Genomic DNA, 112,357 nt, shown 5'->3' with positions numbered 1-112,357 from the left:
TGGGCCTCCCTGTACATGTGGGTGCCTTGGAAGGCCGTTGGAGCGGGCTGGCACCGGTGCTGCGGGTGCGCGACCTGCAATTGGGCGAAGGCGCCACCGCGCTGCGCCTGGATGACGTGATGGTGGTGCCCGACGTCTGGGCCAGCCTCACCGCCCGCGAAGTGCGCCTGGCACGCATCCAGTTGGGCGGCTTGCAGTTGATCCTGCGTGAGAACGAGCAGGGCGTCTGGGACCTCGAAGGCCTACCCAAGAAGGACGATGCGCCATTGGACCCGGCCGACCTTTTGCAGCGCCTGCGCCAGCTAGGCCGCGTCGATGTATTCGACAGCCAGGTCACCCTGCACCCCTGGCAGCGCGACCCGCTTACCCTGACTTATGTGAGCGCTGGCCTGCAGGCCGGCCCAGCACGCCAGGCGGTGGACCTGCGGGCGACCTTGCCTGACGGCCAGCCTCTGGCACTCACCCTGCACAGCCGTATGTCGGCCAAGGCCTGGCGCGATGGCGAGGTCGAAGCTTATCTGAGCCTGCCGCAAAGTGACTGGTCGCACTGGCTGCCGCCAAGTCTGCTGGGACAGTGGCAAGCTGACACCCTGCGCGCAGGTGGTGAGTTCTGGGTCGACTGGGGCAAAGGGCAGCTGCAGCAGGCCGTAGTACGGCTCAATGCGCCTGAGCTACAAGGCGCCTATGCCGGACGAAAGGCCGCCAAGCTGGATAACCTGGCCTTGGGCGCCTGGTTCCAGCGTCGCGAGCAGGGCTTCGATGTGGTGGTCGACTCGTTGGCCATGGACATCGGCAAGCGTCGCTGGGAGTCGCACCTGCAGTTGCAGCAGCGCCCTGGCCAGAGTGCTGCCGATGAAAGCTGGCAGGTACAGGCTGATCGTCTCGACCTCACGCCGCTGACCCCGTTGATCGATGCCTTGGCACCGCTGCCAGACAACGTCATGGACGTGGTAAATGGCTTGAAGGTGACCGGTGCGCTGCGCAATGTGCGCCTCGAGGCCAGGCCCAAGGCCGAGGGTGATCAGCGCTTGCAGTTCGCCGCCAACCTGGAGAAGGTGGGTTTTGAGGCTTATCACAGTGCGCCAGCCGCCGGTAACGTCAGTGGCAGCATCAGTGGTGACCTGGGCCACGGCGAGCTGCGCCTGGATACCGATGCGTTCATGCTGCATCTGTACCCGATCTTCGCCAAACCCTGGCACTACCAGAAGGCCAATGCACAGCTGACCTGGGCCTTGGACAAAGACGGTTTCACCCTGATCGCGCCGTACCTCAAGGTGCTGGGCGAAGAAGGCAAGATCGCCGGTGACTTCCTGATCCGCCTATTGTTCGAGGAAGGCCGCGAGGATTACATGGACCTGCGCGTCGGCCTGACCGAGGGCGATGGTCGCTATACCGCCAAATACCTGCCCGAAGTGCTTAGCCCGGCGCTCGACGAGTGGCTGCGCAGCGCCATCGTCAAAGGCGCGGTGGATGAAGGTTACTTCCAGTACCAGGGGTCGTTGAATCATGGCGCGGTGCCAGAGGCACGCAGTATCAGCCTGTTCTTCAAGGTGCATGACGCGGCCCTGGATTTCCAGCCCGGTTGGCCGCAGGTGCAGCATGTGGATGGCGATGTGTTCATCGAGGACAGCGGCGTGCGTATCAAGGCCCAGCGCGGTGTGTTGCTCGACACCAAAGTCAGCGATGTACAGGTCGATATTCCGCATGTCGAGGGTGATCAGCACAGCCACCTTTACCTGGATGGCGATTTCGACGGCAGCCTGGGCGATGGCCTGAAAATCCTCAAGGAAGCACCAATCGGCACCGGTGAGATTTTCGCCGGCTGGGAAGGTGAGGGGCCACTGAAGGGCAAGGTCAAACTCGACATCCCGCTGGCCCATGGGCAGCGGCCGAAAGTGCAGGTGGACTTCGCCACCAGCGATGCGCGGCTGAAAGTCGCCCCGCCGAGCCTGGAATTGAACCGCCTGAAGGGTGACTTCAGCTTCGACTTCGACAAGGGCCTGAGTGGCAAGGGCATCAGCTTGCAGGCCTTCGGCAAGCCAGTGACGGCGCAAATCTCCGCTGAAGGCCAAGCGGGGCAGATGCAGACCCGTATCAATGCCAATGGCCAGGTATCGCTCAAAGCGTTGACCGACTGGCTGCAGTTCACCCCGTCCTTGCCGGCGTCCGGCGACCTGCCGTACCAGTTGCAGCTGAGCCTGGGCAGCCGGGAAAACAGCCTGAGCGTCACCTCCAGCCTCAAGGGCCTGGCGATCGACCTGCCAGCGCCGTTCGGCAAAGCAGCGGCGGATACCCGCGACAGCCGCTTCAGCATGAGCCTGCAAGGCCCGGAGCGGCGCTTCGATGCCTCCTATACCGACCTTGCACGTTTTGCCTATGCCGCACCGGCCGACAAGCTGGCACAGGGCCGTGGCGAGCTACTGTTGGGTACCGGTGACGCCCAGCTACCTGCCAGCCAAGGCCTGAGGGTGCGCGGGCGTTTGGAGGCGCTGGACCTGGCTCCCTGGCAAGAACAGGCGGCCCGCCTGGCCGGTGACGACCCCGGTGGCAGTGCGCGGCAGAACCTGCAAAGCGTCGACCTGAGCATCGGCCAGTTGAAAGCCTTCGGCATGGATCTGAATCAGGCTGTAGTGCGGCTGGCTCGAGGCGGCCCGGCCTGGGATTTGCGCCTCGATAGCAAGGAAGTCATCGGCAACGCCCGCGTACCGGATGCCAAGGGCGCGCCAATGGTCGTGCGCATGCAGACCTTGCGCCTGCCTGCCGCCAGCGCCGCAGAGCAGCAGGCTGAAGAAGGCCCGGACCCGCTGGCCTCGTTCGATCCGCGCAAGGTGCCGGCGCTGGACCTGAGCATCGACAAGCTCTACCGCGGTGACGACCTGTTCGGCAGCGCCTCGATCAAGCTGCGGCCGACTGCGCGTGGCGTTACCGCCAGCGACATCGACCTTGACTTCAAAGGCTTGCGCATCGATGGCGGTGGCGGCTGGGAAGGTGAAACCGGCAAAACCAGCAGCTGGTACAAAGGGCGTCTGGACGGCAAGAACCTGGCGGATGTGCTCAAGGCCTGGGGCTTCGCTCCCACCGTGACCAGCCGCGACTTCCGCCTGGATGTAGATGGCCGCTGGCCGGGTTCGCCTGCCGCGGTGAGCCTGACGCGTTTTTCGGGCAGCATGGATGCGGCGCTGCGTACGGGCCAATTCGTCGAGGTTGAAGGCAGCGCCCAGGCACTGCGGGTGTTCGGCCTGCTCAACTTCAACTCGATTGGCCGGCGCCTGCGTCTGGACTTCTCCGACCTGTTCGACAAGGGCCTGGCCTATGACCGGGTCAAGGGTTTGCTGGTAGCCAGTAGCGGCGTGTACGTGACCCGCGAACCGATCACCGTGACCGGCCCATCGAGCAACTTCGAGCTGGATGGCACGCTGGACATGGTGCGCGACCGGGTGGATGCCAACCTGCAGGTGAGCCTGCCGGTGACCAATAATCTGCCGCTGGCGGCGCTGATCGTCGGCGCACCCGCTGTGGGCGGGGCGCTGTTCCTGGTCGATCGACTGATCGGTGATCGTGTGTCGCGCTTTGCCAGCGTTCACTACCGTGTCGAAGGCCCGTGGAAAGAGCCTAGAATCACATTTGTGAAACCTTTCGAGAAATCCCGCTAGGAGTACCCATGAAGGCAGCGGTAATCCAGATGGTCAGCCAGGATGACGTGCTGGCCAACCTGCAGCGTGCCGGTGCCCTGCTGGAGCAGGCAGCGTTGGGCGGCGCACGGCTGGCGGTACTGCCGGAAAACTTCGCCGCCATGGGCCGCAAGGACGCCGCAGCCATTGGCCGTGCCGAAGCCTTGGGTGATGGGCCGATTCTGCCATGGTTGAAACGCACCGCCCGCGACCTCAAGTTATGGATTGTTGCCGGTACCTTGCCCTTGCCACCGGTCGGCCGGCCTGAGTCCAAGGCCCATGCCTGCTCGCTGCTGATCGATGAACACGGCGAGGTGGTGGCGCGTTATGACAAGCTGCACTTGTTCGACGTGGACGTTGCCGATAATCGCGGCCGCTACCGTGAATCGGACGACTACGCCCATGGCGCCCAAGTGGTGGTGGCCGACACGCCCGTCGGACGGCTGGGGCTTAGCGTGTGCTACGACTTGCGTTTCCCCGAACTGTACAGCGCATTGCGTGCTGCCGGCGCGGAGCTGATCACTGCGCCGGCTGCCTTTACCGCCGTGACCGGCGCGGCACATTGGGAGGTGCTGGTGCGCGCCCGGGCCATCGAAACCCAGTGCTACCTGCTGGCTGCGGCGCAGGGAGGCACCCACCCAGGCCCACGGGAAACCCATGGCCATGCGGCGATCGTCGACCCTTGGGGGCGCATCGTCGCAGAACAGGCGCAAGGCGAAGCGGTACTGCTTGCCGAGCGCGACATTGAAGAACAAGCGTCCATTCGGGCGCGCATGCCGGTGGTTTCGCACCGGCGCTTTTTTTCGCAGGGCGCGTTGCGGCCTGCGCACACCTCGGAGTGACTATGAGCCAGATGTTATCCACCGTCAGTGAGCAGCTCCTGGCCCCAGGCGGCTTGACCCTGGACAGCCTGCAGAGCGTACTGGGTGAGTTGGCCGGCCCCGGCATCGACGCCGCCGACCTGTATTTTCAGGGCCAGATCTCGGAAACCTGGGCGCTGGAAGACGGCATCGTCAAAGAGGGCAGTTTCAACCTCGACCAAGGCGTGGGCGTGCGTGCCCAATCCGGTGAAAAAACCGGTTTCGCCTACAGCAATGCCATCAACCTCGAAGCACTGACCTCGGCAGCCCGTGCGGCCCGTTCGATTTCCCGCGCTGGGCAGAACGGCACGGTGCAGGCCTTCCGCAGCCAGGAGGTGACTGCCCTGTATGCCGCGGACAACCCGCTGGACGTGCTCAGCCGTGCCGAAAAGGTCGAGCTGCTCAAGCGTGTCGATGCCGCTACCCGCGCCTTGGACCCCCGCATTCAGCAAGTCAGCGTGAGCATGGCCGGAGTCTGGGAGCGCATCCTGATCGCGGCGGCCGATGGCAGCCTGGCCGCCGACGTGCGCCCGCTGGTGCGCTTCAACGTCAGCGTCATCGTCGAGCAGAACGGCCGTCGCGAGCGCGGTGGGCAGGGCGGTGGCGGGCGTACCGATTACCGTTTCTTCACCGAAGAGCGGGTGATGGGGTATGCCCGCGAGGCGCTGCGCCAGGCCTTGGTGAACCTTGAGGCCATCCCGGCGCCGGCCGGTACCTTGCCGGTGGTGTTGGGTTCGGGCTGGTCGGGCGTGCTGTTGCACGAGGCGGTCGGCCATGGCCTGGAGGGCGACTTCAACCGCAAGGGGAGTTCGGCATTCAGTGGCCGCATCGGCGAGAAAGTGGCGTCGAGCCTGTGCACCATCGTGGACGATGGCACCCTGGAAGGCCGCCGTGGATCGCTGAGCGTGGATGACGAAGGCACCCCGACCGAATGCACCACGCTGATCGAGAACGGCGTACTCAAGGGCTACATGCAGGACAAGCTGAACGCGCGTCTGATGGGCATGGCGGTGACCGGCAACGGTCGCCGTGAATCCTATGCGCACCTGCCGATGCCACGCATGACCAACACCTACATGCGAGCCGGCGAAAGCGACCCGCAGGAAATCATTGCGTCGGTGAAGAAGGGTATCTACTGCGCCAACCTCGGTGGTGGCCAGGTGGACATTACCAGCGGCAAGTTCGTGTTCTCGACCAGTGAGGCCTACCTGATCGAAGACGGCAAGATTACCGCCCCGGTGAAGGGCGCGACCCTGATCGGCAATGGGCCGGAGGCGATGAGCCGTGTGTCGATGGTCGGTAACGACCTGGCGCTGGACAGCGGGGTAGGGACATGCGGCAAGGACGGGCAGTCGGTGCCAGTGGGGGTCGGGCAGCCGACTTTGAAGCTGGATGCGATTACCGTGGGCGGTACCGGGGCGTGATGGCTGTGGGGACCGATGTGGCAGCGGGCATGCTCGCTGCCACATCGGTCCCGTATGTCAGCGCAACCCGCGCTGCAACTCGTCGAGGTCGCGGATGTACTTGAATACCTTGCGCGCGGCGGCTGGCGGCTTGTTCCGGGCCTTTTCGTGCTGGGCATGGCGCACCAGTGAGCGCAGCTGCTGGCGGTCGGTGTCGGGGTACTCGTTGACGAAGCGCTCGAGGTCCTCGTCGTTGCCGTCGATCAGCCGGTCGCGCCAGCGCTCCAGGCTGTGGAAACGCTCGTTGTACTGGCGGCTCGAGCTGTCCATCTGCTCGAGCAGGGCGTGGATGGCATCGAGGTCCTGCACGCGCATGAGCTTGCCGACAAACGACATGTGGCGTTTACGGGCACCATGAGCGGTGTGCTTGCTGGCCTCGGCCAGGGCCTTGCGCAGCTCGTCGGTCAACGGCAGGCGGGCCAGGGTATCGGCTTTGAGCGTGGTAAGGCGCTCACCGAGTTCGACCAGCTCATGCAGTTCGCGCTTGATCTGGGTTTTGCTTTTTTCGCCGTCGAAGGCGTCGTTGTTTGAATCAACCATGGTGGCAGTCCGCTAGAAATCGTCGCCATGATAACCAGTCGGGGGCCGCTTGTCCGGCCCGGTCGTAGAATGACCCCAAGCCGTACGCAGAATTTGAGTGGAGAGAACCATGAGTGCAGTCCAGAGCGTAGGTCCGAAAGACCTGCCAGCATTGCAGGAGCAGGTCGAGGCGATCATCGCCGAGGCGCGCCGCCAAGGGGCCAGTGCCTGCGAAGTGGCAGTTTCGCTGGAGCAGGGCTTGTCCACCACGGTACGCCAGCGTGAAGTCGAGACGGTCGAATTCAACCGCGACCAGGGCTTTGGTATCACCCTTTATGTTGGCCAGCGCAAAGGCTCGGCCAGCACTTCGGCCAGTGGCCCGGACGCGATCCGCGAAACCGTTGCCGCTGCCCTGGCCATTGCCAAGCATACTTCCGAAGACGAATGTTCGGGCTTGGCCGACGCGGCGCTGATGGCCCGTGAAATTCCTGATCTGGACCTGTACCACGATTGGGATATCGAACCCGAAAAGGCCATCGAAATGGCCCTGGCCTGCGAGGCGGCGGCGTTTGATGCCGACCCGCGCATCCTCAACGCCGATGGCACCACCCTCAATACCCACCAGGGCTGCCGCGTGTATGGCAACAGCCATGGCTTCATCGGTGGGTACGCCTCGACCCGGCACAGCCTGAGCTGCGTGATGATCGCCGAAGGCGAAGGGCAGATGCAGCGTGACTACTGGTACGATGTGAACCGTCGGGGCAACTTGCTGGCCGACCCGCGCAGCATTGGCGTTCGCGCTGCACAGCGTGCTGCCAGCCGACTGGGTGCCCGGCCGGTTCCCACTTGCGAGGTGCCGGTGCTGTTTTCGGCCGAACTGGCCGGTGGCCTGTTCGGCAGCTTCCTGTCGGCTATTTCCGGCGGCAACCTGTACCGCAAGTCGTCCTTCCTCGAAGGTACCATTGGCCAGCGCCTGTTCCCTTCCTGGCTTACCCTCGACGAGCGCCCGCACATTCCGCGCGCGTTGGGTAGCGCCGCGTTCGACGGTGATGGCCTGGCCACCTACGCCAAGCCGTTCGTCGACAAAGGCGAGCTGGTGTCGTACCTGCTGGGCACCTATTCCGGGCGCAAGCTGGGCTTGCCAAGCACGGCCAACTCCGGTGGTGTGCACAACCTGTTCGTCACCCACGGCGTCGAAGACCAGGCCGCGTTGATTCGCCGTATGGGCCGCGGCCTGCTGGTGACCGAGCTGATGGGGCATGGGCTGAACATGGTGACGGGGGATTATTCCCGTGGTGCAGCTGGCTTCTGGGTCGAAAATGGCGAGATCCAGCACGCGGTTCAAGAAGTGACCATCGCCGGCAATATGAAAGACATGTTCCAGCAAATTGTCGCGATCGGTAACGATCTTGAAACGCGCAGCAATATCCATACCGGGTCGGTGCTGATCGAGCGGATGACCGTCGCGGGTAGCTAATTGCCGCCAGAAACATGCAGTGAAATCGAAGACCCGGCCATCGTGCCGGGTTTTTCTTTCACTAACGGATACTTGAAGTGATTCTATTTATCACTTAATAATGAATATCATTATCCAGTCACCCGGCGATGATGTTCATGAAACCCGTCCTCCGCGAACTGCCCTACCTGGAAAACTGGCGCTGGCTCAGCCGGCGCATTCGCTGTGCGCTCGAGCCTGACGAGCCACGGCTGATCGAGCATTACCTGGCCGAAGGCCGCTACCTGGTGTGCTGTACGCAAACCTCGTCATGGACGGTGGCACTGACCTCCTTCCGCCTGCTGCTGGATACCGCCTGCGACCGCATGCTGCCCTGGCATTGGCGCTGCCAGTGCCTGGACCAGGCCTGGCGACCGCTGCTGGACCTGCGCAACCTCGACCGCCAGGAGCAGAACCAGCGCTGGCAACCCTACGCCCTGCAGTTGGCAAATTGCCGCCTGCTGCCGTCGATTTCTCCCGATGAACTGATGCAAGGATTTGATGATGAGTGATACCCGTATCGAGCGTGACAGCATGGGTGAACTGCAGGTGCCTGCCCAGGCCCTGTACGGCGCCCAGACCCAACGCGCGGTCGACAACTTCCCGATCAGCGGCCAGCGCATGCCGGCCCAGTTCATTCGTGCTCTGCTGCTGGCCAAGGCAGCCGCGGCCAAGGCCAACATCGAGCTGGAACAACTGTCCGCCGCGCAGGGCCAAGCCATCGTCAAGGCTGTCGAGCAACTGTTGGCCGAAGACTTCATCCAGCATTTCCCGGTCGATGTGTTCCAGACCGGCTCCGGCACCAGCTCGAACATGAACGCCAACGAAGTGATCGCGACCTTGGCCAGCCGCGTACTGGGTGAGGCAGTCAATGCCAATGATCACGTCAACTGTGGCCAGAGCAGCAATGACATCATCCCGACCACTATCCACGTCAGTGCCGCGCTGGCCCTGCACGAACAGTTGCTGCCAGCCTTGGCGCACCTGGTACAGGTGATCGAGGCCAAGTCGGCGCAAGTGCATCAGTATGTGAAAACGGGCCGCACCCACCTGATGGACGCCATGCCGGTGCGCATGAGCCAGGTGCTGGATGGCTGGGCGGCACAGATCAACGGCGCCAAGGCACACCTCGAAGCCACCTTGCTGAGCCTGCAGGCGCTGGCCCAGGGCGGCACCGCCGTGGGTACCGGCATCAATGCCCACCCCCGGTTCGCTGGCGTGTTTGCCCGCCAACTCAGTGGCCTGACCCAAGTCGAGTTCACCCCAGGGCAAAACCTGTTTGCCCTGATCGGTTCGCAGGATACCGCCGTGGCCCTGTCTGGCCAGCTCAAGACTACCGCTGTGGCACTGATGAAAATTGCCAACGACCTGCGCTGGATGAACTCCGGCCCGCTGGCCGGCCTGGGCGAAATCGAGCTGCAAGGCCTGCAGCCTGGCTCTTCGATCATGCCGGGCAAGGTCAACCCGGTGATCCCGGAGGCCACTGCCATGGTCGCCGCCCAGGTGATTGGCAACGACGCCACCATCGCCATCGCGGGGCAGTCCGGTAACTTCGAGCTGAACGTGATGCTGCCGGTGATCGCCCGCAACCTGCTGGAAAGCATCGAGCTGATGGCCAACGTCAGCCGCTTGCTGGCCGACAAGGCCATCGCCACCTTCAAGGTCAACGAGGGCAAGCTCAAGGAAGCCCTGGCGCGCAACCCGATCCTGGTCACTGCGCTGAACCCGATCATCGGCTACCTCAAGGCCGCCGAAATCGCCAAGACCGCGTACAAGCAAGGTCGCCCGATCATCGATGTGGCGCTGGAGCACACCGATTTGTCGCGTGACCAGCTCGAAGCACTGCTGGACCCGGAAAAACTCACCGCCGGCGGAATCTGACCCTGCGTCACCGCCAAGGAGATTTGCCATGCAGCACTGGAAACGCACCACGGAAACCGCCAACCGCCTGTTCGATCAAGGCGAGCTGGTCGACGCCCGGGAACACTACCTGCAAGCCCTGGCGCTGGCCCAGGTGCTGTTCGAGCGCTGGCATGACGTCGACGAAGCGGTGGCCGCTTTCGTCATCGCCCACCATAACCTGGCCGACTTGCACCTGCGCCTGAACCAGCCGCAGGAAAGCGCCGACTACTTGTGCGCCGCTCACCAGCGGCTGCTGCAGGCCAGCCAGGAGACGCGCCTGCCGCAGGCGCTGCGTGATGCGGCCTTGCGCCACAGCGGGCGCACCTACACCGAACTGCTGAGTTTCATCGCCGAGTACGGCCAGTACCCGCGTACCGAGCGCCTGCTAAGTCGCCACAGCGCCGGGGCCAGCGAGCTCGCTGCCCAGCGGGACCTGGCACCCAGAACCCATGCCTACGGAATTCACTGACATGCCACATACCCTGCCTGCATTGCCATACGCCTATGACGCGCTGGAGCCGCACATCGACGCCCAGACCATGGAAATCCACCACACCAAGCATCATCAGACCTACGTGAATGGTCTCAACGCCGCTATCGAAGGCACCGAGTGGGCCGAATGGCCGGTTGAGAAGCTGGTTGGCGCCGTCAAGCAACTTCCGGAAAACCTGCGTGGCGCAGTTACAAACCACGGCGGCGGCCACGCCAACCACAGCCTGTTCTGGACCGTCATGTCGCCACAGGGTGGCGGTGAGCCTGTGGGCCAGCTGGCGCAAGCTGTCACCGCGCAACTGGGCGGCTTCGAGGCTTTCAAGGAGGCTTTCACCAAGGCTGCGCTGACGCGCTTCGGCAGCGGCTGGGCCTGGCTAAGCGTGACACCGCAGAAAACCCTGGTGGTAGAGAGCAGTGGCAACCAAGACAGCCCGTTGATGCACGGCAATACGCCAATCCTCGGCCTGGACGTGTGGGAGCACGCGTATTACCTCAAGTACCAGAACCGTCGTCCGGAATACATCGGCGCCTTCTACAACGTCATTGACTGGGCGCAAGTGGAGCGCCGTTACCTCGAAGCCCTGAAGTGAGTCGAACCGGTATGCGCTCTGAGGTGATGTCTGTCAGCAGTGTGCGCCTGTTCCGCCTGGCGCTTGGGACCTTGCTGTTGCTGGCTGGCACCGCGCTGCTGGTAGCGCGTGGCCTCGCCTGGCTGGACCTGGAACCGCGCATGCTGCGCGCCCTGGAGGGCGGTGCGTTATGTGCACTGGGCACTGCACTGGGCGCAGTACCGGTACTGGTCATTCGCAACATGCCAGTGGCGCTGGCCGACACGCTGCTGGGTTTCGGCGCCGGTGTGATGCTGGCAGCCACCGCGTTTTCCCTGATCATTCCGGGGTTGGATGCCGCCCAGTCCATCGGGTTCAGCCCTTGGGGCGCGGGTGGCCTGATCAGCTTCGGCTTGTTGTTCGGTGCGCTGTGCCTGTTTCTGGTCGACCTCAAGGTGTCTGGCGCCTCGCCAGAAGCGCTGGTTGGCACCGACAATCAGCCGGTGATTGCTGCACGTATCTGGCTGTTTGTCATTGCCATCATTGCGCACAACATCCCTGAAGGCATGGCGATTGGAGTGTCGGCCGGTGGCGGCATGGCCGACGCCGACAGCCTGGCCATGGGCATTGCGTTGCAGGATGTGCCTGAGGGGCTGGTGATTGCGCTGGTGCTGGCCGGGGCGGGCATGCCGCGTTTCAAAGCCTTCCTGATAGGCGCTGCGTCAGGGCTGGTCGAACCGGTGGCCGCAGTGATCTGTGCCTGGCTGGTGAATGTTGCCGAACTCCTGCTGCCGCTGGGTTTGGCCTGTGCGGCGGGGGCGATGCTGCTAGTGGTCACCCAGGAAATCATCCCGGAGTCGCGCAGCAATGGCCACCATCGGCTGGCTAGCCTGGGGTTGTGTATCGGCTTCTGTCTGATGATGGTGATGGATACCGCGATGTCCTGATTCATCATCAGGTTGGCGCGCGCTCCAACAAGGAGCGTGCCGGCTTTATTCGCCTTCGTCGAAGAAGTTGTTGATCAGTTCGACCAGCGCGTCCATGGCATCGCTGTCTTGCTCACCCTCGGTATGCAGGTGCACCTGGGTGCCTTTGCCCGCTGCCAGCATCATCACCGCCATGATGCTCTTGCCATCCACCAGCTTGTCCGGCGCACGTCCAACCCGTACCTGGCAGGGGAAGCGGCCGGCCACGCCGACGAACTTGGCTGCCGCCCGGGCATGCAGGCCCAACTTGTTGATGATGGTGATTTCGCGGGCGGGCATCGTGGGGCGGATCCTTGGGCTAGAGGTCGCGGTGGCGGACCTGGACGTTTTTCAGGGTTTGCTGCAGGTGTTGGCCAAGGCGCTCGGTGATGTACACCGAACGGTGATGGCCGCCGGTGCAGCCGATGGCAATGGTGACATAAGCGCGGTTGCTGGCGGCGAAGCGGGGCAACCACTTGAGCAGATAGCCCGAAATGTCGTTGTACATGTCTTCGACATCCGGCTGGGCAGCCAGGTAGTCGATCACTGGCTGGTCGAGGCCCGAGTGCTCTCGCAGCTCGGGCTTCCAGTAGGGGTTGGGCAGGCAGCGCACATCGAACACCAGGTCGGCGTCGACCGGCATGCCGCGCTTGAAGCCGAACGACTCGACCAGGAACGCAGTGCCAGGCTCGGGTTGGTTGAGCAGGCGCAGCTTGATCGAGTCACGCAGCTGATACAGGTTCAGGTTGGTGGTGTCGATTTTCAGGTCGGCCAGGTCGGCGATCGGCCCCAGCAAATCGCTTTCCACGCGGATTGCTTCCGCGAGCGAGCGGTTGGCGTTGGTCAGCGGGTGGCGGCGGCGGGTTTCCGAGAAGCGCTTGAGCAGCATATCTTCGTCGGCATCCAGAAACAGCACGTCGCACTGGATGTTCCGCGCGCGGGCTTCTTCGAGCAATTCGGGGAAGCGCGTCAGGTGGCTGGGCAGGTTGCGTGCGTCGATCGACACGGCAACCTTCGGTTGCAGCAGTTCGGTGTTGATCAGTGCGTCTTCCGCCAACTGCGGCAGCAGCCCGGCCGGCAGGTTGTCGATGCAGTAGAAACCGTTGTCTTCCAGGACATCGAGGGCAGTGCTCTTGCCGGAGCCGGACCGGCCGCTGACAATGATCAGGCGCATGTTCAGTGCTCGTTCTGTACGTCCAGGACAACCTGGAACAGGGCCTCACTGCTGGTGGCCGCACGCAGGCGATCACGGACCTCCTTGCGATCGAGCATGCTGGCGATCTGACGCAGCAGTTCCAGATGCGCATCGGTAGCGGCTTCGGGCACCAAGAGGACGAACATCAGGTCCACCGGCGCGCCATCGATGGCGTCGTAATCGATAGGTGCTTCAAGGTGCAGCAGGGCGCTGACAGGAGCGGAACATCTTTCAAGCCGGCAGTGCGGAATGGCGATGCCATTGCCGAAACCGGTAGAACCGAGTTTTTCCCGGGCGACCAGTTTTTCGAAGACGTCCTGCATCTCCAGTTCTGGCACTTGATCGGCGATGACGGTGGCGACCTTTTCCAGGGCGCGCTTCTTGCTGCCGCCCGGCACGTTCACAAGGGAACGGCCGGGGGTCAGGATGGTTTCAAGTCGGATCATGGATGGGGGGGATCAGCGGGCAGCTGCACCTTGCAGCAGGCTTTGCTGTTTTTCCTTGTGTTTTTTCAGTTGGCGGTCGAGCTTGTCGGCCAAGGCGTCGATCGCTGCATACATATCTTCGTGTTCGGCGTTGGCTACCACTTCGCCGCCGGGAATCTGCAGGGTCGCTTCGACCTTCTGCTGCAGCTTCTCGACTTTCATGATGACCTGCACGTTGGTGATCTTGTCGAAGTGACTTTCCACGCGAGCGAGCTTTTCAAGCACATAATCGCGAAGTGGCTGGGTGACTTCTACATGCTGTCCACTGATATTGACTTGCATACAGCTTCTCCTTTGTTGCCCGTGCATAAAGAAGCAGGTCTTGCACCTGCCCCACAAACGCTGTGGCACATCTCAGGGGCTACATCAGTCGCTTGCGCTCGCTCGACGGTGCGATGCCGAGGGACTCGCGGTACTTGGCGACGGTGCGACGGGCTACCTGGATGCCTTGTGCCTCCAGTAAACCAGCGATCTTGCTGTCACTCAATGGCTTTTTCTGATTTTCCGCTGCAACCAGTTTTTTGATGATCGCGCGGATCGCCGTGGACGAGCATTCTCCGCCTTCGGAGGTGCTGACGTGGCTGGAGAAAAAGTATTTCAGTTCGTAGATGCCACGCGGTGTGTGCATGTACTTTTGCGTGGTAACCCGCGAAATGGTCGACTCGTGCATGCCCACCGCTTCGGCGATGTCGTGCAACACCAACGGCTTCATTGCTTCATCGCCGTGGTCGAGGAAGCCGCGCTGGTGCTCGACGATCTGCGTGGCAACCTTCATCAGTGTTTCATTGCGGCTTTGCAGGCTCTTGATGAACCAGCGCGCTTCTTGCAGCTGATTGCGCATGAAGGTGTTGTCGGCGCTGGTGTCGGCACGGCGTACGAAGCCCGCGTACTGTGGGTTGACGCGCAGGCGTGGGATGGCTTCCTGGTTCAGCTCCACCAGCCAGCGCTCGCTGTCCTTGCGCACGATGACGTCAGGCACTACGTACTCGGGCTCGCTGGATTCGATCTGCGAACCGGGGCGCGGGTTGAGGCTTTGCACCAGCTCGATGACCTGGCGCAGCTCGTCTTCCTTGATTTTCATGCGCCGCATCAACTGGCTGTAGTCGCGGCTGCCGAGCAGGTCGATGAAATCGGTGACCAGGCGCTTGGCTTCGGTCATCCACGGGGTGCTGGCGGGCAGCTGGCGCAGTTGCAGCAGCAGGCATTCGCCCAGGTTACGTGCGCCCACGCCAGCTGGCTCGAACTGCTGGATGCGGTGCAGTACCGCTTCGACTTCGTCCAGCTCGATATCCAGCTCAGGGTCGAAACCTGCGCAGATTTCCTCGAGGGTGTCTTCCAGATACCCCTGGCCGTTGATGCTGTCGATCAGGGTTACGGCGATCAGGCGGTCGGTATCGGACATCGGCGCCAGGTTCAGCTGCCACAGCAGGTGGCTTTGCAGGCTCTCGCCGGCCGATGTGCGGGTGGTGAAGTCCCACTCGTCGTCATCGTTGCTCGGCAGGCTGCTGGCGCTGGTCTGGTAGATGTCTTCCCAGGCGGTATCGACCGGAAGCTCGTTGGGGATGCGCTCGCTCCACTCACCGTCTTCCAGGCTGTCGGCACTGACAGTGCTTTCCTGGAAGCTATTGTCCTGGGCTTCGGCGGCCGGCTTGTTTTCGGCGTTGTCCGCCATCGGGTCGCTGTTGTCGAAGTCGTCGCCGTCTTCCTGACGTTCGAGCATCGGGTTCGACTCCAGCGCTTCCTGGATTTCCTGTTGGAGGTCCAGGGTGGAAAGCTGGAGCAGACGGATGGCCTGTTGCAACTGCGGTGTCATCGTCAGTTGCTGGCCCATTTTTAGGACGAGCGATGGTTTCATGGCTGGGGCTTAATACCTTGTTCGCCGGCGCGCATGCGCCATCCACTACACGAGGGCGCCGAGGCGCCAGATCAAGCAAGTTTTATGCCTTAAATTGTAGCGTTTGCCTAGAGTACCGTAACAACTTTACCCGTAGTTTTGGGGCTATTTGCCGGTACTCCAGGCGCGCCTCGGGTCAGAGGCGGAACTCGTGGCCCAGGTAAACCTCTTTGACCAGATCGTTGGCAAGGATGGTTTCGGCGTCGCCTTCGGCAATCAACCGGCCATCGTTGACGATGTAGGCGGTTTCGCAGATATCCAGGGTCTCACGCACGTTGTGATCGGTGATCAGTACACCGATACCTTTGGCCTTGAGGTGGTGGATGATCTGCTTGATGTCGCCGACCGAGATCGGGTCGACACCTGCGAACGGTTCGTCCAGCAGGATGAACTTGGGTGCGGTCGCCAGGGCGCGGGCAATTTCGACGCGGCGGCGTTCACCGCCGGACAGGCTCATGCCGAGGTTGTCGCGGATGTGGCTGATGTGGAACTCCTGCAGCAGGCTTTCCAGCTCCTTGCGGCGGCCTTCGCGGTCCAGGTCCTTGCGGGTTTCGAGGATGGCCATGATGTTGTCGGCCACCGACAGCTTGCGGAAGATCGAAGCTTCCTGCGGCAGGTAGCCGATACCGGCGCGCGCACGGCCATGCATGGGCTGATGGCTGACATCGAGGTTGTCGATCAGTACCCGGCCCTGTTCGGCCTGGACCAGCCCGACGATCATGTAGAAGCAGGTGGTCTTGCCGGCGCCGTTAGGGCCGAGCAGGCCGACGATCTGGCCGCTGTCGATCGACAGGCTGACATCACGTACCACCTGCCGGCCCTTGTAGCTCTTGGCCAGGTGCTGGGCTTTGAGGGTTGCCATTTACTCGGCCTTCTTCTTGGGCTGGATCACCATGTCGATACGCTGACGCGGTGTAGTCACGTTGCCACCGCGACCGGCGGTCGCCACCTGGGTCTGGGTGTTGTAGACGATCTTCTCGCCTTCGGTGGTGTTGCCTTCGTTCTCGACCTTGGCGCGGTCGGTGAGGATCACCAGGTCCTTCTGCGACTGGTACTGGATGGTCACGCCCCAGCCCTTCATCTTGTCCGGCTTGGCTGCGCTCTGCTGCTGCTCGAAGTAGGCCAGGTTGCCCACCGAGGTCACCACGTCGATATCGCCGGAGGCGGAACGGGTGATGGTCACGGTGTTGCCTTTGATCATCATCGAACCCTGGGTGATGATCACGTCGCCGGTGTAGGTGGCCACGCCTTGCTTGTCATCCAGGTGGGCGTTATCGGCCTGGATGCGGATAGGCTGGTCACGGTCATTCGGCAGGGCGAGGGCGCTCGCGCTTCCCAGTGCTGCGCTCAGGCTGAGCAAAAGGGGGAGGGTTTTAACGAGCCTCATACTGTCCTCTTACGTTAGAGAGCAAGTCCATCTTGCCTTCTTTCAAATACGCTTTCATTCCTTTGCCCGTAGTTGTGCCACCGGCGCCGTCGATTCTAACGGCTTGCTCGGTCTGCGCATATTGCTTCTGCGGGAACACGGTCATGCGTGAGCTGGTAATGATGGTTTCACGCTGCTTTTCGTCGGTGCGGGCAACCCGTACCTTGTCGATCAGCTCGACCTCGGTACCGTCCGGGTTGACCTCGGCGCGGGTGCTTTGTACGTGCCACGGGTATTCGGTGCCGCGGTACATGTGCAGGTCCGGCGTGGTCAGCAGGGTAATTTCGCTGGCCTTGAGGTGCTCGACCTTGTCGGCGGTCATTTCGTACTGCAGCTTGCCGTCGGGCAGGAACTGCACGCTGTGGGCGTTGATCGCGTAATAGTCGATGGCGCTTTCGTCGACTTGGGCCACCGGCTTGTCGAGGAAGCTTTCCGGGCTGACATTCCAGTAGCCAATGGCTACCAGCAGGGCGGCGATCGCCCCAAGCAGCACAATGTTTCGGGCTTTCTTGCTGAACATGGGCAGCCTTACAGGTAGTTGGCGTTGGCAGCGTCCAGGGTGCCCTGGGCCTGCATGATCAGTTCGCAGAATTCACGGGCCGCGCCTTCGCCACCGCGTGCCTGGGTCACGCCATGAGCGTGCTGGCGTACGAACGGTGCGGCGTTGGCTACAGCCATGCCCAGTGCCACCCGGCGAATCACCGGCAGGTCGGGCAGGTCATCCCCCAGGTAGGCCACTTGATCATAGCTTAGGCCCAGTTCGGCGAGCAGGCCGTCAAGCACCACCAATTTATCCTCGCGCCCCTGATACAGGTGCGGGATACCGAGGTTCTTGGCGCGACGCTCGACCACCGGGGTCTTGCGCCCGCTGATGATGGCGGTGGTCACCCCCGAGGCCATGAGCATCTTGATGCCCTGGCCATCGAGCGTGTTGAAGGTCTTGAATTCGCTGCCGTCCTCGAGGAAGTACAGGCGCCCGTCGGTGAGCACGCCGTCCACGTCGAATACCGCGAGCTTGATGCTCTTGCCGCGTTGCATGAGGTCCTGGTTCATTCCATCGCTCCTTTACATTACGCCGGCGCGCAGCAGGTCGTGCATGTTCAGGGCGCCGGTCGGGCGGTCCTCGCGGTCCACCACCACCAGGGCGCCGATCTTGTGGTCTTCCATGATCTTCAGGGCTTCGGCGGCGAGCATTTCGGCCCGCGCGGTTTTGCCATGAACGGTCATGACCTGGTCGATCAGGGTGGTGTGCACATCGATGTTGCGGTCCAGGCTGCGGCGCAGATCGCCGTCGGTGAAGATCCCGGCCAGCTTGCCATCGGGCTCGACGATCACGGTCATGCCCAAACCTTTGCGGGACATTTCAAGCAGCGCATCCTTGAGCAGGGTGCCGCGAGGTACCTGAGGCAGCTCATCGCCGCTGTGCATGACGTTCTCGACCTTCAGCAGCAGGCGGCGGCCCAGCGCACCGCCTGGGTGCGAGAAGGCGAAGTCCTCGGCGGTGAAGCCGCGGGCCTCGAGCAGGGCGATGGCCAGCGCGTCACCCAGTACCAGCGATGCCGTGGTGGAGGAGGTGGGCGCCAGGTTGAGCGGGCAGGCTTCTTGCTCGACACGGGCGTCGAGGTTGACCTCGGCGGCCTGTGCCAGCGGCGAGTCCGGGTTGCCGGTCAGGCTGATAAGTTTGATGCCCAGGCGTTTGATCAGCGGCAGCAGGGTGACGATTTCGGCAGTGCTGCCGGAATTCGACAGGGCAAGGATGACATCATCGCGGGTGATCATGCCCATGTCGCCATGGCTGGCTTCGGCCGGATGTACGAAAAACGCCGGGGTGCCGGTGCTGGCGAGGGTTGCGGCGATCTTGTTGCCGATGTGCCCGGACTTGCCCATGCCGACCACGACAACCCGGCCCTTGCTGGCCAGGATGAGTTCGCAGGCCTTGACGAAATTGTCGTCGATGCGCGCCAGCAGGGCCTCTACGGCCTCGAGTTCCAGGCGCAGGGTGCGTTGGGCGGATTGGATCAGCTCGCTGGATTGGCTCATGTCGAAAAAGCAGTGCCTGATGAAAAGGCCGCGATTATACGCGCAATGAAGAAAACCCTCACCCCTTCGATTGCTGTAGCGAATGTCATCAAAGCCTGTCTCGGGGCTGAACGACTGCTTGCCTGGCCTTGGGGCGGCGCTGTCAGCGGTGCTATAGTTCGCCGCTATTCGGCCTGCCAGGGGTGCGTGTGCCTTCCTGATGGAGGCCGGCGTCCATTAGGACGAGGCTGCACTAGCAAGGAGTCTAGATGAGTGTGGATAGCGCCTACGCGGTCGAGTTGAAGGGGGTTACCTTCAAACGCGGTTCGCGCAGCATTTTCAGCAACGTCGACATCCGCATCCCGCGCGGCAAGGTCACCGGCATCATGGGACCATCGGGTTGCGGCAAGACCACGTTGCTCCGCCTGATGGGCGCGCAGCTGCGCCCTTCCAGCGGTGAGGTATGGGTGGCCGGCCAGAACCTGCCGACGCTGTCGCGCAGCGACCTGTTCGACGCCCGCAAGCAGATGGGTGTGCTGTTCCAGAGCGGCGCGCTGTTCACCGACCTCGACGTGTTCGAGAACGTCGCGTTCCCGCTGCGCGTGCATACCCAGCTGTCGGATGAAATGATCCGTGACATCGTGTTGATGAAGCTGCAGGCCGTGGGCCTGCGCGGCGCCATCGACCTGATGCCCGACGAGCTGTCCGGTGGCATGAAGCGCCGAGTGGCGCTGGCTCGGGCGATTGCCCTGGACCCGCAGATCCTCATGTACGACGAACCGTTCGTCGGCCAGGACCCGATCGCCATGGGGGTACTTGTGCGCCTGATCCGCCTGCTCAACGACGCCCTGGGCATCACCAGCATCGTGGTTTCCCATGACCTGGCAGAAACCGCCAGCATTGCCGATTACATCTACGTGGTAGGTGATGGTCAGGTGCTGGGCCAGGGCACGCCTGATGAGCTGATGGGCTCGGACAACCCACGGATTCGCCAATTCATGAAAGGCGACCCGGACGGCCCGGTACCCTTCCACTTTCCCGCGCCTGACTACCGCGCCGACCTGCTGGGGGCGCGTTGATGCGCAGAAAATCCTTACTCGAACGTGTCCGTCTGCTGGGCCGTTCGGCAATCGACGTGCTGGCCGTGCTCGGGCGTTCGTGCCTGTTCCTGTTCCATGCGCTGGTCGGTCGCGGCGGCATTGGCGGCGGCTTCCAACTGCTGACCAAGCAGCTGTACTCGGTGGGTGTGCTGTCGCTGGCGATCGTTGTCGTGTCCGGGGTATTCATCGGCATGGTGCTGGCGCTGCAGGGTTACAGCATCCTGACCAAATACGGCTCGGAGCAGGCGGTAGGGCAAATGGTTGCCCTGACCCTGCTGCGTGAGCTTGGCCCGGTGGTGACGGCGCTGCTGTTCGCGGGCCGTGCCGGTTCCGCGTTGACCGCCGAAATCGGCAACATGAAGTCCACCGAGCAGTTGTCGAGCCTGGAAATGATTGGCGTCGACCCGCTCAAGTACATCGTTGCGCCACGTTTGTGGGCCGGTTTCATCTCGCTGCCGCTGCTGGCGCTGATCTTCAGCGTGGTCGGTATCTGGGGTGGCTCGTGGGTGGCAGTGGACTGGCTGGGCGTCTACGAGGGCTCGTTCTGGGCCAACATGCAGAACAGTGTTTCATTCACTGACGACGTGCTCAACGGGCTGGTCAAGAGCCTGGTGTTCGCTTTCGTCACAACCTGGATCGCCGTTTTCCAGGGGTACGACTGTGAGCCCACCTCAGAAGGGATCAGCCGTGCCACCACCAAGACCGTGGTCTATGCCTCGTTGGCAGTGCTGGGTCTGGACTTTATTCTGACCGCCTTGATGTTTGGAGATTTCTGATGCAAAACCGCACCCTGGAAATCGGTGTCGGCCTGTTCCTCCTGGCCGGGATCCTGGCGCTGCTGCTGCTGGCCCTGCGAGTCAGCGGGCTGTCGGCCAGCCCGAGCAGCGATACCTATAAAGTTTATGCCTACTTCGACAATATCGCCGGTTTGACGGTCAGAGCTAAAGTGACAATGGCCGGTGTGACCATCGGCAAGGTCACCGCCATCGATCTGGACCGTGATTCCTACACCGGTCGGGTGACGCTGCAACTGGACAAGTCGGTGGACAACCTGCCGACCGACTCCACTGCCTCGATCCTGACCGCAGGTCTGCTTGGCGAGAAGTACATCGGCATCAGCGTGGGCGGTGAAGACCAGGTGCTCAAGGAGGGCGCGACCATCCATGACACCCAGTCGGCACTGGTGCTGGAAGATCTGATTGGCAAGTTCCTGCTCAACTCTGTTGGCAAGGAACCGAAAGAAGCGCAACCGGCTAATTAAGGAGTTTCCATGATTTCGATCCTGCGACGTGGCTTGCTGGTCCTGCTGGCGGCCTTCCCCTTGCTGACCATGGCTGCGCAGACACCGCACGATGTGGTCCAGGGCACCACCAATGAACTGCTCGGCGACCTCAAGGCCAACAAGGAGCAGTACAAGTCCAACCCCAACGCCTTCTATGAATCGCTGAACCGCATTCTTGGGCCGGTGGTGGACGCAGACGGTATTTCCCGCAGCATCATGACCGTCAAGTACTCGCGCAAGGCTACCCCGGAGCAGATGCAGCGCTTCCAGGAAAACTTCAAGCGCAGCCTGATGCAGTTCTATGGCAATGCCCTGCTCGAATACAACAACCAGGGTATCGTTGTCGATCCGGCCAAGGCCGATGACGGCAAGCGCGCCAGTGTCGGCATGAAGGTGACCGGCAACAACGGTGCCGTGTACCCGGTGCAGTACACCCTGGAAAACATCGGCGGTGAGTGGAAGGTGCGTAACGTGATCGTCAATGGCATCAATATTGGCAAACTGTTCCGCGATCAGTTCGCCGATGCCATGCAGCGCAACGGCAACGACCTGGACAAGACCATCGATGGCTGGGCCGGCGAAGTGGCCAAGGCCAAGCAGGCGGCCGACAACTCGCCAGAGAAGACCGTCCAATGAGTGAGGCCGGTGTGAGCATGGCCGAGCCGGGCGTACTGCGCCTGGCGGGTGTGCTGGACTACCGCAGCGGCCCGGCCTTGCGCAAGCAGGGCAAGGCGCTGATCGACGGTTCTCGCGAGCCACGTCTGGTGCTTGATTGCTCGGCTGTCGAGAAGTCGTCGAGTGTCGGCTTGTCGCTATTGCTTGCGTACATTCGCGACGCGCAGGCCACCGGCAAGGCGTGCGAGGTACGTGGCATGCCCGACGACATGCGGGAAATTGCCGGGGTCTATGACCTTGATGAAGTGCTGGCAACCTGATGGCCCGGCGCGGATGATGGCCCCTCGGTCAGCGAAGCCTTCGTTGGGCTTCGCAGGCGAGGGGCTTTTTTGTATGATGGCCGACCCGTGCGCATCGGGCGCCGATTGAGGTTGAGCATGCAGGCCGTAGAAGTTAAAAGCTTCCTTGAAGAGAAATTGCCGGGTTCCCGGGTCGAAGTTGAAGGCGAAGGCTGCAACTTCCAGTTGAACGTGATCAGCGACGAGTTGGCTGGCCTGAGCCCGGTCAAACGCCAGCAGGCGATCTATGCTCACCTGAATCCGTGGATCGCCAATGGCAGCATCCATGCGGTAACCATGAAATTTTTCAGCAGCGCAGCCTGGGCTGAGCGCACCTGAGCCAACTTGGCGGCGAGATTCCAATGGACAAACTGATTATTACTGGCGGCGCTCGTCTTGACGGCGAGATCCGCATTTCGGGCGCGAAAAACGCAGCCCTGCCGATTCTGGCGGCGACCCTGCTGGCCGATGGCCCGGTCACCGTGGGCAACCTGCCACACCTGCACGACATCACCACCATGATCGAGCTGTTCGGGCGCATGGGCATCGAGCCTGTGATCGACGAAAAGCTGTCGGTGGAGATCGACCCACGTACCATCAAGACCCTGGTTGCGCCTTACGAACTGGTCAAGACCATGCGCGCCTCGATCCTGGTGCTGGGCCCGATGGTTGCCCGATTCGGCGAAGCCGAAGTGGCCTTGCCTGGCGGCTGCGCCATTGGTTCGCGCCCGGTCGACCTGCACATCCGTGGCCTTGAGGCCATGGGTGCGAAGATCGAAGTAGAAGGCGGCTACATCAAGGCCAAGGCACCTGAAGGTGGCCTGCGTGGCGCGCACTTCTTCTTCGACACCGTGAGCGTGACCGGTACCGAGAACATCATGATGGCCGCAGCCCTGGCCAAGGGCCGCAGCGTGCTGCAGAACGCCGCGCGCGAGCCTGAAGTGGTTGACCTGGCCAACTTCATCAACGCCATGGGCGGCAACGTCCAGGGCGCTGGCACCGATACCATCACCATCGATGGCGTCGAGCGCCTGCACTCGGCCAACTACCGTGTGATGCCGGACCGTATCGAAACCGGTACCTACCTGGTCGCCGCCGCCGTGACCGGTGGCCGCGTCAAGGTCAAGGACACCGACCCGACCATCCTTGAAGCCGTACTGGAAAAACTCAAGGAAGCCGGCGCTGACATCAACACTGGCGAAGACTGGATCGAGCTGGACATGCACGGCAAGCGGCCCAAAGCCGTCAACCTGCGTACGGCCCCGTACCCGGCGTTCCCGACCGACATGCAGGCGCAGTTCATCTCGCTGAACGCCATTGCCGAAGGCACTGGCGCGGTGATCGAGACCATCTTCGAAAACCGCTTCATGCACGTTTACGAAATGCACCGCATGGGCGCGCAGATCCAGGTCGAAGGCAACACTGCCATCGTCACCGGCGTCAAGGCGCTGAAAGGCGCGCCGGTCATGGCCACCGACCTGCGAGCTTCCGCCAGCCTGGTATTGTCGGCGCTGGTTGCCGAAGGCGATACGTTGATCGATCGCATCTACCACATCGACCGTGGTTACGAGTGTATCGAAGAGAAACTGCAGATGCTCGGCGCAAAAATCCGCCGCGTACCGGGCTAAATAGCCCGCTGGTGCAAGGACGCACCTTTCGAATTGAATGCGGCCAGGTCGATGACCTGGCCGGCAGCAGCCGCTTAAGGACCGACGTTCCAATGTTGACCATCGCGCTTTCCAAAGGCCGTATTCTCGACGATACCCTGCCGTTGCTGGCCGAGGCCGGTATCGTGCCGACCGAGAACCCGGACAAGAGCCGCAAACTGATCATCCCCACCACGCAGGACGACGTGCGCCTGCTGATCGTGCGTGCCACCGATGTGCCGACCTATGTCGAGCATGGTGCTGCCGACCTGGGTGTGGCCGGCAAGGACGTGCTGATGGAGTACGGCGGCCAGGGCCTGTACGAGCCCCTGGACCTGCAGATTGCCCAGTGCAAGCTGATGACCGCTGGCGTGGTCGGCGCACCCGAGCCCAAGGGCCGCCTGCGTGTGGCCACCAAGTTCGTCAACGTAGCCAAGCGCTACTACGCCGAACAAGGCCGCCAGGTCGACATCATCAAGCTGTATGGCTCGATGGAGCTGGCACCGCTGATCAACCTTGCCGACAAGATCATCGACGTGGTCGACACCGGCAACACCCTGCGTGCCAACGGCCTGGAGCCCCAGGAACTGATCGCCACGATCAGCTCGCGCCTGGTGGTCAACAAAGCCTCCATGAAGATGCAGCACGCCCGCATCCAGAACTTGATCGACACGCTGCGCCAAGCGGTCGAATCGCGACACCGCGGCTGATTCCTGAGCGCGGCCTTCGCTGTCGCGCCCGTCTATCCGCGTCATAGCCATTTTTCTCAGGTGCCCGCGCGGATGGACTGGTAGCCTAGGGCGCCTGAGCATTCGCTAATAATCGAGGCCCTCGCCATGACCGTGTCCACTGCAATTGCCCGTCTCAACGCTGCTGATCCGGATTTCGCCCGACATCTGGATCATCTGCTGAGCTGGGAAAGTGTGTCTGATGACGCGGTCAACCAGCGCGTGCTCGACATCATCAAGGCCGTGCGTGAGCGTGGCGATGCCGCGCTGGTGGAATTCACCCAGCGTTTCGATGGTGTCGATGCGAAGTCGATTGAAGACCTGATCCTCAACCGCGAACGCCTGGAACTGGCGCTGACCCGCATTACCCCTATCCAGCGCGAAGCCCTGGAAAAGGCCGCCAACCGTGTGCGCATGTACCACGAACGGCAGAAGCAGGACTCCTGGCAGTACACCGAAGCCGACGGCACCGTGCTCGGCCAGAAAGTCACCCCACTGGACCGTGCTGGCCTGTACGTGCCAGGCGGCAAGGCGTCGTACCCGTCGTCGGTGCTGATGAACGCCATCCCGGCCAAGGTTGCCGGCGTGGCCGAAGTGGTGATGGTAGTGCCGACCCCGCGTGGTGAGGTCAACGAACTGGTGCTGGCCGCCGCGTGCATCGCCGGTGTCGACCGTGTGTTCACCGTCGGGGGGGCTCAGGCTGTCGCTGCGCTGGCCTACGGTACCGAAAGCGTGCCGCAGGTCGACAAGATCGTCGGCCCTGGCAACATCTACGTTGCCACCGCCAAGCGCCACGTGTTCGGCCAGGTAGGCATCGACATGATCGCCGGCCCGTCAGAAATCCTCGTGGTCTGCGACGGCCAGACCGACCCGGACTGGATCGCCATGGACCTGTTCTCCCAGGCCGAACACGACGAAGACGCCCAGGCCATTCTGGTTAGCCCGGATGCCGCCTTCCTCGACCGCGTTGCCGCCAGCATCGACAAGCTGATGCCGACCATGGAGCGTGCCGAGATCATCGAGAAGTCGATCAATGGCCGTGGCGCGCTGATCCAGGTGCGTGACATGCAGCAGGCCATGGATGTGGCCAACCGCATCGCCCCGGAGCACCTGGAGTTGTCTGTGGCCGACCCGCAGGCCTGGCTGCCGCACATTCGCCACGCTGGCGCGATCTTCATGGGCCGCCACACCAGCGAAGCGCTGGGCGACTACTGCGCCGGCCCCAACCACGTGCTGCCCACCTCCGGCACCGCGCGCTTCTCGTCGCCGCTGGGGGTGTATGACTTCCAGAAGCGTTCGTCGATCATCTTCTGCTCCGAGCAGGGTGCATCCGAATTGGGCCACACCGCCTCGGTCCTGGCCCGTGGCGAGTCGCTGACCGCCCACGCCCGTAGCGCCGAATACCGTATCCTGACCCAAGACAAGGGGAACTGAGCATGAGTCGATTCTGGAGCCCCTTCGTCAAGGACCTGGTGCCTTACGTGCCGGGCGAGCAACCCAAGCTGGCCCGCCTGGTCAAGCTGAACACCAACGAAAACCCCTATGGCCCGTCGCCCAAGGCGCTGGAGGCCATGCGCGGCGAGTTGAACGACAACCTGCGCTTGTACCCGGACCCGAACGGTGATCGCCTCAAACAAGCGGTGGCCGAGTACTACGGCGTGACACCGGCGCAAGTGTTTGTCGGCAACGGCTCGGACGAGGTGCTGGCGCACATCTTCCACGGCCTGTTCCAGCACGATGCACCGCTGCTGTTCCCCGATATCAGCTACAGCTTCTACCCGGTGTACTGTGGCCTGTACGGTATCGCCTTCGAACAGGTGGCGCTGGACGAGCAGTTCCAGATCCGCATCGAGGATTACAACAAGCCCAATGCAGGCATCATCTTCCCCAACCCCAACGCGCCGACCGGCTGCTTGATGCCGCTGCAAGCGGTGGAGCAATTGCTGCTGGCCAACCGTGATTCGGTGGTGGTGGTGGATGAGGCCTACATTGATTTCGGTGGTGAAACGGCCATCAGCCTGGTGGACCGCTACGATAATCTGTTGGTGACCCAGACGCTGTCGAAGTCGCGTTCGCTGGCAGGCTTGCGCGTTGGCCTGGCGGTTGGGCACCCCGACCTGATCGAGGCGCTGGAGCGAATCAAGAACAGCTTCAACTCCTACCCGTTGGACCGTGCGGCCATCGTCGGCGCGGCGGTGGCGTTCGAGGATCGCGAGTACTTCGAGCAAGCCTGCCGCAAGGTGATCGAAAGCCGCGAAGTGCTCGTTGGCGAGCTGCAGGCCAAGGGCTTCGAGGTGTTGCCATCAGCGGCCAACTTCATCTTCGCTCGCCACCCGAAGCAGGATGCCGGCGAGCTGGCGGCACGCCTGCGCAAGCAGGGCGTGATCGTGCGTCACTTCAAACAGCCACGCATCGCCCAGTTCCTGCGTATCACCATCGGTACACCGGAGATGAACCAGGCGCTGCTGGACGCGTTGAGCTGACTGTATCCGCAGCCTTCGCGGGGCGGCCTGGGGTGACGAACGCCTTGGCCGCCGGCCGGTTGCGCACCGCCGCCGGTGTACCATCGAGCACCAGCACATAATCGTTCTGCTTTCCCATGCCCTCCGGATCAGTCCATTGCCCGTCGCTGGCTGCTACCTGGGCAACCACTTGCCCGTTCTTGATGATCGTCAGGTAGCCATCGGCGTTGCTGTTCCAGCGCAGCCGCCCTGTCTTCTCATCGGCCCGCACCTTGCGTACGCCGGTGTTGCCCAGCAAAGGTGTGCCGTCCAGTAGCCACTCCGGCTGCAGCTTGAGGCCCATGTGGCGCAACACCGTGGGCGCTACCGAGGTTTGCGCAGGTAGCCCATACAGGTTGTTGGGGCCAGGCATTTCTGCGGGAATGCTCAGTTCGGTCAGTTCCTGATTCAGCGGCTTGCTGCTGGCGATGAAGATGCTCTTCTCCTGCTCTGAAACGCTGCCGTGGCCTTTTCCCCAATAATCCCGGCCGTGGTCGGTGCTGACGATAACCAGCCAGTCTTCCTGCGGGAACATGCGGCGCCGCTGGTCCACCTTGTCCAGTAAATGCCCGATCTCGATGTCCACCTTGCGCAATGCCTGCAGGTAGCGCTGGCCGTAACCCTCGTTGTGGCCGACTTGGTCAGGTTCGTCCAGTTGAATGAAGGTGAAGTCGGCAGGTGTATTGCCGAGGATCTGCAACGTACGTTCGGTCACCTGTGCATCCGTCAAACCACTTTCGCGCACGTCGGCGCCGTGCGCGTCTTCCAGCAGAAATGCGGTGTTGATGGGGGGCCAGTTGACGATGCTGGCAAGGTAAGCGTTGGGGAAAGCCTGGCGTAACCGCTTGAACAGGCTGGGAAAGGCCGGGTTTACCCGCTGTGAGTCGGCGTTTGAGTCAACGCCATGTTTGTTGCTCCACACGCCGGTCAGCAAGGTGACCCAGCCGGGACCGCTCAAGGTCGGTTGTTCGCTGGCCGTGCCATTGATGCCACCGGCGTAGGCCTTGCCGTAGTAAAGCCGTTGCGCCAAGTTGGTGGCGTCGCCCAGTTGCAGGTACTGCTGCAATTGCACGCCGCCAAGGCCAATGAACAAGGCTTTGGGCTGGCTTGGATGCCGGGCCGGCTCGCAGCCCGGCAGCAGGGCCAGGAGCAGCAGTAACAACAGGTTCACGCGTCGCATCAACGTATACCTTGAGAGTACGTTGTGAGCGTTGCAACAAAGGCCTATGCCCACAACTGGCAGAAATGACAGGTGGTTTACGGCGTTGCCCGCTATCCAGTAAGCTGCGCAAATTCATCGGATGATTGGTTGAGTGGCATGAGTACAGAATTGACCAAGCGTTCCTTGGTGGAACTGGCGGTTGAACGTATGCGCGAACGCATCGTTTTGGGCGACTGGCAGGTCGGCCAGCGCCTGCCGACCGAACCGGAACTGGCCCTGCAGCTGGGCATCAGCCGTAACACCGTCCGTGAGGCCATGCGCGTGCTGGCTTTCAGTGGCTTGGTAGAAATCCGCCAGGGTGATGGCAGCTACCTGCGCACGGCCCAGGACCCGCTGCAGGCGGTGCAGGCAATGTCGCGCTGCACCCCCGAGCAGGCCCGTGAAACCCGCCATATCCTCGAAACCGAGGCTATCGGCCTGGCGGCCTTGCGACGTACCGACGCCGACCTGCAGGCGCTACGTGATGCCCTGGCAGGCAGTGCCGGGCACTTTCACGGGGATGTCGATGCCTATGTGACGTGTGATCTGGTGTTTCACCAACGGCTGGTCGATGCCGCCCACAACCCGGCGTTAAGCGAGCTGTATCGTTACTTTTCCGGGGTGGTGGCTGCCGCGCTGCAGCGCAACATGGCGACCGTGCCACGCTGCCAGGCCACGTTCGACCTGCATGGGCAGATCCTCGACGCCATCGAGCAACGCGACGCGGAGCGGGCCAAGCGCCTGAGCCGTACCCTCATCGAATCCTGACTCCGAGAAGGCCATGGCTGAATCAATCACACGCAATACCCCGCCAAAGGAGCGCGAGCTCGATGAGCTGCTGATCGACGCTGAAGCTGACGACGAGCAGGTGCAGCAGCAGCCCGTGCTGCTGAGGCGGCCCTGGTTTTTGTTGCTGGGCCTGGTGCTGGTGGCGTTGAACTTGCGCCCGGCGCTGTCGAGCATGGCGCCGGTGCTGGGCCAGGTCTCCGAGGGCCTGGGGCTCAATGCCTCGCAGGCAGGCTTGCTGACCACCTTGCCGGTGCTGTGCCTGGGCCTGTTCGCGCCGCTGGCGCCTGCGCTGGCACGGCGCTTTGGCAGCGAGCGGGTGATCGTCGGCATTCTGGTTACCCTGGCGCTGGGTATCGGGGTGCGAAGCACATTTGGCGTCACCGGGGTGTTTCTCGGTAGCCTGATGGCGGGTGCCAGCATCGGCATTATCGGCGTGTTGCTGCCGGGTATCGTCAAGCGCGATTTCCCGCAGCACGCTGGCACGCTGACCGGTGTGTACACCATGGCTTTGTGCCTGGGCGCGGCCATGGCGGCGGGGGCCACCGTACCCTTGGCCCAGCATTTCGACGGCAGTTGGGCGCTGGGGCTGGGCTTCTGGGGGCTGCCGGCCTTGCTGGCCATGCTGGTGTGGCTGCCTCAGGCCCGGCACGGGCATGGCCTGCACAAGGTTGCCTATCGCGTGCGTGGCCTGTGGCGCGACCCGCTGGCCTGGCAGGTGACCCTGTACATGGGGCTGCAGTCGTCGTTGGCCTACATCGTCTTTGGCTGGTTGCCGTCGATCCTGATCGGCCGCGGCCTAAGCCCGACCGAGGCGGGGCTGGTGCTGTCGGGCTCGGTGATCGTGCAGTTGATCAGCTCGCTCACAGCACCTTGGTTGGCCACCCGTGGCAAGGACCAACGGCTGGCTATCGTGGTGGTCATGTTGATCACCCTGGCGGGGTTGTTCGGTTGCCTGTATGCACCGATCTCCGGGCTGTGGGGCTGGGCCGTGGTGCTTGGTCTGGGGCAGGGCGGTACTTTTGCCCTGGCGCTGACCTTGATCGTGCTGCGCTCGAAGGACGCGCACGTTGCGGCAAACCTGTCGAGCATGGCCCAGGGGGTCGGTTACACCCTGGCGTCAATGGGGCCATTTGCGGTGGGGTTGGTGCATGACATGACCGGGGGCTGGGCGGCAGTGGGGTGGATTTTCGCGGTGCTGGGTACTGGCGCCATCGTGTTCGGGCTGGGTGCCGGGCGGGCGTTGCATGTACAGGTGACAAGCGAGAAGGTCTGAGTGCCGGCACTGGTATAAGCCTTCGGGGCGGATTATCGTGCTGCTTTCGACCCGAGGACGGACCAGCCCCCATGAGCGACGCCAACCGCGACCTGATCACCCGCTTCTACCAGGCCTTCCAGCGCCTGGATGCCGAGGCCATGCTGGCCTGCTACAGCGACGATATCGTTTTCAGCGACCCGGTGTTCGGGACCCTGCGCGGCAAGGACGCGGGCGATATGTGGCGGATGCTCACCAGCCGCGCCAAAAACTTCACCCTGACGTTCGACAGCGTCCGCGCTGATGAGCGCACGGGTGCTGTGCACTGGGTGGCAACCTACCTATTCAGCCAGACCGGCCGCGTCGTGGTCAATGACATCCAGGCGCGCTTTGTCATTCGCGATGGGCTGATCTGCCAGCATGACGACACGTTCGACCTGTGGCGCTGGTCGCGGCAGGCGCTTGGGGTGCCCGGCATGTTGCTGGGTTGGTCGCCGCTGTTGCAGCAAGGTCCGCCTGCAGGCATTCAAGGGTTTGCGCGCCTTCCAGCAGGCCCAAGGTGAGTGAAGTCGTCGAACCTGTGGTTGGTAAACCCTGGTTTGTCTACCTGGTACGGGCGGCCAATGGCTCGTTGTATTGCGGCATCAGCGATGATCCGCAACGGCGCTTCGTGGCACATCAGAAGGGGCAGGGCGCCCGCTACTTCAAGACCAGCCCGGCCCAGGCGCTGGTGTATGTGGAGCAGTGGCCGGATAAAGGCGAAGCGTTGCGCCAGGAACGGTTGGTGAAGCGGCTGCGCAAGTCGGCGAAGGAGGCACTGGTGGCCTCCTTCAAAGGCGTTGGGGGAATCAGTCCTTGCGGCGCTTCAGCTGATCGACCAACGTCGTCGGCAGCCCCTTGATGATCAGGGTGCCCGCAGCTTCGTCATATTCAACCTTGTCACCCAGCAAGTGCGCCTCGAAGCTGATCGACAGGCCTTCGGCGCGCCCGGTGAAGCGGCGGAACTGGTTCAGTGTGCGTTTGTCCGCGGGGATTTCCGGCGACAGGCCGTAGTCCTTGTTGCGGATATGGTCGTAGAACGCTTTGGGCCGGTCCTCGTCGATCAGGCTGGACAGTTCCTCCAGCGTCACCGGTTCGCCCAGCTTGGTCTGGGTGGTGGCGTACTCGACCAGGGTCTGGGTCTTTTCGCGGGCGGATTCTTCCGGCAGGTCTTCGCTTTCGACAAAGTCGCTGAAGGCCTTTAGCAGGGTGCGGGTTTCGCCCGGGCCATCAACGCCTTCCTGGCAGCCGATGAAATCGCGGAAGTAATCCGAGACCTTCTTGCCGTTCTTGCCCTTGATGAACGAAATGTACTGCTTGGAGTTCTGGTTGTTCTTCCACTCCGACAGGTTGATGCGCGCCGCCAGGTGCAACTGGCCAAGGTCGAGGTGACGTGACGGGGTGACGTCCAGCTCGGCGTTCACCGCCACGCCTTCGCTGTGGTGCAGCAGGGCGATTGCCAGGTACTCGGTCATGCCTTGCTGGTAGTGGGCAAACAGGATGTGCCCGCCGGTGGACAGGTTGGACTCTTCCATCAGCTTCTGCAGGTGCTCGACGGCGACGCGGCTGAAGGCGGTGAAGTCCTTTTCCTCATCCAGGTACTGTTTGAGCCAGCCGCTCAGCGGGTAGGCCCCCGATTCGCCGTGGAAAAACCCCCAGGCCTTGCCTTGCTTGGCGTTATAGCTGTCATTGAGGTCGGCCAGCAGGTTTTCGATGGCATCGGAGGCCGCCAGTTCTGAGTCGCGAGCATGCAGCACGGCGGGGCTGCCATCGGGCTTTTTGTCGATCAGGTGAACGATGCAATGACGAATTGGCATGGAATTCTCGGCGAGCTGCAAAAGTCGCCAAGTTTACCCTACACGCAAGGTGATGCAGTGGCCGTATGTTGGCAGATATGTCGGTTGTTCGTTTTTTGTTCAATTTTGTACGAATTAAGCTAAAACCCCCGAAAAACCTGCATTAAATCGAAGCGTGCAGCGGATATTTATCCATTCCTGTGGTAGTTTTGCGCGGTCTTGCGCCCCTCGTGTGGCGCATTGCTGGCAGCGTGCTTTCGTCGTGTCGAACCAAACGCCGATTTATGTATCTACATACGCGATTGGCGCGGCCCTCCACTAAAAGGGGCTGGCCCGATAACGTCGTAGTTCGCTGCATAACCATCGAATTTGATAGGGAAGGAACACCACCATGGCATTGACCAAAGACCAACTGATTGCCGACATCGCCGAATCGATCGCCGCGCCAAAAGCCACCGCCAAGAACGCTCTGGAGCAACTGGGCCAGATCGTTGCCGACCAACTGGAAAACGGCGCTGAAATCACTCTGCCAGGCATTGGCAAGCTGAAAGTCTCCGAGCGTCCTGCCCGTACCGGCCGCAACCCTTCGACTGGCGCTGCCATCGAAATCGCTGCCAAGAAAGTCGTCAAGTTCGTTCCAGCCAAAGTGCTGACCGACGCCATCAACAAGTAATTGTTGAAGCGTTGACGAAACCGCGCCCGGCTTGCCCGGGCGCGGTTTTTTCATGCCTGTGATTTACGCTGGGCGTGCCAGGCCAGGCGCGCAGCGGCGTCATGGAAGCTCCAGGCGACCATGCGGCTCTGTTTCTGCCCTTGGCCCATCTCGATGATGCGCACGGCCTTGGCGCCCGCCTTTTTCAGTGCCGCCTCGATACCTGGCAGGTTGCTGGCCTTGGACACCAGGCTGGTGAACCACAGCACCCGCTCGGCATATTGCACGCTTTCGCCAACCAGTTGGCTGACAAAGCGGATTTCGCCGCCTTCGCACCACAGTTCATTGTTCTGGCCTCCGAAGTTGAGCACGGGCAGTTTGCGCTTGGGGTCCTGCTTGCCCAGGTTTTTCCACTTGCGCTGGCTGCCGCGGGTGGCTTCGTCGCGTGAGGCATGGAAGGGCGGGTTGCACAGGGTCAGGTCGAAGCGTTCGCCCTCTTGCAGCAGGCCGCTGAGGATGTGTGCACGGTTGGCCTGCTGGCGCAGGATGATGGCCTTGCCCAGGCCATTGGCCTGGACGATGGCCTTGGCCGAGGCCAGTGCCACCGGGTCGATGTCCGAGCCGAGGAAGCGCCAGCGGTAGTCACTGTGGCCCAACAGTGGGTAGATGCAATTGGCACCTACGCCAATGTCCAGCGCACGTACCTGGGCGCCCTTGGGGACCTCACCCGCATTGTCGTCGGCCAACAGGTCGGCGGCCACGTGGATGTAGTCGGCGCGACCTGGAATGGGCGGGCACAGGTAGTCGGCGGGGATGTCCCAGTGCTGGATGCCGTATTGGGCCTTGAGCAGGGCGCGGTTGAACACCCGCACGGCTTCGGGGTTGGCGAAGTCGATGCTGGGTTTGCCGTGGGGGTTGGTGATGGTGAAGCGGGCCAGGTCAGGGTGGGCCTTGATCAGGCTGGGGAAGTCGTAGCGGCCCTGGTGGCGGTTGCGCGGGTGCAGGGTGGGTTTTTCTGTCATGGTCGGATCCGGTGTTGCAGGCCGTGGGCTGCTTTGCAGCCCTTTCGCGACACAAGGCCGCTCCTACAGGATAGCGGCGCCCTTCAAACCGGCGCCGTCCCTGTAGGAGCGGCCTTGTGTCGCGAAAGGGCCGCAACGCGGCCCCTGCGGTCTATCAGATTGTTACAGCGCTGCAATCCGCGCATGTTGCTCGGTGAAGTTGGCCAGGGCCTGCTCGGACTCGGCCAGCTTGGCGCGCTCCTTCTCGATCACCGCAGGCGGCGCCTTGTCGACGAAGGCGGCGTTGGACAGCTTGCCGCCCACGCGCTGGACTTCACCTTGCAGACGCTGGATTTCCTTGTTCAGGCGAGCCAACTCGGCGTCTTTGTCGATCAGGCCTGCCATCGGCACCAGCACCTGCAGATCGCCCACCAGTGCGGTGGCCGACAGCGGCGCTTCGTCGGCATCGCCGAGGACGGTGAACGACTCGACCTTGGCCAGCTTCTTCAGCAGCGCTTCGTTTTCCTGCAGGCGGCGCTGGTCGTCGGCGTTGGCGTTCTTCAGGAACAGCGGCAGCGGCTTGCCGGGGCCGATGTTCATCTCGGCGCGGATGTTGCGCAGGCCGACCATCAGCTCTTTCAGCCACTCGATGTCGCCTTCTGCAGCGGCGTCGATGCGCGCTTCATTGGCCACTGGCCACGGCTGCAGCATGATGGTCTTGCCATCGATGCCAGCCAGCGGCGCGATGCGCTGCCAGATTTCTTCGGTGATGAACGGCATGAACGGGTGCGCCAGGCGCAGCGCTACTTCCAGCACGCGCACCAGGGTGCGGCGGGTGCCACGGGCGCGCTCGACCGGGGCGTTTTCGTCCCACAGTACCGGCTTGGACAGCTCCAGGTACCAGTCGCAGTACTGGTTCCAGATGAACTCGTACAACGCCTGGCTGGCCAGGTCGAAGCGGAACTGCTCCAGCTGGCGGGTCACTTCGGCTTCGGTGCGCTGCAGTTGCGAGATGATCCAGCGGTCGGCCAGCGACAGTTCGTAGGCTTCGCCGTTCTGACCGCAGTCTTCGCCCTTGTCCAGCACGTAGCGGGCAGCGTTCCAGATCTTGTTGCAGAAGTTGCGGTAGCCTTCGACGCGGCCCATGTCGAACTTGATGTCGCGGCCAGTGGAGGCCAGCGAGCAGAAGGTGAAGCGCAGGGCGTCGGTGCCGTAGCTGGCGATACCTTCAGGGAACTCGGCCTTGGTCTGCTTGGCGATTTTTTCGGCAAGCTTGGGCTGCATCATGCCGCTGGTGCGTTTTTCCAGCAGGGCATCGAGGGTGATGCCGTCGACGATGTCCAGCGGGTCCAGGACGTTGCCTTTGGACTTGGACATCTTCTGGCCCTGGCCGTCACGTACCAGGCCGTGCACGTACACGGTCTTGAACGGTACCTGCGGGGTGCCGTCTTCGTTCTTGATCAGGTGCATGGTCAGCATGATCATGCGCGCAACCCAGAAGAAGATGATGTCGAAGCCAGTCACCAACACGTCGGTGGAGTGGAACTTCTTGAGGAATTCGGTCTGTTCCGGCCAGCCCAGGGTGGAGAAGGTCCACAGGCCCGAGCTGAACCAGGTGTCGAGCACGTCGTCGTCCTGGCGCAGGACCACGTCGGCGCCCAGGTTATGCTTGGTGCGCACTTCAGCCTCGTCGCGGCCGACATAGACCTGGCCGGCCTCGTCGTACCACGCCGGAATGCGGTGGCCCCACCACAGCTGGCGGCTGATGCACCAGTCCTGGATATCGCGCATCCAGGAGAAGTACATGTTCTCGTACTGCTTGGGCACGAACTGGATGCGGCCATCTTCCACAGCGGCGATGGCGGGTTCTGCCAGCGGCTTGGTGGAAACGTACCACTGGTCGGTCAGCCACGGCTCGATGACAGTGCCGGAGCGGTCGCCTTTCGGCACTTTCAGCGCGTGGTCGTCGATGCTGACCAGCAGGCCCTGGGCGTCCAGGTCGGCGACGATCTGCTTGCGCGCGACAAAGCGGTCGAGGTTGGCGTACTGGGCCGGCAGTCGGGTGTCGACCTGCTCGTTGACGCTGCCGTCGAGGTTGAAGGCCTGGGCGCTGGCCAGCACGAAGGCGTTCTTGTCGAAGATGTTCAGCAGCGGCAGGTTGTGGCGCTTGCCGACTTCGTAGTCGTTGAAGTCGTGGGCCGGGGTGATCTTCACGCAACCGGTACCGAATTCTGGGTCGCAGTAGTCGTCGGCGATGATCGGAATGCGGCGACCGACCAGTGGCAGTTCAACGAACTTGCCGATCAGTGCCTGGTAACGTTCGTCGTTCGGGTTGACGGCCACGGCGGCGTCACCCAGCAGGGTTTCTGGACGCGTGGTGGCAACGACCAGGTAATCCTGGCCTTCGGCGGTCTTGGCGCCGTCGGCCAGCGGGTAGCGCAGGTTCCACAGGTGGCCTTTCTCGTCGTGGTTTTCCACTTCGAGGTCGGAGATGGCCGTGTGCAGCTTGGTGTCCCAGTTGACCAGGCGCTTGCCGCGGTAGATAAGGCCGTCTTCATGCAGGCGCACGAACGCTTCTTTAACGGCTTCGGAGAGGCCGTCGTCCATGGTGAAGCGCTCGCGGCTCCAGTCTACCGACGAGCCCAGGCGACGGATCTGGCGGCTGATGTTGCCACCGGACTGATCCTTCCACTCCCAGACCTTTTCCAGGAACTTTTCGCGGCCCAGGTCATGACGGTTCTGGCCTTTGGCTTCGAGCTGGCGCTCGACCAGCATCTGCGTGGCGATACCGGCGTGGTCGGTGCCTGGCTGCCACAGGGTGTCGCGGCCTTGCATGCGACGGAAACGGATCAGGGCGTCCATGATCGCGTTGTTGAACCCGTGGCCCATGTGCAGGCTGCCGGTGACGTTCGGCGGCGGGATCATGATGGTGTAGGACTCGCCTGCACCTTGCGGGGCGAAATAGTTCTCGGACTCCCAGGTGTTGTACCAGGAAGTTTCAATAGCGTGCGGCTGGTAGGTCTTATCCATGCGCGGCGGGACCCTGTGCATTTATTCGGGAAAGCCGAAAAGTATAACGAAGGCACAGGGTTTAGGCGACAGGCCGGGGGCTGCTTTGCAGCCCTTTCGCGACACAAGGCTGCTGCCACAGATGAACGCCTTCCTCCTGTGGCAGCGGCCTTGTGTCGCGAAGGTCACTCCGAACGCTTGATCAACCGCTCGATCCGCGCATCCAGCCGGCGCTTGATCTCGTTCTCGATGTGCGGGGTAAAGTCGTTGATCACGTCCTGCATGATCAACTGCGCAGCCGCCCGCAGCTCGCTTTCCAGGTGCAGCAGGGTGTCCTGGCGGCGGGTCTGCGGGTCTTCCTCGGGTTCTACAGCTACCGGTTCGGCAACAGGGGCAGGTTTGCCGGCAGGCTCTTCCAGCAGCAACGGGATCTGCTCTACCGTCTCGGTCAGCAGCGGCGGTTGCAGGTCGGCGTCGCCAAGCAGCTGGCGGATCGACTCAAGGTCATCGAGCAGGTGGGCGGAGTCGGGCAAAGGGGAGGGCTTGTCCATCGTCGTCAAAGTCGCTGTAAGCGGTGGTCTTGCAGAGCATAGCCCTGTTCACGGTAGAAACGGAATCGCTCACGGGCTGATTGGCGGATACCAGGCTCTTCGACGACGATTTCGGCTACCCGCTCGAACTGGCCGACAAAACCCGGCACGCTGGCGCCCAGGTTGATCAGCAGGTCGCGGTGCTCGCCTGCGTTGTCAGCCAGGCCCAGGGCCACGTCAGCATCGGCATGCACTTCGGCCAGGTCGTGGGGCACGAACGCCTCGCCCTTGAAACGCCATAAGCGCTGGTCCAGCTCGCTGCGCTGTTCAGTATCCTGGCAGTGCAGATAAACACGGTGGCCGAGGCGCCAGGCTTTTTCGCACAGTTTGCAGGCGAAATCGAGCCGCGCCGACAGCGAGTCGGTGGGCAAGATGTAGAAGTCGACTTTGCTCATGGTTGGTCTCGCCGGCCGGTGGCGCAGGGCACCACCGGCTTCACGGCGTCAGGCGCCAGCGCGGTCCAGCAGGTACTGGGTCAGCAGGGGGACCGGGCGGCCAGTGGCGCCCTTGTCCTTGCCGCCGCTTACCCAGGCGGTGCCGGCGATGTCCATGTGCGCCCAGTTGTAGGCCTTGGCGAAGCGCGACAGGAAGCAGCCAGCGGTGATGGTACCGGCCTTCGGCCCGCCGATGTTGCCCATGTCGGCGAACGGGCTGTCCAACTGCTCCTGGTATTCGTCGAACAGCGGCAGCTGCCAGGCACGGTCGTCGGCGCGCTTGCCGGCATCGAGCAACTGGCCGACCAGGTCGTCATTGTTGCCCATCAGGCCGGAGGTGTGGCTGCCCAGGGCAACGATGCAGGCGCCGGTCAGGGTGGCGATGTCGATCACCGCCTGTGGCTTGAAGCGTTCGGCGTAGGTCAGGGTATCGCACAGCACCAGGCGGCCTTCGGCGTCGGTGTTGAGAATTTCCACGGTCTGGCCGCTCATGGTGGTGACGATGTCACCCGGGCGGGTGGCGCCGCCACTTGGCATGTTCTCGGCGCAGGCCAGCAGGCACACCAGGTTGATCGGCAGTTGCAGCTCGAGCACGGCACGCAGGGTGCCGAACACGCTGGCGGCGCCGCACATGTCGTATTTCATTTCGTCCATGCCGGCGCCTGGCTTGAGGCTGATGCCGCCGGTATCGAAGGTAATGCCTTTACCGACCAGCACGAACGGCTTGTCGGCCTTCTTGCCGCCCTGATAATTGAGCACGATCAGGCGTGGCGGCTGGTCGCTGCCCTGGCCCACGGCGTAGAAAGCGCCCATGCCCAGGTCCTTGATCTTTTTCTCGTCCAGCACTTCAACCTTGAGGCCTTTGTGCGCCTTGCCCAGGTCCTTGGCCTGTTCGGCCAGGAAGCTTGGGTGGCAAAGGTTGGGCGGCAGGTTACCGAGGTCGCGGGTGAAGGCCATGCCGGTGGCGATGGCGCTGGCGTGCTTGACCGCGCGCTCGACTTCGGCCTGGCCGGCCTTGTCGGCCAGCAGGGTGACCTTTTTCAGGGCGCGTGGCTCGGCCTTCTGGCTTTTGAAACGATCGAACACATACTCGCCGTCGAGCAGGGTTTCAGCCAGCAGGCGGTACTTGCCGTAGTGGGCGTCGCGGTTGCTGACAGCGATATCGTCCAGAGCCAGTACGGCATCAGCGCCGTTCAGGCCCTTGAGTACGCCAGCGACACTGGCAACCAGTTTGCGCCAGGCGCGATCACCCAGGGCTTCTTCCTTGCCACTGCCAACCAGCAGCACGCGCTCGGCCTTCAGGCCCGCGAGGTTCTGCAGCAGCAAGGTCTGCCCCGGCTTGCCGGCCAGGTCGCCGCGCTTGAGCACGGCGCTGATGGCGCCTTCGCTGGCCTGGTCGACTGCCTTGGCAACAGCGCCGAGCTTGCGATTTTCACCTACCGGAATGACCAGCGTGGCGGTTTTTACGGATGCAGCAGCTACGCTTTTTACAACCAGTTCCATGTCAGGGTCCCCGAATGATCGATACGTATGGCGCTGTGCGTTCCAGCGCTCTGGACGGGCCTGGCCGCGTCGTCGCGCACCAGCAGAAAAGCTGCCAGTTTGAGCCTGCGGCAAGCGTGCTGACAACCCCGTTGTGCACCTTCATGCGCGGCCAAGTGACAGGGGCGGCCAATCACAGGATAATGCGCGCACTTTACATGGAGGTTCGCCTTTGGCGAACCGGCATTGGTCTTGGATGTACTAAGTCATTGTTTGGCGCCATTGCATGGCAGTCCGCCCTGACAACCCAGGAGTGTCTGGTTTGATCGTCTTTCGTTATCTGTCCCGCGAGGTCCTGGTGACCTTGAGCGCCGTCAGCGCTGTGCTGCTGGTGATCATCATGAGCGGGCGCTTCATCAAGTACCTGGCCCAGGCTGCCCAAGGCGTGCTCGATCCGGGTGTGCTGTTCCTGATCATGGGCTTCCGCCTGCCGGGCTTCCTGCAGCTGATCCTGCCGCTGGGGCTGTTCCTCGGCATTCTCCTGGCTTACGGGCGCCTGTACCTGGAAAGCGAGATGACCGTACTGTCGGCCACGGGCATGAGCCAGCAGCGCTTGCTGGGCCTGACCATGGCGCCGGCTGCCCTGGTCGCCCTGCTGGTGGCCTGGCTGAGCCTGAGCCTGGCACCGCTGGGCGTAGCCCAGGTGCAGCAGATCATCAGCCAGCAGGATGCCCTGACCGAGTTCGACACCCTGGTGCCGGGCCGCTTCCAGACATTACGTGATGGCTCGCGGGTAACCTACACCGAGCAACTGTCGGATGACCGCATCAACCTGGCTGGGGTGTTCATCTCCGAGAAGCGCTTCAACCAGGACAAGACCAAGGACCGTGCCCCGTCGGTGCTGGTCGCCGAGAAAGGCCACCAGGAGATCCAGGCCGACGGCAACCGCTACCTGGTCCTGGAGAACGGCTACCGCTACGACGGCAACCCGGGCCAGGCCGACTACCGTGCTATCAAGTACGACACTTACGGCGTGCTGCTGCCCAAACCGGAAGTCGCCGAGGAGGTAACCGAGCGCGAAGCTATCCCTACCTCCGAGCTGATTGGCAAGAAAGGCCTGCGTGAGCGCGCCGAACTGCAATGGCGGATATCGCTGCCGATCCTGGTGTTTGTCGTTACCTTGTTGGCGGTGCCGCTGTCACGGGTCAACCCGCGACAAGGCCGCTTCCTGAAGCTGTTGCCAGCAATTCTTCTGTACATGGCCTACCTGACAATGCTGATTTCCGTACGCGGCGCCCTCGAGAAGGGCAAACTGCCGATCGCCCTGGGCATGTGGTGGGTCCACGGCCTGTTCCTGCTGATCGGCCTTGGTCTGATGTACTGGGAGCCTCTGCGCCTCAAACGCGCCGCTCGCCGTGCGGAGGTGGCCCATGGCTAAGCTCGACCGCTACATCGGCCAGAGCGTGCTGATGGCCATTCTGGCTGTGCTGGGGATCATCCTCGGCCTGGCCTCGCTGTTCGCCTTCATCGATGAGATGAGCGACCTGAGTGACACCTACACGGTGATGGAAGCGGGCAACTTCGTCCTGCTTACCGCACCACGGCGGCTGTACGAAATGCTGCCGATGGCGGCATTGATCGGCTGCCTGATCGGCCTGGGTAGCCTGGCCAGCAGCAGCGAACTGACCATCATGCGTGCGGCGGGTGTTTCCATCGGCCGTATCGTCTGGGCGGTGATGAAGCCGATGCTGGTGCTGATGCTGGTTGGCCTGCTGATTGGCGAGTACGTGGCACCGGTGACCGAGAACAAGGCCCAGGCCGACCGTTCCCTGGCCCAGGGTGGCGGTGAAGCGCAAAGCTCCAAACGCGGCATGTGGCACCGCCAGGGCGAGGAATACGTGCACATCAACGCCGTGCAGCCCAACGGCCTGCTGCTGGGTGTAACCCGCTACCGCTTCGACAACGAGCGCAAGATCGTCACCTCGAGCTTCGCCCGCCGCGCGCAGTACCAGGACGACCACTGGCTGCTGGCTGACGTGCGCACCACCTACTTCCGTGGCGACCACACCGAAGTGGTCAACGCGCCGCAGGAGCGCTGGGACGTTTCGCTCACGCCAGAACTGCTCAATACCGTGATTCTGGCGCCGGAGTCGCTGTCGATCACCGGGCTGTGGGACTACATCCACTACTTGTCCGACCAGGGCCTGAACAACGCCCGTTATTGGCTGGCGTTCTGGACCAAGGTGCTGCAGCCGATGGTGACGGCGGCACTGGTGCTGATGGCGATCTCGTTCATCTTTGGCCCGCTGCGTTCGGTGACGCTTGGCCAGCGCGTGTTCACCGGTGTACTGGTGGGCTTCGTGTTCCGCATCGGCCAGGACCTGCTGGGGCCTTCGAGCCAGGTGTTCGGCTTCCCGCCGCTGCTGGCGGTGGTGATCCCGGCAGGCATCTGTGCGCTGGCGGGTGTGTGGTTGTTGCGCCGAGCGGGTTGATGGCCTGAGCTGCATAAAAAGCCGACCCTAGGGTCGGCTTTTTCGTAGGCCCGTTCTGGGTCATTTCTTCTGCTTCGGCACCCGCACCAGTTGGCTTTCCGAGTAGATGTCATGCCAACCGCGCTTGCGCTTGTCGATCAGCACCCAGAAAAAACCCAGCCCTAGGCACAGCCATGAGGCGATCGATACCACAAAGCGCAACAGCGCCTGCCACAGGCTGATGGCCGAGCCATCGGCGTTCTGCACCCGCACACCCCACACCTGCATGCCCAGGGTCTGCCCACCGTGGGTCCAGAACTTGGCAAAGAAGCCGAACAGGGCGAACAGCAACACCGTTGACAGCAGAGGGTCGCCATCCAGTGCGCCGGCCTCGGTCAGCTCGCGCATACGCGCCTCGCCGATAATCGACATCTGGATCATCTTGTAGGCACCAGCGGTTACGATCAGCAGTGCCGTACACAGCAGAAAGTCATAGAACATCGCCGCCAGGCGCCGGCCCAGGCCGACCGGCGGAAAATCACCCTGGGGTGTGAGCAGAGGCTTGGACATGCAGGACGGCTCCAGAAGACGAAGCCGCTATTCTACGGGCAAAAAAAAGCCCCTGCACTTGGCAGGGGCTTTTGGGTGTCTGGTATTCGCTTATGCGACGACCTGAACCTGGTCAGCCTGCAGGCCTTTCTGGCCCTGGACGGCTACGAAGGTAACCTTCTGGCCTTCTTTCAGGCTTTTGAAACCGTTGCCTTCGATAGCACGGAAGTGCACGAACAGATCAGCACCGCTTTCTGGGGTGATGAAACCGTAACCTTTCTCGTCGTTAAACCACTTGACGGTACCGTTCTGACGCTCAGCCATTGTCTTATTTCCTATGAAGCTTGAATTTTGATGACAGTTACTTTCGCACTTGTTTGTAAGCGAAAGATTACTGGGCTGGGTTGCAGGAAAGTAAGAGACGTCGAACGGGTTGTAGCAAATCTCGGCTACTGGCCCAGGTCACGAACTGTTGCGACCCATGCAAACACAGTGCAGTGACTCTACGCCAACTCCCGAGCGAAAAACAAGCCCTTGGTCGTATGGAAAAATGACCGTCTGCCGATAACCGACCGCTTTGTCGGAAACGGCGTGGCGCCTGGCCTGGCGCCATGTTCAAACGTTATTGGGAAGGTTCGAAAACGAATATGTCGAACCTGCCCGCAACCTTCACAGAACCGTTTCAACCACGGTAGTAACGTTGTGCCACGAAAGGCATTTTGCTGACTTTCAAGGCAACCTTCTTGCCGCGTACTACGGCAAACAGGGGGGTGTCGAGTGCAGCATGTTCACTCTCGATATAACCCATTGCAACAGGGGCGCCGAGTGTCGGGCCAAAGCCACCGCTGCACACTTTACCTACCGGTTTATCGTTTGCATCGACAATGTCCGCCCCTTCACGTACTGGGGTACGTTCTTGTGGCAACAGCCCGACACGTTTGCGCGCCACTCCCTCGCGCTGGTGGGCGAAGATTGCCTCGGCGCCAGGGAACCCTGCAGCACGCGCACCCTCGGCACGGCGCACTTTGGAAATCGCCCACAGCAGACTGGCTTCGATCGGAGTGGTCTCGGTATTCATGTCATGGCCATACAGGCACAGGCCGGCTTCCAGGCGCAGCGAGTCGCGCGCGCCCAGGCCGATAGGTTGTACTTCCGGCTCGGCCAGCAGGCGGCGGGCCAAAGCTTCGGCGCCTTGGACCGGTACCGAAATCTCGTAGCCGTCTTCGCCGGTGTAGCCCGAGCGGCTGACGAAGCAGTCTTCACCCAGCAGTTTCACCGGGCGGAACTGCATGAAGGTCATGCCGGCCACTTCCGGGGCCAGGCGCTCAAGCACCTTGACCGCTGCCGGCCCTTGCAGGGCGAGCAGGGCACGCTGCTCGAACAATGGCTGCACCTCGCAACGGCCGCCGATGTGCGTTTGCAGGTGGGCCAGGTCCTGGTCCTTGCAAGCGGCGTTCACCACCAGGAACAGGGTGTCGTCGCCCAGGTTGGCCACCATCAGGTCGTCAAGGATACCGCCTTGTTCATTGGTGAACATGGCATAGCGTTGCATGCCCACCGGCAGGTCGATGATGTCCACTGGCACCAGGCTTTCCAAGGCCTTGGCGGCATCGGCGCCGCGCAGGATGATCTGGCCCATGTGCGAGACATCGAACAGGCCGGCCTGCTCGCGGGTGTGCAGGTGTTCCTTGAGCACGCCCAGCGGGTACTGCACTGGCATGTCGTAGCCGGCGAACGGCACCATGCGCGCCCCCAATTCCAGGTGCAGGGCATGCAGTGGGGTCTTGAGCAGTGTTTCGGACATCGGTGACTCCTTGCTGTTGTTGTCGGGTCAACATTCGATGATGTTGACGGCCAGGCCGCCTCGGGCGGTCTCTTTGTATTTGCTTTTCATGTCGGCGCCAGTCTGGCGCATGGTGCGGATGACCTTGTCGAGGGACACGAAGTGCTGGCCGTCCCCGCGCAAGGCCATGCGCACCGCGTTGATGGCTTTCACCGAACCCATGGCATTGCGTTCGATGCAGGGCACCTGCACGAGGCCTCCGATCGGGTCGCAGGTCAGGCCCAGGTTGTGTTCCATGCCGATTTCGGCGGCGTTCTCCACCTGCTGCACGCTGCCGCCCATCACTTCGCACAACGCCCCGGCGGCCATCGAACAGGCGACGCCGACTTCTCCCTGGCAGCCCACTTCGGCGCCGGATATGGAGGCGTTTTCCTTGTACAGGATGCCGATGGCCGCAGCGGTGAGCAGAAAGCGCACCACCCCGTCCTCGCTGGCGCCCGGCACGAAACGCATGTAGTAGTGCAGTACCGCCGGGACGATGCCCGCCGCACCGTTGGTGGGGGCGGTAACCACACGCCCGCCATAGGCGTTTTCCTCGTTCACCGCCAAAGCGTAGAGATTGACCCAGTCAAGCACCGACAGGGCGTCACGCAGGCTGGCCTCCGGGTGGCGGCTCAGTTGGCGGTACAGGGCTGGTGCCCGGCGTTTTACCTTGAGCCCTCCTGGCAAGATACCTTCGTGCTGGCAACCGGCTTCGACGCAATCCTGCATCACCTGCCAGATGCGCAGCAGCCCGGCGCGGGTTTCTGCCTCTGGGCGCCAGGCGGCCTCGTTGGCCAACATCACTTGGCTGACTGACAGTTGCATTGCAGAGCAATGGCCTAGCAGTTCCTTGGCCGTCTTGAAGGGGTAGGCCAGCACAGTGCTGTCCTCGACGATGCGGTCATGGCCGGCGGCGTCCTCATCCACCACGAAACCGCCGCCCACCGAGTAGTACTCGCGGCTGCGGATTTGCAGGCCGGCCTCGTCGAACGCGCGGAAGATCATGCCATTGGGGTGGTAGTCCAGCGGCTTGCGGATCATCGCCAGGTGCTGCTTTTCGATGAACGCAATGCTGTGCTCGCCCAGCAGGTTGATGCGGCCGCTGTCGCGGATGGCCTGCAGCCGAGCCGGGATGCTGTCGGTGTCGATAATGTCTGGGTGTTCGCCTTCAAGGCCCAGCAGCACGGCCTTGTCACTGCCATGGCCCTTGCCGGTGGCGCCCAGTGAGCCATACAGCTCGGCCCTGACGCTGGCGGTGCTGGCAAGCAGGCCGTCACGGCGCAGCCCTTCGGCAAAGCGCGCAGCGGCACGCATCGGGCCGACTGTGTGTGAACTGGAGGGGCCGATGCCGATCTTGAACAGGTCGAAGACACTCAATGACATGGTGACCTCCTGCCAGGGTTTCAGGACGGACGGTGAACCCTGTGGGAGCGGGTTTACCCGCGAATGCGGCGGTAAAGCCACCATCGCATTCGCGGGTAAACCCGCTCCCACAGAGGCCCACACCTCAACTCAGGGAACGGGCCCGAAAGCTATCAGGCGTCCTGATAGCTCTCGATCGACGGGCAGGCGCATACCAGGTTACGGTCGCCGAACACGTTGTCGACCCGGCCGACTGGCGGCCAGTATTTGCCTTCCACCAGGCTCGGCAGCGGGTACACCGCCTGTTCGCGGCTGTAGCCATGGGCCCATTCGCCAACCAGCTCGGCCGCCGTGTGCGGGGCGTTTTTCAGCGGGTTGTCGTCCTTGTCCAGGCTACCGTTCTCGACCGCGCGAATTTCTTCGCGGATCTGGATCATCGCGTTGCAGAAACGGTCGAGTTCTTCCTTGGACTCGCTTTCGGTCGGTTCGATCATCAGCGTGCCTGCCACCGGGAAGGACATGGTCGGGGCATGGAAGCCGAAGTCGATCAGGCGCTTGGCCACGTCGTCGACGCTGATGCCGCTGGTGTCCTTCAGCGGGCGCAGGTCGAGGATGCACTCGTGAGCCACCAGGCCATTACCGCCGGTATACAGAACAGGATAGTGCTCTTCCAGGCGGCGGGCGATGTAGTTGGCATTGAGGATCGCCATCTGCGAGGCACGCTTGAGGCCGGCACCGCCCATCATGCGGATGTACATCCAGGTGATCGGCAGGATGCTGGCGCTGCCGAACGGTGCGGCGCACACCGCACCTTCGGTGTTTTCCAGTTTCGCGTGACCAGGCAGGAACGGCGCCAGGTGCGACTTGACGCCAATCGGGCCGACGCCCGGGCCGCCGCCACCGTGCGGGATGCAGAAGGTCTTGTGCAGGTTCAGGTGGGAAACGTCGCCACCGAACTTGCCAGGGGCGCACAGGCCGACCATGGCGTTCATGTTGGCGCCGTCGATATACACCTGGCCACCGTTGTCGTGAATGATTGCGCAGATTTCGCCGATCGCTTCCTCGAACACACCGTGGGTCGACGGGTAGGTGATCATGATCGCGGCCAGGCGCTCGCGGTGTTCGATGGCCTTGGCGCGCAGGTCCTCGACATCGACGTTGCCGCGGGCGTCACAAGCGGTGACTACGACGCGCATGCCCGCCATGTGTGCGGTGGCCGGGTTGGTGCCGTGGGCCGACGATGGGATCAGGCAGATGTCGCGGTGGCTTTCGCCGCGGCTGCGGTGATAGGCGCGGATGGCCAACAGGCCTGCGTATTCGCCCTGCGAGCCGGCGTTGGGCTGCAGCGATACTGCGTCATAACCGGTGGCGGCACACAGCATGGCCTCCAGTTCGGTGGTCATCTGCAGGTAGCCTTGGCTCTGCTCGGCCGGGGCGAACGGGTGCAGGTTGCCGAACTCGGCCCAGGTGACCGGGATCATTTCGCTGGCGGCGTTCAGCTTCATGGTGCACGAGCCCAGCGGGATCATGCTGCGGTCCAGCGCCAGGTCCTTGTCGGCCAGGCGGCGCAGGTAGCGCATCAACTCGGTTTCGCTGTGGTAGCGGTTGAACACGGGGTGTTCGAGGATGGCCGACTGGCGCAGCAGGGCGGTGGGCAGCAGCGAACCGGTGCTGGCGGCCAGGGCGACGAAGTCAGGTTGTGCCTGGTCACCAGCGAACAGCTGCCACAGCGACTCGACGTCAGCCTGGCTGCTGGTTTCGTCCAGCGACAGGCCCAGGTGGGCGGCGTCGATCTGGCGCAGGTTGATGCCCTGGGCGCGTGCCTTGTCATGCAAGCTGGTGGTGGCGGTGCCGGTGGCCAGGGTCAGGGTGTCAAAGGCGCTGGTGCCCACTACCGGTACGCCCAGGGCCTTCAGGCCGGCGGCCAGGATCGCGGTTAGCGCATGGGTACGCTCGGCAATGCGCTTGAGGCCGGCCGGGCCGTGGTACACGGCAAACATGCTGGCGATGTTGGCCAGCAGTACCTGTGCGGTGCAGATGTTGCTGGTGGCCTTTTCGCGGCGGATGTGCTGCTCGCGGGTTTGCATGGCCAGGCGCAGGGCGGTTTTGCCGAAGCGGTCGATCGATACGCCGACCAGGCGGCCCGGCATGTCGCGCTTGAACGCGTCGCGGGTGGCGAAGTAGGCCGCGTGCGGGCCACCGAAGCCCAGGGGTACGCCAAAACGCTGGGCGCTGCCGATGGCCACGTCGGCGTCGAACTCGCCCGGAGGGGTCAGCAGCGTCAGCGCCAGCAGGTCGGCAGCGACGGCGACCAAGGCGTTGGCGGCGTGGAAGCGCTGTACCACTTCACGGTAGTCGAACACTTCACCGTTGCTGGCCGGGTACTGCAGCAGGGCGCCGAAGAAGGCGCTGACATCGCCCAGCTCGCGCTCGTCGCCGACCACGACCTCGATACCCAGCGGCTCGGCGCGGGTGCGCAGCACGTCCAGGGTTTGCGGGTGGCAGTGCACGGAGGCGAAGAAGGTGTGGCTGGCCTTGTTCTTCGACAGGCGCTTGCAGAAGGTCATGGCCTCTGCGGCGGCAGTGGCTTCGTCGAGCAGCGAGGCATTGGCGATCGGCAGGCCGGTCAGGTCGCTGATCAAGGTCTGGAAGTTCAGCAGCGCTTCCAGGCGGCCCTGGGAAATTTCTGGCTGGTACGGGGTGTAGGCGGTGTACCAGGCTGGGTTTTCCAGCAGGTTGCGCAGGATCGGCGCCGGAGTGTGGGTGTTGTAGTAGCCCTGGCCGATGTAACTTTTGAACAGCTGGTTCTTGCCGGCGATGGCCTTGAGCGCGGCGAGCGCGTCGGCTTCGCTCTGGCCGTCGTGCGAGCCAAGCACGCTGGTGCCCTTGATGCTGTCAGGGATGACTGCGGCAGTCATGGCGTCCAGCGAGTCGAAGCCCAGGGCGGCGAGCATGGCCTGTTCGTCAACGGCGCGCGGGCCGATGTGGCGGGCGATGAATTCGTTGGCGGTGCCGAGGTTGATGGTCATGGCGCAGTTCCTCAAGCGTCGTCGTTGGCTTTGATCAGGCGGTCGTAGGCGTCCTGGTCGAGCAGTGCGCTGACTTCGCTCATGTCGGCCGGGTTGAAGCGGAAGAACCAGCCTTCGCCCATCGGGTCTTCGTTGACCAGCTCTGGGCTGTTTTCCAGCTGGTCGTTGACCGCGACCACTTCGCCGCTCAGCGGCATGTACACGCCGCTGGCGGCCTTTACCGATTCAACGGTGGACGCTTCGCTGCCTTTCTCGTACTGCTGCAACTCGGGCAGTTGCACGAAAACCACATCGCCAAGGGCGTTCTGGGCGTAGGCGGTGATGCCCACGGTGACGCTGCCATCGGCTTCGACGCGCAGCCATTCGTGATCTTCAGTGAAACGCAACTCGCTCATGGGGAATCCTCGGGAAGCAGGGCGTTGGGCGCGGTGGCTCCGCGCTCTTGGGTTGCGATTCCCTAAGCAATATCGCGGCCAATCACAAAAAAGCGTTATAAATCATATGCTTATATTGTTTCTGCAATGTGTTTGACATTTTTGTGGAACGATAACGCTACAGTTGGCGAGGGGAGAGAAAGGGTTTTGTGATCAAACCCTTGTGCAGACGCATCTGAATGGTTGTGTATCGATTTCAATCCGGCGTACTGAAATCGATACAGCCTTGAGAGCCGGGTTCATCCTCCGATAAGGAGGAGCAATGCCAGGTACAACTTGATCACGACGACATTGATGATGTCGATGAAGAACGCGCCAACCATCGGCACCACCAGAAAGGCAATCTGGGAGGCGCCGTAGCGCTGGGTCACCGCCTGCATGTTGGCGATGGCCGTCGGCGTCGCACCCAAGCCGAAGCCGCAGTGCCCTGCGGCCAGGACTGCCGCATCGTAGTTGCGCCCCATCACCCTGAAGGTCACGAAGATCGCGAATAGCGCCATGACCAACGTCTGCACGGCCAACAAGATGAAGAAGGGTAAGGCCAGGGCTGCCAGGTCCCACAATTTGAGCGACATCAAGGCAATGGCCAGGAACAGGGACAAACTCACGTTGCCCATTACTGACACTTCCCGCTCGAATACACGGTAAAAGCCGATTGCTGAAAGCCCGTTGCGCAACACTACCCCCACGAAGAGTACGCAGACGAAGGTCGGTAGTTCAAATGTTGTGCCTTTCAATGCGCTATTAAGTAGTGTGCCGGCCAGCAAGCTGACGGCAATAAGTGCGAGGGTCTCGATAAATGTAAATGGCGTAATCAGGCGCTCTTTATGCGGGTGTTCGAAACCCTTTGGTAACTGCGGAACTTCTTCTTCGATACCGGGTGCCTTGACGCGCTTGATCAACATCCTGGCGACGGGACCACCAATCAAGCCGCCCAGCACCAGGCCGAAGGTGGCAGAGGCCATTGCCAGTTCGGATGCCGAAGCCAGGCCAAATCTCTCGGTGAAGGTTGCGCCCCAGGCAGCGCCTGTACCGTGGCCCCCCGACAAACTGATAGAACCGGTCAGCAAGCCCATCAGCGGATCGAGCCCCAATGCTGTTGCCAGGCCGATGCCCATGGCGTTCTGAACCAGCAGCAAGCCTGTGACCACCAGCAAAAACACCGCCACCACGCGCCCGCCCTTTTTCAGGCTGGCGAAGTCTGCACTCAAGCCGATGGTGGCGAAGAATGCCAACATCAACGGCGTTTGCAGCGAGGTATCAAACTGGACGTGTACATCGAAACTGCGCAAGGCCAAGAGTGACAAGGCAACGACCAGGCCGCCTGCAACAGGCTCCGGGATATTGTAAGTACGCAGGAAACCAATTCGTGCGACCAAACTACGCCCCAGTAGCAATACTAAAGAGGCGGCTACAAGTGTCCCGTAAAAATCGAGTTCAATCATCAGGGTACTCTTCGTTCAGGGTGACAAGCGAAATTACAACGTCACCATTCTACGGCGAGCACTCCCGTCAATTGCGGCTGCGCGGTTAGGAAAAGTCTGAACCATCCGCCAGTTTTGACGATAACTATCAGGGTTTGCCGGGTATTCCATATTTGCGCAAGCGCTGGGCGATGGCGGTATGCGAAGTTTGCAAGCGCCCGGCCAGTTGCCGCGTCGATGGGTAACTGGCATATAGGCGCTGCAACAGTTCGCGTTCGAAATCTCCCACGGCCTGTTCCAGGCTGGCCACTTCACCCTCTTGCCCGCGTGCCACCGAGGTCCCCGCAATGTCCAGGTCGCCGATGTCCACCAGGTTGCTCTCGCAGATGGCCGCCGCGCGGAAAATCACGTTCTGCAACTGACGCACATTGCCCGGCCAAGGGTTGGCCAGCAGTGCCGAATGGGTGGCCGGAGTCAGCCGGCAGGCTGGGCGCTGGATCTGCGTGCAAGCCTGCTGCATGAAGAAGTGCGCCAGCATCAGGATGTCCTGGCCACGGTCGCGCAGTGGCGGCACCTGCAGGTTGAGCACGTTCAGGCGGTAGAACAGGTCTTCGCGGAAGCTACCTTCGGCAACCATGCGCTCCAGGTCGCGGTGGGTGGCGCTGATGATGCGCACATCCACCTTCACCTCGCGGTCACCGCCCACCCGGCGGAAGCTGCCGTCGCTGAGAAAGCGCAGCAGCTTGGCCTGCAGGTACGGTGACATTTCGCCAATTTCATCAAGGAACACCGTGCCCTGATTGGCCAACTCCATCAGCCCGGGCTTGCCACCGCGTTGCGCGCCGGTGAAGGCGCCGGGGGCGTAACCGAACAACTCGCTCTCGGCCAGGCTCTCGGGCAGCGCGGCGCAATTCAGTGCCAGGAACGGTGCCGCATGGCGGCTGCTGATGGCATGGCAGGCGCGGGCGACCAGCTCTTTACCCGTGCCGGTTTCACCATGTACCAGCAGTGGCGCATCAAGCGCTGCCACGCGCAGGGCGCGGGCCTTCAGGGTGCGTATGACCGGCGACTCGCCAAGCAAGGCATCGAAGCCTTCGGCGTGGTCGTGGTGCAGGGCCGACAGGCGTTCGCCCATGCGCGAAGGTGGGTACAGCGTCAGCAGGCCACCGGCGTTGGTGATCGGCATGGCGTCCAGCAGCAGGCTCTGGCCGTTCAACTGCATTTCGCGCATAGGCAGGTGGAAGTTGTTGTCCAGCAGGGCCTGCAGCAGTGCAGGGTCGCCAAACAGTTCATCCACCGAGCGCCCGGCGGATTCACGGCCGCACAGTTCGATCAGCGCCGGGTTGGCCAGCAACACCAGGCCTGCGCTGTCCACCGCCAGCACCGGGTCGCTCATGGCCGCTAGCAGGGCATCGAGTTGCAGGTGGCGACGCTGGCCGGGGAGGATGTCGACCACGTCCACCGACTGCACGCCGTGTACTTCGAACAGCGCGTCATGCAGTTCTTCGAGCACGGCGGGGCTGAGGGTGGGGGCGTCGATGTAGACGTTCGGCGGGACCATCTCCACGGCGTCCAGGTTGAGGTTGCGGGCACCGAGCAGGGCGAGGACTTCCTGGGTGATGCCGACGCGGTCGATGAAGCTGACGTGGATGCGCATGGGGAGGCGAAAGGTGGTGGCCGGGGAGGGCGGTAGTATGCCTTAACATCGCCGGGGCCGCTTTGCGGCCCTATCGCGACACTAGGCCACTCCCACAACGTTTACGCATTCAGTTGTGGGAGCGGCCTTGGGCTGCAAAGCAGCCGCAAAATGCTGAAATCACTCGAGATGTTCAGGTTTGATCGGGTCGCCCGATTTCACATCGAGCTTTTCGCGGATGTCCGCGAACATATAGTCATAGAGCTTGTGTGGCGAACTCAGGGTCTCGAACTTCTTTGGCGGCGCCAGGTACGACTGGGCCTTGCGGGTCAGCAGCATGAGGAAACTGGGCAGTACCTGGTCCTTGGGGAGGAAGAACTTTTCTTCCACCGGTTTGCCTTCGATGCTGCCATGCATGTGGAATTGAATGCCTCTGCCTTCCCTGGGGTCCGACACGGCCTCGTACTCGATGTTCAGGTCGTAGCTGTGGTCGGCATTGTTCAGCGCAGTGCGCTCGATGTGTACATGACCGGGGTGGTACTGGGCCATGGTTAGCTCCTTTGGAAGGTCGAAAATGGCGGGCCCCGTGAGCCCGCCGACTGCATTCAACGGTAGCTGATCCCAGGCTTCTCGGTAGAAACCCGAGTGCCGGCGGTGCCCTTGACGATGTCCTCGATGTTTTCCAGCGAGCTGATCACGGCGACCTTGCCGGTATTGCGGGCGAAATCACTGGCTGCTTGAACCTTCGGCCCCATGGAGCCGGCAGCGAAGCCCAAGCGTTCGAGTTCGTCCGGGTGGGCCTGGGCAATGGCTTTCTGCGTTGGCTTGCCCCAGTCAATGTAGGCTGCATCGACGTCGGTGGCGATTATCAGAAGGTCGGCTTCCAATTGTTCGGCCAGCAGCGCCGAGCACAGGTCTTTGTCGATCACCGCCTCGATGCCTTTGAGCTTGCGGTTTTCATCGTACATGGTGGGGATGCCGCCACCGCCGGCGCAAATCACGATACTGCTCTTTTCCAGCAGCCACTTGATCGGGCGAATTTCGAAGATGCGCTTGGGTTTCGGGCTGGCCACCACGCGGCGGTACTTGTCGCCGTCGGCCTTGACTACCCAGCCCTTTTCCTTGGCCAGGCGCTCGGCTTCTTCCTTGCTGTAGACCGGGCCGATGAACTTGGTCGGGTCCTTGAACGCTGGGTCGTTGGCGTCCACTTCCACCTGAGTCAGCAAGGTGGCGAACGGCACCTCGAAGGCCAGCAGGTTGCCCAGTTCCTGTTCGATCATGTAGCCGATCATGCCTTCGGTTTCGGCACCCAGCACGTCCAGTGGGTAGGCTTCGTCCGGCTTGTAGGAAAGGGCCTGCAGCGACAGCAGGCCGACTTGCGGGCCGTTGCCGTGGGCGATGACCAGCTCGTTACCGGGGTGAATCTTGGCGATCTGTTCGGTGGCGGTGCGGATATTGGCGCGCTGGTTGTCAGCGGTCATGGGCTCGCCGCGACGCAGCAGGGCGTTGCCGCCCAATGCAACAACGATACGCATGGGGAATGTCCTTTGCATTTGCAGAAGAGGGGTACACCTCGCCCCCCACAAGGAGGGCGAGGTACGCCGTCAGAGGTCAGCCAGGGTCGAAACCAGAATCGCCTTGATCGTGTGCATGCGGTTTTCCGCCTGCTCGAAGGCGATGCAGGCGGGTGACTCGAACACGTCGTCGGTCACTTCGATACCGTTGGCCAGGTCTGGGTACTGTTCGGCGATCTGCTTGCCGACCTTGGTTTCGGAGTTGTGGAACGCCGGCAGGCAGTGCATGAACTTGGTCCGTGGGTTGCCGGTGGACTTCATCAGTTCGGCATTCACCTGATAAGGCTTGAGCTGCTTGATGCGCTCACCCCAGGCCTCGATCGGCTCACCCATCGATACCCACACGTCGGTATGCACGAAGTCCACACCCTTGACCGCGGCTTTCGGATCTTCGGTGAGGGTGATGCGCGCGCCGCTTTCTTCAGCGTACTTCTTGCAGCGTTCGACCAGGTCGTCGTGTGGCCACAGCGCCTTGGGCGCGGCGATGCGCACATCCATGCCAAGCTTGGCGCCAATCAACAGCAGCGAGTTGCCCATGTTGTTGCGGGCGTCGCCCAGGTAGGCGTAGCTGATGTCGTGCAGCGGCTTGTCGCTGTGTTCGCGCATGGTCAGCACGTCGGCGATCATCTGCGTCGGGTGATATTCGTCGGTCAGGCCGTTGAACACCGGTACGCCGGCGAACTTGGCCAGCTCTTCGACGATTTCCTGCTTGAAGCCACGGTATTCGATGGCGTCGTACATGCGCCCGAGCACACGGGCAGTGTCCTTCATGCTCTCCTTGTGACCGATCTGCGAAGAGTTTGGGTCGATATAGGTAACGTTGGCGCCCTGGTCATAGGCGGCCACTTCGAACGCGCAGCGGGTACGGGTGGAGGTTTTTTCGAAGATCAGGGCAATGTTGTTGCCCTTCAGGTGCTGCTGTTCGGTGCCGGTGTACTTGGCGCGCTTGAGGTCGCGGGACAGGTCCAGCAGGTAGCGCAACTCGCGCGTGGTGTGGTGTTCCAGGCTGAGCAGGTTGCGGTTGTGAATGTTGAACGCCATGACAGTTTCTCCTTGAGTCCGGTGATGTCCCGGCCGCCACTTTGTGGGTGCGGCCGGGCGTAATGGTCGTTAGTAGTCGATCGGGTCGCGCACAATCGGGCAGGTCATGCAGTGGCCGCCGCCCCGGCCCCGGCCCAGTTCGCCGGCGCTGATGGTGATGACCTCGATGCCGGCCTTGCGCAGCAGGGTGTTGGTGTAGGTGTTGCGGTCGTAGCCGATGACCACGCCGGGCTCGATGGCCACCACGTTGTTGCCGTCATCCCACTGTTCGCGCTCGGCGGCGAAGCTGTTGCCGCCTGTTTCGACCACGCGCAGGCCACCCTTGAGGCCAAGCTGCTCGCCGACCACTTCGATGAACGACTTGTTGATACGGCGCACATCCATGCCGTAAGGCTTGCTTTCGTCCGGGCGGATGATGAATGGCACGATCTCTTTCACCACTTCCGGGAAGACCGTGACCAGGTCGCGGTCGCAGAAGCTGAACACGGTGTCCAGGTGCATGGCGGCGCGGGACTTCGGCAGGCCGGCAACGATCACTTCCTTGACGGCGCCCTTGGCGAACAGGTTCTGCGCCAGTTGGCCAATGGCCTGGCGCGAGGTGCGCTCGCCCATGCCGATGAGCACGATGCCATTGCCGATCGGCATCACGTCACCGCCTTCGAGGGTGGCATTGCCGTGGTCCTTGTCCGGGTCGCCGTACCACACCTGGAAGTCAGCGCCGGTGAATTCCTTGTGGAACTTGTAGATGGCGGTGGTCAGCAGGGTTTCCTGGCGGCGCGCCGGCCAGTACATCGGGTTCAGCGTGACGCCGCCGTAGATCCAGCAGGTGGTGTCGCGGGTGAACTGGGTGTTGGGCAGTGGCGGCAGGATGAAGCTGGAGTGGCCCAGGTAGTCGTTGTACATCTTGACCACATCGGCGCCTTCGCTCTGTGGCAGGTCCTGGCCCGCCACACCACCGATCAGGAATTCGGCCAGGTGACGCGGGTCAAGGCCTTCGAGCCAGCTGCGCACTTCGTTGGTCAGCCCCACGCCGACGGTGTCGGGGGTGATCTTGCGGTCGAGGATCCACTTCAGGGCCTCTTTGTTCTGCACGATGTCGGTCAACAGGTTGTGCATTTCCAGCACATCCACGCCACGCTCGCGCATCTTGGTGACGAAGTCGAAATGGTCACGCTTGGCCTGGTCGACCCAGATCACATCGTCGAACAGCAGTTCGTCGCAGTTGCTCGGCGTCAGGCGCTTGTGCGCCAAGCCCGGGGCGCAAACCATCACTTTGCGCAGTTTGCCGGCTTCGGAGTGGACACCGTACTTCTGTTTTTCAGCGGACATGGTTTCATTCCTCCAATTGAACGAAAACGTGGGTCAAAGGGTCAGGAAGCCGTCGTACAGGCCAAAGGCTGCCACCAGGGCGCCGACGACCACGGCTGCGAAGATCAGTTTTTCCACGTTGGTGAAGACAGGTTGGCCTACCTCACGCTTGGCCTTGGCGAACAGGATGGCGCCAGGTGCGTAGAGCAGGGCCGAGAGCAGCAGGTATTTCACACCGCCGGCGTACAGCAGCCAGACGGCGTACAACAAGGCGATACCGCCGATGATCAGGTCTTTCTTGCGCTCGGCCAGGGCCTGTTCGTAGGTTTCGCTGCGCAGTGCCAGCAGGAAGGCGTAGGCCGCCGACCACAGGTAGGGCACCAGGATCATCGAGGTGGCGAGGTAGATCAGCGACAGGTAGGTGCTGTTGGAGAACAGCGTGATCACCAGGAAGATCTGCACCATGGCGTTGGTCAGCCACAGGGCGTTGGCCGGTACCTGGTTGGCGTTCTCGCGGCGCAGGAACTCCGGCATGGTGTGGTCCTTGGCGGCGGCGAACATGATCTCGGCGCACAGCAGCACCCACGACAGCAGGGCCCCCAGCAGCGAGATGATCAGGCCGACGCTGATCAGCACCGCGCCCCAGTGGCCGACCACATGTTCCAGCACGGCGGCCATCGACGGGTTCTGCAGCTTGGCCAGCTCTGGTTGGGTCATGATGCCCAGCGACAGCACGTTGACCAGCACCAGGAACAGCAGCACGGTAACGAAGCCGATGACCGTGGCCTTACCCACGTCAGAGCGTTTTTCCGCCCGGGACGAGAAAATGCTCGCGCCCTCGATGCCGATGAACACCCACACGGTGACCAGCATCATGTTGCGCACCTGGTTCATCACGCTGCCAAGCTCTGGTGTGCCTACGGCCCAGATGTCGGCGGTGAAGATATCGAGCCTGAAGGCGAACAGGCAGATCAGGGCGAACAGCACCAGCGGCACCACTTTGGCCACGGTGGTGACCAGGTTGATGAACGCTGCCTCCTTGATACCGCGCAATACCAGGAAGTGCACGGCCCACAACAGGATCGACGCGCCAATGATGGCGGCCGGCGTGTTGCCTTCACCGAAGATTGGGAAGAAGTAGCCCAAGGTGCTGAACAACAGCACGAAGTAGCCGACGTTGCCCAGCCAGGCACTGATCCAGTAGCCCCAGGCTGAGGAGAAGCCCATGTAGTCGCCAAAACCGGCCTTGGCGTAGGCATATACCCCGCCATCCAGATCAGGCTTGCGGTTGGCCAAGGTCTGGAACACGAACGCCAGGGTCAGCATGCCGACCGCGGTGATGCCCCAACCGATCAACACCGCGCCAACCCCTGCGCTGGCGGCCATGTTTTGCGGCAGCGAGAAGATCCCGCCACCAATCATCGACCCGACGACAAGTGCAACTAACGCACCAAGCTTTAGTTTTCCGGATGAATCAGACATTTAACAACTCCTGCCAGGAGAAAGTTGACGACAGAATAGATCCGACGCCTTTGCCGTAACCTGACTTGCGTCAGTTTAAGGCGATGTGAAGGTAGGAAATTTCCTTCACGGGTGCTCCTGGAGAGTGCCGACAGCTTAAGCTGCAGGCCTTGCGCGCTGGCACCTCCATGTCCTTCTAGAGCAAACGCTCTGTTCAGCCTGCGAAGCTTGAAACTAGCCGCTTTTGCCGCTTTCGCAAATTTTTCACAAGAATTTTGAGTTTTATCAGTTTCTTTTCTAGTTGCCGTACTGCTGCTAATTTTGAGAGAAGGGCTGCATAGACAAAGCAGTTATTAGTGCTATAGGTTTAACCCGCGTCTACAGTATAAGTAACAACATTTATATGGCCCGCAAAGCGGTTACAAATGCATGACAGGGCTTGAAAAAAGGGAGGCTCATGAGCGAACCGGGACAGAAGCTGCGCCTGGGCGCGCTGATCGCGCTGGTGGTCGGCTCGATGATCGGTGGCGGGATCTTCTCGCTGCCGCAGAACATGGCCGCGCGCGCCGATGTGGGGGCTGTGTTGATCGGCTGGGGGATCACCGCGGTTGGCATGCTGGCCCTGGCCTTCGTGTTCCAGACCTTGGCCAACCGCAAGCCCGAGCTGGACTCAGGGGTGTACGCTTATGCCAAGGCCGGTTTCGGCGAGTACATGGGCTTTTCCTCGGCCTGGGGCTACTGGATCAGTGCCTGGCTGGGTAACGTTGGTTATTTCGTACTGCTGTTCAGCACCCTGGGCTTCTACTTTCCCGTTTTCGGCGAAGGCAACACGCCCATTGCCATCGGCTGCGCCTCGCTGTTGCTGTGGTCTGTGCATTTCCTGGTGCTGCGAGGCATCAAGGAAGCCGCGTTCATCAACCAGGTGACCACGGTAGCCAAGGTGGTGCCGCTGTTGATCTTTGTGGTGATCGCGGCATTCGCATTCCGCGCCGATATCTTCACCCGGGATATCTGGGGCCTCAGCAACCCGCAGTTCGGCAGCGTGCTGGAGCAGGTGCGCAACATGATGCTGGTGACCGTGTTCGTATTCATCGGCATCGAGGGCGCCAGCGTGTATTCCGGGCGCGCCGAGCGTCGTTCTGACGTGGGTAAGGCCACGGTCATCGGCTTTCTCGGTGTACTTGCGCTGCTGGTGCTGGTCAACGTGTTGTCGCTGGGGGTGATGACCCAGCCGGAGTTGGCCGGGCTGCAGAACCCCTCGCTGGCCTCGGTGCTGGAGCATATTGTCGGCCCCTGGGGCGCCTTGCTGATCAGTCTCGGCCTGGCAGTCTCGCTGCTCGGCGCCTTGCTTTCGTGGGCGCTGCTGTGTGCCGAGATCCTGTTTGCCACGGCGCGGGACAAGACCATGCCGCGCTTTCTAGCCAAGGAAAACGCCAACCATGTGCCAGCCAACGCCCTTTGGCTGACCAACTGCATGATCCAGGGGTTCCTGCTGATTACGCTGTTCTCGGCCGGTACCTACACCAGCCTCATCTACCTGGCCTCGTCGATGATCCTGGTGCCCTACCTGTGGTCGGCGGCCTATGCCGTGCTGCTGGCGGTGCGCGCAGAAACCTATGCCGGGCAGCCGGGGTTGCGGCGCAAGGACTTGCTGGTGGCGCTGGTTGCCTTGCTGTATGCCGTGTGGCTGCTGTATGCGGGCGGGCTCAAGTACCTGTTGCTGTCGGCGCTGCTGTACGCCCCAGGTGTGATCCTGTTCGCCAGGGCCAAGCATGAGCAAGGCCAGACCCTGTTCACTAGCTGGGAAAAACTGATTTTCGCCGCTGTGCTGGTGGGCGCTGCGCTGGCGGCCTACGCCTTGTATTCAGGGCTGCTGAGCTTGTGATGGGGCGGGGCAGGCGTGCTCCGGGCGCGACCAGATCCACAGGTTGCCCAGGGTCATGCCGGCGATAGCCAGGAACACTGGCCAGTGGTGTTCAAGGAAGGTCAGCATCAGCCCGGCGCACAGCAGCATGCTGAGGGTCGCGCTGACCTTGGCCCGGCGCTGGATCACCTTGCCGTTGCGCCAGTTGTACAGGATCGGCCCGAACAACCGGTGGTTCTCCAGCCAGGCCGAAAGGCGCGGTGAGCTGCGCGTGGCGGCCCAGGCGGCCAGCAGGATGAACTCGGTGGTCGGCAAGCCGGGAATCACGATGGCGACCAGGCCCACTCCGAGGCTCACGTAAGCCAGGATTCCATACAACAGGCGGGCGAGTTTCGAGCGGGCTGGTTGGGTCATGTTCTCACTGCATAAAACGGTTCGGCCACCGGAGGGGTGGCCGGCTACGGCGTATCAAACCAGCGCGGCATCCGCGGCATAGGCGTGCTTGAGCAGCTCGGTGAAACGCTCGAAAGCGGCAACCGCACCGCGCTCGGCAGCGGCTTCCTCTTCGGCCGAGAGTTCCAGCCCATCAAGGATGCGGGTGAACTGCTTCCAGCCTTCGGCACGGCCACCGGCTGGCTCGCCCAAGTGGCGGGCACCGAAGCTGTCGGACAGTTCCAGGGCCACGGCACGCTTGATCAGAAACGCAGCGCCCAGTTTGGAGCCTTCGGAGACGAAGATCCAGCCCATTGCCTCGCCCAGGCTTGGGTTGCCCACGGCACCTGGCACGGCGGCCGGCACTTCGGTGTCGAGGTCAGCGAGGTCGAGACGGGCCTGGTCTGCGCGGCAGCGCTCGGCCAGGTCGGGGACGATGGCGATCAGTTGTGGGTCGTTGTACAGCGCCTGCAGCTCGGATTGGAACAGGTACTGGGCAACGACAAAACGGGCGAAGCTTTCGCGGCTGTCGAAGGGCGCGTGGGATTTGACCAGGACATCCAGCTCGGCGTGCGGGGCGTGGGTGATCTGGTTCAGGCGCTGGGAGCGCAGGGCTGGGCGTTCGGTCATGGGGCAGTCCTTGGAAAAAGGGGCGTCTAGATACAAGACGAAACAGCGGGGGCGGGACAGTAAAAAAAGCCAGTATTTGTGTTGCCTGTACCGGCCTCTTCGCGGGTGAACCCGCTCCCACAGGAACATCACAGGGCCCAAGGCCTGCGCAATACCTGTGGGAGCGGGTTTACCCGCGAAGAGGCCGGTACAGGCGTGAGGGATCAGATATCCCAAACCACATTGATACCGAAGTTGCGCCCTGGCATGGTCAAGCGGTCGATGTTGGCTGGCTGGGTCACAGCTGCCTCACCCTGGCCGTCGTAGCTGCGTACCGAATCCCACTGCCAGTATTTCTTGTCGGTGAGGTTGTACAGGCCGGCGTTGATGGTCACGTCGTCGGTAACCTTGTAGAAGCCGGTCAGGTCCAGCACGCCGTAGCCCGGGGTGCGGAACTTCGAGCTCGAACCGTCGGGGGAGTAGAAGCTGGAGTCGTCGACACGGGTCTTGCGCTTGACCAGTGTCCAGCTCAGCAGGCCGCCGTAGTTCTGCTGCTCGTAACCCAGGCCGAATACGCCCTTCAGCGGGTTGACGCTGTTCAGCGGTTCACCGGTGTCATCGTTACGACCATAGGTGTAGGCAATCGAGCCCTGGGTATAGAGGCCCTGCGGTGCGCCGAAGTGGTCCAGGTTCAGGCGGCCCTTGACCTCGGCACCCTTGATGGTGGCGTGCTTGATGTTGTTGGCCTGGAAGGTCTGTTCCAGGTTGGCGCTTTGCACGGCGTCTTCGTCGATGAAGTCGCGGTACTTGTTGTAGAACACCGCCACGTCGAAGTTACCCGCGTCGAAGTTGCCACGCAGGCCGGTTTCGTAGCTTTTGCTCTTTTCTGGTTCCAGGCCGGGGTTGCCTTCTACGCGGTAACCTTCCTCAAGGTTGACGAATTTTCCGTACATGGCCTTGGCGGTCGGGGTGCGGAAGCCTTCGGCGTACTGGCCATACCAGGTGTAGTTGTCGTTGAAGGCGTAGGTCACGCCGAGCTTGGGCGACACACGGTGCCACTTCTTGTCCGAGTCGTCCTGGGAGGTGGGTGCCGTGCCGGTGGACTCCAGGCCGCGCAGGAATTCGTCGGTGAACTTGGGTTCCATGCGCGTGTAGTCGTAGCGCGCACCGGGCATGAAGGTCCAGTTGTTCCAGCGGATTTCATCCTGCACGAACAGGCTGTAGGTGTTTACGGTCGGGTCCGGGAAGTCGCTGACCAGAACCTGGCCGTCTGCCGGGCGTTCGGCGCCAGCGGCGGAGCAACCGGAGCCCACGGTCAGGCAGGTGCCGGTGCCGCTGCGGGACCCGGTGATTTTCTCGTGCTTGATCGTGGTGCCATAGGTCAGCAGATGGTCGGTGGCGCCGATGCTGAAGGCCTTGTCCAGCTGGGCGTCGAACACCCACTGGCGGTCCTTGTAGGTGGTGTCGCGGGTACGCAGCACCTGGCGGCCAGGCGGTGCGTAGACTTCTTCGGTGTGCTGGTCGGTCTTGGCGATCTGGTAGTTCAGGCTCCACTTGACGTGGTCGGCGACCAGCGAATCCAGGCCGAACTCATGGTTGATGCCAAAGCGCTCGCGGGTGATGGTGTCGTTGCCATTGCGCGCCTTGTAGTAGCCCATGCCGCCAAAGCCCGGAATGAACGGCCCGCCCACCGCGCTGAGGATGTTCTGGTCGCGGTCATCCTTGTAGCGTTCGTAGGTGAAGCCCAGGCGCGCGTCATCGGCGTAGTTCCAGCCCAGCTTGGCCAGCACGTTGGTGGTGCGCACATCCATTGGATTGGCTTCGGTGCGCGACAGGCCGGCACCGCTGTGGCTGCCGTGGGTTTCAGTCTCGTGGCCGTTGCGCTGGCTCAGGTGCAGCAGGCCATCGAAATCACCCTCGCGGCCGGCGACGGTGGCGGAGGTCAGCCAGCTTTCGTCAGCCGAGCTGTAACCGGTTTTCAGGCGTGCACCCACGTCTTTGCCAGGCTTGATGATGTCGTCCGGGTCGAGGGTGAAGTAGCTGACCGCGCCGCCGATGGCGTTGCTGCCGTACAGCACCGAGGCCGGGCCGCGGAGGATTTCCACGCGCTTGACGATTTCTGGGTCGACGTAGTTGCGTTGGGTCTGGGCATAGGGGCCGTAGAAGAAGCTATCCGGGATCGATACGCCGTCAACCTGGGTGAGGATCCGCTCGCCGTCGATACCCCGGATGTTGTAGCCGTTCAGGCCGCTGCGCTGGCCGGTACCTGCCACCGACACCCCCGGCTCGTAACGCACCAGGTCCTGGATGTTGTTGACGTTTTGCCGGTCCAGTTGCTCGCGGGTCTGCACGCTGACCGTGCTCGGCACCTGGCTGACGTCCTGGGCGCTACGGGTGGCGCTGACGGTCACCTGCTGCAAAGCGATCACGTTACCGACGGTCTGGCGCTCAAGAACCACGTTGCCGTTGCTGATCTTGCGAAAGCTCAGGCCCGTTCCATGCAGCAGGCGCTTGAGTGCGGCATCTGGCGGCAGCGAACCCTGTACCCCAGGCGAGGCCACGCCGTCGGCCAGCTCGGCGCTGAAGCCGACCTGCCAGCCGGTGACCTGGCTGAAGGCGTTGATCGCCGACACCAGGGGCTGCTGGCCGATGCTGAAGCGATAGTCGCCCATGCGCGGGCTGCTGGCCTGGGCCGGCTCGGCGGCCAGCGCCGGGAGGCTGCAGGCACCGCTGGCAAGCAGGGCCAGGGTCAATAGGGACAGTTGCCCTGTACGGCGGGGAAGGGTGGACGAGCGGGTAGGACCAGTGGACATCGGAAGCGCTCCCAGACGCGCGGACTGTTATAGGTGATGACTGTTCTCGTTTTCAAACAAGAATCAGTTGCATTGGCTATAACGAGACGAGCGGGGTAGCACGACCGCGTAAAAATAATTTCAGGGTCAGTTCAGAATGACCAGCGCCGGGTACTCATGCAGCTGTGCCGAGGTGATGTGGGCCAGCGCGCGCAGGGTTTCCAGCGGCTGGTCGAGGCGGTAGTTTCCGGTGACGGCAACGTCTTCCAGCTGTGCATTGCGGTTGATGATCCAGCCTGGGTAGTAACGCCGCACTTCGGCCAGCACCTGGCTCAAAGGGCAGTTCTCGAACACCAGGCGGCCATCGATCCAGGCCAGGTCCTTTTGCATGTCGGGGCGCTGGCGCTGGCCAAAGCCTTGCGGGCCGACGCTGATGCTGTCGCCGGCACTCAGGCGGATACGCTGGTCACGTGCGCCTTGCAGGTCGACATCGCCGCGTTGCACCCGCACCTGGGCCTCGCCGTCGAGGTAGCGCACGGCAAAATCGGTGTCGCGCACCTGGGCGCGCACAGGCCCTGCCTGCACCTCCAGCGGCAACAGCGCGCCCTCCGGTACCTGGAAGTACGCCTCGCCTTGTAACAGGCGGGCGACCTGGCGGCCGTCCCGGCGGTCGTTGGCAAAGGCCGAATTGGTGTTGAGCAGCACTTTTGCGCCGTCGTCCAGTTGCAGGCGCTGGCGTTCGCCCACCACGGTCAGGTGATCCGCCTGCAGGCGCATGGGCAGGTTACCGACGGTGAACAGCCCCACCAGCAGCACCGCGGCGGTGGCCAGGGGTTTCCAGTGGCTGCGCAGGCGCCCACGCCATGAGCGGCGTTGCTGCTGGTGCATCTGCGTGGCCGCCTGGTGCAACGGCGTACCGTTCCACAATGCCTCTGCCTCGACATAGGCCTCGGCGTTCTCCGGCGCGGCGCTCAGCCAGGCTTCAAAGGCCTGGGTGTCTGCGGCATCTGCGCATTGCAGGCGTACCAGCCAGTCCAGCGCCTCGTCCATGGCACGAGCACGGGCACTGGGCCCGGCAGGTGACGGGCGAGGGGCAGGGCTGTCGGTCACGGTGAATCCTTGAATGGTTTTTGCGAATGATCAAGGCTAAGGCGGGGTGTGGCAAGGGCTTTGCGTTGCCGTTCGCCTGCGCTCAGCTCACTTGAGGCGCTCGGCAACACCCATGCAGATCGCCATGATCAGTTTCAATTCCTTTTGTACCGTGCTGGGCGAAACACTCAGTTGTTCGGCAATTTCCAGGTAGGTGGCGCCATGCAGGCGGCTGAGGATGAAAATGCGTTGCTGGCGCTCGCTTAGCTGATTGAGGCTGATGCTCAGGTGCTTGAGCAACTGCTCGGCATGGGCGGCATCCTCGCTGCTGGTGGCGGGAGCGGCTACGCTGTGCAGCACTTCGTCGGGCACATCGTCGACCAGCATGCGCGCCTGCACCCGGCGTGCGCGCAGGTGGTCCAGCGCCAGGTTGCGCGCGGTCTGGAACACGAACGGCTCGATGTGCTCGATGGGCCGCTCGCCCAGGGCACGGGATACCCGCAGGTAGGTTTCCTGCAGCAGGTCTTCGGCCGTGCTGGGGTTGCCGACCATGCGCTGCAGGGTACGCAGCAGGGTAAGGCGCTGGACGAGGAAGACGGAGTTGAACCGGGACTGACTCACGGGGAAACCTGGCCGACGAAAGGTTAATGATAATGCTTATCATCTGTGTCGTAGGTCAAGTGGTGAAATGTTAGGAAAAGGTAAAGATTGTGAGAGCTCCGTCGCTGCGCGGTCCCTTGTAGGAGCGGCCTTGTGTCGCGATGGGCTGCGCAGCAGCCCCGAAATCTCGGCTCCAGCACCAATTGTCGGGGCCGCCTTGCGGCCCATCGCGACACAAGGCCGCTCCTACAGGGCGTGTGTCAAATCTTAGCGGGCGTTGCTCAGCGCCAAGCAGTTATCCAGCATCCGGTTGCTGAACCCCCACTCGTTGTCATACCAGGCCAGCACCTTGAGCATGCGCCCATTGGCCCGGGTATGGTTGGCATCGAAAATGGACGACAGCGGGTTGTGGTTGAAATCGCAGGAAACCAATGGCAAGGCGTTGTAGCCCAATACCTTGGAATGCTTGCTGGCTTCAAGGAACAGCTGGTTGACCTGCTCGGCGGTGGCCTCGCGCTTGAGGTTGACGGTGAGGTCCACCAGCGACACGTTGATGACCGGTACCCGCACCGCCATGCCGGTCAATTTGCCGGCCAGCTCTGGCAGCACCAGGCCGACGGCCTCGGCGGCGCCAGTCTTGCTCGGGATCATCGACTGGGTGGCCGAACGCGCGCGATATGGGTCGCTGTGGTACATGTCGGTCAGCACCTGGTCATTGGTGTAGGCGTGAATGGTGGTCATCAGGCCTTGTTCGATGCCGAACTCGCGGTGCAGCACCTGGGCGATCGGCGCCAGGCAGTTGGTGGTGCAGGAGGCATTGGAAATGACCTGGTGCGAGGCCCGCAGGATGTCGTGGTTGACCCCGTACACCACGGTGGCATCGGCACCCTTGGCGGGTGCCGAGACAATCACCTTGCCCGCCCCGGCGGCCAGGTGTGCAGCGGCCTTGGCGCGGTCGGTGAATAGCCCGGTGCACTCGAACACCACGTCGATCGCCTCGGCCTTCCAGGGCAGCTCGGCCGGGTTGCGGATGGCACTGACCGCGATTCGGTCACCATTGACCGTCAGGCTCTCGTGGTCGGCCTCGACACTGGCGTCGAAGGTGCCGTGCACACTGTCGTACTTGAGCAGGTGGGCATTCATGGCGCTGTCGCCCAGGTCGTTGATGGCGACGACCTGCAGGTCCTGGCGGTAGCCTTGGGTATACAGTGCGCGCAGGACGTTGCGCCCGATGCGGCCGAATCCATTGATGGCGATGCGAAGGGTCATGGCAGTACCTCTGGCAGTCCGAGTGAAACCTGTGGCACAAAGGAGCTTCACTGAAACGGTTTTGTTGTTGGAATTACAAGATTATTCACTGGCCGATAGAAAACAAGCCTTTTTAGTGGCAGTATTTTGTTTAAACATACAACGAGTGGTTGGGCGACGTGCCTCCACCGATGCAGCGGGCTCCTCACCTTGAGCCTAGGCCGCAATCGTTTGGAGGGGAAATGCCCGGTAAACCGCCCTTACAATTAGCCTGGAGTCCAGTACATGCATCCGCGCATCCTTGAGGTCACCCAGCGGCTGGTCGAACGCAGCCGTGCCACCCGCGAACGTTACCTGCAGCTGATTCGCGGCGCGGCCAGTGAAGGCCCCATGCGTGCCAGCCTGCAGTGCGCCAACTTCGCCCACGGCGTGGCCGGTTGCGGCAGCGAAGACAAGCACACGCTGCGCCTGATGAACGCGGCCAACGTGGCTATCGTCTCGGCCTACAACGACATGTTGTCCGCCCACCAGCCGTACCTGCATTTCCCCGAGCAAATCAAGCAGGCCCTGCGTGAGGTCGGCTCGGTCGGCCAGTTCGCCGGTGGCGTGCCGGCCATGTGCGACGGTGTGACCCAGGGCGAGCCGGGCATGGAACTGGCCATCGCCAGCCGCGAAGTGATCGCCATGTCCACGGCTGTCGCGCTGTCGCACAACATGTTCGACGCCGCGCTGATGCTGGGCATATGCGACAAGATCGTTCCTGGCCTGATGATGGGCGCGCTGCGTTTCGGCCACTTGCCGACCATTTTCGTACCGGGTGGGCCAATGGTGTCCGGCATTTCCAACAAGCAGAAGGCCGACGTGCGCCAGCGCTATGCCGAAGGCAAGGCCAGCCGTGAGGAACTGCTGGAGTCGGAGATGAATTCCTACCACAGCCCAGGCACCTGCACCTTCTACGGCACCGCCAATACCAACCAACTGGTGATGGAGGTAATGGGCCTGCACCTGCCGGGCGCTTCGTTCGTCAACCCGTACACACCGCTGCGCGACGCACTCACCGCCGAGGCTGCGCAGCAGGTGACACGCATGACCAAGGCCAGTGGCAGCTTCATGCCGCTGGGTGAAATCGTCGACGAAAAAGCGTTGGTCAACTCCATCGTCGCCCTGCACGCTACCGGCGGCTCGACCAACCACACCCTGCACATTCCAGCGATTGCCCAGGCTGCGGGTATCCAGCTGACCTGGCAGGACATGGCCGACCTTTCCGAAGTGGTGCCGACCCTGTCGCACGTCTACCCCAACGGCAAGGCCGACATCAACCACTTCCAGGCGGCTGGTGGCATGGCCTTCCTGATCCGCGAGCTGCTCGACGCCGGGCTGCTGCACGAGGATGTCAATACCGTGGCCGGCCACGGCTTGCGTCGCTACACCCAGGAACCGTTCCTCGACAACGGCAAGCTGGTGTGGCGCGAAGGGCCGCAGCAGAGCCTGGACGAGAGCATCCTGCGCCCGGTGGCGCGGCCGTTCTCCGCCGAAGGCGGCCTGCGGGTGATGGAGGGCAACCTGGGCCGTGGCGTGATGAAAGTGTCCGCCGTCGCCGCCGAACATCAGGTGGTCGAGGCCCCGGCGCGGGTGTTCCAGGACCAGCAGTCGCTGGCCGATGCGTTCAAGGCCGGTGAGCTTGAGCGTGACTTTGTCGCCGTGGTGCGCTTCCAGGGGCCACGTTGCAACGGCATGCCAGAGCTGCACAAGCTAACGCCATTCCTCGGTGTGCTGCAGGACCGTGGCTACAAGGTAGCGCTGGTTACAGACGGGCGTATGTCCGGTGCCTCGGGCAAGATCCCGGCGGCTATCCACGTTTGCCCCGAGGCTTACGACGGCGGCCCGCTGGCGCGTGTGCGCGATGGTGATATCGTGCGGGTCGATGGTGTCGAAGGTACCTTGCGGGTCATGGTCTCGGCCGAAGAGTTGGCCAGCCGCGATCTGCCGCCGGCGCCCCAGGGCAATGACCTGGGTTGCGGGCGCGAGCTGTTCGGCTTCATGCGCATGGCGTTCAGCCCGGCAGAGCAGGGCGCGAGTGCGTTCACTTCGGCCCTGGAGAACCTCAAATGAAAGACCTGCTGGTTGGCGACATCGGCGGCACCAATGCCCGTTTTGCGTTGTGGCGTGACAACCAGCTGCATGATGTGAAGGTTTTCGCCACTGCAGACTACACCAGCCCGGAGCAGGCCATTGAGGCTTACCTCGAAGGCCAGGGCATCGCCCGCGGTGGATTGGCGGCGGTATGCCTGGCGGTAGCTGGGCCGGTCGATGGCGACGAATTCCGCTTCACCAACAACCATTGGCGTCTGAGCCGCACCGCCTTCTGCAAGACCTTGCAGGTCGATCAGCTGTTGCTGATCAACGATTTCACTGCCATGGCGCTGGGCATGACTCGCCTGCGCGAAGGGGAGTTCCGCGAAGTGTGCCCCGGCCAGGCCGACCCTTCGCGGCCGGCGCTGGTGATCGGGCCAGGGACAGGCCTGGGGGTGGGCTCGCTGCTGCGCCTTGGTGAGCAGCACTGGCAAGCCCTGCCAGGTGAAGGCGGGCATGTTGACCTGCCGGTGGGCAATGCCCGCGAAGCGGCGATCCACCAACACATCCATGGGCAGATTGGCCATGTCAGCGCCGAGACCGTGCTCAGTGGGGGTGGCCTGGTGCGGTTGTACCAGGCGATCTGCGCACTGGACGGCGACACCCCCAGGCACAAGACCCCGGCGCAGGTCACCGATGCCGCACTGGGCGGCGAGCCTCGAGCGCTGGCGGTGGTCGAGCAGTTCTGCCGGTTTCTTGGGCGCGTGGCGGGTAACAATGTGCTGACGCTGGGCGCGCGAGGTGGGGTCTATATCGTCGGCGGCGTGATTCCGCGCTTCGCCGAGTTGTTCCTGCGTAGCGGGTTTGCCGCCAGTTTTGCCGACAAGGGTTGTATGAGTGGTTATTTTGCTGGCGTGCCGGTGTGGCTGGTGACGGCCGAGTTTTCCGGGTTGCTGGGAGCCGGGGTGGCCTTGCAGCAGGCTTTGGATCATAGCTAGGCGTAAGGGGGCCGCTGCGCGGCCCATCGCGACGCAAGGCCGCTCCTACAGGGATCGCGCAGTGTGTAGGAGCGGCCTTGTGTCGCGATGGGCTGCAAAGCAGCCCCAGAAGGCAACACCCAACAGCAGGCAAAAGATCTGCAAACAACAAGAGGAAGGACCACCTTGAGCACTGCCGGCAAATCGATCCTGATGGTCGACGACGACCAGGAAATCCGCGAACTGCTGCAAACCTACCTGAGTCGCTCCGGCTTTCAGGTGCATGCCGAAGCCGACGGCAAAGGCTTTCGCCGTGCGCTGGAAAGCACGCCCTGCGACCTGGTCATCCTCGATGTCATGCTGCCCGACGAAGACGGCTTCAGCCTGTGCCGCTGGGTACGCCAGCACCCGCGCCAGGCGCGCGTGCCGATCATCATGCTCACCGCCAGCTCCGACGAGGCCGACCGGGTCATTGGCCTGGAACTGGGCGCCGACGACTACCTGGGCAAACCGTTCAGCCCCCGTGAACTGCAAGCGCGAATCAAGGCCCTGCTGCGTCGCGCCGAATTCGGCCAGGCGGCGCCGGGCAGTGCGGTGCTGGCCTTCGATGACTGGCGCCTGGACACGGTCAGCCACCGCCTGTTCCATCACGACGGTGAAGAGGTGATTCTTTCTGGCGCCGACTTTGCCCTGCTCAAGCTGTTTCTCGACCATCCGCAGCAGATTCTCGACCGCGACACCATCGGCAACGCCACCCGTGGTCGCGAGCCGATGCCGCTGGACCGCATCGTCGACATGGCGGTCAGCCGCTTGCGCCAGCGTCTGCGTGATACCGACAAGCCACCCCGGCTGATCCGCACGGTACGCGGCAGTGGCTACCTGTTGGCGGCGCATGTCTGCAGTGCGCCCTGAGCGGCGCTGGCGCCTGCTGCCGCGCTCATTGCTGGGGCGTATGCTGCTGCTGACCTTGTTGGTTGTGCTGCTGGCCCAAGGCCTGTCGAGCATCATCTGGGTTGCCCAACTGCGGGCCAGCCAGTTGCAGGGCCTGCGCGCCAGTGCCAGCAGCCTGGCCCACTCGATGAGCGCCAGTGTAAGTTACTTCCGCTCGCTGCCGGTGGCCTATCGGCCGATGGTGCTCGACCAGTTGCGCAGCATGGGTGGCACGCGCTTTTTCGTGTCGCTCAACGCCAAGCCGCTGGACATGCCGGTATTGCCCATTACCCCACGCAAGCAGGCGGTGATCGATGTGTTCCAGCAGGTGCTGCACGAGCGCCTGGGGTCGCAGATGGACATCTCCGTGGAGTTCGTCGCCCCCGACGACCTGCGTATCTTCAACAGCGGCCTTAAGCTAGACGAGCTGCCACGTTCTTGGGCGCATTACTCGTTGACCCTGGAGCCGCTCAACCCGCCGGTGCTGGTGACGCAGATTCGCCTGGGCGAGGGTGAGTGGCTGTACATCGCTTCGCTGCTGCCTGAACCCTATACCAGCCTGGAGGCCGAGCGCCTGCCACGGCAGCAGATCGGTTTCATCGTACTCACCACGGCCTTGCTGTTGTTGTTCATCGGCCTGCTGGTGCACTGGCAGAGCTGGCCGCTCAAGCGCCTGGCGCGGGCCGCACGGGAGATGTCGCTGGGCGCCGATGTGGCGCCGGTGGCGGAAGGCGGGGGTAGCGAAGTGGTCGAGGTTAGCCGGGCATTCAACAGCATGCGTGAGCGCATCAGCCGCTACCTGACCGAACGCAGCCAGCTGTTCAGCGCCATCTCCCATGACTTGCGCACGCCAATCACCCGCCTGCGCCTGCGTGTCGAACTGCTGGAGGACGAGCGCCTGCAGGCCAAGTTCAGCCAGGACCTGGACGAACTGGAGCTGCTGGTCAAAGGCGCCTTGCAGTGCGTTAAGGACACCGATATCCACGAGAACTTAGAGCCGGTCGACCTCAATCAGGTGCTGGAGATTCTGGCAGAGCCGTATCTGCGTGATGGCCGTATCACGGTCGACGGCCGGGCGCTGGCGCCTTACCCAGGCAAGCCGCTGGCGTTGCGACGCTGCATCGGCAACCTGATCGACAACGCCATCAAGTATGGCGAGCGGGCGCGGCTGCGCATCATCGACAGTGCCGAGGGCTTTGTGCTGCAGGTGGACGACCAGGGGCCGGGCGTACCGCAGCAGCAGCTGGAGCAGGTGTTCGAGCCGCATTTCCGGCTGGCAGGGCAGCAGCAGGGCTATGGGCTGGGGTTGGGGATTGCGCGCAATATCGCCCACAGCCATGGGGGCGAGGTGAGTTTGCTGAATCTGCGAGAGGGTGGGTTGCGGGTGACGTTGTACCTGCCACGGGGCGTGGAGTGAAACGCTGCGTTACCTGTACCGGCAATGTAACCAAACGATGACATTCATGCATCGCTTCGTTACCCGGCGCGGCGGGCGTGCTGTTTAGACTCCATGCAACGCAAGCGATCGACTTGCACGGCATAACAACAAGAAAGGTGTTTCGATGAATTCCACGCTCCGTCTCGCTGCCGCAATCTCCCTGGCTTCCTTACTCCCGCTCAGTGCCCAGGCTGCCGAACCCAAAGGCAGTGTCGAGGTGGTGCACTGGTGGACCTCCGGTGGTGAAAAGGCGGCCGTCGATGTGCTCAAGGCCCAGGTCGAGAAAGACGGCTTCACGTGGAAGGATGGCGCTGTCGCCGGCGGTGGCGGCGCCACGGCCATGACCGTGCTCAAGAGCCGCGCCGTAGCGGGCAACCCGCCGGGTGTCGCACAAATCAAAGGGCCAGATATCCAGGACTGGGCGGCCACCGGTTTGCTCGACGGCGAAGTGCTCAAGGATGTGGCCAAGCAAGAGCAGTGGGACACCTTGCTCGACAAGAAGGTCGCTGACAACGTGAAGTATGACGGTGACTATGTTGCCGTACCGGTAAACATCCACCGTACCAACTGGCTCTGGATCAACCCAGAAGTCTTCAAGAAGGCCGGCATCGACAAGGCGCCGGCCACGCTCGATGAATTCTATGCCGCTGCCGACAAGCTCAAGGCCGCTGGCTTCATCCCGCTCGCCCATGGCGGCCAACCGTGGCAGGACAGCACCGTGTTTGAAAGCGTGGTGCTCTCGGTGATGGGCGCGCAGGGTTACAAAAAGGCCATGGTCGACCTCGACAATGCGGCCCTGACCGGCCCGGACATGGTCAAGGCGCTGGCCGAGCTGAAAAAGGTCGCCAACTACATGGACCCGGATGGCAAAGGCCAGGACTGGAACCTGGAGGCGGCCAAGGTCATCAACGGCAAGGCCGGCATGCAGATCATGGGCGACTGGGCCAAGAGCGAATGGACCTTGGCGAAGAAGACCGCCGGCAAGGACTACCAGTGCGTGCCGTTCCCGGGTACCGACAAGGCCTTCCTCTACAACATCGATTCGCTGGTGGTGTTCAAGCAGAACAACGCAGGCACTTCTGCCGGCCAGCAGGACATTGCCCGCAAGGTGATGGGTGAGGACTTCCAGAAAGTCTTCAGCACCAACAAAGGGTCGATCCCGGTGCGCAACGACATGCTGGCCGACATGGCCAAGTATGGCTTCGATGCTTGCGCGCAGCGCTCTGCCAGTGACTTCCTGGCCGATGCCAAGAATGGCGGCCTGCAGCCGAGCATGGCGCACAACATGGCCACCACGCTGGCCGTGCAGGGTGCGTTCTTCGATGTAGTGACCAACTACATCAACGATCCCAAGGCCGATCCGGCCGATGCGGCGAAGAAGCTGGCGGCGGCGATCAAGGCTGCCCGGTAACGCGACGCCATCTCCCTTTGTAGGAGCGGCCTTGCGTCGCGATAGGGCTGCACAGCAGCCCCAAAACTGCGCACTCGATCTTCCAGGTAGGTGTTGGCCGTGAGTCTTTTGGGGCTGCTGCGCAGCCCTATCGCGACGCAAGGCCGCTCCTGCAGGGAGTGCGGCGCCTTTGAGGTGAACCATGACAACAACTACCGCCCAACTGCGGGCCTCGCCCCTGGACGCGCTTCAGCGCTGGCTGCCCAAGCTGGTGCTGGCGCCCAGCATGTTCATCGTCCTGGTGGGCTTCTACGGCTACATCCTCTGGACGTTCGTGCTGTCCTTCACCACCTCGACCTTCCTGCCCACCTACAAATGGGCAGGCCTTGCGCAATACGCCCGGCTGTTCGACAACGACCGCTGGTGGGTGGCAAGCAAGAACCTGCTGGTGTTTGGCGGCCTGTTCATTGCCATCAGCTTGGTTATCGGCGTGCTGCTGGCGGTGCTGCTGGACCAGCGCATACGCCGCGAGGGTTTTATCCGCACCCTTTACCTGTACCCCATGGCACTGTCCATGATCGTGACTGGCACCGCCTGGAAGTGGTTGCTCAACCCCGGCATGGGCCTGGACAAGCTACTGCGCGACTGGGGCTGGGAGGGCTTTCGCCTGGACTGGCTGATCGACCCTGACCGGGTGGTGTACTGCCTGGTGATCGCGGCCGTGTGGCAGGCCTCGGGCTTCATCATGGCGATGTTCCTTGCCGGCCTGCGCGGGGTCGACCCGTCGATCATCCGCGCAGCGCAAATGGATGGCGCCAGCCTGCCGCGCATCTACTGGACCGTGGTGCTGCCTAGCCTGCGCCCGGTGTTTTTCAGTGCACTGATGATCCTTTCGCACATTGCCATCAAGAGTTTCGACCTGGTGGCGGCAATGACGGCCGGTGGCCCGGGTTACTCGTCCGACCTGCCGGCGATGTTCATGTACTCGTTCACCTTCAGCCGCGGCCAGATGGGCATGGGGTCGGCCAGCGCCATCCTGATGCTCGGGGCGATCCTGGCGATCCTCGTGCCTTACCTGTATTCGGAGCTGCGGAGCAAACGCCATGCATAGCCCTGTCGACAAACCAGCGCTCAGCCTGAGCCGCATTGCCATACACGCGGTGTTGCTGATCGCTGTGGTGCTGTACCTGGTGCCGCTGGTGGTGATGCTGCTGACCAGCTTCAAGACCCCCGAAGACATCAGTACCGGCAACCTGCTGAGTTGGCCCGCGGTGATTACCGGCATTGGCTGGGTCAAGGCCTGGGGCACGGTCAGCGGTTACTTCTGGAATTCGATCATGATCACCGTGCCAGCGGTGCTGATCTCCACCATCATCGGTGCGCTGAACGGCTATGTGCTGTCGATGTGGCGTTTTCGTGGCTCGCAGCTGTTTTTCGGCCTGCTGCTGTTCGGCTGCTTCCTGCCGTTCCAGACCGTGCTGCTGCCAGCCTCGTTCACCCTCGGCAAGCTCGGCCTGGCCAGCACCACCAGCGGCCTGGTGTTGGTGCACGTGGTCTACGGCCTGGCCTTCACCACGCTGTTCTTTCGCAACTTCTACGTGAGCATTCCCGATGCGCTGGTCAAGGCCGCGCGCTTGGACGGTGCTGGGTTCTTCACCATCTTCCGCCGCATCATCCTGCCCATGTCGACGCCGATCATCATGGTTTGCTTGATCTGGCAGTTCACCCAGATCTGGAACGACTTCCTGTTCGGCGTGGTGTTCTCCAGTGGCGACTCGCAACCGATCACCGTGGCCCTGAACAACCTGGTCAACACCAGCACCGGGGCCAAGGAATACAACGTGGACATGGCGGCAGCGATGATCGCCGGCCTGCCAACCCTGCTGGTCTACGTGGTGGCAGGCAAATATTTCGTGCGCGGGCTGACAGCCGGCGCGGTCAAGGGGTAAGCCATGGCAACGCTCGAACTTCGCAATGTGAACAAGACTTACGGCAGCGGCCTGCCGGACACCCTCAAGGACATCCAGCTGTCGATCAGGGACGGCGAATTCCTGATCCTGGTCGGCCCTTCGGGCTGCGGCAAGTCCACCTTGATGAACTGCATCGCCGGCCTTGAGCAGATCACCGGTGGCGCGATCCTCATCGACGAGCAGGACGTCAGTGGCATGAGCCCCAAGGACCGCGACATCGCCATGGTGTTCCAGTCCTATGCGCTGTACCCGACCATGAGCGTGCGCGAGAACATCGAGTTTGGTCTGAAAATCCGCAAGCTGCCCCAGGCCGCCATCGACGAGGAAGTGGCGCGGGTGGCCAAGCTGCTGCAGATCGAGCACCTGCTGGCGCGCAAGCCAGCGCAGTTGTCCGGTGGCCAGCAGCAGCGTGTGGCCATGGGGCGGGCGCTGGCGCGGCGGCCGAAGATCTACCTGTTCGATGAACCTTTGTCCAACCTCGACGCCAAGCTGCGGGTCGAGATGCGCACCGAAATGAAGCTGATGCACCAGCGCCTGAAGACCACGACCGTCTACGTCACCCATGACCAGATCGAGGCCATGACCCTGGGCGACAAGGTGGCGGTGATGAAGGACGGTATCATCCAGCAGTTCGGTACCCCGCAGCAGATCTACAACGACCCGGCCAACCAGTTCGTCGCCAGCTTCATTGGTTCGCCGCCAATGAACTTCATACCGGTGCGCCTGGCCAAGCAGGATGGCCGCGTGCTGGCGCTGCTCGACAGTGGCCAGGCACGTTGCGAGCTGCCGTTGGGGTTGGCTGCCGACGAGCTGGACGGTCGCGAGATCATTCTGGGTATCCGCCCTGAGCAGATCGCCCTGGGCACCGCAGAGGGCAATGGCCTGCCGGGCATTCGCGCCGAGGTGCAGGTTACCGAGCCCACCGGGCCGGACCTGTTGGTGTTCGTCACCCTCAACCAGACCAAGGTGTGCTGCCGCCTGGCGCCGGATGTGGCGTGCCGGGTGGGTGACACCCTGAACCTGCAATTGGACCCGGCTCGGGTGCTGCTGTTCGACGCCGAAAGCGGCGAACGCGTGCACCTGGCCAGCACTGGGGCAACCGCAAAGGACAACGTGGCTCACTTCAAAGGCCGTTGAATCGTCTACACCATCAATAAGAAAAAAGAGGACGCAAAGGGATGGAACAGCGCAAACGCATCAGCACATTGGGCTCGCTGGCCTTGCTCGCCGTTGTCGGCAGCGGCGGCGTGCAGGCTGCCGAGGCTTTTTCCAGTGAGTCGAAATGGATGACTGGCGACTGGGGCGGCACCCGTACCGAGCTGCTGGAAAAGGGCTACGACTTCACCCTCGACTATGTCGGCGAGGTAGCCGGCAACCTGCACGGCGGCTACAACGACGACAAGACCGCCCGCTACAGCGACCAGTTCGCCCTCGGCGCGCACCTGGACTTGCAGAAAATACTTGGCTGGCACGATGCCGAGTTCAAGCTGGCGATCACCGAGCGCAGCGGCCGCAACCTGTCCAATGACCGCATCAGCGACCCACGCGCTGGGCAGTTCAGCTCGGTGCAGGAGGTGTGGGGTCGTGGTCAGACCTGGCGCTTGACGCAGATGTGGGTCAAGCAGAAGTACTTCGACGGCGCACTGGACGTCAAATTCGGCCGCTTCGGCGAGGGCGAGGACTTCAACAGCTTCCCTTGCGATTTCCAGAACCTGGCCTTCTGTGGCTCGCAGGTGGGCAACTGGGTCGGCGGCATCTGGTACAACTGGCCGGTCAGCCAGTGGGCGCTGCGGGTGAAATACAACATCACCCCGGAATTCTTCGTGCAGGTCGGCGCTTTCGAGCAGAACCCTTCCAACCTGGAAACCGGCAACGGCTTCAAGCTCAGCGGCAGTGGTACCAAGGGGGCGATCTTGCCGGTGGAAGCGGTGTGGTCACCCAAGGTCAACGGCCTGCCTGGTGAGTACCGCCTGGGCTACTACTACAGCACGGCCAAGGCCGACGATGTGTTTGACGACGTCAACGGCAACCCGCAGGCGCTCAGCGGCGAGGCCTTCAAGTCGCATTCCAGCAAGCACGGCTGGTGGGTGGTGGCGCAGCAGCAAGTCACCGCTCACGGTGGCGACGTCAACCGTGGCCTGAGCCTGTTCGCCAACTTCACCGTGCACGACAAGGCCACCAACGTGGTCGACAACTACCAGCAGGTGGGGCTGGTCTACAAAGGCGCCTTCGACGCCCGGCCCAAGGATGACATCGGCTTTGGCGTGGCGCGTATTCATGTAAATGACGACGTGAAAAAGCGCGCTGAACTGCTGAACGCCCAGAGTGGCATCAACGATTACGACAACCCAGGCTTCGTGCCGCTGCAGCGCACCGAGTACAACGCCGAGCTCTATTACGGCTTCCACGTCACCAACTGGCTCACCGTGCGGCCCAACCTGCAGTACATCAAAAGCCCCGGCGGGGTAGACCAGGTGGACAACGCGCTGGTCGCAGGTTTGAAGATTCAGTCGTCATTCTGAGGGCATTTGTTGTAAATTTACGCCAATCCATTTTCGGTTCCCGGCACCCACTGGCCTGCAGTGGTTGTCGGGAATAGGCCGAGACAGCGCTATCTCAAACAACAAGAGCTCTGAACCATGCCCGAACATCCGCTCCATCGCTTCTTTTCCTCGCAGCGGCCAAGGCCGACATTCGAGTGGGAGCGTTACCAGCAGCGCGATGTGCTGATCATCGATCATCCCCGTTGCCAGGCGGTATTCAGCCGCCAGGGTGCGCAGTTGCTGCACTTTCAACCGGCCGGTGAGCGGCCGTGGCTGTGGTGCGCCGAGCAGTGGCCGCAGGTAGGGGCGATTCGGGGTGGGGTGCCGGTGTGCTGGCCGTGGTATGGCCGCCACCCCAGCGAAGACCTGTGGCCGGCCCACGGTTGGGCACGCCTGCTGGATTGGAAGCTGGTGGACAGCCGCGAGGACGAGGAAGGCGTGAGCCTGAAATGGCGGCTGGACCTGTGCGACTGGCAGGTCGACCTGCATGCTCGCCTGGACAGCCGCATGGAACTGAGCCTGAGCACCGAGCATCAAGACAGCGAACCGTGTCAGTTGAGCCATGCGCTGCTGGCCTATTGGCGCATCAGTGACGTGTCCGAGATAGCGCTGTCTGGGCTAGAGGATATCGAAGGCTACGACCGCCTCAACCGCCAGGCCTGCCGTGAGGAGGGTGCGCTGAAGCTCAAGGGCGGCTGCCAGAAAGTCTACCCGAGCACGCCTCGGGTGCAGCTGCAGGACCCGGCGTGGCAGCGCGAGCTGTGCATCGACACGGGTGACAGCGACGACACCGTGGTCTGGCACCCCGGCAACCGCCCGCTGATGGGCGTGAGTGGGCGCGAGAGCCAGCGTTTCGTTTGTGTCGAGGCCGCCAGCGGCAGCGGCGAGGGCCTGAGCCTGGCGCCGGGCCAGCGTGCGCACTTGCGCTTGCAGGCGCACCGGCTCAGTTGAGTTCGTCGTCCTCGATCGGGTAGCGGCTGGCGTTGAGGCTTTCCTTGATCTTGCGCAGGTGCGGCTGGAAGTCCACGCCGCGGCGCAGGGTCATGCCGGTGGCCAGCACATCGAGCACGGTCAGCTGGATGATCCGCGAGGTCATCGGCATGTAGATGTCGGTGTCTTCCGGCAGTGGGATGTGCAGGCTCAGGCTGCAGGCATTGGCCAGTGGCGAGCCTGCGGCGGTCAGGCCCAGCACCGAGGCGCCGTTTTCGCGTGCCAGGCGCGCCACTTCGACCAGTTCGCGGGTGCGCCCGGTGTAGGAAATGATCACGAACAGGTCGCCGGTGTGCGCCACCGAGGCCAGCATGCGCTGCATCAGCACGTCGGCATGGGCTGACACCGCCAGGTTGAAGCGGAAGAACTTGTGCTGCGCATCCAGGGCCACCGGGGCCGAGGCGCCTAGGCCGAAGAAGTGGATCTGTCGGGCCTGGATCATCATGTCCACCGCACGGCTGACCTGCTGCGGGTCCAGTTGCTGGCAAGCGCCGTCGAGCGAGGCGATGGCACTGGCGAAGATCTTCTGGGTGTAGGCTGCCGGGTCATCGTCGGCTTCTACCGCACGGCTGACATAGGCGGCGCCGCTGGCCAGGCTCTGCGCCAGTTGCAGCTTGAGTTCCGGGTAGCCGCTGACGCCAAACGAGCGGCAGAAGCGGTTGACGGTCGGTTCGCTGACCTTGGCCGCCTGGGCCAGAGCAGCGATGCTGAAACGAGTGGCTTGTTGCGGGTTGAGCAAGATGACTTCGGCGACTTTGCGTTCGGCCTTGTTCAGCTCGTCGAGGCGTCCCTGGATCTGTTCCAGGAGGTTTCGCACGCGGTCCATGGGTGTGTCCTTGGGTCGGGAAGACAGCCGGCTGCGCAAGCAGCAGGCTTTTTGCACGGTCGTCTATCGTACTGTCGGTGCGGTTGGCGTACCACTTGTCTGTAACACTTGTGTGTAATGTTGTGGTTTTTACTACATTATCCCTTGAAAACCGTATGTGAAAGCGGTATTCCTAGACCAACTTTAGGAAAGAACCAACATCATGGCTGCGATCAGTGTCGAACCTTGCACCTTTGCCCTGTTTGGCGCCCTCGGCGACCTGGCATTGCGCAAGCTGTTTCCTGCGCTCTACCAGCTCGACCGGGCCAACTTGCTGCATCCGGACACCCGCCTGCTGGCCTTGGCCCGCGAGGCCGGCAGTGCGCAGGTGCATCTGGACACCATCGAGGCGCACTTGCGCCGGCATGTGCCCGAAGCCGATATCGAGCCTGCTTCGCTGGGGCGCTTCCTTGCCCGGCTGAGCTACCAGCACCTGGACTTCCTTCAGCCCGAGGGCTACCAGGCCCTGGCCGAGCAACTGCCCGGCGAGCAGCCGTTGATCGCTTACTTCGCCACCGCGGCAGTGGTGTACGGGGCCATTTGCGAAAACCTCGACAAGGTCGGGCTGGCCCCGCGCACGCGCGTGGTACTGGAAAAGCCCATCGGCCACGACCTTGAGTCGTCGCGCCGGGTCAACGATGCCGTGGCGCGCTTCTTCCCTGAAAACCGGGTCTACCGCATCGACCACTACCTGGGCAAAGAGACCGTGCAAAACCTCATTGCCCTGCGCTTCGCCAACAGCCTGTTCGAAACCCAGTGGAACCAGAATTCCATCTCCCACGTGGAGATAACCGTCGCGGAAAAGGTCGGTATCGAAGGCCGTTGGGGTTATTTCGACAAGGCCGGCCAGCTGCGCGACATGATTCAGAACCACCTGCTGCAACTGCTGTGCCTGATCGCCATGGACCCGCCCAGCGAGCTGTCCGCCGATGCCATTCGCGACGAAAAGGTGAAAGTGCTCAAGGCCCTGGCACCGATCACCGGCGACGGCCTGAGCACCCGTGTGGTGCGCGGCCAGTACATTGCCGGCTACAGCGAAGGCAAACCGGTGCCTGGTTACCTGGAAGAAGACAACGCCAACGCCCAGAGCGACACCGAAACGTTCGTTGCCCTGCGCGCCGACATCCGTAACTGGCGCTGGTCGGGTGTGCCGTTCTACCTGCGAACCGGCAAGCGCATGCCGCAGAAGCTGTCGCAGATCGTCATCCACTTCAAGGAAACGCCGCACTACATCTTCGCCCCGGAGCAGCGTTTGCAGATCGGTAACAAGCTGATCATCCGCCTGCAACCGGACGAAGGCATTTCTTTACGGGTGATGACCAAGGAGCAAGGCCTGGACAAGGGCATGCAACTGCGCAGTGGCCCTTTGCAATTGAATTTTTCCGACACCTGGCGCAGCGCAAGAATTCCGGATGCCTACGAGCGGCTTTTGCTCGAAGTGATGCGCGGCAACCAGAACCTGTTCGTGCGCAAGGACGAAATCGAGTATGCCTGGAAGTGGTGCGACCAGTTGATCGCCGGCTGGCGTAACGCGGGCGATGCGCCCAAGCCTTACGCTGCGGGCTCCTGGGGGCCGATGAGCTCGATTGCACTGATCACACGCGATGGGAGGGCGTGGTATGGGGATATCTGAACTGAAACTGCCAGCGGCCGTGAAGGCACATAGCCTGGCGGACGCCAAGGCACTGGCTGCAACCCTGGCGCACGACGTGGCCGAACGGCTGCGCGCGGCCATTGCCGCCAAGGGCCAAGCCTGCGTGGTGCTGTCCGGTGGCCGCAGCCCGGTGCCGTTCTTGGAGAAGCTGGCCAGCGAAAACCTGGACTGGGCCAAGGTCACCGTCAGCCTGGCCGACGAGCGCTGGGTACCGGTGGAGCATGCTGACAGCAATGCTGGCCTGGTGGCCCGCCACCTGTTGAAGGGCGCGGCGGCCAAGGCCCGCTTCGTTGGCCTGTACCAGCAGGCGGAAAACCTCGATGCCGCTGCGCTCAAGGCCGACCAGGGCTTGGTCGCGCTACCGCCAATCGACGTGCTGGTGCTGGGCATGGGTGACGATGGCCATACCGCCTCGCTGTTTCCGGCCAGCCCCAACCTGGAGGCAGGCCTGGACTTGGCCAGCCCGCGCCGCTGCCTGCCCTTGCTGGCGCCGAGCGTGCCGCACCAGCGCCTGTCGATGACCCGCTCGCTGCTGGCCAGTGCTGGCTTTATCGCGCTGTCCGTGCAAGGCCAGGGCAAACTCGCTACCCTGCGCGCCGCGCTGGCTGGCAACGACCTTACTGAAATGCCGATTCGCGCTTTTCTTCACGACCCCCTGGACATCTACTGGTGCCCATGAGCCAAGGATCCACAGTCATGACCACCCTCGAACGCCCACAGCCCAAGCTCTCGATGGCTGATAAAGCCGCGCGGATCGACGCCATTTGCGAAAAGGCGCGCATCCTGCCGGTCATCACCATCGCCCGTGAGGAAGACATCCTGCCGCTGGCTGATGCCCTGGCCGCTGGCGGCATCCGTACCCTGGAAGTGACCCTGCGCTCGCAGCATGGCCTGAAGGCCATCCAGGTGCTGCGTGAACAGCGCCCGGAGTTGTGCGTAGGCGCCGGCACCGTGCTTGATCGCAGCATGTTCGCCGCCGTCGAGGCTGCCGGCGCGCAGTTCGTCGTTACCCCGGGCATTACCCAGGACATTCTGCAAGCGGGCGTGGACAGTGAAATTCCGCTGCTGCCAGGCATCAGCACGCCATCCGAAATCATGATGGGTTACGCCCTGGGCTACCGTCGCTTCAAGTTGTTCCCGGCGGAAATCAGCGGCGGTGTGGCGGCAATCAAGGCCTTTGGCGGCCCGTTCGGTGATATTCGCTTCTGCCCCACGGGCGGCGTGAACCCGGCCAATGTGCGCAACTACATGGCACTGCCCAATGTGATGTGCGTGGGTGGCACCTGGATGCTCGACAGCAGCTGGATCAAGAACGGCGACTGGGCGCGGATTGAGGCGTGCAGTGCGGAGGCGATGGCGCTGCTGGACGCCAACTGAATTTGTTGTGTGCTTTACGGCTTATGGGGCGCTTGGTCGGCGCCCCTTTTTTTGTCCGGTTTTTTTGCAGTGCCTGTGCTGGCCCTTTCGCGGGCACAGGCAATAAAAAAGCCCGCATCAAACGATGCGGGCTTTCTCATGCTTGCCGTAGGGCTCAGGCCGCCTTGGCCTCCTGCTGGCTCAGCGAGCGGTTCAGCGCGCTGAACAGTGCCTTGAAGCTGGCGGTGGTGATGTTTTCATCGATGCCTACGCCATGTACCGGGCGGCCACCGGCCACGCGCAGTTCAATGTAGGCCGCTGCCTTGGCATTGGTGCCCGCACCAATGGCGTGCTCGTTGTAGTCCATGATCTCCACGGCAATCGGCAAGCCAGCCACCAGTGCTTCCAGGGCGCCATTGCCCTTGCCGCGCCAGTGCAGGGTGGTTTCGCCTTCACCGGCCACTTCCACTTCCACGGCGCTGTGGCCGTTTTCTTCCTGCAGGCGATGGCTGACCAATGCGTATGGCGCGTTGGCCTGGAGGTATTCCTTGTGCAGCAGGCTGTAGATTTGCTGGGCGGTCATTTCCAGGCCAAGGCGGTCGGTTTCACCTTGCACCACTTGGCTGAACTCGATTTGCATGCGGCGCGGCAGGCTGATGCCATATTCCTGTTCGAGCAGGTAGGTGATGCCGCCTTTGCCCGACTGGCTGTTGACGCGGATCACCGCCTCGTAGCTGCGGCCGATGTCGGCCGGGTCGATCGGCAGGTACGGCACTTCCCACCGTTCGCCTTCCTGCTGCTTGGCGAAGCCCTTGCGGATGGCATCCTGGTGCGAGCCGGAGAACGCGGTGTGGACCAGGTCGCCAACATACGGGTGGCGAGGGTGCACTGGCAGCTGGTTGCACTCTTCGACCACCTTGCGCACGCCGTCGATGTCGGAGAAGTCCAGCTGCGGGTCGATGCCCTGGGTGTAGAGGTTCAGTGCCAAGGTCACCAGGTCGACGTTACCGGTACGCTCGCCGTTGCCGAACAGGCAGCCTTCGGCGCGGTCGGCACCGGCCATCAGGCCCAGCTCGGTGGCTGCGATGCCGGTGCCACGGTCGTTGTGGCAGTGCAGGCTGATGATCACGCTGTCGCGGCGGCTGACGTTGCGGCAGAACCACTCGATCTGGTCGGCGTAGATGTTTGGCGTGGACACTTCCACGGTGGCCGGCAGGTTGAGGATGATCTTGTGTTCAGGTGTTGGGTTCCACACCTCGATGACCGCGTCGCAGACTTCCTTGGCGAATTCCATTTCGGTGGCGCTGAAGGTTTCTGGCGAGTACTGGAAGGTCCAGTGGGTTTCTGGCTGCTGGGCAGCGTATTTGACGAACAGCTTGGCCGCGTTCACCGCGATGTCCTTCACGCCTTGTTTGTCCTGATTGAAGACGATGCGGCGGAACGACGGGCTGGTGGCGTTGTACAGGTGGACGATGGCTTTCTTGGCACCGCGCAGCGACTCGAAGGTGCGGGCGATCAGGTCTTCACGGGCTTGGGTGAGCACCTGGATGGTGGTGTCGTCCGGGATGTGGCCGTCCTGAATCAGGGTGCGCACGAAGTCGAAATCGGTCTGCGAGGCAGACGGGAACGAGGCTTCGATTTCCTTCACGCCCACCTGCACCAAGGTCTTCCAGAAGCGCAGTTTCTTCTCCGAATCCATCGGCTCGATCAGCGACTGGTTGCCATCACGCAGGTCGGAGCTGCACCAGATAGGTGCTTCGGTGATGGTCTTCGACGGCCAGGTGCGGTCAGGCAGGTCGATGGTCGGGAAAGCGCGGTACTTCTTCGAAGGGTCTTTGAGCATGGTCATGGAAGCAATCCTTTTGTGTGCGGCCGAGATCGGGCCTGCCGAGCAATAACGAGATGAGGAGGCGAGGCGACGCGATTCAGCCTGGTAGTCGGGCGCTGACCAGGCAGAGGCTGCGATGTTGTCGGAGCAGGATGAGGGTGCTGAAGGTTTTCATGCCTTCAAACTTAACCAGTGGGGTGGGGGATGGCAAGTGTTCGGGGAAAATTGAGAGAAATGCTTAAAAAAAGCTGCTTGGCGAGATTTTATAGCTGGATTTTGTTAAGTGCTTCTGGATGCTTGCGTAGTATTTTTCGAAGGCGCAACCCAGAGGTTTTGCTGCAGACCGTGTGAGCCCTATCGCGGGTAAACCCGCGATAGGGCTGGCACAGGTCTCAGGGTTGGAACGCGCCAATGAAAATCGCCGGGTCCACCCGCGCATCATTCAGGCTGACGTTCCAGTGCATGTGCGGCCCGGTTGCCCGTCCGGTCGAACCTACGCGCCCGACCACCTCGCCCCGGCGCAGTTGCTGCCCCACCTGCACGTCGATCTTCGACATGTGGCAGAACATGCTGATAAAGCCCTGCCCATGGTCGACGAATACCGTGCGGCCATTGAAGAAGTAATCCCCCACCAGGATCACCTTGCCATTGGCCGGGGTCTTGATCGGCGTGCCCGCAGGCACCGCGAAGTCCAGCCCGGCATGCGGGTTGCGTTCTTCACCGTTGAAGAAACGGCGCACGCCGAACTTGCTCGACAGCGGGCCGTTGACCGGCTTGTCGAGGATCAGGTTACTCGGCAGGCTCGGGCTGAAGCTGCGGTAGGCCTTGATCTGCTCGGCCAGCTCGCGGTCGATGCGCTTGAGGTCGGCCGGGTTCGGGTTGACCTGGCGGGTGTTCTTCAGGGTAATGCGCTGCTCAGGGTACTTTTTACTGCCGACGCTGAAAGGCAGGGAGCGCCCGCCTTGGTTCAGCATTGCGGTGCCGGGCTTCTGGGTCAGCGGGATGCCGACGATGGCCAGCCAGTTGTCCTGTTCCTTCACCACCAGCACCGGCTTGCCGTCGAAACGGGCACTGGGCGCGCTGGCGGCGGGGCCCAGGTCGACCACTGCCACGCCGCCCGGGACCGGTTTGTTCAGGGTGCGGGTGATGTAGCTGGCCTGGGCGCCGCCAGCCAGCAGCAGCAGGGAAAGGGCAAGCAGGGGCGCGAACAGGCGGGGCATGTGTCAGTCCAGTAGTGAGAGGGTGACCGGGGTCTGGTGGTTGTCTTCGACCCGCACCAGCAGCTCGCCTTCGTTCAGGCGGGCGGTGAGGCGCTGGCCATTGCGGGTTTGTTCGGCGCTGCGAATGGCCTGGCCCTGGTCGTCCAGCAGGATGCTGTAGCCGCGGGCGAGGGTGGCCAGCGGGCTGACCACCTGCAGGGTTTGCAGTTGGGCCTGGAAGCGTTGGCGACGGTCTTTCAACACATCGCGCATGGCCCGTGGCAGGCGCTCGGCCAGGCTGTCCAGGCGTTGTTTCAACAGCTTCAGGTTACGCCCCGGGTGCTGCGCGGCCAGGCGGGTGTCCAGGCGCGCCAGGCGTTCGCGGCGCTGGTTGAGGTTGAGCATGAAGGCGCGACGCAGGCGCATGTCCAGGTCGTCCAGGCGCTGTGCCTGCTGACGCAAGCGCTCGCCTGGGTGGCGCAGGCGCCGGGTCAGTGACTCCAGGCGCAGGCGGTCGTGGGTCAGGCGGTTCTGCATGCGCAGGAGCAGGCGCCGCTGCAGGCCATCCAGGCGTTGCTGCAGGCCGCTGTTGTCGGGGGCCAGCAGCTCGGCGGCGGCAGACGGGGTGGGCGCGCGCATGTCGGCGACGAAGTCGCTGATCGATACGTCGGTTTCATGGCCCACGGCGCTGACTATCGGGGTGACGCAGGCGGCCACGGCACGCGCCACGGCTTCTTCGTTGAAGCACCACAGGTCCTCCAGCGAGCCGCCACCACGGGCCAGGATCAGTGCATCGAAGCCAAGGCTGTCGGCCAGGCGAATGGCGCGCACGATCTGCGCGATGGCTTCGCGGCCTTGTACTGCCGTAGGAATCAGGTTCAGTTCCACCTGCGGGGCACGGCGGCCGAACACGCTGATGATGTCGCGGATCACAGCGCCCGTGGGCGAGGTGATGATGCCGATGCGTTGCGGGTGGGCTGGCAGCGGCTTCTTGCGTTCGGTGCTGAACAGCCCCTCGGCACCGAGCTTTTCCTTCAGCGCCTCGAAGGCCAGCCGCAGGGCACCATCGCCGGCCGGCTCGACGGTGTCGAGAATCAGCTGGTAGTCGCCACGCCCCTCGAACAGCGAAACCTTGCCGCGCACCCGCACCGCCAGGCCGTCGCGCAGGGCTTGGCGCACCCGTGTGGCGTTCTGTCGGAACAACGCACAACGCACCTGGGCGCCACTGTCCTTGAGGGTGAAGTACATGTGGCCGGACGCCGGGCGGGCGAGGTTGGAGATTTCGCCTTCCACCCAGACGCTGCGGAACACGTCTTCCAGCAGCACGCGGGCGCGGCCATTGAGTTGGCTGACGGTAAGGACCTCGCGGTCCAGGCCGAGTCGTTCGAAGGGGTCTTTGATCATGGCAGGCATCATAAAGGACATCAGCCCCGGTTGTCTGTCCCGGCCCTGTCACCGCATCTGTGGTCGGACCTGTCGCGGTCGCAGCTTCAAGCCTGCATCGTCGTTACGAACTGCCGCACCATCTGCCCCGCATCGCGTCGACAGGCCAGCGCCACGGTGCTTTGGCAGTCACCCTCCAGCGCCACGAAGCTGACCGACGCCGGCGCGATTTCGCGCATGCACGCTGGCAACAGCGCCACCCCAAACCCCGCTTGAATCAGCTGCAACTGCGTCGTCTTGCGTGACAACACCTGCGCCGCCTGCGGGAAGAAGCCAGCGTCCATGCACAACGAGGCCGACAGATAGCTCAAGCCGCCGCGATCTCGGTGCGGGATGGAAATGAAGCGTTCTTCCCGCAGTCGCTCCAACTGAACTTGCTGGGCGTTGGCCAAGGGATGCCCAGCGGCGACCGCCAGCAGCAAGGGCTCGCGGAACAGTTCATGCAGCACCACACCTTCATGCTGGCGCAGCACCGGCAAACGCAGCAGGCCGATATCCAACCGCCCGCCAGCAATATCTTCCAGCTGTGCCTCCGACGATTGCTGTGCAATCTCCAGTGAAACCCCGGGGTTGTCCTTCAGGTAGTTGCCCAGGCGACCCAGCAACGGGCCTGTCACCGGTACGGTGCTGGAATGGTTCAGGCGCAGGCTGCCTTTCAGCCCGTCGCCGATGTCGCGGGTAACCCGCTCGGCCTGTGCCAGGTCGGCCAGCAAGCGGCGGGCCCGCTCCAGAAATGCCTGCCCGGCGAGTGTCAGGCGTGGCAGGCGCGCGGTGCGCTCGAACAGCGGCGTGCCCAGTTGCTGTTCCAACGCCGTGATCTGCCGGCTCAGTGCCGACTGGGCGATGTACAACCGCTCGGCGGCACCGCTGAAGCTGCCGCATTCGGCGATTTCCACGAAGTAACGCAACTGGCGGATCGACGTCATGTCATGCCTTTTCGAGATGGCTGTGGCGATAAAGGCATATTAGTCGGCATGACTCATCGCTGGCTAACCTTTGCCTGTCTTCCCAGGAACTGCCGCCATGCTTGCTCAATTGTCGTTTTCCGGCCTTGATTGGCTACCCATTCTGCTGGGTGTCGGCGTTGCCTACATCGTCTTCGGTATCGCCGGCTTTGGCACCGCGCTGGTGGCCGGCCCGGTGTTGATCCACTTCATGCCTTTGTCTCGCATCATCCCGCTGTTGGTGTTGCTGGACTTCGTCGCCGCCTTCGGCAACCTGCTGCCGTCGCGCCGGGATGTAGTGCGCGGCGAGTTGCTGCGGCTGCTGCCGTTCATGGCCCTGGGTTGCACGTTGGGCGTGGTGTTCCTGCTGCAGTTGAAGTCCGACCTCTTGCTGCTGTTGATGGGGGTGTTCGTGACCGCCTATGCGCTGTACGGGCTGGCAGTCAAAGTGCGGCCGGCCAGTCTGTCGGGCTTGTGGGCGGTGCCGATGGGGACGGCAGGCGGGTTGTTCGGGGCCTTGTTCGGTAGCGGCGGGTTTCTTTACGCCCTTTACCTGAGCGCGCGGCTGGAAGTCAAAGAGCAGGTGCGTGCCACCCAAAGCGCGCTCATCAGTTGCAGCACGGTAGTGCGCCTGACGCTGTTCCTGATTGCCGGCGTTTATGCTGACCAAAGCCTGCTGCTGCTCGCCGCCTGCTTGCTGCCAGTGATGTTCGTCGGGCTCTGGGTGGGGCGCAGGTTGACCAACCGGCTGTCCCGTGAAGCTTTCGTGCGCCTGGTCACCTGGTTGGTGCTAGCCAGCGGCCTGGCGTTGATCGGTCGCTACCTGAGCGCCTGAGCGGTAGAATTGCGCCATTACCGCAGTCTTTCAGGCTTGACCCGTTCATGAACACCCAGAGCATCATCGTTCCCAAACTGTCTACCGTCCCGGTGCACGAAGCCCGTGCCCGCGCCATCCTGCGTTGGCTGGTGCGCGAAAAGGTGGTCGAGGAACAGCTGACCACCTGTGGCCGCACCGGCAACCGCATGGGCCATGCCCTGGCGGCAGGGGCGCGCAAGGTGGCCCTGCACCCGGAAAAACTGCCTTTCGGCGCGCAGGCCAACGGCCTGGAAGTGATGCTCAAGCGCTGCATCTATACCCCCACCGAGGGCTTCCTCGAAGAAGCCGGTTGCCCGGAGTGCCGGCGCGAGGTGGGCGAGCCGCTGTTCGAAAGCCTGGAAGAGTGGATGCCGGGAGTGAGCGATAACTTCACGTGCCCGCTGTGCGGCTTCGAAGATGACATCAATGGCTTCATTTACCTGCAGCCATGTGCCTTTTCCAACCTGGGGTTCATCTTCAACAACTGGGGCGAGGCCGGGTTCACCCAGGCCTTTCTCGACAGCTTCGCCGACTGGCTCGACCAGCCGGTGGCCGTGGTACAGGTAAAACTGCCACAAGGCTGACCGAAGGCCCTTATTTTGCATTGAGCGGCGCGCCGTGCATGAGTATAATGGCGCGCTTCCATTTTTCCCGCCCGGGAGCCCCCGCGATGCTGCGTATCAGCCAAGAAGCCCTGACCTTCGACGATATCCTCCTTGTACCTGGCTATTCCGAGGTACTGCCTAATGAAGTCAGTCTCAAGACCCGTTTGACCCGTGGCATCGAGCTGAACATTCCGCTGGTTTCCGCCGCCATGGATACCGTGACCGAAGCGCGTCTGGCCATTGCCATGGCCCAGGAAGGCGGCATCGGCATCATCCACAAGAACATGACCATCGAACAGCAGGCCGGCGAAGTACGCAAGGTCAAGAAGTTCGAGGCTGGCGTGGTCAAGGACCCGATCACCATCGAGGCCGACGCCACCGTGCGCGACCTGTTCGACCTGACCCGCCTGAACAACATCTCCGGCGTTCCGGTACTGGCGAATGGCGACCTGGTCGGCATCGTCACCTCCCGTGACGTACGCTTCGAAACCCGCCTGGACGCCAAGGTCCGCGACGTGATGACGCCCAAAGAGCGTCTGGTCACTGTCCGCGAAGGCGCCGACAAGAACGAAGTCCGTGAGCTGCTGCACAAGCACCGCCTGGAAAAAGTCCTGATCGTTGACGACAAGTTCAACCTCAAGGGCATGATGACCGTCAAGGACATCGAAAAGGCCAAGGCCTACCCGCTGGCCAGCAAGGACGACCAAGGTCGCCTGCGTGTCGGCGCCGCCGTCGGCACCGGCAAGGACACCGGCGAGCGTGTTGCTGCCCTGGTAGCCGCAGGCGTTGACGTGGTGGTGGTCGACACCGCCCACGGCCACTCCAAAGGCGTGATCGACCGCGTGCGCTGGGTGAAAGAAACCTACCCGCAAGTGCAGGTGATCGGCGGCAACATCGCCACTGGCGCTGCTGCCAAGGCCCTGGCCGAAGCGGGCGCTGATGCCGTCAAGGTCGGTATCGGCCCAGGCTCCATCTGCACCACCCGTATCGTTGCCGGTGTCGGCGTGCCGCAAATCAGCGCCATCGCCAACGTCGCAGCCGCACTGGAAGGCACTGGCGTGCCATTGATCGCCGACGGCGGCATCCGCTTCTCCGGTGACCTGTCCAAGGCCATCGTTGCCGGTGCTTCCTGCGTGATGATGGGTTCGATGTTCGCCGGTACCGAAGAGGCCCCAGGCGAAGTCGAACTGTTCCAGGGCCGTTCCTACAAGGCCTACCGCGGCATGGGCTCGCTGGGTGCCATGGCACAGGCGCAAGGCTCGTCCGACCGTTACTTCCAGGACTCCTCGGCCGGCGCCGAGAAGCTTGTTCCTGAGGGGATCGAAGGCCGCGTTCCTTACAAAGGCGCCCTGGCCGCGATCATCCACCAGCTGATGGGCGGCCTGCGTTCGTCCATGGGCTACACCGGCAGCGCAACCATCGAAGAGATGCGCACCAAGCCGGAATTCGTGCGCATCACCGGTGCCGGCATGGCCGAGTCGCACGTGCATGACGTGCAGATCACCAAAGAAGCCCCTAACTACCGCGTAGGCTGAGGCTTCCAGCTACAACCTAAAGCGGGGCTGTCACGACAGCCCCGCGTCGTTTCCGATTTCCACTGACGAGATTGAGTCATGGCCCTCGACATTCACGCTCACCGCATCCTGATCCTCGATTTCGGTTCCCAGTACACCCAGCTGATCGCCCGCCGTGTGCGCGAAATCGGCGTGTACTGCGAACTGCACCCGTTCGACATGGACGATGAAGCGATCCGCGAATTCAACCCGCGCGGCATCATCCTCGCCGGCGGCCCCGAGTCGGTTCACGAAGCCAACAGCCCGCGCGCGCCGCAGGCCGTGTTCGACCTGAACGTACCCGTGCTGGGCATCTGCTACGGCATGCAGACCATGGCCGAGCAAATGGGCGGCAAGGTCGAAGGTTCCGACCTGCGTGAGTTCGGTTATGCCCGCGTGGACGTGGTCGGCAAGAGCCGCCTGCTCGACGGCATCGAAGACCACGTTGACGACGACGGCGTGCTGGGCCTGGACGTGTGGATGAGCCACGGCGACAAGGTCACCCAGATGCCGGGCAACTTCAACATCCTGGCCAGCACCCCAAGCTGCCCGATCGCCGGCATGTACGACGATGCCCGCGGCTACTACGGCGTGCAATTCCACCCGGAAGTGACCCACACCAAGCAGGGCGGTCGCATCCTGTCCCGCTTCGTGCAGGACATCTGCGGCTGTGAAGCCCTGTGGACCGCGTCCAACATCGTCGAAGACGCCATCGCCCAGGTGCGTGCACAAGTAGGTTCGGCCAACGTCCTGCTGGGCCTGTCCGGCGGCGTTGACAGCTCGGTGGTTGCCGCGCTGCTGCACCGTGCCATCGGCGACCAGCTGACCTGCGTATTCGTCGACAACGGCCTGCTGCGCCTGCACGAAGGTGACCAGGTGATGGCCATGTTCAAAGAGAACATGGGCGTCAAGGTGATCCGTGCCGATGCTGAAAAGCAGTTCCTCGACAACCTGGAAGGCGAAGCCGACCCAGAGAAGAAGCGCAAGATCATCGGCCGCACCTTCATCGACATCTTCGATGCCGAAGCCAGCAAGCTGGAAAACATCCAGTTCCTCGCCCAAGGCACCATCTACCCGGACGTGATCGAGTCGGCGGGTGCCAAGAGCGGCAAGGCCCATGTGATCAAGTCGCACCACAACGTGGGTGGCCTGCCAGAGGAAATGAACCTCAAGCTGGTCGAGCCGCTGCGTGAACTGTTCAAGGACGAAGTGCGCAAGATCGGCCTGGAGCTGGGCCTGCCGTACGACATGGTCTACCGCCACCCGTTCCCAGGCCCGGGCCTGGGCGTGCGTATCCTCGGTGAAGTGAAGAAGGAATACGCCGACATCCTGCGTCGCGCCGACCACATCTTCATCGAAGAACTGCGCAAGGCCGATTGGTACCACAAGACCAGCCAGGCGTTCGTGGTGTTCCAGCCGGTCAAGTCGGTTGGCGTCGTTGGCGACGGCCGTCGCTACGCCTGGGTCGTGGCCCTGCGTGCCGTCGAGACCGTGGACTTCATGACCGCGCGTTGGGCGCACCTGCCGTACGAGCTGCTGGAAACCGTCAGCGGCCGTATCATCAACGAAATCGACGGTATCTCGCGCGTTACCTACGACGTGTCGAGCAAGCCGCCTGCCACTATCGAGTGGGAATGATTCCGCGTCTGGCACAGCCAGGCACCTGATGGCATGAAATGCCGCTAAGCCCGCGTAATTGCGGGCTTTTTTTTGTTTGTGTTTGGCACGATCTGGCAACGGGAGGAAGCGCCAAGCACCGTTTGAGCATGGCATTAAAGCTGGTATTATGGTTTGGCGATGCCATGATTGATGCCGATACCATGCTGCGTTCTTTTGTGTGTTCATGGTATTAATATTCTATAAGTTACTGTTTCGTAAGAAAAAATACGATAAATTCGAGATTTTTTCAGCATGGTATCGGAGACGAAGAAGGACAAGGTACATGCTGACCGATACCAAGCTGCGCAATCTCAAGCCCAGGGACAAACTCTACAAAGTGAATGACCGGGAAGGTCTCTATGTGGCAGTGACTCCAGCCGGCTCCATCTCGTTCCGTTACAACTACTCAATCAACGGTCGGCAGGAGACCATCACCTTTGGGCGTTATGGTGTCGGTGGCATCACCCTGGCCGAAGCCCGCGAGCTGTTGGGTGACGCCAAGAAGATGGTTGCGGCGGGCAAGTCGCCGGCCAAGGAGAAAGCCCGAGACAAGGCGCGGGTGAAAGATGCAGAGACGTTCGGTGCCTGGGCGGAGAAGTGGCTGCGTGGCTACCAGATGGCCGACTCCACCCGCGATATGCGCCGCTCGGTTTATGAGCGTGAGCTGAAGCCGAAATTCAGCAATCAGAAGCTGGTGGAGATCACCCACGAAGACTTGCGGGCGCTGGCTGATGCCATTGTTGAGCGAGGCGCACCGGCCACCGCCGTTCATGTGCGTGAAATCGTGTTGCAGGTATTTCGCTGGGCCATCGAGCGTGGGCAGAAGGTCGAAAACCCGGCAGAACTGGTGCGCCCAACAAGCATCGCTCGATTCGAGCCACGTGACCGAGCGTTGACGCCAGAAGAAATTGGGCTGATGTACCAGTACATGGAGCGAGTGGGCACAAGCCCAACAAACCGTGCGGCGGCCAAGCTGTTATTGCTGACGATGGTGCGCAAGAGCGAGCTGACCAATGCGACCTGGAGCGAGATCAATTTCAGCGAAGCGTTGTGGACGATTCCAAAGGAGCGGATGAAACGCCGTAACCCGCACCTGGTATTTCTGTCCCAGCAGGCTCTGGATATTTTCATTGCCATGAAAACCTTTGCCGGTGGTTCCGACTTCGTTTTGCCATCACGGTACGACTCGGATGCGCCGATGAGCGCTGCCACACTTAACCAGGTGCTGACGCTGACTTACAAGGCGGCGCAGAAAGATGGGAAGTCACTTACCAAGTTCGGACCGCATGATTTGCGGCGCACAGCCAGCACGCTGTTGCATGAGGCCGGCTACAACACCGACTGGATCGAGAAGTGCCTGGCGCACGAGCAGAAGGGCGTGAGGGCTGTCTACAACAAGGCTGAGTACCGCGAGCAGCGGGCGGCGATGTTGCAGGATTGGGCCGATATGATTGATGAGTGGACTTCGGGAGGCAGTAAGGGTTGATGTTTTTGCTATCTTTGATAGCATTGAAGTTGATGCCGTGAATTTATAAATAAGGCCGCCATTGGCATCGGGCAGGTCAATTACCGATTAGCTGCTTCGCGCAGCTACTCGATGAATAGCAACTATTCATTTGAGAGGTATTGACCCATGCAAAATATAAAGACCCTCATCAACAGGAAGAAGCTCCTGGAGATGATCCCGCTTTCGACACGAACAATTTATAACCTGGAGCAGCGAGGGGATTTTCCACGCCGTATCGCGTTAACCAGTAGAAATGTCGCCTGGGATTTGTCAGAGGTCGAAGAGTGGATTGAGGCACGTAAATCATCGGGTGATCAAGCTGCGCGACCTGGCCCTATAGAGGGCTAGTTATATGGCTCTTGATCTTATGGCGGCTTTCACGGAATTGCCGCCACCCATTGATTATGTTCTGCCTAATATGGTTGCTGGCACTGTTGGTGCTCTTGTGTCGCCTGGTGGGGCTGGTAAATCCATGTTGGCCCTTCAATTGGCTGCACAGATTGCAGGCGGGCCTGATTTACTTGAAATAGGCGAGTTTCCCACCGGGCAAGTGGTCTATCTGCCTGCTGAAGATCCACCGGCCGCTATTCACCATCGTCTGCACGCCCTTGGGGCACACCTCAGCGCAGCGGAACGGCAAGCCGTGGCTGATGGTTTGCTCATTGAACCCTTGATCGGTAAATGCCCAAACATCATGGCTGCTAGCTGGTTCGATGCTCTCAAACGAGCCGCTGAAGGTCGTCGCTTGATGATCTTGGACACTTTGCGGCGCTTCCACATTGAGGAGGAGAACGCTAGCGGGCCGATGGCGCAGGTTGTTGGGCACATGGAGGCCATAGCCGCTGATACAGGCTGCTCCATTGTGTTTCTGCACCACGCGAGTAAAAGCGCAGCCATGATGGGGTCGGGCGATCAACAGCAGGCCAGTCGTGGATCGTCCGTACTGGTTGATAACATCCGTTGGCAATCGTACCTATCCGGCATGACGCAAGGCGAGGCCGAGATACTGGGGGTCGATGATTGTCAGCGTGGGTATTTTGTCCGCTTTGGCGTCAGCAAGGCCAACTATGGCGCACCTTTTCAAGAACTCTGGTTTAGACGGCACGACGGCGGCGTGTTGAAGCCTGCTGTACTGGAGCGGCAGTGCAAGGTGAAAAGGAGACAGCGTGAAGAAGCCTAAGCATGACCTGACCCACGTCCGACATGATCCCGCGCACTGTTTGGCACCTGGCCTGTTCCGCAGCCTCAAGCGTGGCGATCGCAAACGCTGCAAGCTGGACGTGACCTACACCTTTGGCGAGGACGAATCCATGCGTTTCGTCGGATTCGAACCTCTCGGGGCCGATGATATGCGTCTTTTGCAAGGCATCGTGGCCCTTGGCGGCCCGAACGGCATCTTGCTAACCCCGGAACCGACCAGTGAGACGGGGCGACAGCTACGGCTATTCCTTGAACCCCGTTTCGAAGCCATTGAGCAAGACGGCTTGGTGGTTCGTGAGAGCCTGACCAAACTGCTCTCAGAAACGGGCATGACGGATAGCGGCGACAACATCAAGGCGCTCAAAGCCAGCCTGCTGCGCATGTCGAACGTCACCATCCTTGTGACGAAGGGACGGCGGCAAGCCGCGTTCCACCTGATGAGTCATGCTTTTGACGAGACGGACGGCAGGCTATGGGTTGCCCTGAATCCGCGTATTGCCGAAGCGATCCTGGGGCATCGTCCATATGCCCGTATCGACATGGCGGAAGTGCGGGTGCTACAGACTGATCCGGCACGGCTGATGCACCAACGGCTATGCGGCTGGATCGACCCCGGCAAATCCGGGCGCGTGGAACTGGACACGCTTTGCGGCTATGTCTGGCCAGATGAAGCCAATGCCGAAGCTATGAAAAAACGCCGTCAGACTGCCCGGAAGGCACTGGCCGAACTTGCCGCCGTGGGTTGGGTAGTGAACGAATACGCCAAGGGAAAATGGGAGATCAAGAGGCCTGGCCCCACGGCAACTGCACCCGTTTACCGTCGTAACGTTCCCTTGTTACCGTCGTAACGCTCCCCTTCTGCCGTCGTAACGTTCCCCGTCCCAATTTGGAAAACCCAGACGGTGCGCTGCTTTGCGGGCAGTTTGGGAAATCCATCCAAGATTATCTAAAGATAATCCATCATGCGCGGTGCAGCTCGCGCCTTGAGGGCGCGTTCTGACCTTGCCAATAAAGCCCTGGCGGGCTTTATCAATCGGCCATAGGCCGATGGTTTAACGCCAAGAAGAGAAGGCGGCTTCAGTGGCCGCTGAAACGCCTTGTGAGAGGGGAAAACAACCCGGAGTCCCTTATTCCATGAGCTGAAGCAGAATCTGCGTCTAACGGTGCTGGAGGGCCGCTGTGTGCACTTGTAGTTATCTGTACTGAAACCTTGGCTCGAAACGTGAAATGGCTAAGCAGTGCCCATTCGTTCGGTAAGAATAATAAGAAGATTATTATTCTTATTATTACCAAGCAGGAATGAGCCGTGTGTGTTGGACGCCCATAACCAGTAACCTGCGTGAAGGTGTCAACATCAGGAAAGGTTGCCCCTCAAGTATCAATACGTCGCCTTAGTGGTATGACGGGAGGGGAGGCAAATTTCTTGTGTTCATTGACACTTGAGGGGCGGGTTATGCCCTTCTTTTTTGGCGTCCAACTCGCCCCATCGGGGCGAATGGTTTGTGTCGATTGTTGGCATTTTAGGTTCCGATTTAAAGCCGATTGAGCAGCGATTTTGAAGCGACTATGTCGATTGCAGGCCGATTTGGTGACGATTACGGTTATGTTGCCAAGAATCGGTGTTTGTTTGACGATAAAACGCTTTACGTTCGATATGCGCTAGATTTTCAATAGTGGGTGAAATGCGGGCAGGATGGGTGAAGTTAGCTAACCGGCAAGCCGGTTATCTATCTTCACTGTCCCTTATTCGCGCCGGGGGCACTCAACGGGAATCCTGCCCTGCGGGGCTGATCGGCTACCGCCGGTTGCAAGAGTATAGGTCTTGCTATTTTTAATATCTTTGATAGCATGGTTGTCGGGTACACCAAAAGGGTATTGATATGGCAAATGTGCTTATCAGGAATTTACCCGCCGAGGTGCACCGTGCGTTGAAAGTTCGAGCAGCGCTCAACGATAGGAGCACCGACGCGGAAATACGCGAAATACTGACGGCGGCAGTACAGCCGCTAGAGCTTGAAGAGATTGGCCGGGAAGTTGGCTTGTCCGAAAGCGATAAAAAAACAGAGTAGTTTTACGTTTGTAAGTCCGGGCCTCAGCGCCAAGGGCAATACCGATCAGCTAGTGGCGTAGCTCTTCGATGAAACGTTGCCGAGAACAAGCACAACGCTTGGTCAAGGCAATGCCTTCTTTTCATCGACGGAGTACGACCATGAAGTCCAAAATTTTAGCGGCTAAAAAAACCGCTCTAGCCGTTGCACTCGCAACCGGCTTTATCACCACTACCACCGCCCCTGTGCAAGCTGGTATCCCCGTCATCGACGGCGGCAACCTGGCCCAGAACATCATGACGGCCATCGAGTCGGTGGCGCAGACGCTCAAGCAGATTGAGCAGTACCAGACCCAGTTGCAGCAGTACGAAAATCAGCTCCAGAACACGATGGCCCCAGCCGCGTATATCTGGGATCAGGCGCAGACTACGATCAACCGGCTGATTGCCGCGCAAAACACGCTGGCCTATTACGAGAACCAGCTAGGCAGCCTGGATCGTTACCTGGCCAAGTTTCAGGACGTGGCCTATTACCGCAGCTCGCCATGCTTCAACGGCAGCGGCGGATGCACGCCGGCCGAAAAGGCAGCGATGGAAGAGAACCGCCGCCTGGCGTCAGAGTCGCAAAAGAAGGCCAACGATGCCCTGTTCCAGACCGTTGCCGACCAGCAAAAGGCTTTGAAGGATGACGCCCGTACCCTGGAGCGGCTGCAAGGCGCGGCCCAGGGTGCAACTGGCCAGCTACAGGCCATCGGCTACGCCAACCAGCTCGCCAGCCAGCAGGCCAATCAGCTCTTGCAGATTCGCACCATGTTGACCGCCCAACACAACGCGGAGGCAGCCCGGATTGCAGCAGAACTCGATGCCGAGGCGCGAGGTGATGCCAGGGCCGAGCAAATGCGTACCTGGACGTTTCGCCCGAGTCCGGCAGACAACTACTAGGGAGGCGGTGAGATGAAAAAAATCTTTTTTACTACCGCGGCTACGTTGCTGTTGTTGGCTGGATGTGAACAGGAAAGGATGCCCGAACCAAATGCGGCGACGTGTGCCCCCGATGCGTTCCAGGCAGCACTGAATGAAATGCGCAGCGAAGCGAACCGAGAGGCCTTTACCGAGGAATGCAGAGCATTCCAGAAGGCCAAGCAGATGCGTCAGTGGGAGTTCAAGCCCAGCCCTAAAGATGATTATTGAGGTGGTCGCCATGAGAAAGAAAATTGCTCTAGGTGGCTTGATGATGGTCGCCACAATGGTGCTGGCTGAACCTGCAATGGCGCAGGAGCTAAGTAGCAGCGGTGTTATGAATGATGTGCTCAAGCGTTTTCATGATGCTGCCGCAACATGGGGGCCAGCTATTGAGTCCGCTGCATCGCGTTTGTTCTGGACGCTGGTTGTGATTTCGATGGTCTGGACATTCGGCATGATGGCTTTGCGCAAGGCCGACATTGGCGAGTTCTTCGCGGAGTTCGTTCGCTTCACGATCTTCACCGGCTTTTTCTGGTGGTTGCTGACGAATGCGAACCAGGGCATGAATATCGCCGGTACGATTGTTCAGTCATTGCAAACTCTGGGCGCGCAGGCGGGGGGACTTTCCAATAGCAATCTTGGGCCCTCCAGCATCCTTGATCTTGGTTTCGAGTTATACAACCGCACAGTACAGGCCACCTCGGAGCTGGGATGGCGGCAGATGGCAACTGCTCTGGTCATGGAGCTAATGGCCCTGGCTGTTTTGTTTGTCCTGGCGTTGATTGCGGTCAACCTGTTGCTGTTGCTCGCATCAGCCTGGATTCTGTTGTATGCCGGTGTGTTCTTCCTTGGCTTTGGTGGAAGTCGTTGGACTTCCGACATGGCGATCAATTACTACAAGACCGTGCTGGGCCTGGCCGCACAGCTTATGGCAATGGTGCTTCTGGTTGCGATTGGCAAAGAGTTCATCAATCACTACTACACGCAAATCAGCGAGAACATGGCATCCCAGGAACTGGCCGTGATGTTGGTTATATCGGTCATCTTGCTTTTCTTGGTCAACAAAGTTCCGCCGATGATTTCTGGTCTTGTGTCTGGTGGTGGTATTGGCGCAGCCGGTGGAATTGGAAACTTCGGTGCGGGTGCGGCAGTTGGGGCGGCGGTGACGGCGGCCAGTATGGCAACTGGCGGCGCTGCCCTGGCAGGTAAAGCGGTTATGGGTGCCGCAGCCGGTGCAGCCGGAGGTGCAAGTGCACTCCAAGCGGCTTTTCAGAAAGCATCAGCGAGTATGGAAACCGGCGGTGACATGTCCAGCATGGGGTCAGTTGTCAGCAGTGGCGGAAACGGTGGTGGTGAAGCGGGTACTGCTGGCAGTAGCCCATTCGCCCAAGCGGCTGGCTTTGGTGACAGCGGCAGTAGCTCAAGCGGTGGCGGCTTTGCCAAGGCCGCGAAGCTGGCCACAGGCACGGCCTCCGAGTTAGCCAAGGGTGTCGGCTCTCAAGTGAAGCAGGGATTCCAGGAGCGAGTGAGCGAAACCACAGGCGGAAAACTGGCTGCTTCGATACGCGAAAGCATGGAGCCGAAAGAAGCAAGCCAATCTGGCCAGTTCGAGGGCAATAGCTTGGGCGCCGATTCTGGCCCAGATAGTAACGAAGTCAGGAGTTAGCACGATGACGACATCAACATACATGGCCGCATTGGCGGCCCTGGATGAAGCGCCAAGGGAAGAAGTCAGCCAGGTATTTATTTCGCCGCTGGGTGATCAATCGACCGAGGTCGATGCAGAGACAGAAACAGCCGCTTTTGTATCACGGCCAGACCCTATGAGAGAGAGCGAAACTAAGCCGATAAGTATTGAGGTTAATGGCGGCAGGAATGAGCGGTCAGCATTCGCGGAGGCGGCGGGGCTGTACCTGTAGGCGCACCGGGCTGGCCACAACCAGCCCGGCACTTTCAATCAACACCTACTGGAGAGGTGAATTATGACAACACAACATATTATCGAACCAGGGCAAGCAGTGCATCAAGCAGCGGCTATTCTTTCTTCTTTGGAGTACATCAACCAAGCGGAAGCGCGGAGCCTTGGGCCATTGGCCGAAGCCGTCGCTAATGCTTTTATGGTGGTGTACTACCAAGCTGAAACGGGCCGGGCGACACAGGCTGATTTTCAAGAAGCAATGAACGCCTTGCGCCAAGCGTGCAGCTAATGACGAAAGGGCGGCCACTCGAACTGGCCGCCTTTTTCAATCTTCACTGTTTGGCCATTCCCGACCCACAGACGGCGCATCCATCCATTCGCGTTCCTCCGGCGGCAGCGGGTAAGCCCCGGATGCTTCCGCGTCGGCCAGTAGTTCGGCCAGTGTGTAGCGCACCCGACCAGTGGAAACGGCGCGGGCCGGGTCGGCCTTCTCATGCAGCCTGTTCTCTAGGTTCTTTGGGTCTGTCATCGGGCGACCTCAGCAAGCATGGATACTAGGTGTTCCAGGTCAGTGATCGAATGCGCCAGGAAGCGGCCGGCGCGGCAATCTGCAATCATTTCCTCAGTTTTTTCCTACTCATGTTCAACCTCGTTCGTACCAGCTCTTCGAGCGATTCACCACGCGCACGACCAGCAGCATCACCGGCACTTCGACCAGGACGCCGACCACGGTTGCCAATGCAGCGCCGGAGTGCAGACCGAACAAGCTGATGGCGGCCGCCACGGCCAGCTCGAAGAAGTTGCTGGCACCGATCAGGGCCGAAGGACAGGCGACAGAGTGCTTTTCCCCCGCCCGCTTGTTCAGCCAGTAGGCTAACCCGGAATTGAAGAACACTTGAATCAAGATCGGCACGGCTAGCATGGCGATCACTAACGGCTGCCGGATGATGGCCTCGCCCTGGAAGGCGAACAGTAGAACCAACGTCAGCAGCAGCGCGGCCATCGACCACGGCCCGATCTTCTGCATGGCCCGTTCAAAGGCGGCCTGTCCTTGCTTGAGCAGATGCCGCCGCAAGAGCTGCGCCAGGATCACCGGCACGATGATGTAGAGCACGACCGAAATCAGCAGCGTGTCCCAAGGCACCGAGATCGAGGACATGCCCAGCAGCAGGCCGACGATGGGCGCGAAGGCCACGATCATGATGGCGTCGTTCAGAGCCACTTGCGAGAGCGTGAAAAGCGGGTCGCCGTTGGTAAGGCGGCTCCACACGAACACCATTGCCGTGCAGGGCGCGGCGGCCAGCAAGATCAAGCCCGCGATGTAGCTGTCCAGTTGATCGGCCGGCAGGAACGGAGCGAACACTTGTCGGATGAACAGCCACCCCAGCAGGGCCATCGAGAATGGCTTGACGGCCCAATTCACGAACAGCGTGACGCCGATGCCGCGCCAATGCTCTTTGACCTGGTGCAGCGCCCCGAAGTCGATCTTGACCAGCATCGGGACGATCATTACCCAAATCAGCAGGCCCACCGGCAAATTGACCTGGGCCACTTCCATGCGGCCTATGGCCTGGAACACGTCAGGAAGGCCCTGGCCGAGCGCAACACCGGCGACGATGCACAGGGCCACCCATAGCGTCAGGTAACGCTCGAAGCCGCTCATCGGGGCCTGGCGCGGCTTCGCGGCGATGGCCTGTGCGCCGGCGCTCATGCTTCCTGCTCGGTCTTGCCGATGTTCGCCAGCTCGCGCTTGATGGCCGTCTGGTCAAGCATTTTGAGAGGCAGATTCACGAACAGGCGGACGCGGTTCATCATGTGCCGGAAGGTTTGTTCGAAGGCCCGGCGCTTCTCGGCGTCAGTGCCTTCGACGGCGGCCGGGTCTTCAAATCCCCAATGCGCCGAGATCGGCTGACCAGGCCACACCGGACACATTTCGCCGGCGGCGTTGTCGCAGACGGTGATGATGAAGTCCATCTTCGGTGCGTCGGGCGTGGCGTACTCGTCCCAGCTCTTGCTGCGCAGATTCTCGGTCGGGTAATTCACCGACTCCACCTTTTCGACGGCGAAGGGATTGACCTTGCCGGTTGGGTGACTGCCGGCGCTGTAGGCGCGGAAGCGCCCTTGCCCCATCGTGTTGATGAGAGCTTCGGCCATGATGCTGCGCGCCGAATTGCCGGTGCAGAGGATGAGGACGTTATAGATTCTTTCGGTCATGATGTTTCGCTTTCTGGTAGTGGCTGGGGAGCAATGGCGATGGATGAAAGATCGGTGGCCTCGTCGATGACGTGGCCGGCCGCTTTCCGTTCGGAATAGCGGTCTGTCAGTGCTTCACGGTGCGGCCGTACCAGCGCCGTGAAGCGCACCAGTTCTTCCATCACATCGGCTATTCGGTCGTAGTACGGCGAGGGCTTCATGCGGCCCGCCGCGTCGAACTCTTGGAACGCTTTGGCGATACTCGACTGGTTCGGAATGGTGAACATTCGCATCCAGCGGCCGAGCAGACGCAAGGTGTTCACGGCGTTGAAGCTCTGCGAGCCGCCGGATACCTGCATCACGGCCAGGGTGCGGCCTTGGGTCGGCCGGATGCCGGCCATTTCAAGCGGCAGATGGTCAATCTGCGCCTTCATGACACTGGTAATCTGACCGTGGCGTTCCGGGCTGCACCAGACTTGTCCCTCTGACCACTCGGACAGGGCGCGCAGCTCCTTGACGGCCGGGTGATCGTCGCTTTGCACTTGATCGGGCAACGGCAAATCGGACGGGTCGAAGATGCGTGTTTCTGCGCCAAAGAATTGCAGCAGCCGGGCCGCTTCCTCGACGGCCAGCCGTGAGAACGAGCGGGCGCGCAGCGAGCCATACAGCAGCAGGATACGCACCGGCGGGGCGTCGGGTGCCAGCCCGAGCGCCGGGCGCTCGATGGCAAAGGATTTGTCCAAAGCGGGCAAAGAATCGGGGTCGGAAAGATGGCGAAGTCTCATGCCAACACCTTCCCGGCTTCCGTGGTGCAAGACAGGTTGCACACCTGGCCGCCGCAGCAGTTTTCCGTGAGAAAGGCCACCAGGTTAGTGGCCGTCGAAAAGTTCGCCTCGTAGATCACAAATCGGCCTTCTTGCCGCGACGTGACCATGCCGGCGTGTGCCAGCTCTTTCAGGTGGAAGGATAGCGAAGACGGCGGGATGCCGGCCGCTTCGCTGATTTTTCCGGCGGCCATGCCGGCGGGGCCGGCCTGGACGAGAAGCCGGAACACCGCGAGGCGCGATTCTTGAGCGATGGCCGCCAGGGCGGCTACAGCATTTATCGTTTCCATGTTTCAATAATAGTCGAAATATGGAGTGTGCTCAATAGCTCATTTAAGCTGTAAAAATGAGCTAGGCGCATTTGTCATTTTCAGAAGACGACTGCACCAGTTGATTGGGCGTAATGGCTGTTGTGCAGCCAGCTCCTGACAGTTCAATATCAGAAGTGATCTGCACCAATCTCGACTATGCTCAATACTCGTGTGCACCAAAGCGAGGTGAGCATGGCGACGGACACCCCACGGATTCCAGAACAAGGCGTGGCCACTCTGCCTGATGAGGCTTGGGAGCGTGCGCGCCGTCGTGCGGAGATCATCAGTCCGTTGGCGCAGTCGGAGACGGTCGGGCACGAAGCGGCCGATATGGCGGCTCAGGCGCTGGGCTTGTCTCGGCGCCAGGTATACGTTCTGATCCGGCGTGCCCGGCAAGGCAGCGGCCTCGTGACGGATCTGGTGCCCGGCCAGTCCGGTGGAGGTAAAGGTAAGGGGCGCTTGCCGGAACCGGTCGAGCGCGTCATCCACGAGCTACTGCAAAAGCGGTTCCTGACCAAGCAGAAGCGCAGCCTAGCGGCCTTTCACCGCGAAGTCACTCAGGTGTGCAAGGCTCAAAAACTGCGAGTGCCGGCGCGCAATACCGTGGCCTTACGGATCGCTAGCCTTGACCCGCGCAAGGTCATCCGCCGGCGGGAAGGCCAGGATGCCGCTCGTGACCTACAAGGTGTGGGCGGCGAGCCTCCTGCCGTGACCGCGCCGCTGGAGCAGGTGCAGATAGACCATACGGTCATCGACCTGATCGTGGTCGATGACCGCGACCGGCAACCTATTGGCCGCCCGTACCTGACCCTCGCCATCGACGTGTTCACCCGCTGCGTGCTCGGCATGGTCGTCACGCTGGAAGCGCCGTCTGCCGTTTCGGTTGGCCTGTGCCTCGTGCATGTCGCCTGCGACAAGCGCCCTTGGCTGGAAGGACTGAACGTGGAAATGGATTGGCAGATGAGCGGCAAGCCCTTGCTGCTCTACCTAGACAACGCGGCCGAGTTCAAGAGCGAGGCCCTGCGCCGGGGTTGCGAGCAGCATGGCATCCGGCTGGACTATCGCCCGCTGGGACAGCCGCACTATGGCGGCATCGTGGAACGGATCATCGGCACGGCGATGCAGATGATTCACGACGAACTGCCGGGAACGACCTTCTCCAACCCTGACCAGCGCGGCGACTACGATTCCGAAAACAAGGCCGCCCTGACGCTGCGCGAGCTAGAGCGCTGGCTCACATTGGCGGTCGGCACCTACCACGGTTCGGTGCACAACGGCCTGCTCCAACCGCCGGCCGCGCGCTGGGCCGAGGCCGTGGCGCGTGTCGGCGTACCGGCCGTCGTCACACGCGCTACTTCGTTCCTGGTCGATTTTCTGCCGATCCTCCGGCGCACGCTGACCCGCACCGGCTTTGTCATCGACCACATCCACTACTACGCCGATGCGCTCAAGCCGTGGATTGCGCGGCGTGAACGCTGGCCGTCCTTTCTGATCCGGCGCGATCCCCGCGACATCAGCCGTATCTGGGTGCTGGAGCCGGAGGGACAGCACTACCTGGAAATCCCGTACCGCACCCTGTCCCATCCGGCCGTCACGCTCTGGGAGCAGCGCCAGGCGCTGGCACGGCTACGGCAGCTCGGGCGCGAGCAGGTGGATGAATCGGCGCTGTTCCGCATGATCGGCCAGATGCGCGAGATCGTGTCCACCGCGCAGAAGGCCACGCGCAAGGCGCGGCGTGATGCGGATCGACGCCAGCACCTCAAGCTGTCGCCTCCACCCGTCAAGCCCACACCGCCGGACGCGGACAGCGCCGACTCGCAGGTTGGCAACCTGCCGCCAGCCAAACCGTTCGAGCAGATCGAGGAGTGGTAGCCGTGGACGAGTATCCCTGCATCGACCTATCTCACCTGCTTCCGGCGGCGCAGGGATTGGCAAGGCTGCCGGCCAGCGAGCGAATTCAGCGCCTTCGCGCCGACCGCTGGATCGGCTATCCACGCGCGGTCGAAGCGTTGAACCGGCTGGAGGCCTTGTATGCCTGGCCGAACAAGCAACGCATGCCCAACCTGCTGCTGATCGGCCCGACCAACAATGGCAAGTCGATGATCGTCGAGAAGTTCCGCCGCACCCACCCGGCCAGCTCCGACGCCGACCAGGAGCACATCCCGGTGTTGGTCGTGCAGATGCCGTCCGAGCCGTCCGTGATCCGCTTCTACGTCGCGCTGCTCGCCGCGATGGGCGCGCCGCTGCGCCCACGCCCACGGTTGCCGGAAATGGAGCAACTGGCTCTGGCACTGCTGCGCAAGGTCGGCGTGCGCATGCTGGTGATCGACGAGCTGCACAACGTGCTGGCCGGCAACAGCGTCAACCGCCGGGAATTCCTCAACCTGCTGCGCTTCCTCGGCAACGAACTGCGCATCCCGTTGGTTGGGGTAGGCACGCGCGACGCCTACCTAGCCATCCGCTCCGATGACCAGTTGGAAAATCGCTTCGAGCCGATGATGCTGCCGGTATGGGAGGCCAACGACGATTGCTGCTCACTGCTGGCCAGCTTCGCCGCTTCGCTCCCGCTGCGCCGGCCTTCCCCAATTGCCACGCTGGACATGGCTCGCTACCTGCTCACACGCAGCGAGGGCACCATAGGGGAACTGGCGCACTTGCTGATGGCGGCGGCCATCGTCGCCGTGGAGAGCGGCGAGGAAGCGATCAACCATCGCACACTCAGCATGGCCGTTTACACCGGACCCAGCGAGCGGCGGCGGCAATTCGAGCGGGAACTGATGTGAAGCCTGCGCCGCGCTGGCCGCTGCATCCCGCCCCGAAAGAAGGCGAGGCGCTGTCCTCATGGCTCAACCGCGTGGCCCTTTGCTATCACATGGAGGAGCCCGACCTGCTGGAGCACGATCTTGGTCACGGCCAGGTCGATGACCTGGACACCGCGCCACCACTCTCGCTGCTGGCGTTGCTTTCCCAGCGGAGCGGCATCGAGCTGGACCGGCTGCGCTGTATGAGTTTCGCCGGATGGGTGCCTTGGCTACTGGACAGCCTTGATGACCAGATTCCAGACGCCTTGGAAACCTATGCGTTTCAGCTCTCGGTGTTGCTGCCAAGACTCCGCCGTAAGACGCGATCCATCACGAGCTGGCGTGCCTGGCTGCCCAGCCAGCCGATAAACCGCGCCTGTCCGCTCTGCCTGAGCGATCCGGAGAACCAAGCCGTACTGCTCGCGTGGAAGCTGCCCCTGATGCTGAGCTGCCCGCTGCATGGCTGCTGGCTGGAATCCTATTGGGGCGTGCCAGGGCGGTTTCTCGGCTGGGAGAACGCCGACGCCGAACCGCGCACCGCCAGCGACGCGATTGCGGCGATGGACCAGCGTACCTGGCAGGCACTGACAACCGGTCACGTGGAGCTGCCGCGCCGACGCATCCACGCCGGATTGTGGTTTCGACTTCTTCGCACGCTGCTCGATGAGCTGAACACCCCGCTTTCCGCGTGCGGAACCTGCGCGGGGTATCCCCGCCAAGTCTGGGAAGGCTGCGGGCATCCGCTGCGTGCTGGGCAAAGTCTGTGGCGACCGTATGAAACCCTGAATCCGATAGTACGGTTACAGATGCTGGAGGCGGCGGCAACGGCAATCAGCTTGATTGAGGTGAGGGACATCAGCCCGCCAGGCGAGCAGGCAAAGCTATTCTGGTCCGAGCCCCAAACCGGGTTCACCAGTGGCCTGCCGACGAAAGCGCCGAAGCCCGAGCCCATCAATCACTGGCAGCGTGCAGTCCAGGCCATCGACGAGGCCATCATTGAAGCGCGACACAACCCCGAGACGGCACGCTCGCTGTTCGCGTTGGCTTCCTATGGTCGGCGCGATCCCGCTTCCTTGGAACGGTTGCGCGCCACCTTCGTGAAGGAAGGCATCCCGCCGGAATTTCTGTCACATTACCTGCCTGATGCACCCTTTGCATGTCTTAAACAAAATGACGGGTTAAGTGACAAATTTTGACGGATAGAGCTTTCCGGCTCACACTGTCACATAATCGAACGTATACGTGACGGGTGAAAAGGTGCTGATCGGCTACATGCGGGTATCGAAGGCGGACGGATCCCAGTCCACCAATTTGCAACGCGATGCGCTCATCGCCGCTGGTGTGAGCCTTGCGCACCTTTACGAGGATCTGGCCTCGGGCAGGCGCGATGATCGCCCAGGGTTGGCTGCTTGCCTGAAGGCGCTTCGTGAAGGGGACACGCTGATCGTGTGGAAGCTCGATCGGCTTGGCCGTGATCTGCGCCACCTGATCAACACCGTGCACGACCTAACTGCGCGTAGCGTGGGCCTGAAGGTCCTGACCGGTCACGGTGCGGCGGTCGACACGACGACTGCCGCCGGCAAGCTTGTGTTCGGTATTTTTGCCGCGCTGGCCGAGTTCGAGCGTGAGTTGATTTCCGAGCGAACAGTCGCTGGACTTATCTCGGCGCGCGCTCGCGGCAGGAAAGGGGGGCGCCCCTTCAAGATGACCGCCGCCAAGCTACGCCTGGCGATGGCCAGCATGGGGCAACCGGAAACCAAGGTGGGCGATCTCTGCGAAGAACTCGGGATTACCCGGCAGACGCTCTACCGGCACGTGTCGCCCAAGGGCGAACTGCGGCCAGACGGCGTAAAGCTGCTCTCCCTCGGTTCAGCCGCATAAATGGAGGCGACCTGGAACGGGGCGCTGTTCAGTGCGGCAACGATCCGATTACCGGTGTCGACCCAGAGCAGCCGTAGAGCTTTTGGGAAAGCTGTCGTTCAACATTCGGTTGAGCTGCGAACGGGCTTGTCCCGTGAGTCCGCTCGAACCGGTTGTTAGGTGGCGCCAGTCCACATTTTCCATTATTTTCTTCGCAATTGCAAGCAAATGATCGTTTTCCTGCGTATGTATAGGTATGGGAACTTACATTCCCCATCGGGAAGGGATAATCCAGACCATAGTCCGCAATTCTCTAACCCAGTACCAAGCCTACGCAAGTCCATCGCAAACTATCCTTGACCGCCTTGAGCATTTTGCTGAATGTGCCGATTGGACCAAGGGTGTTGTTCGAATACGTTGCCATGATTGTGGACATTCGTACTTCAGGCCATTTTCGTGCAAGGTTTTCCACCTTTGCCCATCCTGTGACCAAAAACGGACCTTGCTCTATGCTGAATACCTGGCCGAGGATTTGCTCCTTGATCTACCGCATCGGCAATTTGTTTTTACGATTCCCAAGATTCTCAGACCATACTTTAAATCGGATAAGCGACTGTTTGGCGAGGTGTCCAGGCTGGTATTCTCCTTGCTTTCTGATTTTTTCTCCCTGGCAGCCGGTCAAGAACTACTATGTGCCTGTGTTGTCAGCTATCAGTCGTTTGGTGAATTCGCTCGATTCCACCCGCACTGGCATGTTCTGGTTCTGGAAGGTGGGTTCACCAAGTACGACCGCTTTGTATATTTACCAATTGGAGCCGACGAAGGGATGCTCAAGGTCTGGCAAGCAGCGATTATGGCTTTGTTTCTGCGAAAGGAACTAATAGATCAAGCCCGAGTGAACATGCTCAGAGACTGGAAGCATTCCGGCTTTAGCATCGAGAGCGAAACCAGACTATTCAACAAGGCCGATCGAGAAGCCCTCGGCCAGTATGTCGTTCGCGGCGCTACCTGTGCAGAAAAAATTCAGTATGATCCAGCTTCCGACACGATAATCTGGACAGCTAGCCCAAAGGGATTCTACAAAGGAAAAACAGAGACCTTCAAAGGCTTTGAATTCGTCGACCAGCTTGTGGCCCATTTACCACCAAGGCGGGTTCAATTGCTTCGTCGCTATGGCGTATATGCGGGCAAAGTCCGCAAGCAGTGGCAAGAGCGCCCCAATATTTATAGCCTGGCCCCAGAAAGTTGGCAAAAAGGTCATCCACGCGAATCCAAAATTGTTCCAGCCATACCTCAGGAGAAACCGGAAACTGTCCAAGTTTCCGATGCCTGGTCCAAGTTGCGCAAACAAAGTTGGGCACGGTTGTTACAGAAAGTCTATGAAGTTGACCCGTTTGTTTGCCCAAAATGCCAGGGAACAATGTCGGTTGTGGCGATAATCGAGGATCCCAAGGAGCTTGCCAAGATTATTAACTGGGCAAAGCAGCAGGAACGGGAGCAGCCAGTGGCCGTCTGTGCTCGTTCACCTCCTGAGCTTGCTTTGGTGTAGGTATAATACCCAAAAACGAAGTTTATGCGGAACAGGATAACACCTCGAAATCGGAGTTTATATGGCTTCGTGGGGGAGTTATGTGTTTGAGCTTTGTCGCATTAACGCGAATCAGGGGTTGACGGCAGAAATAGACTGGAATTACACTTCTTGGAGTCGGCGTTGCCGGAAAATTCTGATTGGATTAGTTGTTCGGGGTGCGAAAACAGTCGTAGTTCGGGGGAAAAACCGAATTTTGACCCGAAACCGCAAAAAACCCGAAATGACAGTTCCTATCAGTTTCTTCGTCCGCATCCCGAAACACTTTCCGTATGCGCTCTTCCGCCAGGCGGCGGATGGCATCGGTTAGCATCTTTTGTTCCTGGTCTAGTTCAAAATCGATCATGTGCAGCTCCTATAAAATGTGTCTAAATTCAGTGTGTTTGTGGTTTGATTCGTAATGCGTAATGCGTAATAAACCTTACGCATTACGTTTTACGCATTTCACTAGTGACTGATAGCACTGAAATCCTTTAACGTCTCACGATTGCATCTGTCATACGGGCGACCCGAACGATTGCTTTGACGTCATGGACGCGCACAACGTCGGCTCCTCGGTCAATGCCAATGGCGACGGTGGCCGCCGTTCCTTCTATGCGCTGGTCTGGCGGCAAATCGAGCGTATAGCCAATAAATGATTTGCGCGACGGACCTATTAAGATGGGAAATCCCATTGTTTTGAACTGATTAATCTGGTCGAGCAGTTGCAAACTTTGCTCGACGGTTTTACCGAAGCCGATGCCGGGATCCAGGATAATTTGGGACTCTTTTACGCCGGCTTTTAAGGCGATGTCGATGCTTTCTTGTAATTCACGTTTAACGTCGGTGATGAGGTCGTCGTATTTTACCCCGATGAAGCGCCCGCCCAGCTTTTTTTCTTGCGCTATGTTCTTTGGTTTGCTGCGGTTGTGCATAAGGACGATGGGGCAGCCGGCTTGTGCTGCCAGGCCGGCCATGTCCGGGTCCATGCGCAGCCCCCTGACGTCGTTGAGCCAGCTGGCGCCTGCCGCCAGGGCCGCTTCGGCCACGGAAGCGCGGTAGCTGTCGATGGAAATAACGACGTCCACAGCCTGGCGTACGGCCTGCACCACCGGCAGCACCCGCGCCAGTTCTTCCTCTGCGCTTATAGGTGAGCTGCCAGGGCGGGTACTCTCGCCGCCAATGTCGATGATGTCTGCGCCGTCGGCTACAAATTGTTTGGCCTGGGCTACCGCTTTGGCGATGACATCTTCTTCAACCATAACGCCATCTCCAGAAAAGCTGTCTGGAGTGACGTTGAGGATGCCCATGATGTAGGTGCGTTCACCCCATTTGAAGCTGGTTAGTGTGGTTGACATCAATAGCAGTTCCTTGAAAATTTTTTTCACCCTCTCCCCAGCCCTCTCCCACCGGGAGAGGGAGATGTTCCCTCCCCATTTTAGGGGGAGGGTTAGGGTGGGGGTTAAGTGCCCATGAAGTTTGGTTGATCCGGTAAACGGTAAACGGCCGTTGTGGCCTCATCTACGGATGAGGATACGTCAGCCAGCATTTGGGCTACAGACTTTTGGGTCTGGGGATGTTCGTAATCGGGCGCAATGTCAGCCAGGGGTGCCAGGACAAAAGCACGTTCATCGACGAAGGGATGAGGAATAGCCAGGATATCGTCGTTCATGATCATGTTGTCATAGAAAAGGATGTCGATGTCGATGAGGCGCGGCCCCCATTTAAAAGTGGGTTTACGCCCAATTTCAAAACTGGAAGAAAAACGCTGTCTTTCTTACAATTTCCACAAATCCGACAAAATCCACTTTTAGTTTTATTATAAATTGATGACATTTTCTCCTCCGCCCGAAGGGTCAAGCTAACGCTTGAGTTAAGCCGCGCCGCGAAGCGGCGTCGGCTTGAACGAATTGTTAGACATTATTTGCCGACTACCTTGGTGATCTCGCCTTTCACGTAGTGAACAAATTCTTCCAACTGATCTGCGCGGGAGGCCAAGCGATCTTCTTCTTGTCCAAGATAAGCCTGTCTAGCTTCAAGTATGACGGGCTGATACTGGGCCGGCAGGCGCTCCATTGCCCAGTCGGCAGCGACATCCTTCGGCGCGATTTTGCCGGTTACTGCGCTGTACCAAATGCGGGACAACGTAAGCACTACATTTCGCTCATCGCCAGCCCAGTCGGGCGGCGAGTTCCATAGCGTTAAGGTTTCATTTAGCGCCTCAAATAGATCCTGTTCAGGAACCGGATCAAAGAGTTCCTCCGCCGCTGGACCTACCAAGGCAACGCTATGTTCTCTTGCTTTTGTCAGCAAGATAGCCAGATCAATGTCGATCGTGGCTGGCTCGAAGATACCTGCAAGAATGTCATTGCGCTGCCATTCTCCAAATTGCAGTTCGCGCTTAGCTGGATAACGCCACGGAATGATGTCGTCGTGCACAACAATGGTGACTTCTACAGCGCGGAGAATCTCGCTCTCTCCAGGGGAAGCCGAAGTTTCCAAAAGGTCGTTGATCAAAGCTCGCCGCGTTGTTTCATCAAGCCTTACGGTCACCGTAACCAGCAAATCAATATCACTGTGTGGCTTCAGGCCGCCATCCACTGCGGAGCCGTACAAATGTACGGCCAGCAACGTCGGTTCGAGATGGCGCTCGATGACGCCAACTACCTCTGATAGTTGAGTCGATACTTCGGCGATCACCGCTTCCCTCATGATGTTTAACTTTGTTTTAGGGCGACTGCCCTGCTGCGTAACAT

At 61.7% G+C, this 112,357-nt stretch carries 107 protein-coding genes and 3 pseudogenes (1 of these 110 running past the window's edge); 59 read left to right on the top strand and 51 right to left on the bottom strand.

What is annotated here, in order from left to right; all coding sequences use genetic code 11:
- The 3 genes in view from Q9451_RS25810 to tldD are tightly spaced (at most 8 nt apart) and all read left to right on the top strand, a layout consistent with a single transcriptional unit that may run on beyond the window.
- On the top strand, window positions 1-3,653 hold the 3' portion of the coding sequence (locus Q9451_RS25810; RefSeq protein ID WP_041166383.1) for a YhdP family protein. 169 nt of this gene lie to the left of the window's left edge; the window shows 3,653 of its 3,822 coding nt (coding positions 170-3,822); the start codon falls outside the window, past its left edge; it ends in the stop codon at window positions 3,651-3,653.
- An 8-nt stretch (window positions 3,654-3,661) separates the two neighbouring features.
- Window positions 3,662-4,513, top strand: coding sequence for a carbon-nitrogen hydrolase family protein (locus tag Q9451_RS25805; RefSeq protein ID WP_012270645.1), 852 nt, complete (start codon window positions 3,662-3,664; stop codon window positions 4,511-4,513).
- Between the two features lie 2 nt (window positions 4,514-4,515).
- Entirely contained in the window at window positions 4,516-5,955 is a 1,440-nt protein-coding gene (gene tldD / locus Q9451_RS25800) for a metalloprotease TldD (protein WP_012270646.1), read from the top strand.
- A 57-nt stretch (window positions 5,956-6,012) separates the two neighbouring features.
- On the opposite strand, the gene yjgA is transcribed toward tldD, so the two are convergent.
- Complete coding sequence (gene yjgA, locus Q9451_RS25795) at window positions 6,013-6,534, bottom strand: ribosome biogenesis factor YjgA (protein WP_012270647.1); 522 nt, start codon at window positions 6,532-6,534, stop codon at window positions 6,013-6,015.
- A 109-nt stretch (window positions 6,535-6,643) separates the two neighbouring features.
- Between yjgA and pmbA the strand changes: the two genes are divergently transcribed.
- From pmbA to Q9451_RS25765, 6 genes are all read left to right on the top strand, one after another.
- Window positions 6,644-7,990: a metalloprotease PmbA gene (gene pmbA / locus Q9451_RS25790; RefSeq protein WP_012270648.1), complete on the top strand. Its 1,347-nt coding sequence runs from the start codon at window positions 6,644-6,646 to the stop codon at window positions 7,988-7,990.
- 128 nt (window positions 7,991-8,118) lie between these two features.
- Window positions 8,119-8,520, top strand: coding sequence for a hypothetical protein (locus Q9451_RS25785; RefSeq protein ID WP_012270649.1), 402 nt, complete (start codon window positions 8,119-8,121; stop codon window positions 8,518-8,520).
- A complete protein-coding gene (locus Q9451_RS25780; RefSeq protein ID WP_041166384.1) occupies window positions 8,513-9,889 on the top strand; it encodes a class II fumarate hydratase in 1,377 nt (458 codons plus the stop codon). Before Q9451_RS25785 ends, Q9451_RS25780 begins: the two co-directional genes overlap by 8 nt.
- A 28-nt stretch (window positions 9,890-9,917) precedes the next feature.
- On the top strand, window positions 9,918-10,379 hold the full coding sequence (locus Q9451_RS25775) for a hypothetical protein (RefSeq protein ID WP_012270651.1): 462 nt from the start codon (window positions 9,918-9,920) through the stop codon (window positions 10,377-10,379).
- A gap of 1 nt (window position 10,380) precedes the next feature.
- The gene (locus Q9451_RS25770; protein ID WP_012270652.1) at window positions 10,381-10,992 is read left to right on the top strand and encodes a superoxide dismutase; all 612 of its coding nucleotides are present in this window, start codon (window positions 10,381-10,383) and stop codon (window positions 10,990-10,992) included.
- 11 nt (window positions 10,993-11,003) lie between these two features.
- Window positions 11,004-11,897 (top strand): ZIP family metal transporter, encoded by an 894-nt coding sequence (locus Q9451_RS25765; RefSeq protein WP_012270653.1) that lies wholly within the window; start codon window positions 11,004-11,006, stop codon window positions 11,895-11,897.
- A gap of 45 nt (window positions 11,898-11,942) precedes the next feature.
- Here Q9451_RS25765 and Q9451_RS25760 read toward each other — a convergent pair whose 3' ends face one another.
- From Q9451_RS25760 to Q9451_RS25715, 10 genes are all read right to left on the bottom strand, one after another.
- Window positions 11,943-12,215 carry an HPr family phosphocarrier protein gene (locus Q9451_RS25760; RefSeq protein ID WP_010952144.1) on the bottom strand — a complete coding sequence of 91 codons (273 nt, stop codon included), beginning with the start codon at window positions 12,213-12,215 and terminating at the stop codon, window positions 11,943-11,945.
- Between the two features lie 19 nt (window positions 12,216-12,234).
- Window positions 12,235-13,089, bottom strand: a complete 855-nt coding sequence (rapZ, locus tag Q9451_RS25755) for an RNase adapter RapZ (RefSeq protein ID WP_012270654.1) — start codon at window positions 13,087-13,089, stop codon at window positions 12,235-12,237.
- A gap of 2 nt (window positions 13,090-13,091) precedes the next feature.
- Window positions 13,092-13,556 (bottom strand): PTS IIA-like nitrogen regulatory protein PtsN, encoded by a 465-nt coding sequence (gene ptsN, locus Q9451_RS25750; RefSeq protein WP_012270655.1) that lies wholly within the window; start codon window positions 13,554-13,556, stop codon window positions 13,092-13,094.
- 12 nt (window positions 13,557-13,568) lie between these two features.
- Window positions 13,569-13,877, bottom strand: coding sequence for a ribosome-associated translation inhibitor RaiA (gene raiA, locus Q9451_RS25745; RefSeq protein ID WP_003255135.1), 309 nt, complete (start codon window positions 13,875-13,877; stop codon window positions 13,569-13,571).
- Between the two features lie 79 nt (window positions 13,878-13,956).
- Window positions 13,957-15,450, bottom strand: a complete 1,494-nt coding sequence (locus tag Q9451_RS25740) for an RNA polymerase factor sigma-54 (RefSeq protein ID WP_041166385.1) — start codon at window positions 15,448-15,450, stop codon at window positions 13,957-13,959.
- Window positions 15,451-15,625: 175 nt separating this feature from the next.
- Window positions 15,626-16,351, bottom strand: coding sequence for an LPS export ABC transporter ATP-binding protein (gene lptB / locus Q9451_RS25735; protein ID WP_012270657.1), 726 nt, complete (start codon window positions 16,349-16,351; stop codon window positions 15,626-15,628).
- Window positions 16,352-16,876: a lipopolysaccharide transport periplasmic protein LptA gene (lptA, locus tag Q9451_RS25730; RefSeq protein WP_012270658.1), complete on the bottom strand. Its 525-nt coding sequence runs from the start codon at window positions 16,874-16,876 to the stop codon at window positions 16,352-16,354.
- Window positions 16,863-17,435 carry an LPS export ABC transporter periplasmic protein LptC gene (gene lptC, locus Q9451_RS25725; protein WP_012270659.1) on the bottom strand — a complete coding sequence of 191 codons (573 nt, stop codon included), beginning with the start codon at window positions 17,433-17,435 and terminating at the stop codon, window positions 16,863-16,865. The genes lptA and lptC overlap by 14 nt, the downstream gene beginning before the upstream one ends.
- Window positions 17,436-17,443: 8 nt before the next feature.
- On the bottom strand, window positions 17,444-17,968 hold the full coding sequence (locus Q9451_RS25720) for an HAD family hydrolase (protein ID WP_012270660.1): 525 nt from the start codon (window positions 17,966-17,968) through the stop codon (window positions 17,444-17,446).
- A gap of 12 nt (window positions 17,969-17,980) precedes the next feature.
- Window positions 17,981-18,955 carry a KpsF/GutQ family sugar-phosphate isomerase gene (locus tag Q9451_RS25715; protein WP_012270661.1) on the bottom strand — a complete coding sequence of 325 codons (975 nt, stop codon included), beginning with the start codon at window positions 18,953-18,955 and terminating at the stop codon, window positions 17,981-17,983.
- Between the two features lie 248 nt (window positions 18,956-19,203).
- On the opposite strand from Q9451_RS25715, the gene Q9451_RS25710 reads away from it, so the two are divergent.
- The 10 genes from Q9451_RS25710 to hisC all read left to right on the top strand — a co-directional run bounded on the left by Q9451_RS25710 (window position 19,204) and on the right by hisC (window position 27,126).
- Window positions 19,204-20,013 carry an ATP-binding cassette domain-containing protein gene (locus Q9451_RS25710; protein ID WP_012270662.1) on the top strand — a complete coding sequence of 270 codons (810 nt, stop codon included), beginning with the start codon at window positions 19,204-19,206 and terminating at the stop codon, window positions 20,011-20,013.
- Window positions 20,013-20,810, top strand: a complete 798-nt coding sequence (mlaE, locus tag Q9451_RS25705; protein ID WP_012270663.1) for a lipid asymmetry maintenance ABC transporter permease subunit MlaE — start codon at window positions 20,013-20,015, stop codon at window positions 20,808-20,810. The genes Q9451_RS25710 and mlaE overlap by 1 nt, the downstream gene beginning before the upstream one ends.
- The gene (gene mlaD, locus Q9451_RS25700) at window positions 20,810-21,295 is read left to right on the top strand and encodes an outer membrane lipid asymmetry maintenance protein MlaD (protein WP_012270664.1); all 486 of its coding nucleotides are present in this window, start codon (window positions 20,810-20,812) and stop codon (window positions 21,293-21,295) included. The genes mlaE and mlaD overlap by 1 nt, the downstream gene beginning before the upstream one ends.
- Before the next feature lie 9 nt (window positions 21,296-21,304).
- The gene (locus Q9451_RS25695; RefSeq protein ID WP_012270665.1) at window positions 21,305-21,952 is read left to right on the top strand and encodes an ABC transporter substrate-binding protein; all 648 of its coding nucleotides are present in this window, start codon (window positions 21,305-21,307) and stop codon (window positions 21,950-21,952) included.
- A complete protein-coding gene (locus Q9451_RS25690) occupies window positions 21,949-22,251 on the top strand; it encodes an STAS domain-containing protein (protein ID WP_012270666.1) in 303 nt (100 codons plus the stop codon). The genes Q9451_RS25695 and Q9451_RS25690 overlap by 4 nt, the downstream gene beginning before the upstream one ends.
- 117 nt (window positions 22,252-22,368) lie before the next feature.
- Complete coding sequence (locus Q9451_RS25685; RefSeq protein ID WP_003255121.1) at window positions 22,369-22,608, top strand: BolA family protein; 240 nt, start codon at window positions 22,369-22,371, stop codon at window positions 22,606-22,608.
- A gap of 23 nt (window positions 22,609-22,631) precedes the next feature.
- Window positions 22,632-23,897 (top strand): UDP-N-acetylglucosamine 1-carboxyvinyltransferase, encoded by a 1,266-nt coding sequence (murA, locus tag Q9451_RS25680; RefSeq protein WP_012270667.1) that lies wholly within the window; start codon window positions 22,632-22,634, stop codon window positions 23,895-23,897.
- A 92-nt stretch (window positions 23,898-23,989) separates the two neighbouring features.
- Entirely contained in the window at window positions 23,990-24,625 is a 636-nt protein-coding gene (hisG, locus tag Q9451_RS25675; RefSeq protein WP_012270668.1) for an ATP phosphoribosyltransferase, read from the top strand.
- 126 nt (window positions 24,626-24,751) lie between these two features.
- Window positions 24,752-26,077: a histidinol dehydrogenase gene (gene hisD / locus Q9451_RS25670; protein ID WP_012270669.1), complete on the top strand. Its 1,326-nt coding sequence runs from the start codon at window positions 24,752-24,754 to the stop codon at window positions 26,075-26,077.
- A 2-nt stretch (window positions 26,078-26,079) separates the two neighbouring features.
- Entirely contained in the window at window positions 26,080-27,126 is a 1,047-nt protein-coding gene (gene hisC / locus Q9451_RS25665; protein WP_012270670.1) for a histidinol-phosphate transaminase, read from the top strand.
- A 34-nt stretch (window positions 27,127-27,160) separates the two neighbouring features.
- Here hisC and Q9451_RS25660 read toward each other — a convergent pair.
- A pseudogene (locus Q9451_RS25660) lies at window positions 27,161-28,324 on the bottom strand (alkaline phosphatase family protein); the annotation flags it as partial.
- Between the two features lie 138 nt (window positions 28,325-28,462).
- On the opposite strand from Q9451_RS25660, the gene Q9451_RS25655 reads away from it, so the two are divergent.
- From Q9451_RS25655 to Q9451_RS25640, 4 genes and pseudogenes are all read left to right on the top strand, one after another.
- Entirely contained in the window at window positions 28,463-29,113 is a 651-nt protein-coding gene (locus Q9451_RS25655; RefSeq protein ID WP_012270672.1) for a FadR/GntR family transcriptional regulator, read from the top strand.
- 13 nt (window positions 29,114-29,126) lie between these two features.
- Complete coding sequence (locus Q9451_RS25650; RefSeq protein WP_012270673.1) at window positions 29,127-30,407, top strand: CynX/NimT family MFS transporter; 1,281 nt, start codon at window positions 29,127-29,129, stop codon at window positions 30,405-30,407.
- Between the two features lie 71 nt (window positions 30,408-30,478).
- Window positions 30,479-30,953, top strand: a pseudogene (locus tag Q9451_RS25645) (nuclear transport factor 2 family protein).
- Window positions 30,946-31,287 carry a GIY-YIG nuclease family protein gene (locus Q9451_RS25640; RefSeq protein ID WP_012270675.1) on the top strand — a complete coding sequence of 114 codons (342 nt, stop codon included), beginning with the start codon at window positions 30,946-30,948 and terminating at the stop codon, window positions 31,285-31,287. Before Q9451_RS25645 ends, Q9451_RS25640 begins: the two are co-directional and overlap by 8 nt.
- Here Q9451_RS25640 and yejK read toward each other — a convergent pair.
- Window positions 31,235-32,242: a nucleoid-associated protein YejK gene (yejK, locus tag Q9451_RS25635; protein ID WP_012270676.1), complete on the bottom strand. Its 1,008-nt coding sequence runs from the start codon at window positions 32,240-32,242 to the stop codon at window positions 31,235-31,237. The two genes, Q9451_RS25640 and yejK, sit on opposite strands and share 53 nt — an antisense overlap.
- A gap of 370 nt (window positions 32,243-32,612) precedes the next feature.
- Here yejK and Q9451_RS25630 point away from each other — a divergent pair, with 370 nt between their 5' ends.
- Window positions 32,613-32,894, top strand: coding sequence for an HU family DNA-binding protein (locus Q9451_RS25630; RefSeq protein ID WP_003255106.1), 282 nt, complete (start codon window positions 32,613-32,615; stop codon window positions 32,892-32,894).
- Window positions 32,895-32,944: 50 nt separating this feature from the next.
- Here the strand turns inward: Q9451_RS25630 and rlmF are convergent, their stop codons facing one another.
- The 5 genes from rlmF to Q9451_RS25605 form a co-directional block, all read right to left on the bottom strand.
- Window positions 32,945-33,895 carry a 23S rRNA (adenine(1618)-N(6))-methyltransferase RlmF gene (gene rlmF / locus Q9451_RS25625; protein WP_012270677.1) on the bottom strand — a complete coding sequence of 317 codons (951 nt, stop codon included), beginning with the start codon at window positions 33,893-33,895 and terminating at the stop codon, window positions 32,945-32,947.
- A 162-nt stretch (window positions 33,896-34,057) separates the two neighbouring features.
- A complete protein-coding gene (locus Q9451_RS25620) occupies window positions 34,058-36,904 on the bottom strand; it encodes a valine--tRNA ligase (protein ID WP_012270678.1) in 2,847 nt (948 codons plus the stop codon).
- A 164-nt stretch (window positions 36,905-37,068) separates the two neighbouring features.
- On the bottom strand, window positions 37,069-37,434 hold the full coding sequence (locus Q9451_RS25615; RefSeq protein WP_012270679.1) for a hypothetical protein: 366 nt from the start codon (window positions 37,432-37,434) through the stop codon (window positions 37,069-37,071).
- Between the two features lie 5 nt (window positions 37,435-37,439).
- The gene (locus Q9451_RS25610; RefSeq protein ID WP_012270680.1) at window positions 37,440-37,868 is read right to left on the bottom strand and encodes a DNA polymerase III subunit chi; all 429 of its coding nucleotides are present in this window, start codon (window positions 37,866-37,868) and stop codon (window positions 37,440-37,442) included.
- Between the two features lie 48 nt (window positions 37,869-37,916).
- Window positions 37,917-39,410, bottom strand: a complete 1,494-nt coding sequence (locus tag Q9451_RS25605; protein WP_012270681.1) for a leucyl aminopeptidase — start codon at window positions 39,408-39,410, stop codon at window positions 37,917-37,919.
- Window positions 39,411-39,711: 301 nt separating this feature from the next.
- Here Q9451_RS25605 and lptF point away from each other — a divergent pair, with 301 nt between their 5' ends.
- Window positions 39,712-40,827: an LPS export ABC transporter permease LptF gene (gene lptF / locus Q9451_RS25600; protein WP_012270682.1), complete on the top strand. Its 1,116-nt coding sequence runs from the start codon at window positions 39,712-39,714 to the stop codon at window positions 40,825-40,827.
- On the top strand, window positions 40,820-41,881 hold the full coding sequence (lptG, locus tag Q9451_RS25595; protein ID WP_012270683.1) for an LPS export ABC transporter permease LptG: 1,062 nt from the start codon (window positions 40,820-40,822) through the stop codon (window positions 41,879-41,881). Before lptF ends, lptG begins: the two co-directional genes overlap by 8 nt.
- A gap of 60 nt (window positions 41,882-41,941) precedes the next feature.
- On the opposite strand, the gene Q9451_RS25590 is transcribed toward lptG, so the two are convergent.
- The 13 genes from Q9451_RS25590 to arcD (Q9451_RS25530) all read right to left on the bottom strand — a co-directional run bounded on the left by Q9451_RS25590 (window position 41,942) and on the right by arcD (Q9451_RS25530) (window position 57,524).
- A complete protein-coding gene (locus tag Q9451_RS25590) occupies window positions 41,942-42,430 on the bottom strand; it encodes an RDD family protein (protein WP_003255094.1) in 489 nt (162 codons plus the stop codon).
- A 90-nt stretch (window positions 42,431-42,520) separates the two neighbouring features.
- Window positions 42,521-42,733 carry a cold-shock protein gene (locus Q9451_RS25585; RefSeq protein ID WP_012270684.1) on the bottom strand — a complete coding sequence of 71 codons (213 nt, stop codon included), beginning with the start codon at window positions 42,731-42,733 and terminating at the stop codon, window positions 42,521-42,523.
- A gap of 358 nt (window positions 42,734-43,091) precedes the next feature.
- Window positions 43,092-44,213: a glycine cleavage system aminomethyltransferase GcvT gene (gene gcvT / locus Q9451_RS25580; protein ID WP_012270685.1), complete on the bottom strand. Its 1,122-nt coding sequence runs from the start codon at window positions 44,211-44,213 to the stop codon at window positions 43,092-43,094.
- 27 nt (window positions 44,214-44,240) lie between these two features.
- A complete protein-coding gene (locus Q9451_RS25575; RefSeq protein ID WP_012270686.1) occupies window positions 44,241-45,617 on the bottom strand; it encodes an L-serine ammonia-lyase in 1,377 nt (458 codons plus the stop codon).
- 152 nt (window positions 45,618-45,769) lie between these two features.
- Window positions 45,770-48,625 (bottom strand): aminomethyl-transferring glycine dehydrogenase, encoded by a 2,856-nt coding sequence (gcvP, locus tag Q9451_RS25570; RefSeq protein ID WP_012270687.1) that lies wholly within the window; start codon window positions 48,623-48,625, stop codon window positions 45,770-45,772.
- An 11-nt stretch (window positions 48,626-48,636) separates the two neighbouring features.
- Window positions 48,637-49,020 carry a glycine cleavage system protein GcvH gene (gcvH, locus tag Q9451_RS25565; protein ID WP_012270688.1) on the bottom strand — a complete coding sequence of 128 codons (384 nt, stop codon included), beginning with the start codon at window positions 49,018-49,020 and terminating at the stop codon, window positions 48,637-48,639.
- A 278-nt stretch (window positions 49,021-49,298) separates the two neighbouring features.
- On the bottom strand, window positions 49,299-50,504 hold the full coding sequence (gene gltS / locus Q9451_RS25560) for a sodium/glutamate symporter (protein WP_012270689.1): 1,206 nt from the start codon (window positions 50,502-50,504) through the stop codon (window positions 49,299-49,301).
- 127 nt (window positions 50,505-50,631) lie between these two features.
- On the bottom strand, window positions 50,632-52,140 hold the full coding sequence (locus Q9451_RS25555; protein ID WP_012270690.1) for a sigma-54-dependent transcriptional regulator: 1,509 nt from the start codon (window positions 52,138-52,140) through the stop codon (window positions 50,632-50,634).
- A gap of 159 nt (window positions 52,141-52,299) precedes the next feature.
- Window positions 52,300-52,668 (bottom strand): DUF5064 family protein, encoded by a 369-nt coding sequence (locus Q9451_RS25550; RefSeq protein ID WP_012270691.1) that lies wholly within the window; start codon window positions 52,666-52,668, stop codon window positions 52,300-52,302.
- Between the two features lie 56 nt (window positions 52,669-52,724).
- Complete coding sequence (gene arcC / locus Q9451_RS25545) at window positions 52,725-53,654, bottom strand: carbamate kinase (protein ID WP_012270692.1); 930 nt, start codon at window positions 53,652-53,654, stop codon at window positions 52,725-52,727.
- 69 nt (window positions 53,655-53,723) lie between these two features.
- Complete coding sequence (locus Q9451_RS25540) at window positions 53,724-54,734, bottom strand: ornithine carbamoyltransferase (protein ID WP_012270693.1); 1,011 nt, start codon at window positions 54,732-54,734, stop codon at window positions 53,724-53,726.
- 69 nt (window positions 54,735-54,803) lie between these two features.
- Window positions 54,804-56,063 (bottom strand): arginine deiminase, encoded by a 1,260-nt coding sequence (arcA, locus tag Q9451_RS25535; RefSeq protein WP_012270694.1) that lies wholly within the window; start codon window positions 56,061-56,063, stop codon window positions 54,804-54,806.
- Between the two features lie 33 nt (window positions 56,064-56,096).
- Entirely contained in the window at window positions 56,097-57,524 is a 1,428-nt protein-coding gene (arcD, locus tag Q9451_RS25530) for an arginine-ornithine antiporter (protein ID WP_012270695.1), read from the bottom strand.
- Between the two features lie 436 nt (window positions 57,525-57,960).
- On the opposite strand from arcD (Q9451_RS25530), the gene arcD (Q9451_RS25525) reads away from it, so the two are divergent.
- On the top strand, window positions 57,961-59,388 hold the full coding sequence (gene arcD / locus Q9451_RS25525; RefSeq protein WP_012270696.1) for an arginine-ornithine antiporter: 1,428 nt from the start codon (window positions 57,961-57,963) through the stop codon (window positions 59,386-59,388).
- Here arcD (Q9451_RS25525) and Q9451_RS25520 read toward each other — a convergent pair.
- From Q9451_RS25520 to gap, 6 genes are all read right to left on the bottom strand, one after another.
- Window positions 59,368-59,781 (bottom strand): YbaN family protein, encoded by a 414-nt coding sequence (locus Q9451_RS25520; RefSeq protein WP_012270697.1) that lies wholly within the window; start codon window positions 59,779-59,781, stop codon window positions 59,368-59,370. The two genes, arcD (Q9451_RS25525) and Q9451_RS25520, sit on opposite strands and share 21 nt — an antisense overlap.
- Before the next feature lie 54 nt (window positions 59,782-59,835).
- Window positions 59,836-60,429: a biliverdin-producing heme oxygenase gene (locus Q9451_RS25515; protein WP_012270698.1), complete on the bottom strand. Its 594-nt coding sequence runs from the start codon at window positions 60,427-60,429 to the stop codon at window positions 59,836-59,838.
- A gap of 203 nt (window positions 60,430-60,632) precedes the next feature.
- Entirely contained in the window at window positions 60,633-63,221 is a 2,589-nt protein-coding gene (locus Q9451_RS25510) for a TonB-dependent receptor (RefSeq protein ID WP_012270699.1), read from the bottom strand.
- 126 nt (window positions 63,222-63,347) lie between these two features.
- A complete protein-coding gene (locus Q9451_RS25505; RefSeq protein ID WP_012270700.1) occupies window positions 63,348-64,310 on the bottom strand; it encodes a FecR domain-containing protein in 963 nt (320 codons plus the stop codon).
- 87 nt (window positions 64,311-64,397) lie between these two features.
- Window positions 64,398-64,910 (bottom strand): sigma-70 family RNA polymerase sigma factor, encoded by a 513-nt coding sequence (locus tag Q9451_RS25500; RefSeq protein ID WP_012270701.1) that lies wholly within the window; start codon window positions 64,908-64,910, stop codon window positions 64,398-64,400.
- Window positions 64,911-65,156: 246 nt separating this feature from the next.
- A complete protein-coding gene (gene gap / locus Q9451_RS25495; protein WP_012270702.1) occupies window positions 65,157-66,158 on the bottom strand; it encodes a type I glyceraldehyde-3-phosphate dehydrogenase in 1,002 nt (333 codons plus the stop codon).
- A gap of 264 nt (window positions 66,159-66,422) precedes the next feature.
- On the opposite strand from gap, the gene edd reads away from it, so the two are divergent.
- The 10 genes from edd (at window position 66,423) to Q9451_RS25445 (ending at window position 78,409) form a co-directional block, all read left to right on the top strand.
- Window positions 66,423-68,249 carry a phosphogluconate dehydratase gene (edd, locus tag Q9451_RS25490; protein WP_012270703.1) on the top strand — a complete coding sequence of 609 codons (1,827 nt, stop codon included), beginning with the start codon at window positions 66,423-66,425 and terminating at the stop codon, window positions 68,247-68,249.
- The gene (locus tag Q9451_RS25485; protein ID WP_012270704.1) at window positions 68,246-69,208 is read left to right on the top strand and encodes a glucokinase; all 963 of its coding nucleotides are present in this window, start codon (window positions 68,246-68,248) and stop codon (window positions 69,206-69,208) included. Before edd ends, Q9451_RS25485 begins: the two co-directional genes overlap by 4 nt.
- 165 nt (window positions 69,209-69,373) lie before the next feature.
- Window positions 69,374-70,099, top strand: coding sequence for a two-component system response regulator GltR (gene gltR, locus Q9451_RS25480; RefSeq protein ID WP_012270705.1), 726 nt, complete (start codon window positions 69,374-69,376; stop codon window positions 70,097-70,099).
- Window positions 70,080-71,534 (top strand): ATP-binding protein, encoded by a 1,455-nt coding sequence (locus Q9451_RS25475; protein ID WP_012270706.1) that lies wholly within the window; start codon window positions 70,080-70,082, stop codon window positions 71,532-71,534. The genes gltR and Q9451_RS25475 overlap by 20 nt, the downstream gene beginning before the upstream one ends.
- A 145-nt stretch (window positions 71,535-71,679) precedes the next feature.
- A complete protein-coding gene (locus tag Q9451_RS25470; protein WP_012270707.1) occupies window positions 71,680-72,966 on the top strand; it encodes an ABC transporter substrate-binding protein in 1,287 nt (428 codons plus the stop codon).
- Window positions 72,967-73,147: 181 nt separating this feature from the next.
- Window positions 73,148-74,056, top strand: a complete 909-nt coding sequence (locus Q9451_RS25465; protein ID WP_012270708.1) for a sugar ABC transporter permease — start codon at window positions 73,148-73,150, stop codon at window positions 74,054-74,056.
- Complete coding sequence (locus Q9451_RS25460; RefSeq protein ID WP_012270709.1) at window positions 74,049-74,894, top strand: carbohydrate ABC transporter permease; 846 nt, start codon at window positions 74,049-74,051, stop codon at window positions 74,892-74,894. Before Q9451_RS25465 ends, Q9451_RS25460 begins: the two co-directional genes overlap by 8 nt.
- Before the next feature lie 3 nt (window positions 74,895-74,897).
- Window positions 74,898-76,052 carry a sn-glycerol-3-phosphate ABC transporter ATP-binding protein UgpC gene (gene ugpC, locus Q9451_RS25455; protein ID WP_012270710.1) on the top strand — a complete coding sequence of 385 codons (1,155 nt, stop codon included), beginning with the start codon at window positions 74,898-74,900 and terminating at the stop codon, window positions 76,050-76,052.
- Between the two features lie 41 nt (window positions 76,053-76,093).
- Window positions 76,094-77,437: a carbohydrate porin gene (locus tag Q9451_RS25450; protein ID WP_012270711.1), complete on the top strand. Its 1,344-nt coding sequence runs from the start codon at window positions 76,094-76,096 to the stop codon at window positions 77,435-77,437.
- 117 nt (window positions 77,438-77,554) lie between these two features.
- Window positions 77,555-78,409 carry a D-hexose-6-phosphate mutarotase gene (locus Q9451_RS25445; RefSeq protein WP_012270712.1) on the top strand — a complete coding sequence of 285 codons (855 nt, stop codon included), beginning with the start codon at window positions 77,555-77,557 and terminating at the stop codon, window positions 78,407-78,409.
- Here Q9451_RS25445 and hexR read toward each other — a convergent pair.
- Window positions 78,402-79,265, bottom strand: coding sequence for a DNA-binding transcriptional regulator HexR (gene hexR, locus Q9451_RS25440; protein ID WP_169725179.1), 864 nt, complete (start codon window positions 79,263-79,265; stop codon window positions 78,402-78,404). The genes Q9451_RS25445 and hexR overlap by 8 nt on opposite strands.
- Before the next feature lie 211 nt (window positions 79,266-79,476).
- Here hexR and zwf point away from each other — a divergent pair, with 211 nt between their 5' ends.
- Genes zwf through Q9451_RS25425 form a run of 3 tightly spaced genes read left to right on the top strand, consistent with a single transcriptional unit; the run spans window position 79,477 to window position 82,344 of the window.
- The gene (zwf, locus tag Q9451_RS25435) at window positions 79,477-80,946 is read left to right on the top strand and encodes a glucose-6-phosphate dehydrogenase (RefSeq protein WP_012270714.1); all 1,470 of its coding nucleotides are present in this window, start codon (window positions 79,477-79,479) and stop codon (window positions 80,944-80,946) included.
- Window positions 80,933-81,646, top strand: a complete 714-nt coding sequence (gene pgl, locus Q9451_RS25430) for a 6-phosphogluconolactonase (RefSeq protein ID WP_012270715.1) — start codon at window positions 80,933-80,935, stop codon at window positions 81,644-81,646. The genes zwf and pgl overlap by 14 nt, the downstream gene beginning before the upstream one ends.
- A gap of 17 nt (window positions 81,647-81,663) precedes the next feature.
- On the top strand, window positions 81,664-82,344 hold the full coding sequence (locus tag Q9451_RS25425; protein ID WP_012270716.1) for a bifunctional 4-hydroxy-2-oxoglutarate aldolase/2-dehydro-3-deoxy-phosphogluconate aldolase: 681 nt from the start codon (window positions 81,664-81,666) through the stop codon (window positions 82,342-82,344).
- A 154-nt stretch (window positions 82,345-82,498) separates the two neighbouring features.
- Here the strand turns inward: Q9451_RS25425 and leuA are convergent, their stop codons facing one another.
- From leuA to Q9451_RS25405, 4 genes are all read right to left on the bottom strand, one after another.
- Entirely contained in the window at window positions 82,499-84,172 is a 1,674-nt protein-coding gene (gene leuA, locus Q9451_RS25420) for a 2-isopropylmalate synthase (RefSeq protein ID WP_012270717.1), read from the bottom strand.
- A 371-nt stretch (window positions 84,173-84,543) separates the two neighbouring features.
- Window positions 84,544-85,371 carry a M23 family metallopeptidase gene (locus tag Q9451_RS25415; protein ID WP_012270718.1) on the bottom strand — a complete coding sequence of 276 codons (828 nt, stop codon included), beginning with the start codon at window positions 85,369-85,371 and terminating at the stop codon, window positions 84,544-84,546.
- A gap of 3 nt (window positions 85,372-85,374) precedes the next feature.
- On the bottom strand, window positions 85,375-86,754 hold the full coding sequence (xseA, locus tag Q9451_RS25410; RefSeq protein ID WP_041166388.1) for an exodeoxyribonuclease VII large subunit: 1,380 nt from the start codon (window positions 86,752-86,754) through the stop codon (window positions 85,375-85,377).
- Between the two features lie 86 nt (window positions 86,755-86,840).
- Entirely contained in the window at window positions 86,841-87,719 is an 879-nt protein-coding gene (locus tag Q9451_RS25405; RefSeq protein ID WP_012270720.1) for a LysR substrate-binding domain-containing protein, read from the bottom strand.
- 97 nt (window positions 87,720-87,816) lie between these two features.
- Between Q9451_RS25405 and Q9451_RS25400 the strand changes: the two genes are divergently transcribed.
- The 14 genes from Q9451_RS25400 (at window position 87,817) to Q9451_RS25335 (ending at window position 100,334) form a co-directional block, all read left to right on the top strand.
- Window positions 87,817-88,572 (top strand): sulfite exporter TauE/SafE family protein, encoded by a 756-nt coding sequence (locus Q9451_RS25400; RefSeq protein ID WP_012270721.1) that lies wholly within the window; start codon window positions 87,817-87,819, stop codon window positions 88,570-88,572.
- Window positions 88,573-88,619: 47 nt separating this feature from the next.
- On the top strand, window positions 88,620-89,177 hold the full coding sequence (locus Q9451_RS25395) for a hypothetical protein (protein WP_012270722.1): 558 nt from the start codon (window positions 88,620-88,622) through the stop codon (window positions 89,175-89,177).
- 86 nt (window positions 89,178-89,263) lie between these two features.
- Complete coding sequence (guaB, locus tag Q9451_RS25390) at window positions 89,264-90,733, top strand: IMP dehydrogenase (RefSeq protein WP_012270723.1); 1,470 nt, start codon at window positions 89,264-89,266, stop codon at window positions 90,731-90,733.
- 78 nt (window positions 90,734-90,811) lie between these two features.
- Window positions 90,812-92,389: a glutamine-hydrolyzing GMP synthase gene (gene guaA / locus Q9451_RS25385; RefSeq protein ID WP_012270724.1), complete on the top strand. Its 1,578-nt coding sequence runs from the start codon at window positions 90,812-90,814 to the stop codon at window positions 92,387-92,389.
- Window positions 92,390-92,693: 304 nt separating this feature from the next.
- The gene (locus tag Q9451_RS25380) at window positions 92,694-93,896 is read left to right on the top strand and encodes a site-specific integrase (RefSeq protein ID WP_000954590.1); all 1,203 of its coding nucleotides are present in this window, start codon (window positions 92,694-92,696) and stop codon (window positions 93,894-93,896) included.
- A 147-nt stretch (window positions 93,897-94,043) separates the two neighbouring features.
- Complete coding sequence (locus Q9451_RS25375) at window positions 94,044-94,265, top strand: AlpA family phage regulatory protein (RefSeq protein WP_001179606.1); 222 nt, start codon at window positions 94,044-94,046, stop codon at window positions 94,263-94,265.
- Between the two features lie 4 nt (window positions 94,266-94,269).
- Window positions 94,270-95,097: a helicase RepA family protein gene (locus Q9451_RS25370; protein ID WP_001162384.1), complete on the top strand. Its 828-nt coding sequence runs from the start codon at window positions 94,270-94,272 to the stop codon at window positions 95,095-95,097.
- Window positions 95,084-95,965 carry a replication protein C, IncQ-type gene (repC, locus tag Q9451_RS25365; protein ID WP_000743064.1) on the top strand — a complete coding sequence of 294 codons (882 nt, stop codon included), beginning with the start codon at window positions 95,084-95,086 and terminating at the stop codon, window positions 95,963-95,965. The genes Q9451_RS25370 and repC overlap by 14 nt, the downstream gene beginning before the upstream one ends.
- Window positions 95,966-96,997: 1,032 nt before the next feature.
- Window positions 96,998-97,186 (top strand): stabilization protein, encoded by a 189-nt coding sequence (locus Q9451_RS25360; RefSeq protein WP_000024442.1) that lies wholly within the window; start codon window positions 96,998-97,000, stop codon window positions 97,184-97,186.
- Between the two features lie 140 nt (window positions 97,187-97,326).
- Entirely contained in the window at window positions 97,327-98,106 is a 780-nt protein-coding gene (gene trbJ, locus Q9451_RS25355; protein WP_000836966.1) for a P-type conjugative transfer protein TrbJ, read from the top strand.
- A gap of 12 nt (window positions 98,107-98,118) precedes the next feature.
- The gene (trbK, locus tag Q9451_RS25350) at window positions 98,119-98,355 is read left to right on the top strand and encodes an entry exclusion lipoprotein TrbK (RefSeq protein ID WP_000718002.1); all 237 of its coding nucleotides are present in this window, start codon (window positions 98,119-98,121) and stop codon (window positions 98,353-98,355) included.
- 10 nt (window positions 98,356-98,365) lie between these two features.
- Window positions 98,366-99,793, top strand: coding sequence for a P-type conjugative transfer protein TrbL (trbL, locus tag Q9451_RS25345; RefSeq protein ID WP_001405816.1), 1,428 nt, complete (start codon window positions 98,366-98,368; stop codon window positions 99,791-99,793).
- 4 nt (window positions 99,794-99,797) lie between these two features.
- Window positions 99,798-100,046, top strand: a complete 249-nt coding sequence (locus tag Q9451_RS25340) for a hypothetical protein (RefSeq protein WP_000213809.1) — start codon at window positions 99,798-99,800, stop codon at window positions 100,044-100,046.
- Window positions 100,047-100,109: 63 nt separating this feature from the next.
- The gene (locus Q9451_RS25335) at window positions 100,110-100,334 is read left to right on the top strand and encodes a type I toxin-antitoxin system ptaRNA1 family toxin (RefSeq protein ID WP_000211355.1); all 225 of its coding nucleotides are present in this window, start codon (window positions 100,110-100,112) and stop codon (window positions 100,332-100,334) included.
- 36 nt (window positions 100,335-100,370) lie between these two features.
- On the opposite strand, the gene Q9451_RS25330 is transcribed toward Q9451_RS25335, so the two are convergent.
- From Q9451_RS25330 to Q9451_RS25310, 5 genes are all read right to left on the bottom strand, one after another.
- Window positions 100,371-100,574 (bottom strand): hypothetical protein, encoded by a 204-nt coding sequence (locus Q9451_RS25330; protein WP_000131871.1) that lies wholly within the window; start codon window positions 100,572-100,574, stop codon window positions 100,371-100,373.
- A 114-nt stretch (window positions 100,575-100,688) separates the two neighbouring features.
- Entirely contained in the window at window positions 100,689-101,756 is a 1,068-nt protein-coding gene (gene arsB, locus Q9451_RS25325) for an ACR3 family arsenite efflux transporter (protein WP_001272375.1), read from the bottom strand.
- Window positions 101,753-102,259, bottom strand: a complete 507-nt coding sequence (locus Q9451_RS25320; protein ID WP_000140066.1) for an arsenate reductase ArsC — start codon at window positions 102,257-102,259, stop codon at window positions 101,753-101,755. Before Q9451_RS25320 ends, arsB begins: the two co-directional genes overlap by 4 nt.
- Window positions 102,256-103,023 (bottom strand): arsenical resistance protein ArsH, encoded by a 768-nt coding sequence (gene arsH, locus Q9451_RS25315; protein ID WP_001239389.1) that lies wholly within the window; start codon window positions 103,021-103,023, stop codon window positions 102,256-102,258. Before arsH ends, Q9451_RS25320 begins: the two co-directional genes overlap by 4 nt.
- Window positions 103,020-103,352, bottom strand: coding sequence for a metalloregulator ArsR/SmtB family transcription factor (locus Q9451_RS25310; RefSeq protein WP_000447876.1), 333 nt, complete (start codon window positions 103,350-103,352; stop codon window positions 103,020-103,022). The genes arsH and Q9451_RS25310 overlap by 4 nt, the downstream gene beginning before the upstream one ends.
- A gap of 213 nt (window positions 103,353-103,565) precedes the next feature.
- Between Q9451_RS25310 and Q9451_RS25305 the strand changes: the two genes are divergently transcribed.
- The 5 genes from Q9451_RS25305 to Q9451_RS25285 all read left to right on the top strand — a co-directional run bounded on the left by Q9451_RS25305 (window position 103,566) and on the right by Q9451_RS25285 (window position 109,583).
- Entirely contained in the window at window positions 103,566-105,245 is a 1,680-nt protein-coding gene (locus Q9451_RS25305; protein ID WP_172691858.1) for a Mu transposase C-terminal domain-containing protein, read from the top strand.
- Between the two features lie 2 nt (window positions 105,246-105,247).
- Window positions 105,248-106,156 (top strand): TniB family NTP-binding protein, encoded by a 909-nt coding sequence (locus Q9451_RS25300; RefSeq protein WP_172691850.1) that lies wholly within the window; start codon window positions 105,248-105,250, stop codon window positions 106,154-106,156.
- Entirely contained in the window at window positions 106,153-107,370 is a 1,218-nt protein-coding gene (locus Q9451_RS25295) for a TniQ family protein (RefSeq protein ID WP_006122485.1), read from the top strand. Before Q9451_RS25300 ends, Q9451_RS25295 begins: the two co-directional genes overlap by 4 nt.
- 61 nt (window positions 107,371-107,431) lie before the next feature.
- Window positions 107,432-108,055, top strand: a complete 624-nt coding sequence (locus Q9451_RS25290) for a recombinase family protein (RefSeq protein ID WP_003155741.1) — start codon at window positions 107,432-107,434, stop codon at window positions 108,053-108,055.
- Between the two features lie 235 nt (window positions 108,056-108,290).
- Entirely contained in the window at window positions 108,291-109,583 is a 1,293-nt protein-coding gene (locus tag Q9451_RS25285; RefSeq protein ID WP_014325823.1) for an IS91 family transposase, read from the top strand.
- Between the two features lie 184 nt (window positions 109,584-109,767).
- Here the strand turns inward: Q9451_RS25285 and Q9451_RS25280 are convergent, their stop codons facing one another.
- The 4 genes and pseudogenes from Q9451_RS25280 to aadA1 form a co-directional block, all read right to left on the bottom strand.
- A complete protein-coding gene (locus tag Q9451_RS25280; protein ID WP_164522547.1) occupies window positions 109,768-109,968 on the bottom strand; it encodes an acyl-CoA/acyl-ACP dehydrogenase in 201 nt (66 codons plus the stop codon).
- A 127-nt stretch (window positions 109,969-110,095) separates the two neighbouring features.
- Window positions 110,096-110,959, bottom strand: coding sequence for a sulfonamide-resistant dihydropteroate synthase Sul4 (gene sul4, locus Q9451_RS25275; protein WP_128681947.1), 864 nt, complete (start codon window positions 110,957-110,959; stop codon window positions 110,096-110,098).
- Window positions 110,960-111,063: 104 nt separating this feature from the next.
- Window positions 111,064-111,297 (bottom strand): hypothetical protein, encoded by a 234-nt coding sequence (locus Q9451_RS25270; protein WP_234831446.1) that lies wholly within the window; start codon window positions 111,295-111,297, stop codon window positions 111,064-111,066.
- 177 nt (window positions 111,298-111,474) lie between these two features.
- Window positions 111,475-112,313, bottom strand: a pseudogene (aadA1, locus tag Q9451_RS25265) (ANT(3'')-Ia family aminoglycoside nucleotidyltransferase AadA1).
- Window positions 112,314-112,357 lie beyond the last annotated feature (44 nt).

Source organism: Pseudomonas sp. NY8896 (genome assembly GCF_039634505.1).
The sequence above is the reverse complement of the archived record's forward strand: the minus strand, read 5'-3'. Positions and strand labels throughout refer to the sequence as shown.

What these genes read in the sequence shown, in the direction of transcription:
- Q9451_RS25805 (WP_012270645.1), top strand. Translation starts at nt 3,662, where the DNA reads ATGAAGGCAGCGGTAATCCAGATGGTCAGCCAGGATGACGTGCTGGCC.
- tldD (WP_012270646.1), top strand. Translation starts at nt 4,516, where the DNA reads ATGAGCCAGATGTTATCCACCGTCAGTGAGCAGCTCCTGGCCCCAGGC.
- yjgA (WP_012270647.1), bottom strand. Translation starts at nt 6,534, where the DNA reads ATGGTTGATTCAAACAACGACGCCTTCGACGGCGAAAAAAGCAAAACC.
- pmbA (WP_012270648.1), top strand. Translation starts at nt 6,644, where the DNA reads ATGAGTGCAGTCCAGAGCGTAGGTCCGAAAGACCTGCCAGCATTGCAG.
- Q9451_RS25785 (WP_012270649.1), top strand. Translation starts at nt 8,119, where the DNA reads ATGATGTTCATGAAACCCGTCCTCCGCGAACTGCCCTACCTGGAAAAC.
- Q9451_RS25780 (WP_041166384.1), top strand. Translation starts at nt 8,513, where the DNA reads ATGAGTGATACCCGTATCGAGCGTGACAGCATGGGTGAACTGCAGGTG.
- Q9451_RS25775 (WP_012270651.1), top strand. Translation starts at nt 9,918, where the DNA reads ATGCAGCACTGGAAACGCACCACGGAAACCGCCAACCGCCTGTTCGAT.
- Q9451_RS25770 (WP_012270652.1), top strand. Translation starts at nt 10,381, where the DNA reads ATGCCACATACCCTGCCTGCATTGCCATACGCCTATGACGCGCTGGAG.
- Q9451_RS25765 (WP_012270653.1), top strand. Translation starts at nt 11,004, where the DNA reads ATGCGCTCTGAGGTGATGTCTGTCAGCAGTGTGCGCCTGTTCCGCCTG.
- Q9451_RS25760 (WP_010952144.1), bottom strand. Translation starts at nt 12,215, where the DNA reads ATGCCCGCCCGCGAAATCACCATCATCAACAAGTTGGGCCTGCATGCC.
- rapZ (WP_012270654.1), bottom strand. Translation starts at nt 13,089, where the DNA reads ATGCGCCTGATCATTGTCAGCGGCCGGTCCGGCTCCGGCAAGAGCACT.
- ptsN (WP_012270655.1), bottom strand. Translation starts at nt 13,556, where the DNA reads ATGATCCGACTTGAAACCATCCTGACCCCCGGCCGTTCCCTTGTGAAC.
- raiA (WP_003255135.1), bottom strand. Translation starts at nt 13,877, where the DNA reads ATGCAAGTCAATATCAGTGGACAGCATGTAGAAGTCACCCAGCCACTT.
- Q9451_RS25740 (WP_041166385.1), bottom strand. Translation starts at nt 15,450, where the DNA reads ATGAAACCATCGCTCGTCCTAAAAATGGGCCAGCAACTGACGATGACA.
- lptB (WP_012270657.1), bottom strand. Translation starts at nt 16,351, where the DNA reads ATGGCAACCCTCAAAGCCCAGCACCTGGCCAAGAGCTACAAGGGCCGG.
- lptA (WP_012270658.1), bottom strand. Translation starts at nt 16,876, where the DNA reads ATGAGGCTCGTTAAAACCCTCCCCCTTTTGCTCAGCCTGAGCGCAGCA.
- lptC (WP_012270659.1), bottom strand. Translation starts at nt 17,435, where the DNA reads ATGTTCAGCAAGAAAGCCCGAAACATTGTGCTGCTTGGGGCGATCGCC.
- Q9451_RS25720 (WP_012270660.1), bottom strand. Translation starts at nt 17,968, where the DNA reads ATGAACCAGGACCTCATGCAACGCGGCAAGAGCATCAAGCTCGCGGTA.
- Q9451_RS25715 (WP_012270661.1), bottom strand. Translation starts at nt 18,955, where the DNA reads ATGAGCCAATCCAGCGAGCTGATCCAATCCGCCCAACGCACCCTGCGC.
- Q9451_RS25710 (WP_012270662.1), top strand. Translation starts at nt 19,204, where the DNA reads ATGAGTGTGGATAGCGCCTACGCGGTCGAGTTGAAGGGGGTTACCTTC.
- mlaE (WP_012270663.1), top strand. Translation starts at nt 20,013, where the DNA reads ATGCGCAGAAAATCCTTACTCGAACGTGTCCGTCTGCTGGGCCGTTCG.
- mlaD (WP_012270664.1), top strand. Translation starts at nt 20,810, where the DNA reads ATGCAAAACCGCACCCTGGAAATCGGTGTCGGCCTGTTCCTCCTGGCC.
- Q9451_RS25695 (WP_012270665.1), top strand. Translation starts at nt 21,305, where the DNA reads ATGATTTCGATCCTGCGACGTGGCTTGCTGGTCCTGCTGGCGGCCTTC.
- Q9451_RS25690 (WP_012270666.1), top strand. Translation starts at nt 21,949, where the DNA reads ATGAGTGAGGCCGGTGTGAGCATGGCCGAGCCGGGCGTACTGCGCCTG.
- Q9451_RS25685 (WP_003255121.1), top strand. Translation starts at nt 22,369, where the DNA reads ATGCAGGCCGTAGAAGTTAAAAGCTTCCTTGAAGAGAAATTGCCGGGT.
- murA (WP_012270667.1), top strand. Translation starts at nt 22,632, where the DNA reads ATGGACAAACTGATTATTACTGGCGGCGCTCGTCTTGACGGCGAGATC.
- hisG (WP_012270668.1), top strand. Translation starts at nt 23,990, where the DNA reads ATGTTGACCATCGCGCTTTCCAAAGGCCGTATTCTCGACGATACCCTG.
- hisD (WP_012270669.1), top strand. Translation starts at nt 24,752, where the DNA reads ATGACCGTGTCCACTGCAATTGCCCGTCTCAACGCTGCTGATCCGGAT.
- hisC (WP_012270670.1), top strand. Translation starts at nt 26,080, where the DNA reads ATGAGTCGATTCTGGAGCCCCTTCGTCAAGGACCTGGTGCCTTACGTG.
- Q9451_RS25655 (WP_012270672.1), top strand. Translation starts at nt 28,463, where the DNA reads ATGAGTACAGAATTGACCAAGCGTTCCTTGGTGGAACTGGCGGTTGAA.
- Q9451_RS25650 (WP_012270673.1), top strand. Translation starts at nt 29,127, where the DNA reads ATGGCTGAATCAATCACACGCAATACCCCGCCAAAGGAGCGCGAGCTC.
- yejK (WP_012270676.1), bottom strand. Translation starts at nt 32,242, where the DNA reads ATGCCAATTCGTCATTGCATCGTTCACCTGATCGACAAAAAGCCCGAT.
- Q9451_RS25630 (WP_003255106.1), top strand. Translation starts at nt 32,613, where the DNA reads ATGGCATTGACCAAAGACCAACTGATTGCCGACATCGCCGAATCGATC.
- rlmF (WP_012270677.1), bottom strand. Translation starts at nt 33,895, where the DNA reads ATGACAGAAAAACCCACCCTGCACCCGCGCAACCGCCACCAGGGCCGC.
- Q9451_RS25620 (WP_012270678.1), bottom strand. Translation starts at nt 36,904, where the DNA reads ATGGATAAGACCTACCAGCCGCACGCTATTGAAACTTCCTGGTACAAC.
- Q9451_RS25615 (WP_012270679.1), bottom strand. Translation starts at nt 37,434, where the DNA reads ATGGACAAGCCCTCCCCTTTGCCCGACTCCGCCCACCTGCTCGATGAC.
- Q9451_RS25610 (WP_012270680.1), bottom strand. Translation starts at nt 37,868, where the DNA reads ATGAGCAAAGTCGACTTCTACATCTTGCCCACCGACTCGCTGTCGGCG.
- Q9451_RS25605 (WP_012270681.1), bottom strand. Translation starts at nt 39,410, where the DNA reads ATGGAACTGGTTGTAAAAAGCGTAGCTGCTGCATCCGTAAAAACCGCC.
- lptG (WP_012270683.1), top strand. Translation starts at nt 40,820, where the DNA reads ATGGCTAAGCTCGACCGCTACATCGGCCAGAGCGTGCTGATGGCCATT.
- Q9451_RS25590 (WP_003255094.1), bottom strand. Translation starts at nt 42,430, where the DNA reads ATGTCCAAGCCTCTGCTCACACCCCAGGGTGATTTTCCGCCGGTCGGC.
- Q9451_RS25585 (WP_012270684.1), bottom strand. Translation starts at nt 42,733, where the DNA reads ATGGCTGAGCGTCAGAACGGTACCGTCAAGTGGTTTAACGACGAGAAA.
- gcvT (WP_012270685.1), bottom strand. Translation starts at nt 44,213, where the DNA reads ATGTCCGAAACACTGCTCAAGACCCCACTGCATGCCCTGCACCTGGAA.
- Q9451_RS25575 (WP_012270686.1), bottom strand. Translation starts at nt 45,617, where the DNA reads ATGTCATTGAGTGTCTTCGACCTGTTCAAGATCGGCATCGGCCCCTCC.
- gcvP (WP_012270687.1), bottom strand. Translation starts at nt 48,625, where the DNA reads ATGACCATCAACCTCGGCACCGCCAACGAATTCATCGCCCGCCACATC.
- gcvH (WP_012270688.1), bottom strand. Translation starts at nt 49,020, where the DNA reads ATGAGCGAGTTGCGTTTCACTGAAGATCACGAATGGCTGCGCGTCGAA.
- gltS (WP_012270689.1), bottom strand. Translation starts at nt 50,504, where the DNA reads ATGATTGAACTCGATTTTTACGGGACACTTGTAGCCGCCTCTTTAGTA.
- Q9451_RS25555 (WP_012270690.1), bottom strand. Translation starts at nt 52,140, where the DNA reads ATGCGCATCCACGTCAGCTTCATCGACCGCGTCGGCATCACCCAGGAA.
- Q9451_RS25550 (WP_012270691.1), bottom strand. Translation starts at nt 52,668, where the DNA reads ATGGCCCAGTACCACCCCGGTCATGTACACATCGAGCGCACTGCGCTG.
- arcC (WP_012270692.1), bottom strand. Translation starts at nt 53,654, where the DNA reads ATGCGTATCGTTGTTGCATTGGGCGGCAACGCCCTGCTGCGTCGCGGC.
- Q9451_RS25540 (WP_012270693.1), bottom strand. Translation starts at nt 54,734, where the DNA reads ATGGCGTTCAACATTCACAACCGCAACCTGCTCAGCCTGGAACACCAC.
- arcA (WP_012270694.1), bottom strand. Translation starts at nt 56,063, where the DNA reads ATGTCCGCTGAAAAACAGAAGTACGGTGTCCACTCCGAAGCCGGCAAA.
- arcD (WP_012270695.1), bottom strand. Translation starts at nt 57,524, where the DNA reads ATGTCTGATTCATCCGGAAAACTAAAGCTTGGTGCGTTAGTTGCACTT.
- arcD (WP_012270696.1), top strand. Translation starts at nt 57,961, where the DNA reads ATGAGCGAACCGGGACAGAAGCTGCGCCTGGGCGCGCTGATCGCGCTG.
- Q9451_RS25520 (WP_012270697.1), bottom strand. Translation starts at nt 59,781, where the DNA reads ATGACCCAACCAGCCCGCTCGAAACTCGCCCGCCTGTTGTATGGAATC.
- Q9451_RS25515 (WP_012270698.1), bottom strand. Translation starts at nt 60,429, where the DNA reads ATGACCGAACGCCCAGCCCTGCGCTCCCAGCGCCTGAACCAGATCACC.
- Q9451_RS25510 (WP_012270699.1), bottom strand. Translation starts at nt 63,221, where the DNA reads ATGTCCACTGGTCCTACCCGCTCGTCCACCCTTCCCCGCCGTACAGGG.
- gap (WP_012270702.1), bottom strand. Translation starts at nt 66,158, where the DNA reads ATGACCCTTCGCATCGCCATCAATGGATTCGGCCGCATCGGGCGCAAC.
- edd (WP_012270703.1), top strand. Translation starts at nt 66,423, where the DNA reads ATGCATCCGCGCATCCTTGAGGTCACCCAGCGGCTGGTCGAACGCAGC.
- Q9451_RS25485 (WP_012270704.1), top strand. Translation starts at nt 68,246, where the DNA reads ATGAAAGACCTGCTGGTTGGCGACATCGGCGGCACCAATGCCCGTTTT.
- Q9451_RS25475 (WP_012270706.1), top strand. Translation starts at nt 70,080, where the DNA reads ATGTCTGCAGTGCGCCCTGAGCGGCGCTGGCGCCTGCTGCCGCGCTCA.
- Q9451_RS25470 (WP_012270707.1), top strand. Translation starts at nt 71,680, where the DNA reads ATGAATTCCACGCTCCGTCTCGCTGCCGCAATCTCCCTGGCTTCCTTA.
- Q9451_RS25465 (WP_012270708.1), top strand. Translation starts at nt 73,148, where the DNA reads ATGACAACAACTACCGCCCAACTGCGGGCCTCGCCCCTGGACGCGCTT.
- Q9451_RS25460 (WP_012270709.1), top strand. Translation starts at nt 74,049, where the DNA reads ATGCATAGCCCTGTCGACAAACCAGCGCTCAGCCTGAGCCGCATTGCC.
- ugpC (WP_012270710.1), top strand. Translation starts at nt 74,898, where the DNA reads ATGGCAACGCTCGAACTTCGCAATGTGAACAAGACTTACGGCAGCGGC.
- Q9451_RS25450 (WP_012270711.1), top strand. Translation starts at nt 76,094, where the DNA reads ATGGAACAGCGCAAACGCATCAGCACATTGGGCTCGCTGGCCTTGCTC.
- Q9451_RS25445 (WP_012270712.1), top strand. Translation starts at nt 77,555, where the DNA reads ATGCCCGAACATCCGCTCCATCGCTTCTTTTCCTCGCAGCGGCCAAGG.
- zwf (WP_012270714.1), top strand. Translation starts at nt 79,477, where the DNA reads ATGGCTGCGATCAGTGTCGAACCTTGCACCTTTGCCCTGTTTGGCGCC.
- pgl (WP_012270715.1), top strand. Translation starts at nt 80,933, where the DNA reads ATGGGGATATCTGAACTGAAACTGCCAGCGGCCGTGAAGGCACATAGC.
- Q9451_RS25425 (WP_012270716.1), top strand. Translation starts at nt 81,664, where the DNA reads ATGACCACCCTCGAACGCCCACAGCCCAAGCTCTCGATGGCTGATAAA.
- leuA (WP_012270717.1), bottom strand. Translation starts at nt 84,172, where the DNA reads ATGACCATGCTCAAAGACCCTTCGAAGAAGTACCGCGCTTTCCCGACC.
- Q9451_RS25415 (WP_012270718.1), bottom strand. Translation starts at nt 85,371, where the DNA reads ATGCCCCGCCTGTTCGCGCCCCTGCTTGCCCTTTCCCTGCTGCTGCTG.
- xseA (WP_041166388.1), bottom strand. Translation starts at nt 86,754, where the DNA reads ATGATCAAAGACCCCTTCGAACGACTCGGCCTGGACCGCGAGGTCCTT.
- Q9451_RS25405 (WP_012270720.1), bottom strand. Translation starts at nt 87,719, where the DNA reads ATGACGTCGATCCGCCAGTTGCGTTACTTCGTGGAAATCGCCGAATGC.
- Q9451_RS25400 (WP_012270721.1), top strand. Translation starts at nt 87,817, where the DNA reads ATGCTTGCTCAATTGTCGTTTTCCGGCCTTGATTGGCTACCCATTCTG.
- Q9451_RS25395 (WP_012270722.1), top strand. Translation starts at nt 88,620, where the DNA reads ATGAACACCCAGAGCATCATCGTTCCCAAACTGTCTACCGTCCCGGTG.
- guaB (WP_012270723.1), top strand. Translation starts at nt 89,264, where the DNA reads ATGCTGCGTATCAGCCAAGAAGCCCTGACCTTCGACGATATCCTCCTT.
- guaA (WP_012270724.1), top strand. Translation starts at nt 90,812, where the DNA reads ATGGCCCTCGACATTCACGCTCACCGCATCCTGATCCTCGATTTCGGT.
- Q9451_RS25380 (WP_000954590.1), top strand. Translation starts at nt 92,694, where the DNA reads ATGCTGACCGATACCAAGCTGCGCAATCTCAAGCCCAGGGACAAACTC.
- Q9451_RS25375 (WP_001179606.1), top strand. Translation starts at nt 94,044, where the DNA reads ATGCAAAATATAAAGACCCTCATCAACAGGAAGAAGCTCCTGGAGATG.
- Q9451_RS25370 (WP_001162384.1), top strand. Translation starts at nt 94,270, where the DNA reads ATGGCTCTTGATCTTATGGCGGCTTTCACGGAATTGCCGCCACCCATT.
- Q9451_RS25360 (WP_000024442.1), top strand. Translation starts at nt 96,998, where the DNA reads ATGGCAAATGTGCTTATCAGGAATTTACCCGCCGAGGTGCACCGTGCG.
- trbJ (WP_000836966.1), top strand. Translation starts at nt 97,327, where the DNA reads ATGAAGTCCAAAATTTTAGCGGCTAAAAAAACCGCTCTAGCCGTTGCA.
- trbK (WP_000718002.1), top strand. Translation starts at nt 98,119, where the DNA reads ATGAAAAAAATCTTTTTTACTACCGCGGCTACGTTGCTGTTGTTGGCT.
- trbL (WP_001405816.1), top strand. Translation starts at nt 98,366, where the DNA reads ATGAGAAAGAAAATTGCTCTAGGTGGCTTGATGATGGTCGCCACAATG.
- Q9451_RS25340 (WP_000213809.1), top strand. Translation starts at nt 99,798, where the DNA reads ATGACGACATCAACATACATGGCCGCATTGGCGGCCCTGGATGAAGCG.
- Q9451_RS25335 (WP_000211355.1), top strand. Translation starts at nt 100,110, where the DNA reads ATGACAACACAACATATTATCGAACCAGGGCAAGCAGTGCATCAAGCA.
- Q9451_RS25330 (WP_000131871.1), bottom strand. Translation starts at nt 100,574, where the DNA reads ATGACAGACCCAAAGAACCTAGAGAACAGGCTGCATGAGAAGGCCGAC.
- arsB (WP_001272375.1), bottom strand. Translation starts at nt 101,756, where the DNA reads ATGAGCGCCGGCGCACAGGCCATCGCCGCGAAGCCGCGCCAGGCCCCG.
- Q9451_RS25320 (WP_000140066.1), bottom strand. Translation starts at nt 102,259, where the DNA reads ATGACCGAAAGAATCTATAACGTCCTCATCCTCTGCACCGGCAATTCG.
- arsH (WP_001239389.1), bottom strand. Translation starts at nt 103,023, where the DNA reads ATGAGACTTCGCCATCTTTCCGACCCCGATTCTTTGCCCGCTTTGGAC.
- Q9451_RS25310 (WP_000447876.1), bottom strand. Translation starts at nt 103,352, where the DNA reads ATGGAAACGATAAATGCTGTAGCCGCCCTGGCGGCCATCGCTCAAGAA.
- Q9451_RS25305 (WP_172691858.1), top strand. Translation starts at nt 103,566, where the DNA reads ATGGCGACGGACACCCCACGGATTCCAGAACAAGGCGTGGCCACTCTG.
- Q9451_RS25285 (WP_014325823.1), top strand. Translation starts at nt 108,291, where the DNA reads ATGGGAACTTACATTCCCCATCGGGAAGGGATAATCCAGACCATAGTC.
- Q9451_RS25280 (WP_164522547.1), bottom strand. Translation starts at nt 109,968, where the DNA reads ATGATCGATTTTGAACTAGACCAGGAACAAAAGATGCTAACCGATGCC.
- sul4 (WP_128681947.1), bottom strand. Translation starts at nt 110,959, where the DNA reads ATGTCAACCACACTAACCAGCTTCAAATGGGGTGAACGCACCTACATC.